Here is a 114,593-nt window from a genome sequence, read left to right as displayed (position 1 = left end):
CTCTCCTAACGTACTGCCAACCTTGCTCCCAACGAACCCGCCCGCTGTAGGAATGCCAAAAATAATCATGCAGGCGCCCATGCCGATATAGAAGCCAGCAGACGCGCCGTAGGATGCTCCTCCGAGCCCAAGCGCTAACTTGGATCCTTCAACATATTTCGCTTGTGTACATTCTTGCTCACGCCCGGTGGAACACGCCTCTGCTCTATCTGCGTCAGGTGTTTGCTCCAAGCACCGCTCACACTGCCGATGCCCAAAGAGGCATGGGACATGATGGTCTGCAATTGATCGTAGTTTTTGATCATAAATTGATCAGCGGCGGAGTGTGCCAACAGCGCATGCTTGACGTTAGCGGCTGATTGCATCAAGCGAGCTTCTTCAGCGGTACAGGAAGCTGTTCGGCTGTCCCCGATAATGACCAAATGTCCAGGCAGTACTACGGTGTTGCGAATGTGTTGGTTGAGGGTATCGAACTTGGTTTGGGTATTTGGGTTGAGCGAAAGGCTCAGTTTGAGCAACGGATAAGGCTGCGGCCGTTCATTGATAAATGCATAGGCTCCCTGCATCGCGTGCACCTCCAGGACTGTGGCGCACGACTATAAGAAGGCGCTACAAGCGAGGTAAGACGCATGCAGGGGCGGTGTTAACGTTTCGGAAATGGACTACTTAAGTCCAGGCGCATGCCTACGATTGCAGCCGTCGGCTGACCTCCGCCATGAGCAAGCCCCCTCCCACCTAGGTTTTGACGCTGTCAGCGACTAGCCAGTACGCCTTGATACACCGACAGGCGAGGACGGTTTCAGAATGGGGGCTTCTGTTCAATCACTGTGGGGCGATTCGCGCTCATTGAGATTTTCCTGACAGGGCTTTCACACTTGTCATGGACTTCGATAGGCGCGATGGGTTCCTGGCCCTGTTCAGCTTACAGTGATGCCAATTGGCCCTGATACAGCACCGGCCCCGTCGGTTGGCCGGTCGGCGAACCGCCGCGCGGTTCCAGGCTTACGGCCAAGGTCAGCGGCGCGGTCAACAATGCTTGTTGCTCCTTGCTCAACTCGATTCGCCCCTTGCCGGCAGCCGGCACCAGCCCCAGTGAGATGGGTTTGCCACCGGGCGGGATGAACCACAGTTCCAAATCACGCGTCGGCTCTACCGCAGCCAAGGCCAACGGTTCGATTTGCAGGTGGTCGGCAAACGCCTTTATCTGCAACGCCGGTTGTTGGTTGGCGGCGACCAGTGTGGCGTTGTATTCCACGCCCAGGTCGCGCTGGTACAGCACGCCCACCAGCACGGCGATGACGACCCCGAAGGCGGCCGCCCACAGCCGCAGGTTCAGCCACAACGGTTTTTTCGCCGGTATGTGCAGGGCCTGGGGCTCGATGCGGGCCTGGATACCTGCCCAAACGTGCGCCGGCACCGGGTACTCGGGCAGCTCGCCGGTAAGGCTGGCGAGGGCGGATTGCCAATGGCCCAGTTCGACACGCAACGCGGCATCGTCCAGCAAAAGCGCATCAAAACGTCGACGGGCGGTGGCAGGCATCAGGCCGATGGCGTAGTCGGCGGCGAGGGCGCGGCGCAGGGTGGTGGTTTGGTAGTTCATGATTCAAGGCACCTGCGCAGGCGCTCCATGCCGCGGCGAATCCAGGATTTGACTGAGCCCAGGGGCGCGGCCAAGTGTTCGGCCAACTGCGAGCACGACAGGCCCTGGAAGTAAGCCACGGTGATCGATTGACGCTGCATGCCGTCGAGGGTATCGAGGCAGCGGTTCAGCGCACGGGCTTCGCGTTCGCTGTCGAGCAGGTCGTGGGCGCTGGGGCCTTCGTCAAGCAGGGCGTCCTGTTGGCCGTCGGCCAAAGGCTGTTCGCGGCGTTTACGCAGTTGGTCGATGGCCAGGTTGCGGGTGATGTTGATCATCCAGGTCATCGGCGCCGCCAGGTGGGCTTCGTAGCGCGAGGCGTTGTACCAGATGCGCACGAAGGCTTCCTGCAGCACCTCTTCGGCCAGGTCCTGGCGGCCCATGAAGCGCATTGCGACCCCGTGCAGGCGTGGCGAAACACGGTGATAGAGCGTTTCGAACGCCTGGCGATTGCCCAAGGCGCATTGGGCCAGCAGGGGCCGCAAGGGGTCAGCATCAGTGAGCGTAATAGGGCTTCTCCAGGCTCTCGTTCGAGGGCGACGGGACTGCGCACGGTAGGCAGAGGTTAGTTCAGCTTGGGCGCTCATTCCATCTTGCTCCGGGCGGCGTATCAAGCCTATACGCAGGGCAGGGCGATTCGGATGCGGGTGTGGGAACAATCCCCCGGAATGCCCAGTCAAACGCCTGCTTTTGCACCTATATAGCCAGAGGTTGTTTCAATGAAGATTTCACGCGGTTTCGCCTTTTCCTGCCTGATGAGCCTGGCCGCCACCCCGGTATTTGCCGCAGGTTTCAGCCTTGGCGACGCGGCCAATGCCATTGCCGGTATGCAAGGCGGTAGCAACAAAGCCGCTGCCGCCGCGCCGTCGTCCGAGACGGCCAGCCTGCTCGGCGCGCTGACCTCGCAACTGAACATCACCCCCGAACAAGCGGTTGGCGGCACCGGCGCCATGCTGGGCCTGGCCAAGAACAAACTGAGCGGCAATGACTATTCGCAACTGGGCAACAGCGTGCCCGGCCTGGATCAGTTGTCGGGCAACAATGCCCTGGGCAGCCTCGGCGCCTTGAGCGGGATGCTCGGCCAGACCGGCGGCAGCAAGACCAGCGGCCTGGACGGCCTGCTGGGTAACGTGAAAGACACCAACGACCTCAATACCGCCTTCAGCGCCCTGGGCATGGACAGTGGCATGATCGGCCAATTCGCCCCGGTGATCCTGCAATACCTGGGCGGCCAGGGTGCCAGCAGTTCGGTGCTGGGCAAACTGGCCCAGGCCTGGGGCACCGGCAGTTAAATAGCGTCCGCGCGCAGTTGTTCGATGCGCGTGTCTTTCTCCTGCCAGAGCTGGTTGACCCAGTGCTGGACGGTCTGGCGAAACGCCGGGTCGTTCGCGTAATCCCCCTGCCATAACGCCGGATCCAGCGCTCGGGTGCGGATGTCGATGATCACCTTCGGCACCGCGCCGCTGATCAAGTCCCAGAACCCCGGAATCTTCTGCTGCGGATAGACCACCGTGACGTCGAGGATCGCGTCCAGCTGTTCACCCATCGCCGCCAGCACAAACGCCACGCCGCCCGCTTTGGGCTTGAGCAACCGTGTGAAGGGAGAATTCTGCTGCGTGCGCTTGGCCTCGCTGAACCGCGTGCCTTCCAGGTAATTGACCACCGTCACCGGCTGGCGCTTGAACAGCTCGCAGGCCTGTTGGGTGATCTTCAAGTCCTGGCCGGCCAGCTCCGGATGCTTGGCCAGAAAGGCCTTGGTGTAACGCTTCATGAACGGGTAATCCAGCGCCCACCAGGCCAGGCCCAGGAAGGGCACCCAGATCAGTTCTTTTTTCAGGAAGAACTTGAAGAACGGCGTACGCCGGTTGAGCGCCTGGATCAGCGCCGGAATATCCACCCAGGACTGGTGGTTGCTGATGACCAGGTACGAGGTGTCGCTGCGCAAGTCGTCACCGCCGCGAATGTCCCATTGGGTCGGGATGCAGCGGGCGAAGATCAGTTTGTCGATCTCGGCCCAGGTCTCGGCGATCCACATCACCGCCCACGACATGTAGTCGCGAAGGCGCCCCGGTGCCACCAGCTTGAGCAGGGCAAATACCAGCAACGGGCCGATCAGGATCAGCGTATTGAGCAACAGCAGCAGGGTGACCAGACAGCCGGTGAGCAGGCGGCGCATAAGCAACTCTTGGGATCGTGTGGGCGGGCCATGATAAGCAAGCTGAGTCTAGAGGCCAAATCGCAAAACGCCGGACGAATGTTTCACAATGTGCCGGGTAGGGTGGGTTGACTAACTAACGGCCGCTTTTGCGGTCTAGAATCCGCCTACTTAATTCAAGGAAACCACCCACGTGAAATCTATCCTTGCCGCTCTTGCCCTCGTCGCACTGCCTGTCATGGCCGCCGAACCGACCTTGTACGGTCGCTACGAATACATCCAACTGCCGGAGATCGGTGAAACCTTCAAGGCCAAGATGGACACCGGCGCGCTGACTGCTTCGCTGTCGGCCCGTGATATCGAAACCTTCACCCGTGATGGCGACGATTGGGTGCGCTTCCGCCTCGGCGGCAAGGACGCCTCCAACAAGGTCTACGAACACAAGGTCTCGCGCATCAGCAAGATCAAGAGCCGCGCCGACGAAGACGACGACAAGGACGAAGCCAGCGTCGCCAAGCGCCCGGTGATCGACCTGGAAATGTGCCTGGGCGACGTCAAGCGCACGGTCGAGGTCAACCTCACCGACCGCAGCAGCTTCAACTACCCACTGCTGATCGGCGCTAAAGCCTTGCGTGAATTTGGCGCAGCGGTAAACCCGGCTCGTCGGTACACTGCCGACAAACCGGACTGCTGACGGACCCAAATGCCCCACATCCTGATTGTCGAAGACGAAGCGGCGATAGCCGACACGCTGCTATTCGCCCTGCAAGGCGAGGGCTTTACCACCACCTGGCTGAGCCTCGGCCAGGAGGCGCTGGCCCATCAGCGCCAGACCCCTGCCGACCTGATCATCCTCGACATCGGCCTGCCGGACATCAGCGGTTTTGAAACCTGCAAGCAATTGCGCCGCTTCAGTGAAGTGCCGGTGATGTTCCTCAGTGCGCGGGACGCTGAGATCGACCGTGTGGTGGGCTTGGAGATTGGCGCCGATGACTATGTGGTCAAACCGTTCAGCCCTCGGGAAGTGGCGGCGCGGGTGCGGGCGATCCTCAAGCGGGTCGGCCCCGGTGTTGCACCGGCAGTGTTCCAGGTCGATTTGGAGCGCATGCAGATCACTTATCGCGGCCAACCCTTGAGCCTTACGCGGCATGAGTTCCGCCTGCTGCAAAGCCTGCTGGAACAACCCGAACGCGTGTTCAGCCGCGAGCAATTACTCGATGCGGTGGGCGTACCGGCGGATGCCGGCTACGAGCGCAATATCGACAGCCATATCAAAAGCCTGCGCAGCAAACTGCGTAGCGTGGCGGCGGATGCCGAGCCGATCCAGACCCATCGCGGCCTGGGCTACAGCTACAGCCCGAGCAATAGCTGATGCGCCTGGGGCTGCGGATTTTCCTGGTGTATGCGCTGTTTATCGGCCTGACGGGTTACTTTGTGCTCAGCACCGTGATGAAGGAAATCCGCCCCGGCGTGCGCCAGTCCACCGAAGAAACCCTGGTGGACACCGCCAACCTGTTGGCCGAGATCCTGCGCGACGACGTCAAAAACCGCACCCTCGGCCAGAGCCACTGGCCGGAGTTGCTCAAGGCCTACGGCAACCGCCAGCCGGGCGCGACCATCTGGGGCCTGCCGAAAAACCAGGTCAACCACCGCATTTATGTCACCGACGCTAAGGGCATCGTGCTGCTCGACTCCACGGGCGAAGCGGTGGGCCAGGACTACTCCAAATGGAACGATGTCTACCTGACCCTGCGCGGCGAATACGGCGCCCGTTCCACCCGCAGCGAAGTGGATGACGCCACTTCATCCGTGATGCACGTGGGCGCGCCGATCCGCGACAACGGCCAGATCATCGGCGTGGTCACCGTGGCCAAGCCGAACAGCTCGTTGCAGCCCTACGTCGACCGTACAGAGCGGCGCCTGCTGTGGTACGGCGCTGGGCTGGTCATCCTGGGCCTGCTGCTGGGCGCGCTGCTGTCGTGGTGGTTGAGCGTGGCGCTGCGGCGGCTGACGGCCTATGCCGAGGCGGTCAGTGAAGGCCGGCGCGCCGAGTTGCCTCACTATCGCGGTGGCGAGTTGAAGCAGTTATCCACCGCCGTGGAGCACATGCGCACGCAGTTGGAAGGCAAGGCCTATGTCGAGCATTACGTGCACACCCTGACCCACGAATTGAAAAGCCCGCTGGCGGCGATTCGCGGCGCGGCGGAGTTGTTGCAGGGCGATATGAGCCGCGAGCAGCAGCAGCGCTTTGTTGGCAATATCGACAGCGAAAGCGCGCGCCTGCAACAGTTGATCGAGCGGCTGCTGAACCTGGCGCAAGTGGAACAGCGCCAGGGCCTGGAAGAGCAGGCAAGTATCGCGCTCGCAGCCTTGGTCGACGAAGTGCTCAAGGCCCAATGTGCGCGGATCGAAAGCGCCGGTTTGCACGTGGAGCAGACGATTGCGGCGGATGTGAAGGTGTTCGGCGAGCCCTTCCTACTGCGCCAGGCACTGGGCAACCTGCTGGAAAACGCCTTGGATTTCACACCGCCTGGCGGCCTGTTGAAATTTGCCGCACAGACGCACCACAACGCTGTGCAGGTCAGCCTGTTCAACCAGGCTGCGCCGATTCCCGACTACGCCTTGCCGCGCCTGAGCGAGCGTTTTTATTCGCTGCCACGCCCGGTCAGCGGGCGCAAAAGCACGGGCTTGGGCCTTAATTTTGTCGAGGAAGTGATGAAGCTGCATGGCGGCGCGTTGCAGATCGGCAATGTGCCTGGTGGCGTGCGCGTGGAACTGCATCTCCACACAGTCTCCACATTGCCCACATAAAACCCCCACACACGCAGCTCACTCTCCCTCCATCAAAACAGGGAGAGACCCATGAACCGCAGCCTGCTTTTCAAACTTGGCGCGATTGCGCTGCTGATCCTGCTGTTGCTGATTCCGTTGCTGATGATCAACGGCATCATCAGCGACCGCCAGCAACTGCGCGACGGCGTATTGATGGACATCGCCCGCAGCTCCAGCTACGCCCAGCGCCTCACCGGCCCGGTGATGGTGGTGCCGTATCGCAAGACCGTGCGCGAGTGGAAGCTCAATGAAAAGCTCAACAAGCGCTATGAAGAAACCCGTGAAGTGCGTGGTCGTTTGTACTTCCTGCCGGAGCGTTTTGAGCTCGACGGCAAGGTGCAGACCGAGCTGCGCGCACGGGGCATTTACCAAGCGCGGCTGTTCCACGCCGACAACCGCATCAGCGGGCGTTTTGTACTGCCGCAGCAATGGGGCATCACCGAGAACTATGCCGATTACCGTTTTGAACCGGCGTTTCTCGCGGTGGGCATCAGCGATATTCGCGGCATTGAAAACGCGTTGAAACTGGAAATGGGCAGCCAGCGCTTGGAGTTCTCGCCGGGCAGCCAGGTGGGCTGGCTGGGGGAGGGGGTACACGTCGAACTGCCGGCGCAGGACAACAAGAAGCCGGCCGCGATGGACTTCGCCTTCGACCTGCGCCTGCAAGGCACCGAACAACTGCAAGTGGTACCTGTGGGCAAGACCAGCCAGGTCTCACTCGCATCCAACTGGCCGCACCCGAGCTTTATCGGCAACTTCCTGCCGACTCAGCGCGAGGTCACCGACCAAGGCTTTACCGCCAACTGGCAGACCTCGTTCTTCTCCACCAACCTTGAAGAAGCCCTGCGCGGTTGCCTGTCGGAAAACAGCTGTGAGGACTTCAACAGCCGCAGCTTTGGGGTGAACTTCATCGACCCGGTGGACCAGTACCTCAAGAGCGACCGTGCGATCAAATACGCGCTGCTGTTTATCGCCCTGACCTTTGCCGGCTTCTTCTTGTTCGAAGTGCTCAAGAGCCTGGCGGTGCACCCGATTCAATACGCCCTGGTAGGCGTGGCACTGGCGTTTTTCTACCTGCTGCTGTTGTCGTTGTCCGAGCACTTGGGCTTTGCCTTGGCGTACCTGATTTCGGCCAGTGCCTGTGTGATGTTGATCGGCTTTTATGTGTGCCATGTGTTGCGCAGCGTCGCCCACGGCCTGGGGTTTTCGGCGGGGTTGGCGGCGCTGTATGGCTTGCTGTACGGGCTGTTGAGTGCCGAGGATTACGCGCTGTTGATGGGCTCGCTGTTGCTGTTCGGCCTGCTGGGCACGGTGATGGTGCTGACGCGTAAGCTGGACTGGTATGGGGTCGGCAAGCGCAAGGTGGTTGAACCGTTGGAGTTTGATCTGGAGGCAGTACAATGATTGGGTTGCGCGAGGATCAGCAAGAGAGGTCGCTGTTGGTGGGCAAAATCAACGCGCTATTTCCAGTGTGGCGAAGGGCAGTTGTGGTGAGCGGGCTTGCCCCGCGCTGGGCTGCGAAGCAGCCCCACTCCAGGCAATGAGTTCCTCCCGCTAGACCGCAACGGCAGGTTTTGGGGCGGCTTCGCCACCCAGCGCGGGGCAAGCCCGCTCACCACAGGAGGGCCAAGCGGTCTACTAGACCGGTGGTTGGGTCTGCTGCATCGAAGGGCGCAGGGCGGTTTCGTAACGCCAGTGTGGCCAAGGGCAGTTGTGGTGAGCGGGCTTGCCCCGCGCTGGGCTGCGAAGCAGCCCCACTCCAGGCAATGAGTTCCTCCCGCTAGACCGCAACGGCAGGTTTTGGGGCGGCTTCGCCACCCAGCGCGGGGCAAGCCCGCTCACCACAGGAGGGCCAAGCGGTCTACTAGACCGGTGGCTGGGTCTGCTGCATCGAAGGGCGCAGGGCGGTTTCGTACCTCCAGTGTGGCGAAGGGCAGTTGTAGTGAGCGGGCTTGCCCCGCGCTGGGCTGCGAAGCAGCCCTACTCCAGGCAATGAGTTCCTCCCGCTAGACCGCAACGGCAGGTTTTGGAGCGGCTTCGCCACCCAGCGCGGGGCAAGCCCGCTCACCACAGGAGGGCCAAGCGGTCTACTAGACCGGTGGCTGGGTCTGCTGCATCGAAGGGCGCAGGCTGACCTCGGTGTACCAGGCCGCAAGCTTGGGGTTGTCCAGCCGCCATTGCATGTCCGGATGGCGAAAATCCAGGTAACCCAAGGCACAGGCCGCGCTGATGGCGGCGATGTCGAAGTGGCTGGTCAGTTCGGCAATCGCATCCTGCTCCCATTCGGCAAGGGCGCGGCGGATCTTGTGGCGTTGTTCATCAAGCCACGGGGCCCAGTGTTTTTCCAGCGGGCGCAGGGCGGTTTCGTAACGCACCAGCACGGCGGCATCCATGATGCCGTCGGCCATCGAAGCCAGGGTCAGGCGGCGCCAGCGCGCCGAGCCGTCGCGGGGGATCAGCGGGTTGCCGACGTGCTGGTGGTCGAGGTAGTCGAGGATCACCCGGCTGTCGTGCAGCACACTGCCGTCGGCCAGACGCAGGGCCGGGATCTTGCCCACGGGGTTGCTTTGCACCAGTTGGGCGTCCGGGTTAACCGGGGTCGGCATGCACACTTGCAAGGCCACGCGATCCTGCTGGCCGGTCTCAAGCAACAGCACGCGGACTTTGCGCACAAAGGGCGAAGCGGGGTTGTGGAACAAGGTCATGCTGGGGGCGGACATGGGCATTCCTCTGAATAGGCTGGGGCTAGCCTAGAGGGTTGCGCGCCGCTTGAACAACCCCCAGGCGCCAATCGCCGCCGGTATGCCCAACCCCACCCAACTCAACGAATCCCACAGCCCGTCACCCAGCAACGCGGCAAACAACCCGGCGGCGCTGAGCAGGCCAATCCCCAGCGGAAGGCCAAATACTTTCCAGAAGTTCGACTGGCGCGGCTTCATGCCTTGCCCGCCTTGCGCCGCACGATCCACAGGTAAATTCCGCTGATCAGCACCACGATGGTCAGCACATCCAGCACCGCCCAGAGGATCTTCATCGGCATGCCGCCGTAGTCACCGAAATGCAGCGGCTGGGACATGCCCATGGCGTCCATGTACCACGGCCGTTCGGCGATGGCCGTGACGGCCAGGGTGCTGGCGTCGATCAGCACCGGGGTGAGCAGGTGCGAGGTCAGGTGCGTGCTGCCCTTCATGAACACCGCGTAATGGTGCTCGCTGGAAAAGCGCGTGCCGGGGAAGGCGATAAAGTCCGGCTGCATGCCGGGCGCGGCCTTGGCGGCGATGGTCAGCAATTGCGTTGCTGGCGCACGCTGGGTCAGGGGCGGGGCATTCTTGTAGGGTTCGATCATCGCGCTGAGGCTGTCCTGGCGCCAGGCAGCGATGATCAGGTCAGCGCAGGCGCTGATCACGCCGGTGACGCCCACCACCAGCGCCCAGGTCAGCGTGACCACGCCGATCAGGTTGTGCAGGTCGAGCCAGCGCAGGCGGGTGGACTTGTCCTGGCGCACAGTGGCGAACTTCAAACGCCGCATAAACGGCAAATACAACACCGTGCCGGAAATGATCGCCAGTACAAACAACAGGCCCATGAACGCCAGCAACAACTTGCCGGGCAGCCCGGCGAACATATCCACATGCAGACGCAGCAGGAACAGCGTGAAGCCGCCATTGGCCGAGGGGATCTCCACCGCGTCGCCAGTGCGCGCGTCGAGCATGAAGGTGTGGGACGAATTGGGCTCGGTACCGGCGGTGGCAGCCATGATCGCGATCACGCCGTTCTGGTCGTCCTCGTCCCAGGCCAGGTACTGCATGGCTTCGCCGGGGCGATGGGCCTGGGCCTTGGCGACCAGCTGCTCAAGGTTGAGCTGCGGCGCGTTGGCGGGCATCTGCGCAAGCGTGGGCTCATTGCCCAGCAGGTGATCGATCTCATGGTGAAACACCAACGGCAGGCCGGTGAGGGCGAGCAGCAGGAGGAATACGGTGCAGATCAGGCTGGTCCAGGTGTGGATGAAGGACCAGCGGCGGATGGTTTTGCTTTTCATCACGGCTCCAAAAGGCAAAAGGGCCGCATTTCAGGCGGCCCTTCATCAGCGGTTTTTCACCGTCTTAAAATTTGTAGTTCACGCTGGCGACCACGTTACGTTGGTCGCCGTAGTAGCAGTAGAAGCCATCACAGGTCGACAGGTAATCCTTGTTGAAGATGTTTTTGGCGTCGACCGCCACGGTCACGCCTTTCATGGAGCTGTTTACGCGGCCCAGGTCGTAGTGCACGGAGGCGTCGTATACGGTGTAGGAGCCCACATGACCTAGATCGGTGTTGGCGGCATTGCCGTAGGTGTCGCCGACGTAGCGTACGCCTGCGCCTACCCCGAAGCCGTCCAGCATGCCGCTGCGCCAGGTGTAATCGGCCCAGCCGGTAGCCTGATTGCGAGGCAGTTGGTTCAGGCGATTGCCCTTTTCTGCCGCAACGCCTTCGGTGATTTCACTGTCGTTATAGGTATAGGAACCCACGAGCTTGAGGCTTTCGGTGACGTCGGCGCTGGCTTCCAGTTCAAGGCCACGAACCCGTACTTCACCGACTTGGCGAGTGATGCTGCCTTCGGTGACCGAGGTGTTTTGTTGGGTCAGGTCGAACACCGCAGCGGTGAACAACGCTTTTGTGCCTGGAGGCTGGTATTTGATACCGGCTTCATATTGCTTGCCTTCGGTGGGCTTGAATGCCCCGGTACTGCCTACTTGTGTACCCGAGCCAGCCTGGAATGATTCGGCGTAGGACAGGTACGGGGTGATGCCGTTGTCGAAGACATAGCTCAACGCCGCATTGCCGCTGAAATGCTTGTCACGCTGAGTATTGGTGGCGTCGTTGAGGTTGTGGAATGTGGTTCCGGTATGGACCCAGTCTTCGCGCCCGCCAAGCGTCAGGCGCCAGTTGTCGAGTGCCATTTGGTCTTGAAGGTAGAGGCCGGTCTGCTGGGTCTTCTGGTTGTAGTCGTACATGGTGAAGTAGGTGACTTTCGAGAAGTCCTGCCCATACACCGGACGGTTGAAGTTGATGGTCGGCACGCCCGCCGAGCCCCACAACCAGCGCGCATCGCTGTCGGAGCGCTGGTGGTCGAGGCCAAGCAGCAGGGTGTGATTGATTGCGCCGGTCTTGAAGTCAGCCTGGAAGTTGTTGTCGATGGCGAATTGGCCGATGTTTTCATCGACCTTGCCAGCAGAACGACTCACGTTGCCATCGGCATCAACGGCAACTTCAGGGCCATTCGAAAAGAACGCGCCACCGGCGGTAATGCCCTGGAAGGACAGGTCGTTCTTGGTGTAACGCAGGTTTTGATGGAACTGCCAGGTGTCGTTCAGGCGCGTTTCGAACGCGTAACCCAGTGCGTAGTAAGTGCGGTCATAGAATTCCCAGTCCGGATCACCCAGGTTTTTGTGGTGGGAAATCTTGCCAGCCGGTGAACTCAACTTGGTGCCTTGCAGTGGCAGGAACTGCCCGGTAATACCCGTATCGTCGCGGGTGAACTGGGTTAGTAGCGTGAGCTTGGTGTCGTCGTTGATATTCCACGTCAGGCTGGGTGCGACGTTGTAGCGCTTGTCCGGGATGTGGTCGACGGCGGTATTGCTGTCGCGTACCACGCCGCTGACGCGATAGAGGAACTGGCCTTCGTCGTCGATCTTGCCGGTGCTGTCGAAGTTGATCTGTTTGTGGTTATTGCTGCCGGCTTGAACTTCAATTTCGTTCGAGCTTTCGGCCTGGGGGCGGCGGCTGACCATATCCAGCAAACCGCCGGGTGGGGTTTGCCCGTAGACCGACGAGGCCGGGCCCCGCAGGACGGCAATGCGCTCCAGGTTCCAGGTGTCGATCTTGGGCGTGGCGTAGTTGCCTTTGGGCAATGGCAGGCCATCAAGGAATTGGGTTGGGACAAAACCGCGTACCAGCAGCCAGTCACTGCGCGAGTCGGAGCCGTAGCCGCTGCTCTGCACGCCAGCGGTGTAGCGCAGGGCATCGTTGAGGTTGAGAACGGAGCGGTCTTCCATTTGCTGGCGCGTGATCACCGTGACCGAGCGAGGCAGTTCGGCGATGGGAGTATCGGTCTTGGTGCCAGCCGCTGTGCGCGTGGCGACATAACCGTCTACCGGCCCCCATGCGCTTTCATAACCGCCCTGGCCGATGATGCTGGTCTCTGGCAACGCCACAACACCCTCGGGAATCGCCACCAAGGTAAACGTCCCTGCACCACCCTGTTCCAACTGCAACCCAGTCCCACGCAACGCCTCGCGCAGGGCGCCCTGCGCATCGAACTGGCCCTGGACCGGTGCCGAGGTCTTGCCCGACGCCAGCGCCGGGTTGAGGGTCAGCGCCAGGCCGGCCTGGCTGGCGATCTGGTTCAGGGTCGTGGCCAGTGGCGCCGCTGGCAGGTCGTAGGCGCGCACGCTGGACGCTTGTTCGGCGGCGAACAGCGAGGTGCTGGCCAGCGGGGCGCTGAGGGCAATGGCCACGGCTAACAGGCTGGGGCGCAACAAGGTGTCTAGCGTGCGGGACATGGGGCGGCTCCTGAATGGAAATATTTCTCAATTGCCTAGGTGCCGAACGAGAATCGAAAAGTGATAGGGCCAGGTGAAAATATTTTTTGTGGGGGCTTGAGAGCCTCATCGGGGGCTTGCCCCCGATAGCGATCGCTCAGCGACCACAGAACCTACGGCTTACCCTTGACCGTCACCCACCACGGCGTGTGCTGCTCGATCCGCACTGGCAGGGTCGGCAACAGGGCGTTGAGCGCCAGGGTGGTGTCGTGCAGCGGGAAACTACCGGTGATGCGCAGGTCTGCCACGTTTTTATCCACACCCAGATAACCGGTGCGGTAACGGCTGAGCTCATCCACCACGTCGCCCAGGCGGGCGTTGTCCACCACCAGCATGCCGCGCGTCCACGCGTCGGTAGCGGGGGTAACCGCAAGCGCTGGGCCGAGGCCGTCGCTGCGCATCAGCACTTGCTGGCCTTGCTTGAAAATCTGTTCCTGGTGCAGCGCCTCTGGCTGTGCAGCCACCGCTGACTGCAAGACGCTCAACCGCGTGGCGTCCTCCTCGCGCTTGACGATAAACCGCGTGCCCAGCGCCCGCAGGCTGCCGTCGCGGGTTTGCACATAGAACGGGCGCGCATCGTTATGGCCGGTCTCGACGAGGATTTCGCCTTCCTGCAACACGATCAGCCGGCGTTTTTCATCAAAACGCACGTCGATGGCGCTGTGGGTGTTGAGGTTGATCTGCGTGCCATCGGCCAGTTTCAGCGTGCGCTGTTCGCCAGTGGCGGTGCGCTGGTCGGCCAGCCAATAGTGGATCGGCACATAACGCTCGCCGGCAAACAATGCCAAACCGCACACCAGCGCGATACTTGCCAGGCCAGTGCCGAGCTTTCGCACGCGTTGGCGAATGCCTTCACGCGACTGCAACAACGCCGCCCGCGCTGGGCCCGAGGCCACGCCGAAGCGCTGATCGAGCATGCCCAACTGGCGCCAGGCGCGGGCGTGCTCCTCATGGCTGGCCAACCATTTGCTGAACTCTTCACGCTCCACGGCGCTGCCGTCGCCGGAGTCCAGGGACAGCTGCCAGGCAATCGCCGCATCCAGCACACGGGCCGAGACCGGCTTGGCGCTGATCGCACTCACGACGGTTCGCCATACAGCGCGATGTAGCACTGGCGAATGCCTTGGGCCAGGTACTGGCGCACACGGGGTACCGACACGCCGAGGCGCTGGGCGATCTCTGCGTGGCCCAGGCCGTCGAGGCGGTTATAGAGGAAGGCGGCGCGGGCCTTGCTCGACAGCTTGCCGAGCAGGCGGTCGATGGCCTTGAGGTCTTCGAGGATCAGTTGCTGTTCTTCCGGGGACGGATGTTCGCTTTCCGGGATCAGCATCAATTCGGTGAGGTAGGCCTGTTCCAGGGCGGCGCGACGGAAGTAGTCGAACAGCAAGCCTTTGGCGATCGCCACCAGAAACGCCCGAGGCTCGCGGGGTTCGCGCAACTCGTCACGGCCCAGTAGGCGCATGAAAGTGTCCTGGCTCAGGTCTTCGGCACGGCTCGGGCAGGCCACATTGCGCCGCAGCCAGGCCAACAGCCAGCCACGATGGTCGCGATACAAGGCGCCAACAAGCTCACTGTGTGGGTTCTGGGCCGACGACAAGGCATCACCGAATAAACAAGAGTTTAAACTAACGAGAATTATTCGCGATTGTGTCAGAGGCGTGGGGCGGGCGCAATTGGCGTCCGTCGGGTTGAAGGCTTAATGACATCTGATTGAAAGATGAGCGTTGGCTGGTGAGACGGGCTCTTTGTGGTGGGGGGAGTTCTGTGGTGAGCGGGGCAAGCCCGCTCACCACAGGAATTTTGCTCACCACGGGAAGTTCGGTTACCCCAAGTATTTAGAAAGAGGGCGCTTGTTTGCGGCGTTGCCATTGGCTCAGGCGCGTTTGCAACGCGTGAGGCGTGTCGATGTGCTGCTGTCGCGCACGGCTGAACAGAATCAGCATCAACTCCGCCGTGGCCAGGGCGTCGGCGCTGGCGTGATGGCGTTCGCCCACGTGCAGATTGAAATGGTTGATCCAATCGTCCAGCCCCGCTTCGCGGATATGCGCCTCGGGGCACAGCAGTGGGGCGATGTCGGCTACATCGAGGAACGGATGGGCCAGGCGATAACCCAGGCTGTCCTTGAGCGCGCGGCCGAGCATGTGCTGGTCGAACGGCGCATGGAAGGCCAGCAATGGGCTGTCGCCGACGAACGCCATGAAGTCCAGCAACGCCTCGACAGGGTCACTGCCGGCGGCGATGGCGCTGGGGCCCAGGCCATGGATCAACACGCTGGGGCTGAGTTTTGTATGCGCACGTTGCAAAGTGCGTTCAAACAACTGGGAAAAATCCACCGCGCCGTCTTCGATCACCACTGCGCCGATGGACAGCACCTGGTCACGGTTGAGGTTCAGGCCGCTGGTTTCCAGGTCCAACACCACCCAACGCTGGGTCCGCAGAGAACTGTCGCCCAATGCCGCGGGTTTGGGCAGTTGCTCCAGGCGCCGTTGTTGTGCGGCATCGAGGCCTGGTTTTTTCGTACGTAGCCAGTCGAATAGACTCACAGTTGATACCGCAACGTCAGGCTGCTTTGCAGGCGTTGGGCCTGGCGCAGGGATTCGCGCAGGATGCGCCGGTCCAGGTGGTTGAGGCTGTCAGGATCGACACGGTTGGAATACGGTTGGTTCTCGCGGGTTTGCAGTTGGTGCTGTTGCATGCGGGTTTGCTGGATGAAGTGGTACGCCTCTTCATAGGCGGCGCCGTCCAGCGGTTCGATGACGTCCTTGAGCACCAGTTGGCGCAGGCGCTCCAGGGTGTTGTTGGCGTGAATGCCATTGGCCAGGGCCAGCAGGCGCGCACCATCGACGAACGGGGTGAGGCCCTGCACCTTGAGGTCGAGCGTGGCCTTTTCACCGTTTTTGCGTGTCAGCACGAATTCACGGAAACGTCCCACCGGCGGACGTTGGCGCAAGGCGTTCTCGGCAAGCATGCGTTGGAACAGCCGGTTATCCGCGACCTGATCCAGAACGCTTTGGCGCAAGTGCTCGCAACCCTGTTCATCGCCCCACACCACCCGCAGGTCGAAATAGATGCTCGAGCCCAACAGGTTCTCCGGCGTCGCCTCGCGGATAAACGCTGCAAACCGCTGCGCCCATTGCGCCCGCGACAGGCACAACTCGGGGTTGCCGGCCATGATATTGCCCTTGCACAGGCTGAACCCGCACAGCGCCAGGCTTTGGTTGATCTGCTGCGCCAGGGGCAGCAACCGCTGGCGAATCTCGGCGGCGTCCACCGCGTCCTTGGCCTCGAACAGGATGCCGTTGTCCTGGTCGGTGTACAGCGTCTGCTCGCGCCGGCCTTCGCTGCCGAAACACAACCAACTGAACGGCACGCCGGGGTCGCCTTTTTCGGCGAGGGTCAACTCGATCACCCGGCACACGGTGTGGTCGTTAAGCAGCGTAATGATATGCGTGATCTGGGTGGATGACGCGCCGTGGGCGAGCATGCGCTCGACCAACTGGCCAATCTCGCCGCGAATCGCCACCAGGTTCTCCACCCGAGGCGCGTTGCGGATGGTGCGGGCCAGGTGCACCAGATCGACCCGTTGCAGGGAAAACAAGTCGCGCTCGGACACCACGCCACACAGGCGCTGATCCTTGACCAGGCATACATGGGCGATATGCCGCTCGGTCATAGCGATGGCGGCGTCGAAGGCGCTGTGGTCCGGGGTCAGGAAGAACGGGGCCTGGGTCATATGCGCAGCGATACCCTGGCTGAAATCACTGACGCCATCGGCCACCACATGGCGCAGGTCGCGCAGGGTGAAAATCCCCAGCGGCGCCTGGTGCGCGTCGACGATCACAATGCTGCCCACTTGCTGCTCGTGCATCAGCGTCACCGCCTCGCGCAGCGGCGTATCCAGCGTGCACATCACCGGGTGGCGCATGGCCAATTCACCCAGGCGGGTATTCAAGGAATATTGCGTGCCGAGGGTTTCCACGGCTTTTTGCTGCACCTGCTGGTTGACCTGATCCAGCAGGCTGCTGACGCCCCGCAGGGCAAAATCGCGAAACGGGTTGGAGAGGGCAAACAGCTTGATAAAGGCCGGTTTGTTCAGTTGCAGGCAGAAGGTGTCTTCGGCGGCTTTATGCTCGGTGCGCGTGGCCCGTTCGCCCAGCAGCGCGGCGAGGGGGAAGCACTCGCCGGTGGTGATTTCGAAGGTGGTTTCTGCCGAGTCCGGCCGTTCGCCCACGACGCGGCCCTGCTTGACGATGTAAAAGTGCTCCACCGGCCCGCCCGACGGCTTAAGAATGCTGTCGCCGGGGCCGAAGAAGCGTAATTGGCACTGTTCAACCAAAAACGCCAGGTGTGCATTTTCCATTTGGTTGAAGGGCGGGAAACGTTGCAGGAATTGCAGGGTGCCGTGGATGTTCTGCAATACGGCGGTTTTACCCGCCTGCGTGAAAGCATCAGCTTTACTCATAACAGTGACCGCAGTTTTTTTGTCGTTATCGTCCTGCATGGTCGACTCCTACGCGATGGGTGCCCATTGGACGTAAGTCTAGGTCGATGAAAACAGCGCGCAGCTGTCGATGAAAACAGCGCGCAGCTAGGGAAAAACCTTACATGAATATCGTCCAAACCCCGTAGAACGCCCACTAGGCAAACTTTCCGACGAAGTGCACATTGATCGCCCTTCCGCAGATGTCTGACGAGTGTGCTGGGAGATTGATGAGAACTGCTGAGAACCGTATGTCCGACCACGATATTTTGAGTGATGCTGAGCGCGAGGCGCTGAGCGCCGTGATGCTGGAGCCTGATTTGCCGCCACAACGTGTGTTGATCGTCGATGACGACAAAGACGCACGGGAACTGTTGGCGGAGATCCTGGGGCTGGATGGCATTCGCTGCATGACTGCCCACAGTGGTGAGGAAGCATGGGCCCTGTTGAACTCCAGCAGCTCCATCGGCTTGTTGATCACCGACCTGCGCATGGCGCCCAGCAACGGTTTGGAATTGATCAGCAAGGTGCGCCAGTCGACCCGTGCGGCGTTGCCGATCATCATCATGTCCGGGGACGCAGAGGCGCCGGACGTGATCGATGCGATGCATTTGAGTGTGGTGGACTTTTTGCTTAAACCGATTGATAGCGTGAAGTTGGCGAAGCTGGTCAAGCGTGAGTTGGGGATGGTGCCCTGATTTTGTGGCGGGGTTGAGGGCCTCATCGGGGGCTTGCCCCCGATGAGGCCAGTCCAGCCACCACAGCCCCAAAGAAAAAGCCCTGATCTCTCGATCAGGGCTTTTTCATTTACAGGCCGTTTTTAGCCTTGAACTCCCGACGCCGACGGTGCAACACCGGCTCGGTGTAGCCGTTGGGCTGCTTGGTCCCCTCAATCACCAGCTCCACCGCTGCCTGGAACGCGATGTTGCTGTCGAAATCCGGAGCCAGTGGGCGGTACAACGCGTCCCCGGCATTCTGACGGTCCACCACCGGCGCCATGCGCTTGAGGCTTTCCATCACCTGGTCTTGGTTGACGATGCCGTGGCGCAGCCAGTTGGCGATGTGCTGGCTGGAGATGCGCAGGGTGGCGCGGTCTTCCATCAGGCCCACATCGTTGATGTCTGGCACTTTGGAGCAGCCGACGCCCTGGTCGATCCAGCGGACCACGTAGCCAAGGATGCCCTGGGCGTTGTTGTCCAGTTCATTGCGGATTTCTTCCTCGGACCAGTCGGTGTTGACGGCCAGGGGAATGGTCAGGATGTCGTCCACCGAGGCGCGTTCGCGCTTGGCCAGTTCGGCCTGGCGGGCGAATACGTCGACCTTGTGGTAATGCAATGCATGCAGCGCAGCCGCCGTAGGCGACGGCACCCAGGCGGTGTTGGCACCGGCCAGTGGGTGGGCGATTTTCTGTTCGAGCATCGCCGCCATCAAGTCGGGCATCGCCCACATACCTTTACCGATCTGTGCACGACCTTGCAGGCCAGTGCTCAAGCCGATATCGACGTTCCAGTTTTCATAGGCACCAATCCACTTTTCGGCTTTCATGGCTGCTTTACGCACCATTGCGCCTGCTTCCATCGAGGTGTGGATCTCGTCGCCCGTGCGGTCGAGGAAGCCGGTGTTGATAAACACCACGCGCTCGCTGGCCGCCTTGATGCAGGCCTTGAGGTTGACCGTGGTGCGGCGCTCCTCGTCCATGATCCCGACTTTCAACGTGTTGCGCGGCAGGTTCAGCACGTCTTCGATGCGACCGAACAGCTCGTTGGTGAACGCGGCTTCTTCCGGGCCGTGCATCTTGGGCTTGACGATGTACACCGAGCCGGTGCGGCTGTTCTTGCGGGTGTTGTTGCCGTTGAGGCTGTGGACCGCTGCCAGGTTGGTGACCAGGCCGTCGAGGATGCCTTCCGGCACTTCATCGCCGTTTTTGTCGAGGATCGCGTCGATGGTCATCAGGTGGCCAACGTTGCGTACGAACAACAGCGAACGGCCATGCAGGGTCACGTCCTGACCGTCCACGCCGGTGTAGACGCGGTCGGCGTTCATGGTCCGGGTGAAGGTCTTGCCGCCCTTGGCCACTTCTTCGGCCAGGTCGCCCTTCATCAGGCCGAGCCAGTTGCGGTAGATCACCACTTTGTCATCGGCATCGACGGCGGCGACGGAGTCTTCGCAGTCCATGATGGTGGTCAGCGCGGCTTCCATCAGCACGTCTTTGACGCCGGCGGCATCGGTCTGGCCGACCGGGGTGCTGGCGTCGATCTGGATTTCGAAGTGCAGGCCGTTGTGTTTCAGCAGGATCGCAATCGGCTCGGCCGCAGGGCCCTGGAAGCCGATCAACTGGGCATCGTTACGCAGGCCACTGTTGCTGCCGCCCTTGAGGCTGACGATCAGCGTGCCGTCGACGATCTTGTAACCGGTGGAATCCACATGGCTGCCGGCGCTGAGCGGCGCGGCTTCGTCGAGGAAGGCGCGGGCGAAGGCGATGACCTTGTCGCCACGCACCTTGTTGTAGCCCTTGCCCTTTTCGGCGCCGTCGGCTTCGCTGATGGCGTCGGTGCCATACAGCGCGTCGTACAGCGAACCCCAACGCGCATTGGAGGCGTTGAGGGCGAAGCGGGCGTTCATCACCGGCACCACCAGCTGCGGGCCGGCCATGCGGGCGATTTCGTCATCGACGTTTTGGGTCGAGGCCTGGAAGTCTGCGGCTTCTGGCAGCAGGTATCCGATGTCTTGCAGGAAGGCTTTGTAGGCCACCGGGTCATGAGCCTGGCCGGCGTGGGTCTGGTGCCAGGTATCGATGCGCGCCTGGAAATCGTCGCGTTTGGCGAGTAGGGCTTTGTTCTTCGGCGCCAGGTCGTGAATGACCTTGTCGGCACCGGCCCAGAACTGGTCGGCAGTAATGCCGGTACCGGGAATGGCTTCGTTGTTCACGAAGTCGAACAGGACTTTGGCGACCTGCAGGCCACCGACTTGAACGTGTTCAGTCATTGCTTGCCTCACTCTGCGGAGCTTATGCGCTTTTTCAGATTTTCATTATGTAGTGCACGGTTGGGCATACTACATGATGACTTGCGGTTGTGAAAATTAGACTAAATACGTCGTTTAGCGACCCACTTTGGTCGTACGGTCACAGCGGAGAACGGGATGTTCTCAAAAAACTATTGGATTGTTCCAGATAAATATAAAAATGGTACACGATTTGTTTTCGGGGCCCCCCGGGTCCACTTTGTAGATTGAATTCAGAGGGCTTCGCCATGGACCATCTTGTACTCACAATTATCGCCGCCGACAAACCCGGCCTGGTCGAGCGCATCGCGCAGAATATTGCCGCCCATGGGGGAAACTGGCTGGAAAGCCGCATGGCCCATATGGCCGGGCAGTTTGCCGGGATCTTGCGGGTCAGCGTACCAGCGGAAAGCCGTCAGGCATTGTTGGGGGCGCTGGAGGACTTATCCACACACGGCATTCGCGTGCTGGTGGGTGAGGGCAGTACCGGGCAGGCTTCGGCGTCCAAACCGATTGTGATGACGCTGGTGGGCAATGACCGTTCGGGCATCGTGCGTGAGATCACGGCATTGTTGAGCCAGCAAGGCGTGAACCTGGAGCGCTTGAGCACGGATGTGCGCCCGGCCCCCATGAGTGGCGACCCGCTGTTCACCGCCGAAGCGTTGTTGCAGGTGCCGCCGTCGTTGTCCCTGGAGAGCTTGCAGCTATCCCTGGAAACCTTGGCGGATGACTTGATGGTGGAGCTGCGTAACGAGGAATAATCTGTCCACAGGGTTATGCATGGAAAACTTGCATGGGCCTGTGGATAACCTTGGGGTGAATGCCTGCAAGCCACGGCAGCCGTGGCTTGCAGTAGGTTGTACGTTATTTGATCAGCGTTTGCGCACCGTCAACCAGGCATCCACGCTGTAGACCAGCAGGCCGGCCCAGATAAAGGCGAAGGCGATCAGCGTGCTGGGGGCCAGGTGTTCGCCGAACAACAGCACGGCTTCGAGCAGTACCAGGGTCGGCGCGACGTACTGTAAAAAGCCCAGCGCCGTGTAGGGCAAATGCCGCGCGGCGGCGTTGAAGCACACCAGCGGGATCAACGTCACCGGGCCTGCGGCGACCAGCCACCAGGCTTCAGAGGTACTCCAGAACTCAAGCTGTGCGCTGTGGGCGGTCGGGTTGAACAGCAGCCACGCGACGGCAATCGGCACCAGCATCCAGGTTTCCACCACCAGCCCCGGCAGTGCCTTGACCGGGGCCTGTTTGCGGATCAGGCCGTAGAAGCCGAAGGTCAACGCCAGCACCAGCGACACCCACGGCAAGCTGCCCACCTGCCAGACCTGTTGCGCCACACCCACCGCGGCCAGCCCCACGGCCACCCATTGCAGGCGGCGCAGGCGTTCGCCGAGGAGCAGCATGCCCAGCAGTACATTCACCAGCGGGTTGATGTAGTAACCCAGGCTCGCTTCCAGCATGCGCCCACTGTTCACCGACCACACATACGTCAGCCAGTTGCCCGCAATCAACGAACCGCTGAGGGCCAGGATCGCCAGGCGCTTGGGGTTGTCGCGCAGCTCGCGGAACCAGCCGGGGTGCTTCCACACCATCAACAGCAAGCCGCCGAACAGCGCCGACCACAGCACGCGGTGCACGATGATTTCGGCGGCGGGTACGCTGGCGATGGCTTTGAAGTAGAGCGGGAACAAGCCCCAGATGACATAGGCGCTGAGGCCCAGGATGTACCCCTTGCGGGGGTTGGCGGCGTGCATTGCAGAGTCCTTGTTCTAGCAGTTAAAACAGTTTCAATGGTTCTTCGTTGAGCGCTGAGAGTTGCTCACGCAGCGCCAGCACCTGGTCACCCCAATAGCGTTCGCTGCCGAACCACGGGAAGCTATGGGGGAACGCCGGATCATCCCAACGCCGCGCCAGCCAGGCGCTGTAGTGCATCAGGCGCAGGGCGCGCAATGGTTCGATCAACGCCAACTCACGCGGGTCGAAGTCGTGGAACTCCTGGTAGCCGTCCATCAATTCCGACAGTTGCCCCAGGCATTCCTGACGATCACCGGCGAGCATCATCCACAGGTCCTGTACGGCCGGGCCCATGCGGCAGTCATCCAGGTCGACGATATGGAACATCTCGTCGCGGCACATCATGTTGCCGGGGTGGCAGTCGCCGTGCATGCGGATGTTCTTGTGCGGCGTGGCCTTGTACACCTCTTCCACACGCTTGAGCAGGTCGCGGGCCACGGACTCGTAGGCCGGTAGCAGGCTTTTGGGAATGAAATTGCCTTCAAGCAGGGTGTTGAGCGAATCGTGACCGAAGTTCTTCACACCCAGGGCTTCGCGGTGTTCGAACGGGCGGGTGGAACCCACGGCGTGCAAACGGCCGAGCAATTGACCGAGGCGATACAGTTGATCGAGGTTGCCCGGCTCCGGCGCACGACCGCCCCGGCGCGGGAACAAAGTGAAGCGGAAACCTTGGTGTTCAAACAGGCTTTCGCCGTTGTGGATCATTGGCGCGACGACCGGCACTTCGCATTCGGCCAGTTCGAAGGTGAAGCGGTGTTCTTCAAGGATCGCGTCGTTGGTCCAGCGCTGGGGGCGATAGAACTTGGCGATCAGCGGCTCGGAGTCTTCGATGCCCACCTGATATACGCGGTTTTCGTAGCTGTTGAGCGCCAGGACGCGAGCATCGCTGAGGAAGCCGATGCTTTCGACGGCATCGAGCACCAGATCAGGGGTGAGGGTTTCAAACGGATGGGCCATGGGAACTCCTGCGGGCAGCAGGGCGCCGCGTCCGGCTGGGTATGGTAACGCACCGGGCTTGAGATAGGTGGTGGCTGTGCCATTGCCATCGGGGGCAAGCCCCCGATAGCCATGGGTATCTACACAACTTCCAGTGAATACGGAATCTATGGCAATCAGGCTTCTGTGGTGAGCGGGCTTGCCCGCTCACCACAGAGTTATGTGTCAGCCTTTAAGAGTTGTGTAGATACCTATGCCCCGATAGCGGGGTGTCAGGCGCCGACGATCCCACCATCATCGCGCCGAATCGCCATCACCGACGAGCGCGGCTTGCCGTTAGGCAGATGCTCCGGCCAAGTCGAACCCCCGGTTTCCCCCGGATGCTGAATCCCTACAAACAGCGTCTTCTGATCCGGCGAAAAGCTGATCCCCGTCACTTCACAGGCCACCGGCCCAACCATGAAGCGACGGATTTCGCCGGTCGCCGGGTCGGCGCAGAGCATCTGGTTATTGCCCATGCCGGCGAAGTCGCCCGCGTTGCTGTAGTCGCCGTCGGTGAGGATCCACAGGCGCCCGGCCTTGTCGAAACCCAGGCCATCGGGGCTGTTGAACATGTTCTGCGGATTGATGTTGGACGAGCCGCCCTTGGGCTTGCCGGCGTGCACGCCAGGGTTGCCGGCTACCACAAACAGGTCCCAGTTGAAGTCCGCCGCACCGTGGTCATCGGCATTCGTCTTCCAGCGCAGGATCTGCCCGTAGACGTTCTTCTCCCGTGGGTTGGGGCCGCCGACGGGTTGGCCGTCTTCGCCGCGCTTGGCGTTGTTGGTCAGGGTGCAATAGACCTGGCCGTCGGTGGGGCTGACCACGATCCATTCCGGGCGGTCCATGCGTGTGGCCTTGACCACGCTGGCGGCCAGGCGCGCGTGGATCAGCACCTCGGCCTGGTTGGCAAAACCGGTGCTGGCGTCGATGCCGTTTTTCCCAAAGGTCAGCTCGACCCACTGGCCTTTGCCCTTGGGATGGTCGGCATCGCCATCGCCTGCATCGAAGATCGCCACATACAAGGTGCCGTGGTCGAGCAGGTCTTTGTTGGCCTTGGGGTTCTTGTGGTTGATCTTGTCGCGGCTGACAAACTTGTAGATGAACTCACCGCGTTCGTCGTCGCCCATGTACACCACGGCGCGGCCGTCGCGGGTTTCAGCGAGGGCCGCGTTCTCGTGCTTGAAGCGGCCCAGGGCGGTGCGCTTGGCCGGGGTGGATTGCGGGTCGAACGGGTCGATTTCCACCACCCAGCCATGGCGGTTCAGTTCGTTGGGGTTCTTGGCCATGTCGAAGCGTGGGTCGTGCAGGTGCCAGTTGATCTCTTTACTGGCGGCTACCACGCCGTAGCGTTTTTGCCCGGCGTCGAAGGTTTGCTGCGGGTTACTGCTGCCGAAACAGTCGGTGAAGTTCTCTTCACACGTCAGGTAAGTGCCCCACGGTGTCTTGCCGTTGGCGCAGTTCTGGAAGGTGCCGAGGGCTTTTGTGCCCGACGTGTCGGCGCTGGTTTTGAGCCAGTCGTGGCCGGCGGCGGGGCCGGTCAGGCGGATCGGCGAGTTGCCGTGGATGCGGCGGTTGTAGCGAGAGTCCTGGACGAACTGCCAGGTGTCGCCCTTGCGCCGCACTTCGATCACCGACACGCCTTCGCTGGCCTGGGCCTTGTGCACGTCTTCGGCCGATTGCGGCGCGCCGCCGTGGGCGTAGAGGTAGCGATAGTTGGTGTATTCGTTGTTGATCGCCATCAGCGCGCGGTTGTCGTCACCGGGGAAGGCGAACAGGCTCATGCCGTCGTTGTTGTCACCGAACTGCTGCTCCTGGGCTTTGGCCGTGCCGTTGCCGGATGGGTCGAACGCCGGGGCATTGTTGTGCAGCGGCTGACCCCAACTGATCAGCACCGAAGCGCTGTAGCCCGGTGGCAGGGTGATGGTGTCGCTGGTGGCGGCGGCGATGCTGGCAAACCCCAGCAGCGGGCTGGCGGAGGCGGCGTTCACGGCCAGGGCGCTGCGGCTGAGCAGGTTGCCGCCCAGGAACATCGCTGCACCGCACAGGGCACCAGCGCCGATGAAGCGGCGGCGGGTCAGGCCGACCATCTGTTCAAGGTCGGTGGCTTGGTTTTCTTCTAATAGGCTCATCTCAGGCTCCCTGCGGTTTTTGCAGACACCATAAGGAGCGGGTGTGACGAAGTTGTTGCAGTTTGAAGAACTCTGCCGCTCAGACCGGCGTGCCGAGCAGTACCTGGCTGGGGGCAAATTGCACCTGGATCGCCCGCCCTTCGGCGGCGTCCAGCGCCTTGAGCGCGTCGGGCTGCGCCAAGGCGCATAACACCTGGCCGCTGGAGAGGGCAATACGGACTTCGCTGGGGCCGTCGTCGGCGTCGAGAATGGCGTCCACTGTCCCGCTCATGCAATTGTGTCCAAGTGTTGCTATGCCCTGCGGCGCCAGCAGTTCGAGCCAGCCGGCCTTGATCAGTGCGACGACCTCCACGCCGATCTCCAACTCCAGGCGTTGCGTGCTGTCGCAGGTGATTTGTGCGGCAAGGCTCAGCCCGCCCGCCAGTTGCAAGTGAATCAAGTCGTTGCGGCCATGGCGTTCAATCGCGACGACCTGGCCGTGCAGTTGGTTACGGGCGCTGGTGCGCAGCATCAGGCGGCCGAGCAGGTTGAAGTCGCTGGCCGCTTCGTCCGAGCCCAGCACTTGGGCCTGCAGCACTTGCAAACGTTGATAGAGGCGCAACACTCGCTCGCCTTCCGTCGTGAGCTTGGCGCCGCCGCCACCTTTGCCGCCGACGCTGCGTTCCACCAACGGTTTTTGCGCGAGGTTGTTCAGCTCGTCGATGGCGTCCCAGGCGGCCTTGTAGCTCAAGCCGGCGCTTTTGGCGGCGCGGGTGATGGAGCCTTGTTCGGCGATATGCGCCAGCAAGGCGATACGCTGAGGGCGACGGACGATATGTTGGCTGAGCAAGGTCGGTAGAGACATGGGCATACGCTGTGTTGGGAGTGAGCGGACGTTGCGGCGGTGAGGCGTGAGAGTCAAGTGCCAGGCTTGGGCGTGCGGGCCAGGCAGTACACATCCACTTGTCGTGCGCCGGCGTTGATCAATAGCTGCGCCAGGCTGTGGGCGGTGGCGCCGGTGGTGAGTACGTCGTCCACCACGGCGAAGTGGCGATCTTGCACCTGGGCATCGGTTGCCAGGGCAAAGGCGTGGAGCAGGTTGCGTTTGCGGGTCTTGGCGTCGAGGGCTTGTTGCGCGACGGTTTCATGGGGGCGTAACAACAGGTGTTCATCGTAGGGTATGTCCAGGTCGGTGCTGAGCCAGCGCGTGAGCATCAGCGCTTGGTTATAGCCCCGTTCGCGCAGGCGTTTGCGAGCCATGGGCACCGGCAACAACAGGTCCGGCCGGGCGAGTCCGGTATTGTCGAAGCGATGGTGCAGGTAGTGGCCCATCAAGCGTCCCAGCATGTGCCCGAGTGGCCAGTGTGCCGCGTGCTTGAAACGGCTTATCAGGCTGTCGATTGGAAAACTGTAGGACCATGGGGCGATCACCTGTTTAAACGCTGGTGTGTGTTGCTGGCATTGACCGCAGATCAAACCCTCCATCGGCAAGGGCAGGGCGCAGACTTCGCACTGCTCCATAAGCCAGGGCAGTTCGGTTTCGCAGACGTTGCACACACAATCGGCTGTTTGCGCCGGTTCATCGCAGATTAAACACGTCTGGGTGTTTTTTGACCAGATGTAAACCTCATGTTTGTATCCAGGTTGACAGTGCATGATTCTTCCTTAAATATGCCGAGCATCCGTGTCGCGCCTGTGGGTATTGTCCTTTCCGCAGCGCTTGCCAAAGCATAATCAAGGAATCGCCCATGAGCGCCAGCACCACTGCCACCCTGCGTCACGACTGGTCCCTGGCCGAAGTCAAAGCACTGTTCGTGCAGCCGTTCAATGACCTGTTGTTCCAGGCGCAGACCGTGCACCGCGCGCATTTCGACGCCAACCGTGTGCAGGTGTCGACCCTGCTGTCGATCAAGACCGGCGCTTGCCCGGAAGATTGCAAATATTGTCCGCAGTCGGGCCACTACAACACTGGCCTGGAAAAAGAAAAGCTGATGGAAGTGCAGAAGGTCCTCCAAGAGGCTGCCCGCGCCAAGGCCATCGGTTCGACCCGCTTCTGCATGGGCGCCGCCTGGAAACACCCGTCGGCCAAAGACATGCCCTACGTGCTGCAGATGGTCAAGGGCGTGAAGGCCATGGGCCTGGAGACCTGCATGACCCTCGGCCGTCTCGACCAGGACCAGACCGAAGCCCTGGCCCAGGCCGGCCTCGACTACTATAACCACAACCTGGATACCTCGCCGGAGTTCTACGGCAGCATCATCACCACCCGCACCTACGGCGAGCGTCTGCAAACCCTGGCCTACGTGCGTGACTCGGGGATGAAGATCTGCTCCGGTGGCATCCTCGGCATGGGCGAGTCCCTCGACGACCGCGCCAACCTGCTGATCCAGTTGGCCAACCTGCCGGAGCATCCGGAGTCGGTGCCAATCAACATGCTGGTCAAAGTGGCTGGCACGCCACTGGAAAACGCCGAAGACATCGACCCGTTCGACTTCATCCGCATGCTGGCGGTGGCGCGCATCCTGATGCCCCAGTCCCACGTGCGCCTGTCGGCCGGTCGTGAGGCCATGAACGAGCAGATGCAGGCCCTGGCGTTTTTCGCCGGCGCCAACTCGATCTTCTACGGCGACAAACTGCTGACCACCGCCAACCCGCAGGCCGACAAGGACATGCAACTGTTCTCGCGCCTGGGGATCCTGCCGGAAGCCCGTGAAGAGCACGCCGATGAAGTGCACCAGGCGGCAATCGAGCAGGCGTTGGTGGAGCACAAGAGCAGCGAGCAGTTCTATAACGCTGTCGTCTGATTGATAGGCGATCCAACTGTGGGAGGTGCTTGCTCTCGCAGTTTTTGACCGAGTTGAACCTGCTAGTCCGAGGCCTGCATGTCTTTTGATCTCTCCGCGCGCCTCGCTGCCCGCCGTGCCGAACACCTTTACCGCCAACGCCCTTTGCTCCAGAGCCCCCAGGGCCCTGAAGTGGTGGTCGACGGCCAACCGTTGCTCGCCTTCTGCAATAACGACTACCTGGGCCTGGCCAATCACCCGCAAGTGATCGAAGCCTGGCGCGCCGGGGCGTCGCGCTGGGGCGTGGGCGGTGGTGCCTCACACTTGGTGGTCGGGCACGCCACGCCGCACCACGCGTTGGAAGAAGCCCTGGCCGACCTGACCGGTCGCCCGCGTGCGTTGCTGTTTACCACCGGCTACATGGCCAATATGGGCGCGGTCACAGCGCTGGTGGGGCAGGGCGATACGGTGCTGCAAGATCGCCTTAACCACGCATCGCTTCTGGACGCGGGCTTGTTGTCCGGCGCACGGTTCAATCGCTACCTGCATAACGACGCCGCCAGCCTGGCCAAGCGGCTGGAGAAAGCCACCGGCAATACGCTGGTGGTCACCGATGGGGTGTTCAGCATGGACGGCGACCTCGCCGACTTGCCCGCCCTGGCCCGTGAAGCCAAGGCCAGAGGCGCCTGGCTGATGGTGGATGATGCCCATGGCTTCGGCCCGCTGGGCGCCAACGGTGGCGGGATTGTCGAGCATTTCGGTTTGAGCCAGGAGGATGTGCCGGTACTGGTCGGCACCTTGGGCAAAGCCTTCGGCACGGCAGGCGCGTTTGTGGCCGGCAGCGAAGAGTTGATCGAAAGCCTGATCCAGTTCGCTCGCCCGTACATCTACACCACCAGCCAACCACCGGCGCTGGCCTGCGCCACGTTGAAAAGCCTGGAATTGCTGCGCACCGAACACTGGCGGCGTGAGCATCTCAATGGGCTCATCCGCCAGTTCCGTCAGGGCGCGGAGCAGCTCGGCCTGGACCTGATGGACAGCTTTACGCCGATCCAGCCGATCCTGATCGGCGACAGCGCCAGGGCGGTGCGTTTGTCGCAGATGCTGCGCGAGCGTGGCTTGATGGTCACAGCCATCCGTCCGCCCACCGTACCCGCCGGCAGCGCGCGCCTGCGCGTCACATTGACGGCAGCCCACAGCGCGGCGCAGGTGCAGCTATTGTTAAACGCGTTGGAAGAGTGTTTCCGCTTGCTAGGCGCCACGGAGCCTGCTCATGCGTGATCGACTGATTCTACTGCCCGGCTGGGGCCTCGGCGTATCGCCGCTGGAACCTTTGGCCGCCGCATTGCAGGGGCTGGACGAGCACCTGCATGTACAGATCGAGCCGTTGCCGGCACTGGACTCCAGTGATCTGGGCGAATGGCTGGATGAACTCGACGCCACACTGGCGGACAACGCCTGGCTGGGCGGCTGGTCCCTTGGCGGCATGCTGGCCTCTGAATTGGCGGCGCGACGGGGTGAACGCTGCTGCGGCTTGCTGACCCTGGCGAGCAACCCGTGTTTTGTCGCCCACGAAGGTTGGCCGAGCGCGATGCCCGCTGAGACCTTCGATGCGTTCCTTGCCGGCTGCCACGCCGATTCCCAGGTCACCCTCAAGCGCTTCGGCCTGTTGTGTGCCAAAGGCGCCGCAGACCCTCGCGGGCTGGCGCGTTTGCTGGTCAGCGGCGCGCCGAATACGCCGTCCAATGTGTTGATGACCGGGCTGGAACTGCTCGCGCAACTGGACACCCGCGAAGCCTTATTGGCCTATCGCGGCCCGCAGTTGCACCTGTTTGCCGGGATGGATGGACTGGTGCCCGCCGAAGCCGCCAGCGACCTGCTGACGCTGCTCCCCGATGTTGAAATCGGTCTGATTGAACAGGCCGGTCACGCTTTTCTCCTGGAAGACCCCCACGGTGTAGCGGGGGCCATCCAGGCTTTTTTGCATGAGTGCCTTGATGACTGATCTCTCCCATCCGCCCCTGCCAGGCGCCTTGCCGGACAAGCGTCAGGTGGCGGCGTCGTTTTCCCGTGCAGCGGCCAGCTACGACAGCGTTGCCGAGTTGCAGCGAGCAGTGGGGCACGAACTGCTGTCGCGTCTGCCGTCAGCGTGCGTGCCACGACGTTGGCTGGATATGGGGTGCGGCACGGGGTATTTCAGTCGCGTACTGGCTGACTTATTGCCGGCCAGCCAGGGCGTAGCGCTGGATATCGCCGAAGGCATGCTCAACCATGCGCGACCTTTGGGTGGCGCGCATCACTTCATCGCGGGTGATGCCGAGCGCTTGCCGCTGAAAGCTGAGAGCGTTGAGTTGCTCTTCTCCAGCCTTGCGGTGCAATGGTGTGCGAACTTCGATGCAGTGCTCCGTGAGGCCCATCGCGTGCTGCAACCGGGCGGGGTATTGGCCTTTGCCAGTTTATGCGTAGGCACATTGGATGAACTGCGCGAAAGTTGGCGCGCCGCCGATGGCCTGGTGCACGTCAACCGCTTCCGCACCTTCGAGGCCTACCAACAACTGTGTGGGGCCAGCGGTATGCGCGTGGTCAGCCTGGAGCGCCAGCCCCACGTGTTGCATTACCCGGATGTGCGCAGCCTGACCCATGAATTGAAGGCCCTCGGTGCGCACAATCTCAACCCGGGCCGCCCCGACGGGTTGACGGGCCGCGCACGGATTGCTGCACTGGTGCAGGCGTATGAGCGGTTCCGTCAGGTCCAGGGCCTGCCGGCGACTTACCAAGTGGTGTATGCCGTACTGGAGAAACCTCTATGAGCGCCGCTTATTTCATTACCGGCACCGACACTGATGTCGGCAAGACCACCGTCGCCGCCGGCCTGCTGCATGCGGCCCGCCAAGCCGGTAAAAGCACCGCCGCCGGCAAACCCGTCGCCTCCGGTTGCGCGGTAACCCCCAAGGGCCTGCGCAATGCGGACGCCCTGGCGCTGCTGGCCGAATGTTCATTGCCCTTGAGTTATGCCGAGGTCAACCCGGTGGCGTTCGAACCGGCCATCGCACCGCATCTGGCGGCGCGGGAGGCGGGAGTTTCGCTGACGGTGCAGTCGCTGCTCAAGCCCATGCAGCAGGTACTGGCGCGGGACGCGGATTTCACCTTGATCGAAGGCGCGGGCGGCTGGCGCGTGCCCTTGGCCGATCAAGCCAATCTGTCGGACCTGGCAATGGCGCTTAAATTACCGGTGATCCTGGTGGTGGGTGTGCGCCTGGGCTGCATCAGCCATGCCCTGCTCACTGCCGAGGCCATTGCGCGGGACGGTTTGCAACTGGCGGGCTGGGTGGCGAACATCATCGACCCCAAGACGTCCCGCCTGGAAGAAAACCTCGCCACCCTGGCCGAACGGCTGCCTGCACCGTGCCTGGGCCGGGTGCCGAAACTCAAGCATGCCAGCGCCGAAGCCGTGGCGCAGTACCTGCAACTGGACCTGCTTGACTGATTTTGGCTATCGCCAAGGCATTATGCCATTAGTGTTTTTGACGGGCGTTTTGCCACGTTCTCTGCTTCAATCAGCGTTCACGATTCTCTAAAGGCAGGCTTGCGCCATGGAAATCTCTGGAAGCAGCGCGTTTTATTCGGGTCTGAATACCATTCAGTCCGGGCAAAGCCGTGTCGACCAGGCCGCTGGCAAGATCGCCAGTGCAGCCACCAGCCAACCTTCGGATGCCCAGAATGATCGCTTGCAAGCGGTCAACCGCGGCCAGCCGACCAACTCCGCCAGCAACATGGTGGAACTGGCCGAGGGCAAGTTTCAGGTGGAGCTGGGCGTCAAAGTCGCCAAGGCTTCCGACGAAATGCTCGGTACGTTGATCGATACCTACGCCTGATCTAAATGTGGGAGGGGGCAAGCCCCCTCCCATATTTGCCCTGTTTTATCCTGAACCCTCTCTACACTCTCTTTGATGTGGCATCTCGCCTCAGGCCTTGTTGCGCCTGGGTTGATGCACGTCATGACAAACGGCATCTGACCGGCGCTTGACATCCCCAGATCGTAAACGTATGTTTCAAACACCTGTTTGACCGCTACAACACATTCCACGCGGTTGTTCATTCCAGCTACATCAGCAGAGGTTTATCGCTATGCCTGACTACAAGGCCCCCTTGCGTGATATTCGCTTCGTTCGTGACGAACTGCTCGGTTATGAAGCGCACTATCAGAGCCTGCCGGCTTGCCAGGACGCTACCCCGGACATGGTTGACGCCATCCTTGAAGAGGGCGCCAAGTTCTGTGAGCAGGTGCTGGCACCGCTGAACCGCGTGGGCGACATCGAAGGGTGCACCTGGAGTGAGTCGGGCGTTAAGACGCCGACGGGCTTTAAAGAAGCCTACAAGCAATTTGTCGAAGGTGGCTGGCCGAGCCTGGCCCACGACGTGGAGCACGGTGGCCAAGGCCTGCCGGAATCCCTGGGCCTGGCGGTGAGCGAAATGGTTGGCGCCGCCAACTGGTCGTGGGGCATGTACCCAGGCCTGTCTCATGGCGCGATGAACACCATCTCCGAGCACGGCACCCCCGAGCAGCAAGAGGCTTACCTGACCAAGCTGGTGTCGGGCGAATGGACCGGCACCATGTGCCTGACCGAGCCACACTGCGGCACCGACCTGGGCATGCTGCGCACCAAGGCCGAGCCTCAGGCCGACGGTTCCTACAAAGTCTCCGGCACCAAGATCTTCATCTCGGCCGGTGAACACGACATGGCCGACAACATCGTCCACATCGTACTGGCCCGCCTGCCGGACGCACCGGCCGGCACCAAAGGCATCTCGCTGTTCATCGTGCCGAAGTTCATGCCCAACGCCGACGGTTCGGTGGGTGAGCGCAACGCGGTGAGCTGTGGTTCCCTGGAACACAAGATGGGCATCCACGGCAACGCCACCTGCGTGATGAACTTCGACGCGGCCACCGGTTTCCTGATCGGCCCGGCGAACAAAGGCCTGAACTGCATGTTCACCTTTATGAACACCGCTCGCCTGGGCACCGCGCTGCAAGGTCTGTCCCACGCCGAGATCGGTTTCCAGGGCGGCCTGAAATACGCTCGCGACCGCCTGCAAATGCGCTCCCTGACCGGCCCGAAAGCGCCGGACAAGGCCGCTGACCCGATCATCGTGCACCCCGACGTGCGCCGCATGCTGCTGACCATGAAAGCCTTCGCCGAAGGCAACCGTGCGATGGTGTACTTCACCGCCAAGCAAGTGGACATCGTCAAGTACGGCACCGACGACGAAGCCAAGAAACAGGCCGACGGCCTGCTGGCCTTCATGACCCCAATCGCCAAGGCGTTCATGACCGAAGTCGGTTTTGAATCGGCCAACCACGGCGTGCAGATCTACGGTGGCCACGGCTTCATCGCCGAGTGGGGCATGGAGCAGAACGTTCGCGACAGCCGCATTTCGATGCTGTACGAAGGCACCACCGGTATCCAGGCGCTGGACCTGCTCGGCCGTAAAGTGCTGATGACCCAGGGTGAAGCGCTCAAGGGCTTCACCAAGATCGTGCACAAGTTCTGCCAGGCCAACGAAGGCAACGAAGCGGTCAAAGAGTTCGTTGCACCGCTGGCTGCACTGAACAAAGAGTGGGGCGAGTTGACCATGAAGGTCGGCATGGCTGCGATGAAAGACCGTGAAGAAGTCGGTGCCGCCTCGGTGGATTACCTGATGTACTCCGGTTACGCGTGCCTGGCTTACTTCTGGGCCGACATGGCACGCCTGGCTGCCGAGAAACTGGCTGCCGGCACCACCGAAGAGGCCTTCTACACCGCCAAGCTGCAGACCGCGCGCTTCTACTTCCAGCGCATCCTGCCGCGTACCTTGGCACACAAGGCCACCATGCTGTCGGGCGCCAACAACCTGATGGACATGAAAGAGGAAGACTTCGGCCTGGCTTACTAAGCCTCACCGGGTTTGCCTGGAACCGCCGCTTCCCCTGGGAGCGGCGGTTTTTTATGAGCAATAAAAAACACAGTACAGCGCTCAGGGATTGCCGCCGGCTGCCGTTACAGTGATGGCAATGTGATACATGACCGGCAGGGTGTGCTTAACTGTCTGGATCAAGGCACATTGCCATCATTTTTTGCGGGTCGGAGTTTTACCCTTGTCACGCGTGTCCGCTGTACGTTTCAGTCATTTTCTCCCTTCGTTGCTGCTCTTGCTGGCCGGGCTCTCGGCTGCTTATGTCAAGGACCTCAACGTCTTCTTCACCTCGCTGTTCAATGTGTTGCCCACCCTGGTGCTGCTGCTCGGCGGTTCGTACTGCGCGGTGTATCGGCGCCAGCGTGAATTGTTCTTGATGATCACGGTGTACATCGCCTACTTCCTGCTCGATACCCAGACTGATTTCTATCGCGATAACGGCCGCGTGCGCGAAGACGCGGCCGTGGTGTTTCATCTGTGTTGCCTGCTGTTGCCGCTGCTGTTCAGCATTTACGCGCTGTGGCAGGAGAAGACCCATCTGTTCCGCGACTTCGTGGCCCGCTGCGCCGTGCTGCTGGCCATCGGCAGCGTGGCGTTGGCCTTGGAGCAAAGTTATCCCCAGGCCGTGCTGAATTGGCTGGCGGAGATTCGCTGGCCGGCACTGCATGGCACCTGGATGAGCCTGATCCAATTGTCGTACCCGATGTTCCTGATTGGTTTCCTCACGCTCGCCGCACAGTACTGGTACCAGCCACGCCCGCTGCATGCGGCGCAGTTGGTGGGGTTGCTGGGGTTGTTCTGGATGTTGCCGCAGACCTTCATCCTGCCGTTCACCCTCAACATCATGTGCAGCCAGGTGATGCTGATGATCGCGGCCGGCGTGGCCCACGAGGCCTATCAAATGGCGTTTCGCGACGAGCTGACCGGCCTGCCGGGGCGTCGCGCCCTCAATGAGCGCATGCAGCGGCTGGGGCGCAACTATGTGCTGGCGATGACCGACGTCGATCACTTCAAACGCTTCAACGACACCCACGGCCACGACGTCGGCGACCAGGTGCTGCGCCTGGTGGCGAGCAAGCTGTCCAAGGTCAATGGCGGCGGGCGTGCCTATCGCTACGGCGGTGAAGAGTTCGCCGTGGTGTTTGCCGGCAAGACCCTGGATGAGTGCATGCCGCATCTGGAAGAAATCCGCGAGATCGTCGCCAACTACGACATCAAGCTGCGCAATGCGGACCGCCCCCAGGACGATCAACAAGGCCGTCAGCGCCGGGCGGGCAGCGGTGCGACGAGTGTCTCGGTGACGGTCAGCATCGGCGTGGCCGAACGCCAGGCCGAGCAGCGCACCCCCGAAGAAGTGCTCAAGTCCGCCGACCAGGCGCTGTATGCCGCCAAGGGCGCCGGGCGTAACTGCGTGATCGCCGCCGGGCAAACCCGCCGTGGCGCGGTGCGCATGGAGAGCGCTGCCGGTTGAGTGATGGCGGTGTATTCAGCGGTTCTACAGTGATTGTCTGAGGCGCGGGCCGGCAGTAGGTTGAGACCATCTGCTGCCGGAGACATGACCATGCCTGAGTACAAAGCTCCCCTGCGCGACATGCGCTTTCTGATCGACAACGTGTTTGATTTTCACGGCCACTACGCCGCGTTGGGCGCAACCGACGCCAGCCCGGACATGGTCAGTGCGATCCTCGAAGAAGGCGCCAAATTCTGCGAGAACGTGCTGTCGCCCCTCAACCGCAGCGGCGATGAAGAGGGCTGCCATTTTGACAATGGCGTCGTCACCACGCCCAAGGGGTTCAAGGAAGCCTTCGCCCAGTACGTCGAAGGCGGCTGGCACGGTGTGGCGGCGGACCCGGCCTACGGTGGCCAGGGCTTGCCGCAATCGCTGGGCCTGGTGCTCAGCGAGATGATCGGCTCCAGCAACACCTCCTGGGGCATGTACCCGGGCCTGACCCACGGCGCCATGTCGGCGATCCACGCCCACGGTACAGCCGAGCAAAAAGACACCTTCCTGAACAAGCTCACCGCTGGCGAATGGACCGGCACCATGTGCCTCACCGAAGCCCATTGCGGCACCGACCTGGGGCTGATCAAGACCCGCGCCGTGCCCCAGGCCGACGGCAGTTATGCGGTCACCGGCAGCAAGATCTTCATCTCGGCCGGCGAGCACGACATGAGCGCCAACATCATCCATCTGGTGCTGGCCAAGTTGCCGGACGCCCCGGCGGGCACCAAGGGCATCTCGTTGTTTATCGTGCCCAAGTTTCACGCCGACTCCGGCGAGCGCAACGCGGTGCACTGTGGTTCCATCGAACACAAAATGGGCATCAAGGCCTCAGCCACCTGCGTGCTCAATTTCGACGGTGCCAAGGGCTTTTTGATTGGCGAGGCCAACAAAGGCCTCAATTGCATGTTCACCATGATGAACCACGCGCGGCTGGGCACTGGCATGCAAGGCCTGTGCAACGGCGAGGCAAGCTTTCAAGGCGCGATCAAGTACGCCAACGACCGCCTGCAAATGCGCTCGCTGACCGGCGCCAAGGCCCCGGACAAAGCGGCCGACCCGATCATCGTGCATCCCGACGTGCGTCGCATGCTGCTGACCATGAAAGCCTTCAACGAAGGCAACCGCGCATTGACCTACTTCACCGCGCAATTGCTCGATACCGCCCACCTGAGCAGCGACGCCGCTCAACGCCAGGAAGCTGAAGACCTGTTGGCGTTCCTCACGCCGATCTGCAAAGCCTTTATGACCGACACCGGGTTGGAAGTGACCAACCACGGCATGCAGGTGTTCGGCGGCCACGGCTACATTCGCGAATGGGGCATGGAACAACTGGCCCGCGATGCTCGGATCGCGCCGATCTATGAAGGCACCAACGGCATCCAGGCCCTCGACCTGCTGGGCCGCAAGGTGTTGGGCAGCCAGGGCAAGTTGCTGCGCGGGTTTACCAAAATCGTGCATAAGTTCTGCGCGGCGAATGCTGAACATCCGCAGTTCAAGGCCTATGCGGCACAACTCAATCAACTGAACGGCGAGTGGGGCGAACTGACCACCCAGGTCGGCATGGCCGCGATGAAAAACCCCGACGAGGTGGGCGCTGCCGCCGTGGATTACTTGATGTACAGCGGCTACATCGTCCTTGCCTACCTGTGGCTGCGCATGGCAATTGCGGCGCAGGCCCATGACGATGGCGAGTTTGCCAAGGCCAAGCTGGCCACGTGCGAATTCTACTTCAAGCGCCTGCTGCCGCGTACCGCCACCCACCGCGCTGCTGTGCAAGCGGGCAGCGAGTGCCTGATGAGTCTGCCAGCGGAGGCGTTTGCGTTGTAGTGACTTAAAAATACCAGTCAGTCACAAGTGGACCCTATGTGTCTGAAAAGTTGTTCGGGTACACTCGGAGCCTGTAAAACCGATCCTATCGAATCACTTTTCACGTTCTCACGAGGTTTGCCATGGCTGATTACAAAGCGCCGCTGCGTGATATGCGCTTCGTCCTCAACGAAGTTTTTGAGGTCGCCAATACATGGGCCCAATTGCCGGCATTGGCAGACACCGTTGACGCCGAAACCGTCGAGGCGATCCTCGAAGAGGCCGGCAAAGTCACCGCCAAGTCCATCGCGCCAATCAGCCGTGGCGGTGACGAACAAGGTTGTCGTTGGGACAACACGGCGGTGTTTACCCCGGACGGTTATCCACAGGCCTACAAGACCTACGCCGAAGGCGGCTGGGTTGGCGTCGGTGGCGATCCTGCGTTTGGCGGCATGGGCATGCCCAAGGCCGTTTCGGCCCAGGTTGAAGAGATGATCAACTCGTCGAGCCTGGCGTTTGGCCTGTATCCGATGTTGACGTCCGGCGCGTGCGTGTCGATCAACACCCACGCCAGCGAAGCACTCAAGGCCGCCTATCTGCCGAAGATGTATTCCGGCGAATGGGCCGGTTCCATGTGCCTGACCGAGGCCCATGCCGGCACCGACCTGGGGATTATCCGCACCAAGGCCGAGCCTCAGGCGGACGGTTCCTACAAAATCAGTGGCACCAAGATCTTCATCACCGGTGGCGAGCACGACCTCACCGAAAACATCATCCACTTGGTATTGGCCAAGCTGCCGGATGCACCGGCTGGCCCCAAGGGCATCTCGCTGTTCCTGGTGCCGAAGTTCATGGTCAATGCCGACGGCAGCCTGGGTGCGCGTAACCTGGTGAGCTGTGGCTCTATCGAACACAAGATGGGGATCCAGGCGTCCGCGACCTGCGTGATGAACTTCGACGAAGCCGTGGGTTATCTGGTGGGCGAGCCTAACCGTGGGCTGGCGGCGATGTTCACCATGATGAACTACGAGCGCTTGGGTGTAGGTATTCAGGGGCTGGCGTCCGGTGAACGGTCCTACCAGAACGCCATTGAATACGCGCGTGACCGTCTGCAAAGCCGTGCGCCGACCGGTGCCCAGGCCAAGGATAAGGTCGCCGACCCGATCATCGTGCACCCGGACGTGCGCCGCATGCTGCTGACCATGAAAGCCGCGAACGAAGGTGGCCGCGCGTTCTCCACCTATGTGGCGACGCAGCTGGATATCGCCAAATTCAGCGAAGACGCCGCAGCCCGTGAGCGTGCGGATAACCTGGTGGCGTTGCTGACACCGGTGGCCAAGGCGTTCCTCAGCGACCTGGGCCTGGAAACCACGGTGCTCGGCCAGCAGGTATTTGGTGGCCACGGCTACATCCGCGAGTGGGGCCAGGAGCAATTGGTGCGTGATGTGCGCATCACGCAGATCTACGAAGGTACCAACGGCATCCAGGCCCTGGACTTGATGGGGCGCAAGATCGTCGGCAGCGGCGGTGCGTTCTACACCTTGTTTGCCGATGAGATCCGTCAGTTCACTGCCAATGCAGGGGCCGAGTTGGCTGAGTTCACCAAACCGCTGAACGCGGCGGTGGACAACCTGGATGAACTGACGGCTTGGGTACTGGATCGCGCCAAGACCAACCCGAATGAAATCGGTGCGGCGTCGGTGGAGTATTTGCATGCGTTTGGTTACATGGCCTACGCCTACATGTGGGCGCGCATGGCCAAGGCTGCCTTGGGCAAAGAGGCTGAGGAAGACTTCTACGCCAGTAAACTGGGTACCGCACGCTTCTACTTCGCGCGTCTGCTGCCGCGTATTCACTCCCTGAGTGCGTCTGTAAAAGCCGGTAGCGAATCGCTGTTCCTGCTGGATGAAGCACTGTTCTAAGGGGGCGAAGGGTTTGTAAGCATTCTCTTACATGACGTGCTGCTATTCGTCCTCTATCGCCAAATTGGATCCACGGATAATCTACTTCACATGGACGTCGCGCAGGAAGCGCAAAGCAACAACACGGACACGTAGGATTCTGCCAGGACGGCGGAGTGAAATGGATGTCAGGGAAACAGTCTGCAAAGCCCCGCTTCGGCGGGGTTTTCTTTTGCCTGCGAAAAAGTCAGGCTGGTGCCTGCGGGGCATTCATCACGTCTTCCAGCAAGGTACGCAGCAACGCCATCGTGGCCTGCTGACGCTGCACATCACGGCACACCAAGCCTACTTTCAGCGGCACCCGCGGTTCACTCAGTGGCTTCCATAGCAGCATCTGGCTGTTGTGTTCGTCCTGGGAGCGGCCCGGCAGTACGGTTGCCAGTTGGGTGTGTGGCAGGCTGTCGAGAATCCCCACCATGGTATTGAGCTCTGCCTGCACTTGCGGCCGTCGCCCCAGGTTGGCGAGCTGGCCTTGCCAGATCTGCCGGATTTGAAACTCTTCCCCCAGCAGCAACATCGGCAACTCGGCCGCCTGTTTCAACGAGACTTTCTTGAATTCGCGCAGGGGATGATCATCCGGGATGACCACCTTCAGTTCATCTTCATACAGCAGCACGCCGTGTAATCCCGGCTGACGTGGCGGCAGGTAACTGATGCCGATGTCCAGCGAGCCGTTGAGCAGCCGCCGTTCAATCTCCAGCCCGGTCAATTCGTAGATCTGCACCACCAGGTGCGGCTGAGCCTTGCGCACGCGCTCAAGCATCTGCGGCACCAGGCTGGTGTGTACGGTCTGCAGCACGCCGATGGCCAAGGTGCGCAAGGCCTGGCCCTTGAAGTTGCGCAATGCCTCGACGGCTTGCTGCATACCGTCGATCAACGGCAGCGCATGGTTGTACAGCGTGTGGGCGGCGAGGGTGGGCAGCAGGCGCTTGCTGCTGCGCTCGAACAGGCTGACATCGAGGTTCTGCTCCAGTTGGCGGATCTGCTGCGACAAGGCCGGTTGGGAGATCGAAAGCCGCTCCGCAGCACGGCCTACATGGCCCTCTTCATACACAGCGACGAAATAACGCAGTTGCTTGAAATCCATAAGTCTTTCTTATCGAAAAAGCTGGAAAATCGAAATGGCCGTTGGCCCCGCAGGCGCCTAGTCTAGCGCCTATTCGCAGGGCTTACAGGGCCAGATCGGGCAATGAACAGCGTTTATGTTGATGGCGTTTACATAGGCAAGTCAAAAAATACACAGGCCGTGTTCACCTCCATGCAGGTTGTCAGCGGGGGTGATCTGTGAACCTGTTCTCTATCCGCCGCCCCGCGCCGAGCCTGGACGATTTGGTCCTGGATGCGCAGCACGCTGATCCTTCGAGTGAATCCTTGATGCCCACTGTGGCGCGGCCGCCGCAAGTCTTCGTACGTGGCCAGGGTTCCTGGCTGTGGGACAGCGACGACCGTGCTTACCTGGACTTCAGCCAGGGCAATGGCGCCAACAGCCTCGGCCACAGCCCGCAGGTATTGATCAACGCCTTGAATGACCAGACCCAAGCGCTGATCAATCCCGGCATGGGCCTGCATAACCGCGCCCAACTCAACCTCGTCGACCGCTTGTGCCACCGCACCGGCAGCGACCAGGCCTACCTGCTCAACAGCGGTGCGGAAGCTTGCGAAGCGGCGATCAAGCTTGCGCGCAAATGGGGCCAGCTGCATCGCGGCGGCGCGTACCGCATCATCAGCGCCAGCAACGGTTGCCATGGCCGCAGTTTCGCGGCGCTGGCGGCGTCGTCCGCAACGTTGGAAAACCGTTTTGAACCGCAATTGCCCGGCTTCAGCCATGTGCCGTTCAACGACCTGCCGGCCCTGCACGCCGCTGTCGATGCACAAACCGTTGCCATCATGCTCGAACCGATCCAGGGCGCCAGCGTCACCCCTGCGACCGAGCACTACCTCAAGGGCGTCGAGCGCCTGTGCCGTGAACTGGGGATCCTGCTGATCCTCGACGAAGTGCAGACCGGTCTCGGTCGCTGCGGCACGTTGCTGGCCGAACAACAGTACAGCGTACGCGCTGACATCATCACCCTCGGCAAAGGCCTGGGCGGTGGCGTGCCCTTGGCAGCGCTGCTGGCGCGCGGTAAAGCGTGTTGTTTCGAGGTGGGCGAACTGGAGGGCACCCACCACGGCAATGCGTTGATGGCGTCAGCCGGTGCGGCGGTACTCGACACGGTGCTGGAACATGGTTTTCTTGAGCATGTGCGTGAGTGCGGCCTTTACCTTGGCGAAGGCCTTGCACGCCTGGCGTATCGCTACGACCACGGCCAACTGCGCGGCCAGGGCCTGATGTGGGGCCTGACGTTGTCGGATGATTCTGCCGATGCCGTGGTAAACGCCGCGCTGCAAGAAGGCCTGATCCTCAACGCCCCACAACCTGACTGCCTGCGCTTCACCCCAGCACTGACGGTGAGCAACAGCAATATCGACGAAATGCTCCTACGCCTGGCCCGCGCCTTCTCCCGCGTGCGCACCGCACAACTGCAATGCCGCAAGGGCATCGCCGTTTAACCCCATTTTCCTGAACCGTCTCGCGGTATACGCGGCGCCTCCAGCCTGACTCTTTTGGCTGGGGGCGTTTTTTTGCGTGCTCGATACAGGATGGCGCAATGCCAGATTCTACTGAACCCTCAAGACACGCCAAGGTCGATTAGCTACACGGCTCACACGAGCCGATTTTTTGGAGCTGACCCATGGACATCATTCGTATCATCATCGCCATTCTGCTGCCGCCACTGGGTGTGTTCCTGCAAGTAGGTTTCGCCGGCGCGTTCTGGCTGAATATCCTGCTGACCTTGTGCGGTTACTTCCCTGGCATCATCCACGCGGTGTACATCATCGCCAAGCGTTGAGGCCCTTAGCCTTTGGCAATGAGCCGTGAATTGCGCTCATTGCGAAAGGCCAGTTGCTCGATGGTCTGGGTGGCGTGTTCGGCTTCTTCCCGCGCGTTGAGGATGATGCCGTGCTGCTCGGACTTGCTGCACACCGGGTCGGCGTTGCTCGCATCTCCCGTGAGCATGAAGGCCTGGCAACGGCAGCCGCCGAAGTCCTTTTCTTTTTCATCACATGACTTGCACGGCTCGGGCATCCAGTCGTAGCCGCGAAAGCGGTTGAAGCCGAACGAGTCGTACCAGATGTGCTGCATGCTGTGGTCGCGCACGTTGGGAAACTGCACTGGCATCTGTCGGGCGCCGTGGCAGGGCAGGGCGGTGCCGTCTGGCGTGACGGTCAGAAAGATGCTGCCCCAGCCGTTCATGCAGGCTTTGGGGCGTTCCTCATAGTAATCCGGCGTAACGAATATCAGCTTGCACGGGTGCCCTTCGGCTTCGAGCTTGGCGCGGTATTCGTTGGTGATGCGTTCGGCGCGTACCAGCTGTTCCTTGGTCGGCAGCAACCCCACACGATTGAGCTGCGCCCAGCCGTAGAACTGGCAGGTGGCGAGCTCGACGAAGTCCGCCTCCAGCGCGATGCACAGCTCGATGATGCGGTCGATCTTGTCGATATTGTGCCGATGAGTGACGAAGTTCAGCACCATCGGGTAGCCGTGCGCCTTCACCGCGCGGGCCATTTCCAGTTTTTGCGCGAAGGCTTTTTTCGAGCCGGCCAGCAGGTTGTTCACCTGTTCGTCGCTGGCCTGGAAGCTGATCTGGATGTGGTCCAGACCGGCCTTCTTGAAGTCGCTGATCTTCTGTTCGGTCAGGCCGATGCCGGAGGTGATCAGGTTGGTGTAGAACCCCAGTTTGCGCGCCTCGGCGATCAATTCCGCCAAGTCCTGGCGCACCAGCGGTTCACCGCCGGAAAACCCTAGCTGCGCGGCGCCCATCTCGCGGGCTTCGCGAAACACCTTGATCCACTGCTCGGTACTCAGCTCCTTGCCCTGCTCGGCAAAGTCCAGCGGGTTGGAGCAATACGGGCACTGCAACGGGCAGCGGTAGGTCAGCTCGGCCAACAGCCACAACGGCAAACCGATAGCCGGCTTTTCAGGCAAGGGTGATCCAGTGCTCAGCACGGGCGACCTCCATGAATTGCTCGATGTCTTCACCCAGCTCAGGTACGCCGGGGAATTGTTTATCCAGCTCGGCAATGATGGCCGCCACGTCACGCTCACCGTCGATCAAACCGCCGATCAGCGCGGCGCTGTCGTTGAGCTTGATCATGCCTTCGGGGTAGAGCAGCACATGGCCTTTTTGCGCAGGCTCGTACTGGTAGCGATAGCCCGGGCGCCAGATGGGTGTTCTGCTGCGATCAAAGCTCATAGGGTGATCCCTTTATGCCAGACCCGCTGCTCGGTCACGCTGTGATACGGCGGGCGTTTGAGTTCGTAGGCCATGCTCATGGCGTCCAGCATGCTCCACAGGATGTCGAGTTTGAACTGCAGAATTTCCAGCATGCGCTCCTGACCTTCACGGGTGGTGTAGTGCTGCAGCGTGATCGCCAGGCCGTGCTCCACATCGCGGCGGGCCTGGCCCAGGCGGGTACGGAAATATTCGTAGCCAGCCGGGTCGATCCACGGGTAATGCTGCGGCCAGCTGTCGAGGCGCGATTGGTGGATCTGCGGTGCGAACAGCTCGGTCAGCGAGCTGCTGGCGGCCTCTTGCCAACTGGCGCGACGGGCGAAGTTGACGTAGGCATCCACCGCAAACCGTACGCCGGGCAGCACCAGCTCCTGGGAACGCAGTTGGTCCGGGTCGAGGCCGACCGCCTGGCCCAGGCGCAGCCAGGCTTCGATGCCGCCGTCTTCGCCCGGCGCGCCATCGTGGTCGAGCAGGCGCTGGATCCACTCGCGACGAATCTCGCGGTCCGGGCAGTTGGCCAGGATCGCCGCGTCCTTCAGGGGAATATTCACCTGGTAGTAGAAACGGTTGGCGACCCAGCCCTGGATTTGCTCGCGGCTGGCACGGCCTTCATACATCGCCACGTGATACGGGTGGTGAATATGGTAGAAGGCGCCCTTGGCACGTAGGGCGGCTTCGAATTCGGTGGTGGTCAACGCTGTGTCAGTCATTTCGCCTGCTCCTACAATTCAATGCTCATGCCGTCGTAAGCCACTTCGACATTGCGCCGCACCAGTTCCGCTCGCTCGGGGGAGTCTTCATCGAGGATCGGGTTGGTGTTGTTGATGTGGATAAGCACCTTGCGCTGCTTGGGCAACTGTTCCAGCACTTCGAGCATGCCGCCGGGGCCGTTCTGCGCCAGGTGGCCCATCTCGCGGCCGGTGCGGGTGCCCACGCCACGGCGCTGCATTTCGTCGTCATCCCACATGGTGCCGTCCACCAGCAGGCAGTCGCTGCCGGCCATGATCTCCAGCAACGGCGCGTCGACCTTGCCCAGGCCGGGGGCGTAGAACAGTTTGCCGCCGGTGCGCAGGTCTTCGACGATCAGGCCGATGTTGTCGCCGGGGTGCGGGTCGAAGCGGTGCGGCGAGTAGGGCGGCGCGGCGCTGCGCAGGGGCAGCGGGGTGAAACGCAAATTCGGGCAGGCCGGGATGCTGAAGCTGGCGTCCAGCTCGATGCGGTTCCAGGCCAGGCCGCCGTTCCAGTGGGTGAGCATGGTGAACAGCGGGAAGCCGGTGCTCAGGTCTTCATGAACCATGTCGGTGCACCACACTTGGTGCGGGCAGCCTTCGCGCAGGCTCAAGAGGCCGGTGGTGTGGTCGATCTGGCTGTCCATCAGGATGATCGCGCTGATGCCGGTATCGCGCAGGGCGCGGCCGGGTTGCATGGGCGCAAAGCTTTGCAGTTGCGCGCGAATATCCGGTGAGGCATTGCACAGTACCCAATTCACGCCATCGTCGGAGATCGCAATGGACGACTGGGTACGCGCCTGGGCCCGCAGGCTGCCGTCACGAAAACCCGCGCAGTTCACGCAGTTGCAGTTCCACTGCGGGAAACCACCGCCGGCGGCGGAACCTAGAATCTGGACAAACATGATTGCTCCATCACGCAAAGCTCAAAACAAAAACGCCCCGGGCGAACCGAGGCGTTGGAGTACCCAGCGAATTAACGGCTGGCGAAGTACATGGTGACTTCGAAACCGATGCGCAGATCAGTGTAAGCAGGTTTGGACCAGGTCATATTCTTACTCCTACGAAGGGATGGGACGTTTACTACCAAGTAATACATATAGTCCACCTCCAGTCGGAGATGTTCAGATGTGTGCGTAGGAATGTTACGCAATTCTGATCAAGTTAGCGCTGTCTCGATGGAAAAAGCCTGTTGCAGGGTTGGCAATGATCACCTTCTGGCTTTCAGGCGTTCGAGGTCTGCGGGCCGTTGGCCACATAAAGCCAGCCACCTTGGCGAGCGTTCAATTGTTGGGCGGCGAGCAACACATCTTCACGGCTACGGCTTTGGATCAGTGGCTGAAGATGCGTGAGATAACCCGATGGATGGCTGGCCAGATGCGCGTGCCATAGCAGTTCGGCGGCGGGTGCGACCGGCAACGTTTGTGACGAAAACTGTTGGGCCAGGGCAAGGTTGCCCAAGTCTTCGCAGCCGGCGATCAATGCCGGCAGTTGGGCCAGGAAGGTTTTCAGGTGCTCAACGAGGCCTTCCAGGGATGCGCTGGGAGATTGCACACCAAACAACAGGCCGGTTTGCCCGTTGATCTGTCGGACACCGCTGAACACTGCGTAGCCCAATTGCAACTCGACTCGTAGGCGTTGGTAGAACGCTCCTTGGAGCAGGTGTCCAAGCAGTCGCCACGATGCTTCATCGGCCAGGGATGGGCTCGGTGTCGGGCAAAACAGCAGCAAGGCGGCTTCAGGGGAAGCGGTGTTTATCGCCTGCCACACGCGTTTCCCGCTGAGGGTTTGCAGCGGTGGTTCGCGGTGGGCAGGTTGCCCCGGCAGGCGGGCGGCGGCGGCCTTGATCAACGCTTCGGTCGCGGCGGGCAAACCCAGGCCCAGGCCATGCCAGCGTGCGGTGGCCCAGGATGCAGGCTGCTCGCGGGTATCGACATTGCCGGTGGCGCAGCACGAGGGCAGCGCCTTGAGCAGCGCTCGGATTGGGATCATGGGGGGGGCGATGACAGCTTCTTGCGGCAGATTCAGGCTGTGCGCCAAGGCCTCCAGCACGGCTGGCATAGGCTCGTGCAGTCCGGTCATCTTCAGCAGCCAGTCATTGCCGCAGGTTTCAAAGGACAATTCAACGCCCGCCTGACGTGAATGCTCACGCAATGCCTGCAAGGTGCTTTCCAGCCCGGCAGCAACGGGCGAGTCGAACCGCCATTGCAGGTACAGCGCGCCTTCGTCGCCATCATTTGCCAAGGCCTGGCTGAATGTCAGCGCCGATATTTCCCGACGACCTCGCGAGCGGTCTTGGGCAAAGGTGCGCAGCCCCCGGTGGGCGCTGGTTTGGCCGCGAATCAGGCCGGCGCGCTCGTCCTTGAGCGGTGGGCGCAGGAACGGGTTGTTCGGGGGAAGTTGCCAACGGTGTTCGGTGGGCGGTAGTTGCAATGATTCAAGCAGCGCCTTGAGCGCGGCGATGTCTTGTTCACACAGCTCTTCGCTGTCGTTTCGGGCCAATGCCAGGGCGCCCTGGATCTGTTGTTGGCGAGCGTTCAGCAGCGCGAACTCTTCGCGCAGCGGCGTCCAGTCGCTGCGTGAGAAAAAGCTCAGCCAGTCGTGCAGGAGCGCCTCAATCTGGGTCGCCGGTTTGTCTGCGGTACCGAGTGTGAAGTCGATATCCAGCACGGCTTGTCCGGCGAAGTGATACAGCACCGAGGCATGCAGTGCACTGGCCAGTCGTTGTGCTTTCAACTCGCAGAGCAGCCCGCCCGGCGCCGCGGCGTTGAGCCAGGTGCAGAGGAAATCCAGGGCTGCGCGGGGCGCGTCACAGGTGATGACGTGGTGCAGGTGGCCGTCTTCGGTGTGCTGATAACGCCGTGCCGCGCCTTGCATCAAGGCCGGTGGCGCAGCCTGTGGATGCTGCGGGCCAGAGGTCAGTTGCGCACTGAATTGCTGCGCCAGGGTTTCCAGTTCTTGCAGTGACTGCGGGCCGGCGAGACTCAAGGTCATCTGCCCGCTCTGATAGAACTGCGCGCAGAATTCCCGCAAGGCGTGCTGAAACGCCTCACGCTCCACTGGCAGGCTGTCGCGGTTGCCCGCGTGAAAGCCGCGTAGCGGGTGATCTGCCGCCAAACCTTCGAGCAACGCCACCTGCTGTTGGGCCTTGGCGTCCTGGGACCAGGCGACAAACTCTGCGTGCAGCACTTCGCGCTCGCGTACTTGATCGTCCAACGTCAGGCGCGGATGGGTCAGCATGTCTGCCAGCCGCTCCAGCCCCGGCGCGAAGGTCGAAACCGGCAGTTCAAAGAAGAAGTCCGTGGTGCGTTCGCGGGTGCTGGCATTCACCTGGCCACCGTGGCGTTGTACGTAGGCCATCAGCCCTTCGCCCGTGGGAAAACGCTCGGTGCCAAGAAATAACAAATGCTCAAGGAAATGCGCCAGCCCAGGCCAGGCCAACGGCACGTCATGGCTACCGGCAGCCACCCTTAACGCTGCGGCGCAACGCTTCAGGCGCGGCGCATGGCGCAAGGAAACCCGCAGGCCATTGGCCAAGGTCAAATGAACAGGATAAGGGTGGGCCGGGGCAGGCATGGGCACTTCCAGAACGGGGCAAGTGCCTATGCTAACAAACCCATTGGATCAGGGCTTGTGCAGCGCGCCGTAAAGCTCGGGGCGACGGTCTTGCAGGTAGTGATTGGCAGCGCGGGCGTCGATGATCGATTGGCGGTCCAGGGGGCCGACAATCAGCGCTTCATCCAGCCCGGCCTGGGCGATTCGCTGGCCGTCCGGTGCGGCGATGCTGCTTTGCCCGCAGTACTGAATCTCGCCTTCGTGCCCGCAATAGTTGGCATAGGCCACGTAGCACTGGTTTTCAAAGGCGCGCGCCCGCACGGTGACGTCGGCGACAAAATCGAACGGTACCATGTTGGCGGTGGGTACCAGGATCAGCTCGGCCCCGGCCAAGGCCAGGCGCCGGGTGTTTTCAGGGAACTCCAGGTCGTAGCAGATCAGGAACCCCAGTTTCCAACCGTTCAACTCCACCAACGGGAAGTCATCGTCGCCGGCATTGAACATCGAGTGATCCAGATCCCCAAACAGATGGGTCTTGCGGTAGTTGCACAGACGCTGGCCGTGGGCGGCGATCAGCTGCACAGCGTTGTAGATCTGCCCGTCGTCGGCGCGTTCCGGGTAGCCGTACAGAATGGCCAACCCGGCGCTTTGCGCGATGTCGGCAATGGCTTGTGCCGACTCCCCATCCTGAGCTTCGGCCAACGCACCAACGGCTTCGGCACCGATGTTGTAACCGGTGAGGAACATCTCTGGCAGCACCAGCACATCGGCGCCGGCCGCTTCGTGTGCAACCTGGCGCAGGCGCTTGAGGTTGCCCGCTACGTCCAAGGGCAGCGGCGGGCATTGGTACAGGGCGACACGCATGGTGTACCTCCTTATTCGGCCAGGGCGATCGGTCCGATTTCATCGAACACGTCACCTGGCCCTGGGTTCTCGGCGTGGGTGCCGCCGCCGAAGTGGGTCATGATGCCCCACACCGCGTTCAGCGAGGTTTGTACGGCGCCTTCTACCCAGGCGGGTGTCCAGGAAACGTCGTCGCCGGCGATGAAAATCCCACGTTGTTCGGCGGGCATGTCCTTCTGCATAAAGTGTGCGTACATCCGCTGGTTGTAACGATAGTGGCCGGGCAGCGCACCTTTGAAGGCCCCGAGGAAGTGCGGGTCAGCCTCCCACGAGACAGTGATCGGGTCGCCGATGATGCGCGCCTTGAGGTCGACTTTCGGGTAGATCTTCTTCAGGGCGTCGAGGGCCAGTTTCACCCGTTTGTCGATGGGCTGCGGGAGCATTTTCAGCGCATCGCTCATCCATGAGTACGACAGGCAGATCACGCCAGGCTTGTCGTCGCCGTTGTCGAACAGGTAGGTGCCACGGGTCAGGCGATCGGTGAGGGTCATGCTCATCAGGTCGCGGCCGGTTTCTGGGTCTTTGTCCTTCCAGAACGGGCGGTCGACCATCACGAAGGTTTTTGACGATTGCATGTAGCGCGTGCGGTCCAGGGCCATCCACATTTTTTGCGAGAACAGGGTTTCGTCGCACTCGATCTGGGTGGTGAGCAGCCAGCTTTGGCAGGTGGTCAGCACGGCGGCGTATTCGCGGGTGTCGCCATAGTTGTCGGTCACCGCGAAACGGCCGTCAGCCGCGTGGGCAATGCGCTTGACCCCGGCTCGTGGCGCACCGCTGTGCAACGAGCTAAGGCTGGTGCCGGCGGGCCAGTGGGCGCAGCGCTCCGGTATGTGACGCCAGATGCCCATGGGCACTTGTGCCACGCCGCCGACCACCAGATGTTGGTGGTCGTCGCAGTTGGTCATCACCACGCGGAAGATTTCCAGCATTGAGTTGGGGAAATCCGAGTCCCAGCCGCCGGTGCCGAAACCGACCTGGCCAAACACTTCTCTGTGATGGAACGACAGTTTTGCGAAGGCTTTGGAGGTGGCGACGAAGTCGTAGAAGGTGCGGTCGTCCCACAGCGGGACCAGCTTGTTCCACAGCGCTTTGAGCCGCGGCACGTCGCGGTCGCGGATGGCTTGCTGGATATCACCGAACTGCGAGCCGGCTTCCAGGGCGTCGGCCCAGGCGTCGGCCACTTCCTGGAACAGCGCAGGCAAGTCGGCCAGTTTTTGGGCGTAGTGGGTTTGGCCTTCGAGGTCGATCACCGTGCTGCCGGAGGCTGGCGTCAGCGGGTTGGGGAAGGGTTTGGTGTCCAGGCCCAGCTTGTCCACGTAGTGGTAGAAGGCGGTGGACGACACCGGGAAACGCATGCCGCCCAGTTCGGCGATGATGCCTTCGGCGCCCTCGAAGGCCTGGGAGCGCAGACGGCCGCCCATCTTGGACGCTTCGTACACCACAGGCTTGAGGCCCAGCTTCATCAACTCATAGGCGGCAACCAACCCGGCGATGCCTGCACCGACGATGGCCACTTCGGTGCCATGGTTGGCGGCGGGAATGCTGCCCAGGCCGGCAGGGTGTTCGATCCAGTCATCAAAGGCGAACGGAAAATCCGGGCCGAAAATGGTGATGGGTTTTTTACCGTCGCCAGGGTGGCGATTGTTTTTGTTGTACGTATTCATGGCTGACCTTGCTGGATACCCGGCGGGACACGACCCGCTGAGTATAGGAAAAGATGGCAGCCAGTTTAGGGAGCGTTGCGTTCGTTAATAAGACGCAAAGTGTCGTCGAAATGGATTGTTTTCAGTCGAAGTGACGAGGTGACTGATCAGATTGGTTGGCCGCGGTCCAATTTGTTGCTGAGGATGATCGACGTGGTGGTTTTCTCGACGCCATCGACACTGCCGATCTGATCCAGCAACTGATCGAGCTGCTCCGGCGAGTCCGTTCGCAGCCAGGCCACGTAGTCGAACTCGCCGCTCACCGCGCACAACTGCTGCACTTGGGCCATTGCACTGAGCCTGCGCAGCACTTCCTTGCCTGAGCGCGGCTGCACGGTGATGCCCACGTAGGCCTGCAAACCGCCGTCCGCCACCCGTTGACCCAGGCGCACGCCGTAACCGGTGATGACCTGGGTTTTCTCCAGGCGCGCCAGGCGCGACGTCACCGTAGTACGTGCGATGCCCAACTGCCGCGCAAGCATGGCCACACTTTCGCGGGCATTGATCTGCAAGGCGGCGATCAGTTGGCGATCGATTTCATCTAGGACAGGCAAGGGAGGCTCCGGGATGGGCGGCAGTGGGCGTGCATGTTACAGGCTTGCATCGGCCAACAGGCAGCGCATAAACAGTTGTGGCACCGGTAGGTGCCGTTGGCTGTAGCGGCTCAGCAGGATGATCTCGCGGTAAAAAGTCAGGCCTCCCAGCGGGATTATTCTTACCAGCGGCGAGCGCTCCAGCCACAGGCCTGCCTGAGGAATCAACGACACACCCAGGCCACATTCCACCATCTTGACGATGGCTTCCAGCTCATCCAGTTCCAGCGCGACCTGTACATCCAGCTTCTGCTCGCGCAGAAACCGGCTCACCAATCGCCCGCCAAACGAGGCGCGGTCATAGCGCACGTGGGGCTGGGTGCTGAGCAAGTGCAAAGGATCATCGCCGGCAATGGTGTGCGGCACTATCAGCGCGAACGGTTCTTTGCGCAGCACCTGCACGTGCAACTCCTTGGGCAGCTCGAAAGGTGGGCGAATGATGATCGCCGAGTCCAACTCGCCTGCATCTACTTGGCTCAGCAGCTCCAGGGACACACCAGGGACCAACTTGCACTCGACCGTCGGCGCGGCCTGCCGCAACCGTACCAGCGCCTGGGGCAGCAAACCGGTTTGTGCGGTGGTGATGGCGCCGACCTTCAGCTCGCCCCGGTATTCATTGGCATCCACCGGCACCGCCATGCGGTTGAACGTCTCGAGGATTTCCCTGGCCAATGGCAGCGCGCGCAAACCGGCCGCATTCAGCGTGGCCTGACGCCCGGTGCGGTCGAACAACTGCACGCCCAGCGCCTGCTCCAACTGACGGATTTGCGCACTCACCGCCGACTGTGTCAGCCCGACATGCATGCCCGCCGCCGCGAATGTGCCATGGCGGGTGACGGCGATAAAGGTCTTCAATTCACGCAGCATGGCCGTCTCGATTCATCGAAATTATTTGAGCTCGACGCAGAAAATATCGTCTTTTCATCGCCAGGGGCAAGGCTAAACTCCAAGCACTTAACGCCCCTAGAGGTTTGACCTGATGACACTTGCACCTTTCCACCTGGCTATCCCGGTATTCGACCTCGCGGCTGCGCGGCACTTCTACGGTGACGTCTTCGGCCTGGAGGAAGGCCGTTCCAGTGAACACTGGGTCGACTTCAACTTCTTCGGCCACCAACTGGTGATTCACGAACACCCTAAAACAGCATCCCAGGAAGCCGCCCGCACCAACGCCGTCGACGGCCACGACGTACCGGTGCCGCACTTTGGGGTGATATTGAGCTGGGAAGATTGGCACGCACTGGCGGAGCGCTTGCAGGCGCGGCAAACCAGGTTTGTGTTGGAGCCGCATATTCGGTTCAAAGGGCAGGTGGGGGAGCAGGCGACGTTGTTCCTGTTTGACCCTTGTGGGAATGCGCTGGAGTTCAAGGCGTTCAGGGATATTGGGCAGTTGTTTGCGAAGTGAGGCTGGCGAACCAGCACTGTACCCAAATTGGACCCTTGGACCCTTGGACCATAGGACTGTATCTGTGGTGGACCAGCCAAAAACGAAAAAGCCGCGCAATGCGCGGCTTTGAAGTTGGTGGGCCCACACGGACTTGAACCGTGGACCAAAGGATTATGAGTCCTCTGCTCTGACCAACTGAGCTATAGGCCCTTGTAACAGGTCGCGGATTATAACGATGGTTTCTTCAGTGTGCTATCCGAAAAATCCTCAAGGCTTATACGAAGGAAGGTAGCGGCAAAAAGCGCCGGTGGCAGTGGCAGGCTGACAATGTAGCCTTGCATCTGTTCACAGCCTTCGGCAGCCAGGAAGGCTTGCTGGGCGGGGGTCTCCACGCCTTCGGCGATGATGGTGAATTGCATGCTGTGGCCCAGGGCGATAATGGCCCGCACGATGGCGGCGTCGTGGGGGTCGTCAGGCAGGCCGCGTACGAAGGACTGGTCGATCTTCAGGAAGTCCAGCGGCAGGCGCTTGAGGTAGCTGAGGGACGAGTAGCCAGTGCCGAAATCGTCGATTGCCAGTTGGACACCCAGGCGTTTGAGTTGATGCAGCACCTCCAGTGCTTCTTCGGCTTGGCTCATGATGAAGTTTTCGGTGATCTCCAGTTGCAGGCAACCAGGGTCGAGGCGGTAGTCGCGCAGTAGCTGTTCGATGCGATTCAGCAGGCCGGGGTGACGCAGTTGCGCCCCTGCGAGGTTGACCGACAGTGAGCCGAAATCTTCGAAGGCGCATTGCCAGGCGTGCAGTTGTCGGCAGGCCTGTTCGAGCACCCAGTCGCCAATCTGCAGGATCATGCCGTTCTCTTCGGCCAGGGCAATGAAGTGTTCGGGCGGCACGTCGCCAAAGGTCGGGTGGTGCCAGCGGATCAGGGCTTCGGCGCCGATCAGTTCTTGGGTGGCCAGGCTCAGTTTTGGCTGGTAATACAGGCTCAACTCATCACGTTCGATGGCGCGCCGCAGTTCGTGTTCCAGCGCTACACGCTCGTTGGCTTGTGCGGTCAGGTCACGGGTGTAGCTTTCGACGCGGTTGCGGCCTTTGGCCTTGGAGCGGTACATCGCGGCGTCGGCGTTTTTGACCAGGGTGGCGACGTCGGTACCGTCTTGTGGGTAGAGGCTGGTGCCGATGCTGGCGCTGATGAAAAACTCATGCTCGCCGGCCTGGAATGGCGGGGTAAAGCAGGCCAGCAGTTTATTGGCCAGGTGCGCGGCGTCGCTTTCGTGTTGCAGGCCGGGCAGCAGGATGATGAATTCATCGCCGCCCAGGCGTGCAACGGTGTCGATGTCTCGCAGTTGGTCCTTGAGGCGTACGGCGATGTCCTTGAGCAGCAGATCGCCGACCGGGTGGCCGAGGCTGTCGTTGATGTGTTTGAACCGGTCCAGGTCGAGGAACAGCACGGCGCCTTGTTTGCCCGTTTCCTGATGGCCATTGAGGGCGGCCTGCAACCGGCTTTCAAACAAGGTGCGGTTGGGCAGGCCGGTCAGCGGGTCGTGGTGGGCCTGATAGTCGAGGCGCGCCTGGGCCAGCTTGAGGCTGGAGATGTCGGCAAACACGGCAACGAAGTGCGTGATCGATTGCTCGCGGTTGCGTACGGCGCTGATGGTCAGCCAGCTGGGGTACAGCTCGCCGTTCTTGCGGCGGTTGGAAATCTCGCCCTGCCAATGGCCTTGGGCCGTCAACTGGTGCCACATGGCTGCATAGAACGCGCTGTCATGCAGGCCGGAGGCGAGCAGGCGCGGGGTGTGGCCGAGGGCTTCGGCTTCGCTGTAGCCGGTGATCTCACTGAAGGCGCGGTTGACGGCGCTGATGTTCTGCTGGGTGTCGGTGATCAACACGCCTTCGGCGGTGCTCTCGAACACCGTGGCGGCCTGCTGCAGTTTTTCCTGCATCAGTTGGCGTTCAGTGATGTCGCGGGCGATGGTGAGCATGCAGTCATCGTCACCGATCGGCAGTGGGCGGCTGGACAGCTCGCAAAGCCGTATCTGGCCGTCGGCACGGCGGATATGGCAGAGGAAGTCACGGACAAACCCGTCCCGATGCATCAGCTCCAGCATGTGTTTGCGTTCATTGAGGTCAACCCAGATACCCAGGTCCAGGCTTGATTGGTCCAGGGAGGTGGCGCTGGTGTAGCCGGTCAGGTGGCTGAAACCTTCGTTGACCTCGATCAGCAGGCCATCGCGTTGGCGGCTGAGCAGCAAGCCGTCGGGCGAAGCATGGAAGGCTTTGGCGAACTTCTCTTCGGAGGTTTGCAACAGTTGCTGGGTTTCTTTGAGTTGGGTGACATCGCGCACCACTACGACGATGGCTTCGACTGTATCGAGTTGGAAAGGCTCGGCAGAGATCAGTCCGGTAAAAGCTTGGCCGTTGTTGCGCCGGAAGGGCATTTCCAGGTTGCGAATGCTGGTGGTCTGCATCCGTTGCAGCAGGTCGGGGCCAGCGCCCTCGATGCCCCAGATATTCAGCGCAGTCGCGGCTTTGCCGATCACGGCTTCGGCGCTCAGGCCGATCTGGTCCTCGAACGCCTTGTTGACCTCCAGCAGGCAACCGTCGGACAGTCGCGCGATCACCAAGATGTCCGGGCATTGCTGGAACACCGAGGCAAATTTTTGTTCGGAGAGTTGCAGCGCCTCTTCGGTGCGCTTGGCCTCGCTGATATCAATCATTAACCCGCGCAGTACGGGCTCATGACCATGTTCGATCAGGCTGACGATGTCGCGAACCCACAGGCAACGGCCGTCGGCAGTGATTACCCGGTAATCAATGCTGTGGTCGCGGTTGGCGCGGGTTTCGCGGTAGCAGTAGGCCTCGGCACGGATCAGGTCGGCGGGGTGAATGATGTTGCGCCAGAAGCCCGGAATCAGCCAATGGGCGCGTGGGTAGCCGAGCAAATCCTCAGCATGCGGCGATACATAGCTGTAGGTGAAGTCGGTGACGCTGGCTTCCCAGGCGATGGCGGACAAGCTCTCCACCAGGCCACGATAGTGGTACTCGCTGCTGCGTAGCTCCTGTTCGAGGGCGACGCGGCGGGAAATTTCCGAACTTAGCCGGCGATTGATCCGAATCACCACGGCCAATACGGTGCTCAGTAGCAGCACGGCAGGCAGGCCGTACATCAACAGGTCGTTCCAGAAGGTACGGTTATCGGTGACGCTGCCTACCCAGTGTTGCTCAATAGTGTTGATTTCGGTCGGGCTGAGGTCGGCCAGGACTTTGTCCAGAATGCCCACCAGCATCTTGTCGCCCCGCGGTACTCCCATCGCCAATTGATAGCGGTAGGGCGTTTCGCCACTGACGTACAAGCCATCGAGCTTCAGCTCGCGCAGGCTCCAGACACTGGACGCCAGGTCGCTGACCACGGCGTCCACTTCACCGGTTGCCAGCGCCTGCAGCGTGGATCTCACGTTGGGCAAGGCCACCAGATTGAGGTCGGGATGGTGGGTGCGCAACAACTCGTGGGGCGCGTAATTTTCCACCACGGCAACCTTCAGCCCGTACAGATCCTTGAGATTGCGCGGCCGTGCTCCGCCTTCGTGGGCAAGGATGACCATCGGGAAGTCGATGTAGGGCCGTGTGAAGGCCAGGTAGGTTTGGCGTTCCGGGGTCGACATGATGCTGGCGATAAGGTCCAGCTGATTACTGCGCGCCATTTCCAGGACGGCGCCCCAGCTCGGCGGCTCGATCAGCTTGATCCTGACGCCCAGGCGATCCTGGATCAGGCGTACATAATCTGCCGACAAACCTTGGTAGCGGCCATTTTCATCACGGTATTCAAAGGGTGGCCATGAAGCGTCCACCCCAAGGCGCAGCTCCTGATGGTCCGCCAGCCAGCTACGCTCATCATCGGTCAGAGTCAACGCGCCAGCCGTTGCGGTCCAGGTCAGCAGCGACAGCAGTATCACGGTCGGCAATCTGGGCATAACGGTCTCGTTATGGCACGGGGAATGTGTCGAGTGTAGACGGGCATTTCGGGGAGGGGTGTCGCGGGGCGGTGAATCTCTAGAAAACAATCTGCGCAAAGCAAAACCCCCGGCCTGGGCCGGGGGTTCTGGTATCACTCGTCGAGGAAGGAGCGCAGATGCTCGCTTCGCGTCGGGTGGCGCAACTTGCGCAACGCCTTGGCTTCGATCTGACGGATCCGCTCGCGGGTCACGTCAAACTGCTTACCGACTTCCTCAAGGGTGTGGTCGGTATTCATGTCGATGCCGAAACGCATGCGCAGTACCTTGGCTTCACGGGCAGTGAGGCCGGACAGTACGTCGCGAGTCGCTTCTTTAAGGCTCTCAACGGTGGCGACATCGATTGGCGACTGCATGGTCGAGTCTTCGATGAAGTCACCCAGGTGGGAGTCTTCGTCATCACCGATCGGGGTTTCCATGGAGATCGGCTCTTTAGCGATCTTCAATACCTTGCGGATTTTATCCTCAGGCATTTCCATGCGTTCGCCCAGCTCTTCCGGGGTCGGTTCGCGACCCATTTCCTGCAACATCTGCCGGGAAATACGGTTGAGCTTGTTGATGGTCTCGATCATGTGCACCGGAATACGGATGGTGCGGGCCTGGTCGGCAATCGAGCGAGTGATCGCCTGACGGATCCACCAGGTGGCATAAGTCGAGAACTTGTAGCCGCGACGGTATTCGAACTTGTCCACAGCCTTCATCAAGCCGATGTTGCCTTCCTGGATCAGGTCGAGGAATTGCAGGCCACGGTTGGTGTACTTCTTGGCGATGGAGATCACCAGACGCAAGTTCGCTTCTACCATCTCTTTCTTCGCGCGGCGGGCCTTGGCCTCACCGATCGACATGCGACGGTTGATGTCCTTGATCTCGGCAATCGTCAGACCGGTTTCGGTCTCAAGTGCAGTCAGCTTCTGCTGGCAACGGATGATATCCGGCTGCAGGCGACCAATGGCTTCAGCGTACTTCGCCTTGCCTTTGGCCAGGGCATCGCTCCAGCTTTCGTCAACTTCGTTGCCCGGGAACTGGCGCAGGAAGTCGGTACGCGGCATGCGCGCATCACGGACACAGAGCTGCATGATCGCACGCTCTTGTGCACGCAGGCGCTCAAGGGCGCTACGAACGCGTTCAACCAGGCCTTCGAATTGCTTCGGTACCAGCTTGATCGGCATGAACAGCTCAGCCAGCGCCAGCAGCTCGGCAATTGCCAGCTTGTTGGAGCGACCGTGCTTTTTCAGGGCCTTACGGGTGATTTCCATTTGATCGGAAACCGCACCGAAACGCTGGGCAGCGATGATCGGGTCTGGACCGCTTTCGACTTCTTCTTCGTCGTCGGTGCTGGCTTCAGCCTCGTCGTCTTCGGAGTCGTCGTCCGCTTTGGCGGCTTTCGCATCGACAGGCGGCGGCACTTCGGCAGCAGGTGGCGCAATGCCGTCGTCCGGGTCGATATAACCGCTCAGGACGTCGGACAGGCGGCCACCTTCGGTGGTGACGCGAGTGTACTCGGAGAGAATGTGGTCAACCGTGCCAGGGAAGTGCGCGATTGCGCCCATCACTTCACGGATGCCCTCTTCGATACGCTTGGCGATTTCGATCTCGCCTTCGCGTGTCAGCAACTCGACGGTACCCATTTCACGCATATACATGCGCACAGGGTCAGTCGTGCGACCGATGTCGGTCTCCACCGCGGCCAACGCGGCAGCGGCTTCTTCAGCGGCTGCCTCGTCGGTATCGGCGTCGGCCAACATAAGGGCGTCCGCATCCGGAGCACTCTCGTGTACGGGGATCCCCATGTCATTAATCATGCGGATGATGTCTTCCACCTGCTCAGGATCTGAAATATCCTCAGGCAGGTGGTCGTTGACCTCTGCGTAAGTCAGATACTTCTGCTCACGACCAAGGGTGATCAACTCTTTGATACGAGACTGCTGTTGCGCTTTTCCGGACATAACACCCTATCCACTGAAGGTCTTGGCGGGCAAAAAACAAGCCGAGGATTATACCCGAGCTATGACCTCACACGCCAGCTGAGGTCGGGTTTGATGCGGAAACATTCTGTTTTAAGAGGTCGCGCATCTGTTTTGCTATCTGAATTTGCTCTTCAGCCGTTAATCCCGGCTGTCGTGCTCTCTTGATGAGTTCATCGAGGGTCTGCGTGTGCTGGCCCGCGGATAACCTAGTAATGGTGTCTAAAAACTGTTGTTCAAGGTTATCGCCGTCAATTAGCCACTCCTTTTCCGCCAGCGCTTTCAGCAAGCGTCCCTGTTCGGTGCCGTGCCAGCGTGCCATGAGCTGAATTGAGTTTAGCTTAGGATTTTTCTGCACGGCTTCGATCAGTGCGATCAGCACCTGAGCGTAGGTATTGCTCGCGTTGGCAAAGTGATCGGCGCTTTCGACCTTGCCCGCCAGTTGCGGGTGGTGAATGAGCGTACGCAGGGCAATCAAGGTGGGCGCTTCTACGGCGACCGGCGTGCGTGGCGCATAGGCCTCATCGCGATCGCCGCGCTTACCGTTCTTGCTCCAGGGTTTCTTGTCCCATTTCTTGCCGCCGGCACCGGGTTTCTTCGGCGTCCATTCCTGCTGGGGCGCGTATGCGTCCTGCGGTTGGAAGTCGGAATAGTCCGGCATTGCGTCGTAATCCATGCCTGGGTCGTACGCGGGCGGCGCATCCTGCGGTGCGCTGTGCACCAGCTGGCTGACGGCTTCGCCACTCAAGCCGGTAATTTCCAACAGGCGCTGGCGCATCAGGGTGCGCAGGTTTGCGCCGGGCACCTTGTCGATCAGCGGCGCAGCGAGGGTGGCCATATGGGCCTTGCCTTCGAGGGAGCGCGGGTCGGCCTCTTCGGTCAGTTGCTGGAAGAAATAATCCGCCAGCGGCTGCGCGTGTTGATTGATGCGAGCGCGGAATGCATCTGTGCCTTCGGAGCGCACCAGGGTGTCCGGGTCTTCGCCTTCGGGCAGGAACAGGAAGCGTGCCCGACGCCCGTCCTGCAGGCTCGACAGCGTGGCTTCGAGTGCGCGCCAGGCGGCGTTGCGGCCGGCCTGGTCGCCGTCGAAACAGAACAAAACGCTGGGCACTACGCGAAACAGGCGTTTCAAGTGTTCTTCGCTGGTGGCGGTGCCGAGGGTGGCCACGGCGTTGCGCAGGCCCTGCTGGGCGAGAGCGATGACGTCCATATAGCCTTCAACCACGATGATTTCGTCGAGGTTGCGGTTGTTCTTGCGCGCTTCGAACAGGCCGTAGAGCTCCTGGCCCTTGTGAAACACCGGGGTTTCCGGGGAGTTCAGGTACTTGGGCTTGTCGTCACCCAGCACTCGGCCACCGAACGCGATGATACGGCCACGGCTGTCGCGGATCGGGAACATCACGCGGTCGCGGAAGCGGTCGTAGCGCTTGCCGGTCTCGGCGTTTTCCACCAAGAGGCCGGCGTCGATCATGGCTTTTTGCTGCAGTGTATCGCTGCTCAGGTGCTTGTACAGGTTGTCCCAGCCGGGCGGCGCGAAGCCGAGGCCGAAGTCGCGAGCGATTTCGCCGGTAAGGCCACGGCCCTTGAGGTAGTCCACGGCGGCCTTGCGCTGCGGATGGCTCTTGAGGGCCTGGCGGTAGAAGTCGGCGGCGGCGGTGAGCAGCGGGTACAGCGGCGAATCGGTAGGTTGCCGGGGTTTGTGCGGGCGGCCACTTTCTTCGCGAGGGACTTCCATGCCGGCGGCTTTCGCCAGGTCCTCGATAGCCTGGGGGAAGTCCAGGTTGTCGTGGTCCATCAGGAAGCCGAGGGCATTGCCGCCCGCGCCGCAGCCGAAGCAGTAATAGAACTGCTTGTCGGGGCTGACGCTGAACGACGGGGTTTTTTCTTTGTGGAACGGGCAGCAGGCCGTGTAGTTCTTGCCGGCTTTCTTCAATTGCAGGCGTGAGCTGACAACGTCGACGATGTCGGTGCGGTTCAGAAGGTCGTCAATAAAGCTCTGGGGAATTAGCCCGGCCATGGCGTTCTCGTCATCACTGCGTGTAATTGAGGGCCCGTAAAAAGCTCAAACGTGCGTATCGAATGGCTCGGCCATCAATCGTTGGTTTGGGCTGTCTGGAAGTGTATCTGCCGAACATTTACTGACGTTAGCTTCTATCAGGGCTCGGCAAATAAAAGTTGCCCGGGTGTCCGGTTTCGGCCTGTGGGCGGCCTCGGAGACCCATCGATGGGCACAGCCGACACAGTTGGTCGTCTGCTTGAAGAATAGGTGTGCTCGTCAGTAGCCTTGTTAGGCTCGTCAGAAGAGACGTGCACCGCTGGCAGAAAGCCAGTCCTGACGTGTGAAGCAGTTGTCTCGGTCGCGTGTGCGGCGTCGACGATGAAGCATCAAGCGATATCCGCAAATGCCATTAGCCCGGCTGAGGGCCGGGCTTGGCAGAAGCTTGCTACGAACGTCTGTGTATTAGTACAGACGAACGGCGCGGCGCTGTTCGCGCTGAACTTTCTTGGCGTGACGCTTAACAGCGGCTGCTGCTTTGCGCTTACGCTCAGAAGTTGGCTTCTCGTAAAATTCGCGGCTACGAACTTCAGCCAGTACACCGGCTTTTTCGCAGGAGCGCTTGAAACGACGCAGAGCTACGTCGAAGGGTTCGTTCTCTTTAACTTTGACGGCTGGCATCCAGAGCTACCTTCTTTCATTACCGGGATCAACGTTCTCGTCGCAAAAAATTCGCGGCTGAGGTCGTCGGTTTTTAAGGGTTGCGGATGTTAACCCCTCATTGACCGGAATGCAAAGCCTCTGATCGAAAACCGCTAGTCGGGAGGGGGACTGGCGACTATTATGCGCGCCTTCGAATTTAGCCTCTACAAGGCGCAAACCCATGCTAGTACTGGGACTTGAAACCTCCTGCGACGAAACCGGTGTCGCACTTTACGACAGTGAACGCGGGCTTTTGGCCGATGCATTGTTCAGTCAGATCGACCTGCATCGTGCCTATGGTGGCGTGGTGCCGGAGCTGGCCAGCCGTGATCACGTCAAGCGCATGCTGCCGTTGATCCGCCAGGTGCTGGACGAGGCCGGCTGCGTGCCAACCGAGATCGATGCGATCGCTTACACCGCCGGCCCCGGATTGGTTGGAGCCCTTCTGGTTGGGGCTTCTTGCGCCCAGGCGCTGGCGTTTGCCTGGGGTATTGCGGCCCTCGGTGTGCACCACATGGAAGGCCATTTACTGGCGCCGATGCTGGAAGAAAACCCGCCGCAGTTCCCGTTCGTCGCTTTGTTGGTTTCGGGTGGGCATACGCAGCTGGTTCAGGTCGACGCAATCGGGCAATACACGCTTTTGGGCGAGTCGCTGGATGACGCCGCCGGCGAAGCGTTCGACAAGACCGCGAAGATGATGGGCCTCAATTATCCAGGCGGGCCGGAAATCGCCCGTCTCGCTGAAAAAGGCGTTGCCGGGCGCTACACATTCCCGCGTCCGATGTGCGATCGCCCCGGTTTGATGTTCAGCTTCAGCGGCTTGAAAACCTCGGCGCTCAATACCTGGCAGCACAGCGTCAGCGCCGGGGACGACGGTGAGCAAGCTCGTTGCGACATCGCGCTGGCGTTCCAGCAGGCCGTGGTGGAGACTTTGACCATCAAGTGCAAGCGTGCACTGAAACAGGCGGGCATGAAGCGTCTGGTGATTGCCGGTGGCGTCAGCGCCAACAAGGCCTTGCGCGCCTCATTGGAAAAAATGCTCGGCGACATGAAGGGTGATGTGTTCTACGCGCGCCCAGAGTTCTGCACGGATAATGGCGCGATGATCGCTTACGCTGGCTGTCAGCGTTTGCAGGCCGGGCAGCATGAAAGCCTGGCGATCAGCGTGCAGGCACGCTGGCCGATGGAGCAGTTGCCGCCGCTGTAAGGGCGCCAACTGAGCCGGGCGCCTGGGCGATATTTAAAAATGCCGTTCGCGCCCGGCAAACAGGTCGCGTAGATTGCCGCGGTGACGCCAGACGATCAGTAGCGTCAGCACGCTCATCGGCAACAGTGCCGCCGGTTCCTGCCAGGCCAGCAGCGGCAGGGTGAGCGGCGTGGCAATCAAGGCGGCCAACGAGCTGGTGCGGGTCAGGTAGAACGTCAGCAGCCAGGCGAGCACGGCCAGCAACGCTGCCGGCGGGTAGACCCCCAGCAGCATGCCGGCCGCCGTGGCGACACCTTTGCCACCGCGAAAGCGGAAGTACAGCGGAAACAGATGGCCGAGGACGGCGCACACGCCCACCCAGGCCTGTTGTTGCAGGGTAAGGCCGGCGAGGTTGGCGATCAGCACGGGCAGCAAGCCCTTGCACACATCGCCGAGCAGCGTCAGCACGGCGAGCTTCTTGCCGGCCAGGCGCAGCATATTGGTGGCGCCGGCATTGCCGGAGCCACTCATTCGCGGATCGGGATTTCCCGTCAGGCGGCTGAGCAAAATGGCGAAGGACAGCGAGCCGAGCAGGTAGGCGAGAAGCGCCAGTGACCAAAACATGCTAACTATTCCGGGCGAGGACGCCCTGATTCTAACGGGGCATCGCGCCCTTGTCGTGCAGCGGAGAAGAGCTTGGACAGAGTGTTTATCGAAGGCCTGGAAGTCGACACCGTGATTGGGGCCTACGACTGGGAGCGCGGGATTCGGCAATGCCTGCGCCTGGACCTGAGCTTCGCTTGGGATAACCGCCCGGCTGCGGCCGGTGACGACCTGACCCTGGCGCTGGATTACGCCAGCGTGTCCGCGCGCATCCAGGCCTTTGCCGAACAGTCCCAGTACCAATTGGTGGAGACCTTCGCCGAGCGCCTGGCCGAAGTGCTGATGAGCGAGTTCCAGATTCCCTGGCTGCACCTCAAGCTGACCAAGCCCGGCGCCGTGCCGGCCGCCAAGGGCGTGGGCGTGGAGATCGAGCGCGGATGTCGCTAATCCAGATTTACCTGGGCCTGGGCAGCAATATCGAGCGCGAGCCTCATTTGCGCGCCGGGCTCGATGCGCTGGCGGCTTTCCTCACGGATGTCCGCTGCTCGGCGGTGTTCGAAAGCCAGCCGGTGGGAATCAAGAGTGGTCCATTCTTCAATCTGGTGGTGTCGGCGTATACCGATCTGTCGTTGGCGGAGTTGGACCGTCGGTTGAAATCCATCGAGGCTGAAAACGGCCGCTATGCAGCGGACCGTAAAGGCCTGCCGTTGGATATCGACGTGCTGCTGTACGGCGAGTTGGTGGGGGATTTCGACGGTTTGATCCTGCCTCGCGCAGAGATCCTGAAAAACGCCTTTGTGCTGTGGCCGCTATCGATGATGGCGCCGGATCGCGTGCATCCTGAGGTGGGCAAGACGATGGCTGATTTATGGCGCGATGCGCAGATTGATCAAGTGCTGGCGCCTGTCGCCTTTGAGTGGCGGGGTCAACAGCTCACCCCGCACATGTAGGCATCGAGCGGTTGTGGCCACGGAGCGCGCTCCATGGCCACGCCCGTCAGTGTTTGCCCTTGTAGGCTTGCAGCGCGCCCAGCCGTTCGCGCTTGAGCGCCTCGCCCAGTTGCGGGCCTTTGAAGCCTTTCTCCAGCAGTGGGGCCACCGGCACTTCGCGTGCAGCCTTGGCCGCGCCGCGCAAGTAATCCGCCTGTGGATAACTGCGTTGCTCAAAGCCCTTGCGGCCCCGGGCATCCATTTCGCAGGCGACCACAAACTCCTCAAACCGCTGCGGTCGGCGATATACGTCAAAACTCTGCAGCAACTCCAGTAGCGTCGAGGCCTTCAGCTCCAGCACCCGATGACCGTGGGTGTGATATTGACCTACCAGCAGCGCCAATTCCTGACAGTCCCTCGGCACTTTGAAGCGTTCATTGACTGCCTTGATCAGTTTCAGGCCGCGATGTTCATGGGCAATGTGCTGCGGCAACTTATCCACAGGCGTCAGGCCCTTGCCCAAGTCGTGCAGCAGGCAGGCCCAACGTACGGTCAGCGGTTGTTTGTGCAGGGCGGCCTGTTCCAGCACGCTCAGGGTGTGCACGCCAGTGTCGATCTCAGGATGGTGCGCCTCGGGCTGTGGCACGCCGAAGAGCGCGTCCACTTCCGGCATCAGGGTTTTCAGGGCGTTGCAGTCGCGCAGGACCTGGATGAACACCTGGGGTTGATCTTCCATCAATGCCCGGGAGATTTCTTTCCAACTGCGCTCCGGCGTCAAGGCCTCCAGTTCGCCTGAATCGCTGAGTTGACGCATCAGTTCGAGGGTCTCCGGCGCCACCGTAAAACCCAGGTGTGCATAGCGCGCGGCAAAGCGTGCAACGCGCAGAACTCGCAGTGGATCTTCGGCGAACGCGGGGGAAACATGGCGAAGAATGCGTGCTTTCAGATCGCGCTGGCCGTGATAAGGATCGGTCAGCTTGCCGTCATCGTCTTCTGCCATCGCATTGATGGTCAGGTCGCGGCGAATCAGGTCTTCTTCCAGCGTGACTTCGGGGCTGGCGTGAAACACAAAGCCGCCGTAACCCCTGCCGCTCTTGCGTTCAGTGCGGGCCAGGGCGTACTCGTCGCCGTTTTTGGGGTCCAGGAACACCGGGAAATCCGCGCCCACTGGCTTGAAACCCTTGGCAAGCATTTCTTCAGTGGTCGCGCCGACGACCACGCGGTCGATATCGGTGACCTTGATGCCCAGCAAGCGGTCACGCACGGCACCGCCGACGTTGTAGATTTTCATGAAAAGGCCTCCATTAGCGGCACAGGATAACGCCTGTGCCTGGCCAATGGAGGCTTTGCTGTTTCAGAGGTGAACGACGGCCAGGTCCAGGCGGCCGTAGTCGTTGTCGTTGTGATCGCTGCGCGGTGGTACGTGGTGGGTTTTCACCACTTGGTCGCCCTGCAGGGTTTCCAGGTGGATGTCGAAGCCCCAGAGCCGGTGCAGGTGCTTGAGTACCTCCTCAGTGGAGTCACCCAGGGGTTTGCGGTCGTGCTGCTGGTGACGCAGGGTCAGGGAGCGGTCGCCACGCACATCGATGCTGTAGATCTGTACGTTGGGTTCGCGGTTGCCCAGGTTGTACTGTGCGGCCAAGGTCTCGCGGATGGTGCGGTAGCCAGGCTCGTCGTGGATGGCCGGTACGACCAGATCATCCTTGAGGTCGTCATCGAGGATGCTGAACAGCTTGAGGTCTCGAATCACCTGGGGTGACAGGTACTGCAGGATAAAACTCTCGTCCTTGAAACTGCTCATGGCGAACTTGATGGTGGACAGCCAATCGCTGCCGGCGATTTCCGGGAACCAGCGGCGGTCCTCTTCGGTGGGGTGTTCGCACATGCGCCGGATGTCACGGTACATGGCAAAGCCCAGGGCGTAAGGGTTGATGCCGCTGTAATACGGGCTGTCGAAGCCCGGCTGGAATACCACGCTGGTGTGGGACGTGAGGAACTCCATCATGAAGCCATCGGTGACCAAGCCCTCGTCGTACAGGTCGTTCATCAGTGTGTAGTGCCAGAACGTTGCCCAGCCTTCGTTCATCACTTGGGTTTGGCGCTGTGGATAAAAATACTGGGCGATCTTGCGCACGATGCGCACGATTTCCCGCTGCCATGGCTCCAGCAGCGGCGCGTGCTTTTCCAGGAAATACAGGATGTTTTCCTGAGGTTCGGCGGGGAAGCGCGCATTGTCCTTATCGCTGTTCTTGCCGGCGCGTTTGGGAATGGTGCGCCACAGGTCGTTGATCTGCTTCTGCAGGTGCTCTTCACGCTCCTTCTGACGCAGACGTTCTTCCTCGGCGGAAATCGGGTACGGGCGTTTGTAGCGGTCGACCCCGTAGTTCATCAGGGCGTGGCAGGAGTCGAGCAGGTCTTCCACGGCATCAATGCCGTGGCGCTCCTCGCACTGCATGATGTACTGCTTGGCGAACACCAGGTAATCGATGATCGAACTGGCGTCGGTCCAGGTACGGAACAGGTAGTTGCCCTTGAAGAAGCTGTTATGCCCATAGCAGGCGTGAGCCACCACCAGTGCCTGCATGCAGATGGTGTTTTCCTCCATCAGGTAGGCGATGCACGGGTCGGAGTTGATTACGATCTCGTAGGCCAGGCCCATCTGCCCCCGAGTGTAGGACTTCTCGGTGCTTAGGAAGTGTTTGCCGTAGGACCAATGGTGATAGCCCAGCGGCATGCCGACAGACGCGTAGGCATCCATCATTTGCTCGGCGGTGATCACTTCTATCTGGTTGGGGTAGGTGTCCAGGGCATAACCCGCCGCGATCCGGCTGATTTCCCGGTCGTAGGCCTGGATCAGTTCAAAGGTCCACTCGGAGCCGGTGGAGATGGGTTGGCGCTTAGTCTCTTTTTTGGCGGTCATGTCACTAACCTGCGCTGGAAGAGTTCACGGAAGACCGGGTAGATATCGCCGGCCGAGACCAGTTGCTGCTGGGCGAACGTGTCGGCAAAGGCTTCGCCGATTCGCTCATATTCGAACCACAGGGCCTGGTGCTCACGAGGGGTAATTTCGACGTAGGTGTAGTACTGCACGAAGGGCATGATCTGGTTGATCAGGATGTCGCGGCAGATGGGCGAGTCATCGTTCCAGTTGTCGCCGTCCGATGCCTGGGCGGCGTAGATGTTCCATTCGTTGGCCGGGTAGCGCTCAGCCATGATCTCCTGCATCAGCTTAAGGGCGCTGGACACGATGGTGCCGCCGGTTTCCCGCGAGTAAAAAAACTCCTCTTCGTCGACTTCCCGCGCGCTGGTGTGATGGCGGATGAATACGACGTCGATCTTGTCGTAGTTCCGCTTCAGGAACAGGTACAGCAGGATAAAGAACCGCTTGGCGATGTCTTTGGTGGCCTGGGTCATGGAGCCGGACACGTCCATCAGGCAAAACATCACCGCCTTGGAGCTTGGGTTGGGTTGTTTGACGAGCAGGTTGTATTTCAAGTCGAACGTATCAAGGAACGGCACGCGATGGATGCGCGCGCTGAGTTTCTCAATTTCTGCTTCGATTTCCTGGATATCGCCGAAGTTATCCGGTTCTTCGCGCTTCAAGCGTGCCAACTCTTCCTTGGCTTCCTTCAGTTTGGCGCGGCTGCTGCCCGACAGGGCGATACGCCGTGCATGGGCCGAGCGCAGGGTGCGGATGATATTGATGCGGGACGGGTTGCCCTCGTTGCTGATCCCGGCGCGCACGGTCTTGAAGGTATCGGTACCGGTCAGGTTACGTTTGACCAGGTTCGGCAGTTCCAGGTCCTCGAACATGAACTCCAGGAATTCCTCCTGGGTGATCTGGAACACGAACTCGTCCATGCCTTCACCGGAGTTGCCGGCCTTGCCTGGACCCTTGCCACCGCCCCCGCCTTGAGGGCGCTGGATATGTTCGCCGGTGGTGAATTCCTTGTTGCCAGGGTGCACGACGGTCTGTTTGCCGCCCCGACCGTGATGCAGCACGGGTTCGTCGATGTCCCGTCCGGGAATGCTGATTTGCTCGCCATGCTCCATGTCGGTGATGGAGCGGCGGCTGACGGCCTCTTCAACGGCCTTTTTGATGTGGTCACGGTAACGCCGCAGGAAGCGCTGGCGGTTCACCGTGCTCTTGTTCTTGCCATTGAGGCGTCGGTCGATCACATAGCTCATGGGGAGCCCTCCGGGCAGCTTCACGTTACAAGCTTCAAGCCGCGAGCTGGAAGCTTAGAGACAAGCGGTCAACTGCCAGGCCAGATGCCCGGCAGTGAACGCTTGCCGCTGCCTTACTGTGATTTACGAACCCGCAGGTACCACTCGGAGAGCAGTCGTACCTGTTTGTCGGTGTAGCCACGCTCGACCATTCGTGTGACGAAGTCGTTGTGTTTTTGCTGATCCTCCTTGCTGGCCTTGGCATTGAAGCTGATGACCGGCAGCAGGTCTTCGGTGTTGGAGAACATTTTCTTCTCGATGACCACCCGCAGCTTCTCGTAGCTGAGCCAGGTCGGGTTCTTGCCGTTGTTGTTGGCGCGGGCGCGCAGCACGAAGTTGACGATCTCGTTGCGAAAATCCTTCGGATTGCTGATGCCGGCCGGTTTTTCGATTTTCTCCAGCTCCTCGTTGAGTGCCACGCGGTTGAGGATCTCGCCGGTTTCCGGGTCGCGGTATTCCTGGTCCTGGATCCAGAAGTCGGCGTACAGCACGTAGCGGTCGAAGATGTTTTGGCCGTACTCGCTGTAGGACTCCAGGTACGCGGTCTGGATTTCCTTGCCGATGAACTCGATGTAGCGCGGCGCCAGGTATTCCTTGAGGAAGCGCAGGTAGCGCTCGCGGGTTTCGGCCTGGAATTGCTCCTGTTCGATCTGCTGTTCCAGCACATAAAGCAGGTGCACTGGGTTGGCGGCGATCTCGTGCGGGTCGAAGTTGAAGACTTTGGACAGGATCTTGAACGCAAAGCGCGTCGACAGGCCGTTCATGCCTTCATCCACGCCCGCCGTGTCGCGGTATTCCTGGATCGACTTGGCTTTAGGGTCGGTGTCCTTGAGGTTTTCACCGTCGTACACGCGCATCTTCGAGTAGATGTTCGAGTTCTCCGGCTCCTTGAGGCGCGACAGTACGGTGAACTGGGCGAGCATCTTCAGCGTGTCGGGTGCGCAATGGGCCTTGGCCAGGGAGCTGTTGAACAGCAATTTGTCGTAGATCTTGATCTCATCGCTGACCCGCAGGCAGTACGGCACCTTGACGATGTAGATCCGGTCGATGAAGGCTTCGTTGTTCTTGTTGTTGCGGAAGGTGTGCCATTCCGATTCGTTGGAGTGGGCCAGCAGAATCCCGGTGAACGGAATCGCGCCCAAGCCTTCGGTACTGTTGTAGTTGCCTTCCTGGGTCGCGGTGAGCAGTGGGTGCAGCACCTTGATTGGTGCCTTGAACATCTCCACGAATTCCATCAGGCCCTGGTTGGCCCGGCACAGCGCGCCCGAGTAGCTGTAGGCGTCAGCGTCGTTCTGTGGGAATTCTTCCAGTTTGCGGATATCGACCTTGCCCACCAGCGCGGAAATATCCTGGTTGTTTTCATCCCCAGGCTCCGTCTTGGCCACGCCGATCTGGTTGAGGATCGACGGGTAGAGTTTCACTACACGGAATTGGCTGATGTCGCCGCCAAACTCGGCCAGGCGCTTGGTGGCCCAGGGCGACATGATGGTGTTGAGGTAGCGCCGTGGGATGCCGAAGTCTTCTTCGAGGATCGCACCATCTTCCGTGGCGTTGAACAGGCCCAGGGGCGACTCGAAGACTGGCGAGCCCTTGATGGCATAGAAGGGCACTTTCTCGATCAACTGCTTGAGCTTTTCGGCCAGGGACGACTTGCCGCCACCGACGGGGCCGAGCAGATAGAGGATCTGCTTCTTCTCTTCCAGGCCTTGGGCGGCATGGCGGAAGTAGGAGACGATCTGGTCAATGCATTCTTCCATTCCGTGGAAGTCTTCAAAGGCCGGGTAGCGGCGGATCACCTTGTTGGAAAAGATCCGCGACAGGCGCGAATTGTTCGAGGTGTCTACCAGCTCCGGCTCGCCAATGGCCAGCAACAGGCGTTCGGCGGCAGACGCGTAGGTGCTGCGGTCCTTTTTGCACAGCTCTAGATACTCTTGAAGCGTGAGTTCTTCCTGCTGTGTGGACTCGAAGCGTTGTTGGAAGTGGCTAAAAATACTCATGACGTCGTCACCTCGCTCGATACGTGGAGCCGACGCCGGATCAATCAGTCGATGCTGGCAGTCATTGACGATCGCCAATGGCCGTTTTCCCCCCAGAACACCCTAAACGCTACCGATGACCCGCACGCCGGTGTACCGGCTCTCCCCTGATTCGGATGGCCTGCGCTTAAGGATAGTTCGGAATCCGGGAGGTCAAGGCGCGATACGCAATTAGTTTGCCTGCGCCGTTCGTCAGAAACGGCGCGAGCCCAAGCGTCACGCGGGATAGCGGGGTTTGAAAAAAATTATTGTGAATCGCCCGAGGAAATCTCTGCAGGATAGGTCGTACGCCACAGCTCAAAACCACCGTCCAGGCTATAGACGTCGGAGAAGCCTTGGCTGATCAGGTAGGCAGCGGCGCTCTGGCTCGAGTTGCCGTGGTAGCAGGCCACGATCAGAGGCGCGTCGAGGTCGGCGGCACGGATGAAGTCGGCAATGTTGACGTTGTCCAGATGCCGGGCGCCGGTGATGTGGGCTGCGGCGTAAGTCGGCTGGTCGCGGATATCAACCACTACCGCGCCTTGCTCGCGCAAGGCTTGGGCTTGTTCGGGAGGGATACGTTTGAATTCGCTCATGGCAGGCTCCTAAGGCTTGACTGCGGTCTGCTGTGTGACGGGAAGGGGAGACTCACACTGGCAGCTGTGGCGCTCGCCAGTGTCGATGTTCATCAGGGTCATGGCGCCGCCCCACACGCAACCGGTGTCGAGGGCGAACACGCCGGGTTCGTTGCATTTGCCTTCCAGGGCGGCCCAGTGGCCGAAGATGATCTTCGTGTCACGGGTCTTGCGCTCTTTGTGGGCGAACCAAGGCTTGTAGCCGGGCAGGGCGGTGTCGGCGCCTTCCTTGCTCTTGAGGTCCAGCTTGCCCTCGGCGGTACAGAAACGCATGCGCGTGAAGTAGTTGGTGATCACTCGCAGGCGTGCGACGCCTGCCAGGTCGTTATCCCACTTCACCGGCTCGTTTCCGTACATGCCGTCGAGGTAGGCGGTGTACAGGCTGTCGTCGGCCAGGGCGCTTTCGACTTCGGCGGCGCACTTCAGGGCTTTCTTCAAGGTCCACTGCGGTGGGATGCCGGCATGCACCAGGGCCATGTTGCGGCCTTCGTCGTAATGCATGATTTTTTGCCGGCGCAGCCAGTCGAGCAACTCTGCCCGGTCAGGTGCTTGGAGGATTTCGCGCAGCGTGTCGCCCTTTTTCAGGCGCTCAATGTTATTGCCGGCGGCCAGCAGGTGCAGGTCGTGGTTGCCCAGCACACACACCAAGGCATCACGCAGGCTATATAAGTAGCGCAGGGTTTCGAGGGACTCGGGGCCGCGGTTGACCAAGTCACCGACCAGCCAAAGCCGATCGTTTGCCGGGTCGAAGGCCACACGTTCGAGCAGGCACTTGAGCGGCTGCAGGCAGCCTTGCAGGTCGCCGACCGCGTACGTCGCCATCAGTGCAGGGATCCCGGCACGGCGAGGCGGAACGGCGCGATGATGGCGTCGAACAGTTGGCCGTCGGTAGCTTTCATCTGATAGGAGCCTTGCATGGTACCGACTTTGGAAGTCATCACCGTGCCGCTGCTGTAGGTGTGGCTGGCACCAATGTCGATCAGCGGCTGCTGGCCAACCACGCCGGCACCGCGTACTTCTTCGACCTGGCCGTCACCGTCGGTGATTACCCAGTGGCGTGACAGTAATTTGGCCGGCACCAGTCCGTTGTTCTTCACCGTGATGGTGTAGGCAAAGGCAAAGCGGTTTTGTTCGGGTTGCGATTGGTCCGCGAGGAAGCGGGTGACGACGCTGACGTCGACCTGATAGCGAGGATCGGACATGCAAGAGGCCTTAAAAGCAAAAGCGGAGGACAGCAGATGCGGGTCAGTCTAGGCCAAGAGGTGGGCACTAGGCCAGACATGTGTCTGGCCTGTACACAAGGTGATCAGTCGGCGGCTGGCGCAGGCTGAATGGCAAGCTGGTCGGCCAGGCGCACGAATGCGGCCAAGTCCAGTTGCTCGGGGCGCAGGCTGCCATCGACGCCGGCGGCTTCGATTTCAGCGTTGCTCAGCAAGGCCTTGAGCGTGTTGCGCAGGGTCTTGCGGCGTTGGTTGAACGCCTCACGCACGACGCGCTCCAGCAGCTTGTGGTCTTTGGCTGGGTGCGGCAGCACAGCGTGTGGCACCAGGCGCACGATGGCCGAGTCGACTTTTGGCGGCGGGTTGAACGCACCTGGGCCGACGTTGAACAGGTGCTCAACGCGGCAGTGGTACTGAACCATGATCGACAGGCGGCCCCAATCACCACCACCGGGCCCCGCAGCCAAGCGCTCAACCACTTCTTTTTGCAGCATGAAGTGCATGTCGCGGATGATCCCGGCGTTGTTCAGCAGGTGGAAAATCAGCGGCGTGGAGATGTTGTACGGCAGGTTACCGACCACCCGCAGACTGTTGGGCGCGGCGTTGAGGCTGTTGAAGTCGAACTTCAGTGCATCGCCCTGGTGAAGGTTGAAGTTGGATTTGCCGGCGAACTGCTGGTTGAGGATCGGGATCAGGTCCTTGTCCAGTTCAACCACGTCCAGTTGGCCACCGCTGGCCAGCAGGCCTTGGGTCAGTGCGCCCTGGCCTGGGCCGATTTCCAGCAGACGGTCTTCGGGCTTGGCATGGATGGAGCGCAGGATGCGGTCGATCACGCCAGCATCGTGCAGGAAGTTTTGCCCGAAGCGCTTGCGCGCCCGGTGTTGGTAATGCTCGGTCATATACGGGTCTCGGCCATCTGATAGGCGGTTTCCAGAGCCACGTGCAGGCTGCCGGTATCGATCTTGCCGCTGCCCGCCAGGTCCAGGGCGGTGCCATGGTCGACGGAAGTGCGGATGATCGGTAGGCCCAGTGTCACGTTGACGGCGGCGCCGAAGCCTTTGTATTTCAGCACCGGCAGCCCCTGGTCATGGTACATCGCCAGCACTGCGTCGCAGTGCTCCAGATATTTGGGGGTAAACAGAGTGTCCGCTGGCAGTGGGCCGCGCAGGTCCATGCCTTCTTGGCGCAGACGCTCCAGGGTTGGTTCAATGATGTCGATTTCTTCATGGCCCAAATGACCGCCTTCACCGGCGTGCGGGTTGAGCCCGCAGACCAGGATGCGCGGCTGGGCGATGCCGAATTTTTGTTGCAGGTCGGCGTGCAGGATGCGCGTAACACGTTCCAGGCGCTCGACGGTTATAGCGTCGGCGATATCGCGCAGCGGCAGGTGCGTGGTCACCAGGGCGACTCGCAGGCCACGCGTGGCCAGCATCATGACAACTTGTGCGGTGTTGGTCAGTTCGGCAAGGAATTCGGTGTGGCCGGAAAAGGCGATACCGGATTCGTTGATCACACCCTTGTGAACCGGGGCGGTGATCATGCCGGCGAAGTCGCCGTCGATGCAGCCTTGCCCGGCACGTGTCAGGGTATGCAGTACGAACGCCGCATTGGCTTTGTCCAGTTGCCCTGCAACCACTTTGGCCTGCAGCGGAGTGTCCCACACATATAGGCTGCCGGCGGGCGCCGGCAGGTCGGGCCAGTTGCCCGGCGCCACGTCCAGCAGGTTGACGGCCACACCCAGTTGCGCGGCCCGCTCAAGGAGCAGGTCGCGGCTGGTGATGGCAATCAGGGGATGTGGCTGAGGCTGCGTAGCGAGCAGCAGGCACAGGTCTGGACCAATGCCGGCCGGCTCGCCGGGTGTTACCGCGAAACGCTGGGGTTTCACTGTGCTGCCTGGTCGGTGCCTGTTTGCTCGGCGCCTGGCAGCTTGTTCTCTACGTAGGCTTCGTCACGGATCTGACGCAACCAGGTTTGCAGCTCTTCATCGTATTTGCGGTTACGCAGTACGTTCAGCGCTTGTTGCTCGCGGGCCTGGCTGGTGTTGTCGGTGGCGCGGCGGCCAAGGACTTCCAGTACATGCCAGCCATATTGGGTCTTGAACGGCTTGGACAGTACGCCTTGCGGAGTATCGGCCATCACCTGCTGGAACTCGGGAACCAGCGCTTTCGGGTCGATCCAGTTCAGGTCACCACCGTTGAGCGCCGAACCTGGATCTTCCGAAAAGCTCTTGGCCAGGGTGGCGAAGTCTTCACCGCCTTCGATGCGGTCATAGATCTTCTGGGCCAGTTCCTTGGTTTGCGCCTCGGTACGGATTTCGCTTGGTTTGACCAGGATGTGACGAACATGCACTTCGTCTTTCAACGAGGTCTCGCCACCACGACGCTCCAGCAGCTTCAGGATAATGAAGCCACCTGGCGTACGGGCTGGCTGGGTGATGCCACCAACTTCCATCGCGCTCAGCTCGCGGTCGAACGGAGGCGGCAGTTGAGCAGCTTTACGCCAGCCCATGTCACCGCCTTCAAGGGCGTTGTCGCTGCCTGACTGTGCAATCGCCATCTGCGCAAAGTCGGCGCCGGCCTTCAGGCGGTCATAAACCGCCTGGGTTTTGGCTGCGGCGGCATTGAGCTGCTCGGAGTTGGCGCTGTCCGGGGTCGGAATCAGGATATTGGCCAAGTGCAGTTCTTCGGAAAGCTGCATCTTGCCCAGGTCTGAGGCGAGGAAGTTCTTAACTTCCTGCTCGGACACCTGGACTCGCTCGGCCACACGGCGCTGGCGTACACGGCTGATGATCATCTCGCGACGGATCTGGTCACGGGCGTCTTCATAGGAAAGACCGTCGTGAGCCAGGGCTGCGCGGAACTGATCGATGCTCATGTTGTTACGCTGAGCGATGGTGCCGACTGCCTGGTTCAGCTCTTCATCCGAGATCCGGATGCCGGAACGATCACCGATCTGCAGTTGCAGGTTTTCGACGATCAGACGTTCCAGCACCTGTTGGTCCAGGACGCTGGTAGGCGGCACGCCACCGCCACGCTTGGCGATGGTCTGCTGAACTTCCTTGACCCGTTGGTCCAGTTGGCTCTGCATGATCACGTCGTTATCGACGATGGCCACCACTTTATCCAGCTGTTGAACCGCAGCGTGTGCCGATGCGGTTCCCAGGAACAGCGCGCCCAGTACGAGCGGGCGCAGACAATCAGAAAGCTTGGTCTTCACGTTCACGATAACCTTCAATGCCTTTGTCGAGGAAGCTCTCTACCTTGGCGCCGGTCAGGCCGCCGAGTCCTTTGAGGACGATTTGGAGGAAGAGCCCGTGGTCACCCTTTTCGTTGAGCGGGGCGATCTGGCTGTATTCGTCGTTGGAAACCCAGTAACGGTTGATAACGCGCAGTTTCCAGCAGCAGTTGTCGTACTCGAAGCCACCGAAGGCTTCCAGGGTACGGTTGCGGGCATAGTCATACTGCCAGCGGGTGATCAGGTTCCACTGAGGAATGATCGGCCACATCATCGAGAAGTCGTGTTGTTGGATTTTGTAGTAATCCTTCACGTAGTTCTGGTCGCCTGGCTGACCGTAGTCGCCACCGAACTGCCACTTACCAGTCAACTGGTTGTAGACAACCTGGTCGTTACGATAGCGGTAACCGACGTTGATGATCTTGTTCGGGTTGTCTTCCGGCTGGTAGTGAAGCATGGCGCTGCCGGAGCGAGGGCTGTGCTCCTCGGTGTCCCAGTTGTAGTCGGCCGTGGCGCGCCAGTCGCGGTTGAAGCGGAACTCGTAGTCCAGGGCAACCGGGGATACGTCGGACTGTGCATCGGCACGGTCGGCGGCCAGGATGCCGGGCAGTTGAACCTCACGATCCTTGAAGTACACCGCCTGGCCCACGGATACGCGCTGACGCTCGAAGCCGTTTTCTTCGATCCAGCGGCTGGTCAAGCCAAGGGACAGCTTGTTTTCGTCGCCGATACGGTCGGAGCCGCTGAAGCGGTTGTCGCGGAACAACGATGCGTAGCTGAACGAGTATTCGCTGGTATCGAAGACCGGGATATCAGCCTGATCCTTGTTCGGCACGTACAGGTAGAACGCACGTGGCTCAAGGGTCTGGCGATAGTCCTTGCCGAACCAGTTGGTATTGCGATCGAAGTACAGGCCGCTGTCGACACTGGCCACCGGAACCGCACGGTCCTGGGAGCTCTTGAAGCTGCCGCCTGCGTACTGAGTGCCGTTCCTCGCTGCGGTAGCCTGGTCAGCAATAATCTGGTTCTTGCCGATGTTGTCCAGGTCTAGATCGTACTTGGTATACACGTACTTGAGCTTCGGCGTGACGAAGCCGTAGGTCCAGTTCATCGGGTATTCGACGGCAGGAGCGACGTTCAGGCGCGTACCGTTCGCACGGGTCAGGCCACGTACGTAGGTGTCCAGGCGACGTTCAGATTCACCGTTTTCGTTGATGAAATCGCCGTTTTCCAGGTTGCGCTCAAAGCGTACCGCTTCGGTCTCGTAGCTGAAGTTCAGGCCACCCGGATGGTACGGCAGGGTACCGTTGAAGGTGATCTGCGGCAGGCGATCATAAGGCGTGACCTGGGAAATGGTCGCCAACTGGTAGGCCTGAAGGTTCAGGCGTGCCTGGAAGTTATCGCCGCGATAGGTCACGGAGCCCTGTTGATTGACATAGTCACGGCTCTCCACGCCTTCCTGATAGGACTTGAGGTCCTGGAAGTAGTAAGGATCGCTGATCGTGGTGTAGTCGACCTGGGTCAGTACACGTGAGTCCAGCCCGCCCTTGTGCTGCCAATTGAGCATGTAGCGGGTTTTTTCGTAATCGGTCTGCTTCTTGCGTTCGTCGTTGTCGTCGTTCAGGTACGCGCCGCCGAACTGGCCTTCGCTGGACTTGGTGAGGTAGCGGAATTCGCCTTCCATCATCATGCCGCGCTTGGTCATGTATTGCGGGTACAACGTGGCGTCGTAGTTCGGTGCCAGGTTGAAGTAGTACGGCGTGACCAGGGTGAAGCCGGTTTCGCTGCCGGAGCTGAAGCTTGGCGGCAGGAAGCCGGATTGACGACGGTCGTCGATCGGGAAATAGATGTAAGGGGTGTACAGGATCGGGATGTTCTTGATCCGCAGCGTCGCGTTGGTGGCCGTACCGAAACCGGTGGCCGGGTTCAACGTGATGTTGTTGCCCTTGAGCTGCCAGGCGTTGCTGTCTGGCTCGCAGGTGGTGTAAGTACCGTCCTTGAGACGGATGATCGCGTTTTCGGCACGCTTGGCGTACAGCGCGTTGCCGCGGATCCGCGACTTGTGCAGCACGTACTCGGCGTTGTCGACCTGTGCCGCGCCGGTGTCCAGTTGCACTTCTGCGTGGTCGCCCACGATCAGGGCACCGTTATCGCGCATACGGACATTGCCGTTCAGCTCGCCACGGTTCTCGGCCTGGTACAGGCTGGCCTCTTCGGCTTCCAACTGCATGCTGCCCTGGCGCATGACGACGTCACCGGCCAGGGTCGCGACTTGTTGTTCCTGCTCGTAACGAGAGGCTTTGGCGCCGATAAAGGTGGGCGCATCGCTCTTGTTCGTCTTGTCGTTCATGCCAGGACGAGTAGGCTCGATGTACGCACCGCCGCAATAAGGGCCGGTTTCGGCCAGTTGGGCTGCGGTCAGCTTGTCGCGAGGTACCCAGTCCAAATGGCTGTAGTCGGCACTGCGCGAACGCAGGCCACGGCCCTTGGATTCGGTAACCAACGCGGTCTTGGGCTCGGCCGTGGCACTGCCACCCGCCTCGGCCTGCGCCGTGCTGTTGGCCGAGCTGACGGCAGCACCGTCATGCACCGGGCGCGGTGGCAACGGAGCCGCCGCGGTTTTCGGTGCGCAATTCCAGGCACCCGAAGCAGAGACTGAGCAGTCATACTGTTCCGCGGCGACCACGAATGAGGTGGCGAAGGGTTGCATGGCCAGCAGACTGCCGGTTACCAGCAACGGAAATTTTCTACGAAACGCGGGGGATTTCAATGCCATCTTATTAGTCCGGGCTTCCTGCGTGCCATCTGCCCGCGGTGTGGGCCGCACGCCTCTCGATGGTCTGAAAAAGATGCGTGATAATAAAGCATGCCCCGCTTGACGGCTAGCGCCGTCGGAGACCCTTGTAATGCCCGAGCAAGATCTACGTTTACAACAGTTGGAAGTCTGGCTGGATGAGCAGTTGCCGATCCTTTTCAACGCTCAAGACTGGGGTCCCGTACCCCCGGCCACATTGACCGCGGCCAGCAGCGACGCGAGTTTCAGGCGCTATTTCCGTTGGGAAGGCGGGGGCCGGACGTTCGTGGTCATGGACGCGCCACCGCCCCAGGAAAACTGCAAACCCTTCGTTGATATCGCACATTTACTCGCAAAATCAGGAATAAATGTTCCAAAAATTTATGCAGAAGATTTGCAACGTGGCTTTCTTTTGCTGAATGACCTAGGCAGAAAAACCTTTCTGGACGTGATTGACGAGCAAAACGCCGATCAATTGTTTGCCGACGCCATCGACGCGTTGCTGGCATTCCAGCAGTTGCCGATGGACGCGTTGCTGCCCAGCTATGACGTCGCTTTGTTGCGCCGTGAGCTGGAGCTCTTCCCAGAATGGTATGTGCGCAGGCACCTGGGCATCGAACTGGATGCGACGCAACAGGCACTCTGGCAGCGCGTCAGTGATCACCTGATCGACAGCGCGTTGTCGCAGCCGAAGGTGCTGGTGCACCGCGACTACATGCCGCGCAACCTGATGATCAGCGAGCCGAACCCAGGCGTGCTGGATTTCCAGGACGCGGTCTATGGCCCGGTGACCTACGACATCACCTGCCTGTTCAAGGACGCCTTCCTCAGTTGGCCAAAGGCACGCGTGCGCGAATGGCAGCGCGGCTATTGGGAACGTGCGAGCCAGGCCGGCATCCCGGTACAACCGGACTTCAATGACTTCCTGCGTGCCAGCGATTTGATGGGCGTGCAGCGCCACCTCAAGGTCATCGGTATCTTCGCGCGTATTTGCCATCGTGATGGCAAGCCGCGCTACCTGGCCGACGTACCGCGTTTCTTTGCTTATATAGAAGCGGTGCTCGCGGATCGCCCGGAGTTGAGCGAGTTGGCTGAGCTGCTGACCAGCCTGCGTCAACCCGTTGAGGCGACTGTATGAAGGCCATGATCCTGGCCGCCGGCAAAGGTGAGCGCATGCGCCCGCTTACCTTGCACACCCCCAAGCCATTGGTGCAGGCCGGCGGCAAGCGTCTGATCGAGTATCACTTGGAGGCGCTGGCCAAGGCCGGCTTCACCGACATCGTGATCAACCACGCCTGGCTCGGTCAGCAGATCGAGAGCTACCTGGGCGACGGCGCGCAGTTTGGCCTGCGCATCCGCTATTCCCCGGAGGGCGAACCCCTGGAAACCGGCGGCGGGATTTTCCAGGCCTTGCCGTTGCTGGGGGATGAGCCTTTCCTGGTGGTCAATGGTGATATCTGGACCGACTACGACTTCGCCCAGCTCAAGCAGCCGCTCAACGGCCTGGCTCACTTGGTGATGGTCGACAACCCGGCGCACCACCCTTCGGGCGGTGACTTCTACCTGGATCAGGGTCTGCTTCATGATGCGGCGCCCGGTGCCGATAACCTGACCTTCAGTGGCATTTCAGTGCTCGACCCCCTGTTGTTCGCGGGTTGCAGTGCCGGTGCCTTCAAGCTGGCGCCGCTGCTGCGGGCGGCGATGACCAAGGGTCAGGTAACGGGGGAACATATGGCGGGACGCTGGATTGATGTCGGCACGCTGGAGCGCTTGGCGCAAGTCGAAACCTTGCTGACAGCAGGGCAGTAGCATGTTGTGGCCAGGGACGCTGATCGGCGCCGGGGCTGGCTTTGCCATTGCCAGTATTCCGGGGGCCTTGTTGGGGGCGCTGTTGGGGCAGGCGTTGGACCGCCGTCTGCAACTGCACAACTGGGCTCAGTTGCGCGAGCGTTTGGGCGGCCGTCCGGCGTTGCGTAATGACGAACTGCTATTCGTGTTGCTCGGGCGCTTGGCCAAAAGCAACGGGCGCGTGGCGGATGGGCATATCCAGCAGGCGCGCCAGGAGATGCGCTCGCTGGACATGACCGACTCGGCCCAGCGCCGTGCGATCGCGGCATTTAACCGTGGCAAGTCTGGCTCGGATCGGGTGCGCAGCTACCTGCGCGTGCTCAAGGCCCAGCCTCATGCGGCGGAAGGGGTGTTGCGTGCCTGCTGGCGGATGGTCTGGGCGGACGGCAAGGCGGATGACGCCGAGCGCGACCTGATCGACCTGTGGGGCAAGTGGTTGGGCTGGACACCGCAACAGCTTCAGGCCTTGGCGGCCGACTACACGCCGGAGCGCAAGCCGTTGGTCAATCGCGGCGGTAGCTATCAAGACGCGCTGCGCTTGCTCGGTGTAACGGCGACTACCGAGCCGTCGGTAATCAAGCGTGCCTATCGTCGTCTGCTCAGCCGCCACCACCCGGACAAGGTCGCCGGCAGTGGCGCCAGCCCCGCGCAAGTGCGTGACGCCACCGAGCGTACCCGCGAGTTGCACAACGCCTATGCGTTGATTCGTGAGCGCCGGGATTTTCGCTAGATTCACGGATAACCATAAACCAGTGTGGGAGGGGGCTTGTGCTGCACCTCAGTCGGCGCTGGCCTGTGGGCTCAACCACCCGCGAATCCTGCGATACAACTGTTCCTGCTCGGCGGCGCTGTTGCCGGGCAAGGTCTTCAATGACACCTGCTTATAACCCTCATTCTTCAAGCGCTTGGCCGCTTGGGCACGGGCCTGGGCGTTTTTGCGTGCCTGGGCGTTGTCTTGATAGAAGACGTCGGCGGTCGGCAGTTTCAGGCCGGGCGCCAGTTGCTGCACGTCCGGATGGCGGCCGTTAGGCGTCTGCGCCGCGACCATCACCAACTTCTGCACCTGGGACGGTTGTTTCTCGCTCAGGTAGCGCGCGGCCCACCAAGCACCGGTGCCATGGCCCATCAGCACCACACTGCGGGCGCTCTGGGTCTGGGCGAAGGCGACGGCTGCGTCGATGCGATCGAAGATGCGCGAGGCGTCGGTCTTGTCCTGCTCGTCGGCACCCGGCACCACTGACGGGTCGGTGCCTTCGGCTTCGGCGCTGGCGGCTTGTTCGATCGGTTTGTCGGCGGTACTCGCTTCTTTGCTGCTGGTGTCGACGGTCGCTTTAGGCGCCTCCATGACGCGCGGCGGCAAGGTGTCGACGCTCACGTCCGGCAACGACAGGCTGAGGCTGCCCCAATTGGCGTCCGGCAATTTACGCCGCAACGGGCCGATGGCTTGCGGCCAGTCAGCACTTTCACCGCTGCCCGGTACGATAATCACCACGCCTTCGGGTTCGGCGCTGTTGGCCGGTTTCCACAGGGCGAGGAATGAGTCGCTGCCGGCCTGCAGTTGTTGCTGCTCTTGCTGCGGGATCGTGCGTTCCAGGGCGCTGGCGTCTTCCTGGCTGCGCTCAGGCAGGGGCTGGCGCTCGGCGGGTTTTTCGGCAGCCGGCGCAGGTGCGTCGGCGGCGTGTGCAGAAAAGGCACTGGTAAACAGCAGCGACAGGCACAATGCTGGCAGTGCCGAACGGTTTCGATAGGGCATCGTAGATTTCCGGCCAGAAGAGATTCCAGCAGCCTAATGGGTTGGTCAGTTTTTGTCAGTGATGTGAGACGTGGATCATGGGTTTTCGCTGTCTGCTGGTTATCGGCTGTTTGTGCGTCGCCTTGATGGCTAACGCCTCCCCCGCGCCTGTCACCCCGCAGGCGCAGCTCAATGTGCAGCAGCGCGAATGGCTGGCCCAGCACCCGGAACTGCGGGTGGGCGTGGTGTTGCAGGTGCCTTACGCGCAATACGACCGGCGCTTGCAGCGCTTGTCCGGGGCCAATGTGGAGTTGATGCAGTGGCTGGCCAAGGCGCTGAATATCGAGCTGACCTGGCGCAATTTCCCCAATCAGGAACAACTGGAAGCCGCCGTCCGCGACGACGAAGTGGACATCGCGCCGGGACTGCAACAAACCCCGGCCGGTTTACGCCTGTGGTTGTTCAGCGACCCGTACATGCGTGTGCCCCAGCACATCGTCGGCATCCGTGAAGGCGGTGGCGCCGTGGAGTTGGAAAAACTCGACGATCAATCCCGCGTTGCCGTGCGCATGCCCAGTGCCGTGGCCGATTACCTGCGCAGCACGTATCCCAGCCTCAACCTGCAAGGCGTGCCGATGGAGCGCCAGGCCTTACAGTTGCTGGTCAGCCAGCAAGCGCGATATGCGGTGGTGGACGAAGCGCAATTGAGCCGGTTGTCTGGCGAGGCCGAGTTTGCCGGGTTGGCGGTAGTGGGCGACATTGGCCTGCCGCAATTGCTGCGAGTGGCCACGCGGCGGGATTGGCCCGAACTGGCCGGCATCATGGAAAGTGCCTTGGGCGCCGTTCCCGCCCGCGATCTCGACCAGTTGCACAGCCGCTGGCTGCAACCCAAATACCCACGATTATCGGAGTCACCTGGGCTGTGGCAGAACCTGAGCCTGTTACTCAGCCTGCTGCTGCTCGCCAGTCTGGCGACCGTGTTCTGGCAGCGCCGCCAGCAACGTGTGCTCGAACATTGCCTGCTGGCGGCACGGGAAGAAAGTGCCGCCCGCGCAGCCGGTGCCGAAGCGCTGCGCTTGACGCAGTTTTCCATCGACCAAAGCACCGTCGGCATCCTCTGGGTCAACTGGGACAGCCATGTGCGCTACGCCAACCACGCCGCCGAAAGCATGCTCGGTTATGCCGCCGGCGCACTGATCGAGCGGCCGTTGGTCGACCTCGACCCGACCCTGGACATGGACCGCTGGCTCAACTTGTGGAAGCGCGCACGCGCTAGCGAAGAGGGGCCGCAGAATTTCGCCACCGACTGTGTGCGCGCCGACGGGAGCATCCTGCCGGCCAACGTGTCCTTGAGCTTCCTGCGGTTTGCCGAGGCCGAGTACTTGGTGGTTTACCTGAACGACGTCACCGAACTGCGCCGCACGCTGGCCGCGTTGATGCAAAGTGAAGCGCAACTGCGCGAACTGTCGGCCCACCTGGAAACCGTGCGCGAAGAGGAAAAGGCCCGCATCGCCCGCGAAGTGCACGACGAACTCGGGCAGATGCTCACCGTGCTCAAGCTGGAAACCTCCATGTGCGAGTTGGCCTATGCGCAACTGGACCCTGGCCTGCACGAACGCTTGAACAGCATGAAGCGCCTGATCGCTCAATTGTTCCAACTGGTGCGGGACGTGGCGACCGCGCTGCGCCCACCGATTCTCGACGCCGGCATTGCCTCCGCAATTGAATGGCAGGCTCGGCGTTTCGAAGCGCGTACGCAGATACCGTGTTTGGTGCAGGTGCCGGAAAACTTGCCGGCCCTGAGCGACGCCAAGGCCATCGGCCTGTTTCGTATCCTGCAGGAGGCGCTGACCAATGTGATGCGCCACGCCCAGGCGCATACTGTGGAACTGACCCTGGCCATCGACGGCCCGGATTTGCGGCTGACCATCAGCGATGACGGTGTCGGCTTCGTCCAGCCGGAAGGCCGTGCGGTCTCGTTTGGCTTGGTCGGCATGCGCGAGCGGGTGTTGATCATGGGCGGGCAGTTGAGCCTGCACAGTGAGTTGGGGGAGGGCACCACCCTGAGTGTGACGGTGCCGCTGGATGCATAACGCCAAGAGGAAGTCCCTGTGATCCGCGTACTGGTAGCCGAAGACCACACCATCGTTCGTGAAGGCATCAAGCAATTGATCGGCCTGGCCAAAGACCTGTTGGTCGTCGGCGAGGCGAGCAATGGCGAACAGTTGTTGGACACGTTGCGTCATGTGCCGTGCGAGGTGGTGTTGCTGGACATCTCGATGCCCGGCGTCAATGGCCTGGAAGCGATTGCGCGGATTCGCGCGCTGAACAATCCGCCAGCGATCCTGGTGCTGTCGATGCACGACGAAGCGCAAATGGCCGCCCGTGCCCTGAAGGTCGGTGCTGCCGGTTATGCGACCAAGGACAGCGACCCGGCGCTGTTGCTCACGGCGATTCGCAAGGTCGCGGCGGGCGGGCGCTACATCGACCCGGACCTGGCCGACCGCATGGTCTTCGAAGTCGGCCTCACCGATGCCCGGCCGTTGCACTCGCTGCTCTCAGAGCGTGAGTTTTCGGTGTTCGAGCGCCTGGCCCAGGGCGCCAACGTCAATGACATCGCCCAGCAACTGGCGCTGAGCAGCAAGACCATCAGCACCCATAAGGCGCGCCTGATGCAAAAGCTCAATATCACCTCCCTGGCTGAACTGGTGAAGTACGCCATGGAGCACAAACTTCTGTAGCGACATATCTATTTGCGACGCCCCACAAAACGTCGTCGCGCCCATTCTTGCCACTTGCAGCTCGCTCCTTGGCGCTGCACTGTCCAGTGCCCGCCATCCGTGTAGGGCAATCCCTACCCCCAACCTTCCATCCGGCTGATGCAATTCTCTCCTGGCCCCCGATTTCCGGGGCCTCGCCCCTGGACTACGCTTGTGCCACAGCAGTCCAAAACACAAAGGTGCGGGTATGAGCGAGGTGGATTCAAATGATGTACTGGTCAGCTTTCGTGGCGTGCAAAAGAGCTACGACGGCGAGAACCTGATCGTCAAAGACCTCAACCTGGAGATTCGCAAGGGCGAGTTCCTCACCCTGCTCGGGCCTTCGGGTTCGGGCAAGACCACCAGCCTGATGATGCTCGCCGGCTTTGAAACGCCGACCGCTGGCGAGATCCTGCTGGCCGGGCGTTCCATCAACAACGTGCCGCCGCACAAGCGCGATATCGGCATGGTGTTCCAGAACTACGCGCTGTTCCCGCACATGACCGTGGCCGAGAACCTGGCGTTTCCCTTGTCTGTGCGCGGCTTGAGCAAGACCGATGTCAGCGAGCGGGTCAAGCGCGTGCTGAGCATGGTCCAGCTCGACGCCTTCGCCCAGCGCTATCCGGCACAACTCTCCGGCGGCCAGCAACAGCGCGTGGCCCTGGCCCGTGCGTTGGTGTTCGAACCGCAGTTGGTGCTGATGGACGAACCTCTCGGCGCCCTCGACAAGCAACTGCGCGAACACATGCAGATGGAGATCAAGCACCTGCACCAACGCCTCGGCGTCACCGTGGTGTACGTGACTCACGACCAGGGTGAAGCGCTGACGATGTCTGATCGTGTGGCGGTGTTCCACCAAGGCGAGATCCAACAGATCGCTCCGCCACGCACTTTGTATGAAGAACCGAAGAATACCTTCGTCGCCAACTTCATCGGCGAGAACAACCGCCTCAATGGTCGTCTGCACAGCCACACCGGTGAGCGCTGCGTGGTGGAGCTGGCGCGGGGCGAGAAGGTCGAGGCGCTGGCGATCAACGTCGGCCAGATCGGCGGCCCGGTGACGCTGTCGGTGCGTCCGGAGCGGGTCAGTCTCAATGGCTCCAGCGAGAGCTGCGTCAACCGCTTCTCTGGGCGGGTGGCCGAATTCATCTACTTGGGCGACCACGTGCGTGTACGCCTGGAAGTCTGCGGCAAGGCCGATTTTTTTGTGAAACAACCGATTGCCGAGCTGGATCCAGCCCTGGCGGTCGGCGACGTGGTACCGATTGGCTGGCAAGTCGAGCACGTTCGCGCACTCGACCCACTTCTAGAGGCGAATTGATCGCCCCCATGGCTTCACCAACCCTGCACGTGGAGAGAACAACAATGTTGAGTTCCTTGAAGTATTCCGTTCTGGCATTGAGCTTGATGGGCGCGACACAGGCCATGGCGGGCCCGGACCTGACGGTCGTGTCCTTCGGCGGCGCGAATAAGGCGGCTCAGGTCAAGGCCTTCTACGCACCGTGGGAAAGCGCGGGCAACGGCAAGATCGTCGCCGGTGAGTACAACGGTGAGATGGCCAAGGTCAAAGCCATGGTCGACACCAAGAGCGTGTCCTGGGACCTGGTCGAAGTGGAATCGCCGGAGCTGTCGCGCGGTTGCGACGAAGACATGTTCGAACCGCTCGACCCGAAACTGTTCGGCGACAGCGCCAACTACGTGAAGGGCGCGATCCAGCCGTGCGGCGTGGGCTTCTTCGTATGGTCGACGGTGCTGGCGTACAACGCCGACAAACTGGCCTCCGCGCCAACCAGCTGGGCGGATTTCTGGGACACCAAGAAATTCCCGGGCAAGCGCGGCCTGCGCAAAGGCGCCAAGTACACCCTGGAGTTCGCGTTGATGGCCGACGGCGTAGCGCCGAAGGACGTGTACAAAGTGCTGGCTGGCAAAGATGGCCAGGACCGTGCGTTCAAGAAGCTCGACGAACTCAAACCGTCGATCCAGTGGTGGGAAGCCGGCGCACAGCCGCCGCAGTACCTCGCCTCGGGTGATGTGGTGATGAGCTCGGCCTACAACGGTCGCATCGCTGCGGTGCAAAAAGAAAGCAACCTGAAAGTGGTGTGGAACGGCGGCATCTACGACTTCGACGCGTGGGCGATTCCAAAAGGCCTGGCCAAGGAGCGTGCAGAAGCAGCGAAGAAATTCATCGCCTTCTCGGTCGCGCCGCAGCAACAGAAGACCTACTCGGAAAACATCGCCTACGGCCCGGCCAACACCCAAGCCGTGCCGTTGCTGGCCAAGGACATCCTCAAGGACATGCCGACTACCCCAGAGAACATCGCCAACCAGGTGCAGATCGACGTGAGCTTCTGGGCGGATAACGGTGAGCAACTGGAGCAGCGCTTCAACTCCTGGGCCGCTAAATAACACCGCCTAACCCCTGTGGGAGGGGTAAGCCCCCGCCCACAGGAGATCTGCATTTCTCTTCAAGATCCGGAGTTTGCCATGGCCATCGCCATCCCCACCCTCAAGCAGCGCCTGGCGCGTGCCGAGCGGCTCAATCGCTGGAAGGCCCAGGCCTTGATTGCGCCGCTGGTGCTGTTCTTGCTGCTGGTGTTTCTGGTGCCGATCGTCGCACTGCTGTTCAAGAGCGTCGGCAATCCGGAAGTGGTGGGCGGTTTACCGCGTACCGTGGTGGCGGTGACTGCCTGGGACGGCCGTGGCCTGCCGGGCGAGCCGGTGTACCAGGCCCTCAGTGAGGACTTGGGCGAGGCACGCAAAAACCAGACCCTGGGCGACCTGTCCAAACGCTTGAACATGGAATTGGCCGGCTATCGCAGCCTGCTGACCAAAACTGCGCGGGCGCTGCCGTTTACCGAAGCGCCGGCCTCTTATAAAGAAGCGCTGGAAACCCTCGACGAACGCTGGGGCGACCCGGCGTACTGGCAGGCGATCCGGCGCAATACCAGCAGCCTGACACCGTTCTACCTGCTGGCGGCCGTGGATCACCGTATCGACGACCTCGGCGAAGTGGCCCCGGCCACTCCGGACCAGGCGATCTACCTGGACATCTTCGCCCGCACCTTCTGGATGGGCCTGGTGATCACTGTTATCTGCCTGCTGCTGGCCTACCCGTTGGCGTATCTGCTGGCCAACTTGCCGGCGCGTAAAAGCAACCTGCTGATGATTCTGGTGCTGTTGCCGTTCTGGACCTCGATCCTGGTGCGAGTGGCTGCGTGGATCGTGCTGTTGCAGTCCGGCGGCCTGATCAACAGCGCGCTGATGGGCATGGGCCTGATCGATAAGCCCCTGGAACTGGTGTTCAACCGCACCGGCGTCTACATCTCCATGGTGCACATTCTGTTGCCATTCATGATCCTGCCGATCTACAGCGTGATGAAAGGCATCTCGCCGACCTACATGCGTGCGGCGATTTCCCTGGGCTGCCACCCGTTCGCCAGTTTCTGGCGCGTATATTTCCCACAGACCTACGCCGGTGTGGGCGCCGGTTGCCTGCTGGTGTTCATCCTGGCGATTGGTTACTACATCACCCCGGCTTTGCTGGGCAGCCCGAACGACCAGATGGTCAGCTACTTCGTGGCCTTCTATACCAACACCAGCATCAACTGGGGCATGGCGACGGCGTTGGGCGGCTTGTTGCTGCTGGCGACCGTGGTGCTGTATCTGATCTACAACCGTCTGGTCGGCGCCAGCCGCCTGCGCCTGAGCTGAGGAGACCTTGCGATGCTGAGCCCTTATATGTCGCCCGTTGAGCGGGTTTGGTTCTACAGCTTGCGGATCCTCTGCGGCTTGATCCTATTGTTTTTGATTCTGCCGGTGCTGGTGATCATCCCGCTGTCGTTCAACAGCGGCAGTTTCCTGGTGTACCCGCTGCAAGGTTTCTCGCTGCATTGGTACCAGGATTTCTTCGCCTCGGCCGAGTGGATGCGTGCGCTGAAGAACAGCATCATCGTCGCCCCGGCGGCCACGCTGCTGGCGATGGTGTTCGGCACATTGGCAGCGATTGGCCTGACCCGTGGCAATTTCCCCGGCAAGGCGCTGGTGATGGCGCTGGTGATTTCGCCGATGGTGGTACCGGTGGTGATCATCGGCGTGGCCAGCTACCTGTTCTTTGCGCCGCTGGGCCTGGGTAACAGCTTCTTCTCGCTGATCGTGGTGCATGCGGTGTTGGGTGTGCCGTTTGTGATCATCACCGTGTCGGCGACGTTGCAGGGGTTTAACCACAATCTGGTACGTGCGGCGGCCAGCCTGGGGGCTTCGCCACTGACGGCGTTTCGTCGGGTGACCTTGCCGTTGATTGCACCGGGGGTGATTTCCGGGGCGCTGTTTGCGTTCGCCACCTCGTTCGATGAGGTGGTGGTGACGCTGTTCCTCGCCGGCCCGGAGCAAGCGACCTTGCCACGGCAGATGTTCAGCGGTATCCGCGAAAACCTCAGCCCCACCATTGCCGCAGCGGCGACCTTGCTGATTGCGTTCTCGGTGTTGCTGTTGCTGACGTTGGAATGGTTGCGTGGGCGTAGCGAGAAGCTGCGAACAGCGGCGGTCTAACGGCCTGCTGGAGATTCAAATGTGGGAGGGGGCTTGCTCCCGATGGCGGTGGATCAGTTACAGATGAGGTGACTGACCCACTGCCATCGGGAGCAAGCCCCCTCCCACAGTGGTTTTGTGTTCATTCAGATAATTACCATTCAGTTGCTGAATGCTAGGCAACCCAAAATCACCAGCTACTCTTGTGCCAGCCCATTTCCGAATAAGAGGCCGCGCACATGAGTACTTCCTCATTCAAGATCGCCCACAAACTCCTGACCGGCGCTGGCGCCATCGAACAACTGGCCTTTGAGCTCACACGCCTGGATGTGGATAACCCGCTGATCGTTACCGACGCCGTGCTGGTCAAGTCCGGCACGGTGGCGCTGGCGCTCGAACACCTGGGGGAGCGCCCCTACGAGATTTTCGATCGCGTGCTGCCCGACCCGGAAATCGCCATTGTCGAAGACTGCATACAAGCCTACCGCGACGGCGGGCACGACGGCCTGATCGGGCTGGGCGGCGGCAGTGCCATCGACATCGCCAAAAGCGTGGCCGCCTACGCCGGTTACCACGGCGCCTTGGCCGACTTGTTTGGTGTCGACCAAGTGCCACGCAAGGGCCCGCCGCTGATCGCTATTCCGACCACGGCCGGTACCGGCTCGGAGGTGACCAATGTGGCGATCCTCTCTGACAAAGTCGCTCAGTTGAAGAAAGGCATCGTCAGCGACTACTTGCTGCCGGACGTTGCGCTGATCAGCCCGCAAATGACCCTGACCTGCCCGCGTAGCGTCACTGCCGCCAGTGGCGTGGATGCGCTGGTGCATGCCATTGAGTCCTACTTGTCGCTGAACGCCTCGCCAATCACCGATGCCCTGGCCATTGGCGCCATCAAGCTGATCGCCAAGGCGCTGCCCAAGGCCTATGCCAACCCGGCCAATTTGCAGGCCCGCGACGACATGGCCACCGCCAGCCTGATGGCCGGCATGGCCTTTGGCAACGCCGGGGTGGGCGCGGTGCATGCGTTGGCATACCCGCTGGGCGGGCGCTTCAATATTGCCCATGGCGTGAGTAACGCGCTGTTGCTGCCCTATGTGATGCATTGGAACAAGCTCGCGTGTGTCGAGCGCATGCAGGACATTGCCCAGGCGATGGGCGTGAACATCACAGGGTTGAGTGCCAATGACGCAGCCGACCAGGCGGTCGAGGCGATGACGCGACTCTGCGCGGCAGTGGAGATCCCGGCAGGGCTGCGCAGTTTCGGGATCCCCGAAGGTGCGATCCCTGGCATGGCCACGGAAGCTGCGGGGATCGAACGGCTGATGCGCAACAACCCACGCAAGCTCAGCGTGGCGGATATCGAGAAAATCTACCGGGCCGCGTACTAGCCATTGAGCCAGGTCACGGTGCGCGCAGCAAAGCATGAGGTATACAATGCGCGCCATCGTGATTTAGCTCAGAAAAGGTGCGTCATGCAGCCCTTCGTTATTGCCCCATCGATTCTCTCCGCCGATTTCGCCCGCCTGGGTGAGGAAGTGGATAACGTGTTGGCCGCCGGTGCCGACTTCGTGCACTTCGATGTCATGGACAACCATTACGTGCCCAACCTGACCATCGGCCCGATGGTCTGCGCGGCGTTGCGCAAATACGGCGTGACCGCGCCGATCGACGCGCACCTGATGGTCAGCCCGGTAGACCGCATCATCGGCGACTTCATCGAAGCCGGCGCGACCTACATCACCTTCCACCCGGAAGCGACGCTGCACGTCGACCGCACCCTGCAACTGATCCGTGAAGGCGGTTGCAAGGCGGGCCTGGTGTTCAACCCGGCCACTCCGCTGGACGTGCTCAAGTACGTGATGGACAAGGTCGACATGGTGCTGCTGATGAGCGTCAACCCAGGTTTCGGCGGGCAGAAGTTCATCCCCGGCACCCTCGACAAGCTGCGCGAAGCCCGCGCGCTGATCGATGCCTCGGGCCGTGATATCCGCCTGGAAATCGACGGCGGGGTCAACGTCAACAATATCCGTGAAATTGCCGCTGCTGGCGCTGACACGTTCGTGGCCGGCTCGGCGATCTTCAACGCGCCGAACTATCAGGACGTGATCGACAAGATGCGCGCCGAACTGGCGTTGGCGCGTCCATGAGCGGCTTTGAGCAGCTGTTCTCCGGCAAACTGCCCCGGCTGGTGATGTTCGATCTGGACGGTACGTTGATCGACTCGGTGCCAGACCTGGCGGCAGCGGTGGACCAGATGCTGCTCAAGTTGGGTCGCAAGCCCGCTGGGATCGAGTCGGTACGCGACTGGGTCGGCAATGGCGTGCAGATGTTGGTGCGTCGGGCCCTGGCCAACCACATCGATGCTGAAGGGGTCGATGACGTGGAAGCCGAGCACGCCCTGGAACTGTTCAACGCTGCCTATGAAGACGGCCACGAATTGACCGTGGTCTACCCCGGCGTGCGCGACACCCTCAAATGGCTGCACAAGCAGGGCGTGGAAATGGCCCTGATCACCAACAAGCCGGAGCGCTTCGTCGCGCCGTTGTTGGACCAGATGAAAATCGGCCGGTATTTCCGCTGGATCATCGGTGGCGACACCTTGCCACAGAAGAAACCCGATCCGGCGGCGCTGTTTTTCGTGATGAAAATGGCCAATATCCCGGCGTCCCAGTCGTTGTTTGTCGGCGATTCGCGCAGTGACGTGCAGGCGGCAAAGGCGGCGGGCGTGCAGTGTGTCGCACTCAGCTACGGCTACAACCATGGCCGGCCGATTGCCGAAGAGTCGCCAGCGCTGGTGATTGATGACCTGCGACTGTTAATCCCCGGTTGCTTGGGAGCGGGCGCTGAGATAACGTTGCCCGATACCGATCCGTCCCCTTCTGGAAATCCCATCGTGGTGGTCACTCGCAAACTCTGGATGAAAGTCATCAAGGCCCTGGCCCGCTGGCGTTGGCGCGCCTGACTGATCCTGGCCGCGCCATGCGGCACGTTTGCATACCTGACTGTTAGACCCTCACACCACGAGGCACCTCATGAATCGCGAAGAATTCCTGCGTTTGGCCGCTGCCGGCTATAACCGTATTCCCCTGGCCTGCGAAACCCTGGCCGACTTCGACACGCCGCTGTCGATCTACCTGAAACTGGCCGACGAACCCAATTCCTATCTGTTGGAATCGGTACAAGGCGGCGAGAAATGGGGCCGTTATTCGATCATTGGCCTGCCATGCCGCACGGTGATGCGGGTGCACGACCATCACGTGAGCATCACCCATGATGGCGTCGAGATCGAAAGCCATGACGTCGAAGACCCGCTGGCCTTTGTCGAAGCCTTCAAGGCGCGCTACAACGTGCCGACCATTGCGGGTCTGCCGCGTTTTAATGGCGGCCTGGTGGGTTACTTCGGCTACGACTGCGTGCGCTACGTGGAGAAACGCCTGGGCAAATGCCCGAACCCGGATCCGCTGGGCGTGCCGGATATTCTGCTGATGGTGTCCGACGCGGTGGTGGTGTTCGACAACCTCGCCGGCAAGATGCACGCCATCGTACTCGCCGACCCGTCCCGCGAGGACGCGTTCGAGCAAGGCCAGGCCAGCCTGGAAGCCCTGCTGGAAAAACTGCGCCAGCCGATCACTCCGCGTCGCGGCCTGGACCTCAGCCGTCCACCGGCAGCTGACCCGGTGTTCCGCTCCAGTTTCACCCAGGATGACTACGAGCGCGCCGTCGACACCATCAAGGAATACATCCTCGCTGGCGACTGCATGCAGGTGGTGCCGTCGCAACGCATGTCGATCGACTTCAAGGCTGCGCCCATCGACCTGTACCGGGCGCTGCGCTGCTTCAACCCGACGCCGTACATGTACTTCTTCAACTTTGGCGACTTCCACGTCGTGGGCAGCTCGCCGGAAGTGCTGGTGCGGGTTGAAGACAACCTGATCACCGTGCGCCCGATTGCTGGCACCCGCCCGCGCGGCGCGACCGAAGAAGCAGACCAGGCGCTGGAAGAAGACCTGCTCAGCGATGACAAGGAAATCGCCGAGCACTTGATGCTGATCGACCTGGGCCGCAATGACACCGGGCGCGTGTCGGAAATCGGTTCGGTGAAGCTCACCGAGAAGATGGTCATCGAGCGTTATTCCAACGTGATGCATATTGTGTCCAACGTAACTGGCGAGTTGAAGGCTGGCCTGACCGCGATGGACGCACTGCGGGCGATTCTGCCGGCGGGCACCTTGTCGGGTGCACCGAAGATTCGTGCGATGGAAATCATCGATGAGCTGGAGCCGGTCAAGCGTGGTGTCTACGGCGGCGCCGTGGGGTATTTCGCCTGGAACGGCAACATGGACACCGCCATTGCGATCCGCACGGCGGTGATCAAGGACGGGGAGCTGCATGTGCAGGCCGGTGGCGGGATTGTCGCCGACTCGGTGCCGGCCCTCGAATGGGAAGAAACCCTGAACAAGCGCCGCGCGATGTTCCGCGCCGTTGCGCTGGCTGAACAGACCCCCAATTCCTGAGGTTTCCCCCATGTTGCTGATGATTGATAACTACGACTCCTTTACCTACAACGTTGTGCAGTACCTGGGCGAGCTGGGTGCCGAGGTCAAGGTAGTGCGCAACGACGAACTGACCGTAGCCGAGATCGCCGCGCTGAACCCCGAACGCATCGTGGTTTCGCCTGGCCCGTGCACGCCGACCGAGGCTGGTATTTCCCTCGAAGCTATCCAGTATTTCGCCGGCAAGCTGCCGATCCTGGGCGTGTGCCTGGGCCATCAATCCATCGGCCAGGCGTTTGGCGGTGACGTGGTGCGCGCACGCCAGGTGATGCACGGCAAGACCAGCCCGGTGTTCCATAAAGACCTGGGTGTGTTCCAGGCCCTGAACAATCCGGTGACGGTGACCCGCTACCACTCGCTGGTGGTCAAGCGTGAAACCTTGCCAGAATGCCTGGAGCTGACGGCCTGGACCCAACTGGAAGACGGCTCCGTTGACGAGATCATGGGCCTGCGTCACAAGACACTGAATATCGAAGGGGTGCAGTTTCACCCCGAGTCGATCCTGACCGAGCAGGGCTACGAGCTGTTCGCCAACTTTCTCAAGCAGAGCGGCGGCACGCGCTAAGGACTTTCCATGGATATCAAGACTGCCCTGAGCCGTATCGTCGGCCATCTGGACCTGAGCACCGCTGAAATGAGCGATGTGATGCGCGAGATCATGACCGGCCAATGCACCGACGCGCAGATCGGTGCGTTCATGATGGCGATGCGCATGAAGAGCGAAAGCATCGACGAGATCGTCGGCGCCGTCTCGGTGATGCGTGAGTTGGCCGACAAGGTTGAACTCAAGACCCTCGACGGCGTGGTCGATGTGGTCGGTACCGGCGGTGACGGTGCAAATATCTTCAACGTCTCGACGGCTTCATCTTTTGTGGTGGCCGCCGCAGGTTGCACCGTGGCCAAGCACGGTAACCGTGCAGTATCTGGCAAGAGCGGCAGTGCCGACCTGCTGGAAGCGGCCGGAATCTACCTGAACCTGACGCCGGTGCAAGTGGCACGTTGCATCGACAACGTTGGTATTGGCTTCATGTTTGCCCAGACCCATCACGGTGCGATGAAGCACGCCGCCGGCCCGCGCAAAGACCTGGGCCTGCGTACCCTGTTCAACATGCTTGGCCCGCTTACGAATCCGGCCGGTGTGAAGCACCAGGTGGTGGGCGTGTTCAGCCAAGCGTTGTGCCGCCCCTTGGCAGAAGTGCTCCAGCGTATGGGCAGCAAGCATGTACTGGTGGTGCATTCCAAAGACGGCCTGGATGAATTCAGCCTGGCAGCGCCGACCTTTGTGGCGGAATTGAAGAATGACCAGATCACCGAATATTGGGTCGAACCTGAAGACTTGGGCATGAAAAGCCAGAGCCTGCACGGTTTGGCGGTGGAAAGCCCGGCAGCCTCCCTGGAACTGATTCGTGATGCCCTGGGGCGACGCAAGACTGAGAACGGTCAAAAGGCTGCGGAAATGATTGTTCTGAATGCTGGCGCGGCACTTTACGCAGCTGACCACGCCTATAGTCTTACAGAGGGTGTCGCCTTGGCCCACGATGCGCTGCACACCGGTCTGGCTCGTGAAAAACTCGAGGAACTGGGAGCATTCACTGCCGTATTCAAGATGGAGAATGAAGGATGAGTGTGCCGACCGTTCTGGAAAAAATCCTGGCCCGCAAGGCCGAAGAAGTCGCCGAGCGCCGTGCCCGCGTGAGCCTGGCCGAGCTGGAAGCCCTGGCGAAGGCCGCTGACGCTCCACGCGGATTTGCCAAGGCCTTGATTGACCAGGCCAAGAAAAAGCAGCCGGCGGTCATCGCAGAGATCAAGAAGGCCTCGCCAAGCAAAGGCGTGATTCGCGAAAACTTCGAGCCTGCGCAAATCGCCGTCAGCTATGAGAAGGGCGGGGCGACATGCCTGTCGGTTCTGACTGATATCGATTTCTTCCAGGGCTCGGACCTGTTCCTGCAGCAGGCCCGTGCGGCGTGCAAGTTGCCGGTGATCCGCAAGGATTTCATGGTTGATCCGTACCAGATCGTCGAAGCCCGTGCCTTGGGCGCCGACTGCGTGCTGCTGATCGTCTCCGCACTGGATGACGTGAAGATGGCCGAGTTGGCGGCCGTGGCCAAAAGCGTCGGCCTGGACGTGCTGGTTGAAGTGCACGACGGCGATGAGTTGGAACGCGCACTGAAAACCCTCGACACCCCGCTGGTGGGGGTCAACAACCGTAACCTGCACACCTTTGAAGTCAGCCTGGAAAACACCCTCGACCTGCTGCCGCGTATTCCGCGCGACCGTTTGGTGATTACCGAGAGCGGCATCGTCAACCGCGCCGACGTGGAGCTGATGGAAATCAGCGACGTGTATTCGTTCCTGGTGGGCGAGACCTTCATGCGCGCCGAGAACCCGGGGGCAGAATTGCAACGTCTGTTCTTCCCGGAGCGTGGCGTGTCGGTGAGTGGTTCCACGCTCGATTGACGTGAAATGTAATCAAAATGTGGGAGGGGGCTTGCCCCCGATAGCAGGGTTCCAGGCAATACATTTGCTGGTTGACCCACCGCTATCGGGGCAAGCCCCCTCCCACATTGGGTTTTGTGTTTATCCAGAGAGGTAGGTGTTTGATGACTCAGCCCGTGATGATGACCGTCGAAGCAGGCCTTGCTGCCGAGCAAGATTTGTTGGCTGCGGTTTGCGCCGGTGAGCTGGAATACGGCCTGCTGTTCTGGCAACCCAGCGATCAAGCCTTGGTGATGCCGCGCCGGTTGAGTCGACTGCCGGCTTTCGATGTCGCCAGCCGCGTGTCTGCGGATGCCGGTTGGCCGGTGCTCTTGCGCGAAACGGGTGGTGAGCCGGTGCCGCAATCGAGTGCCACGGTCAATATCGCGCTGGTCTACACCCCCCCGCGAAGTGAAGGCGATCAAGGCCGCATCGAAACCGGTTATCAGCGTCTATGCCAGCCGATCTGCGACTTGCTGATCGAGTTGGGCGGCAACGCCTCCGTGGGTGAAATCGACGGGGCGTTCTGCGACGGTCGCTACAACGTCAACCTCGATGGCCGCAAAATGGTCGGCACCGCCCAGCGCTGGCGGCAAAGCGGTGGCCGCCCGGTGGGTCTGGTGCACGGTGCGTTGTTGCTGGATAACGATCGCGAAGAGTTGATCGCCGCGGTCAACCGTTTCAATCAAGCGTGCGGCCTCGACCAGCGGGTGCGTGCCGACAGTCATATCGCCCTGCACGAAGCCTTCCCTGCGCCGGATGCCATCAGCCGGCTGGATACCTTGTACCGTCAGATGCTGGCCAGCTTCCTGGCGGTTTAACGAGTCCCGAACACCACCATTGTCTTGCCTTTGACGTGGACCAGGTTGCGCTCTTCCAGGTCCTTGAGCACGCGGCCGACCATCTCCCGCGAGCAGCCGACAATGCGCCCGATTTCCTGGCGCGTGACTTTGATCTGCATGCCGTCCGGGTGAGTCATCGCGTCGGGCTGCTTGCACAGTTCCAGCAGGCAGCGGGCTACACGGCCGGTGACGTCGAAGAACGCCAGGTCGCCGACCTTGCGTGTGGTGTCGCGCAGGCGTTGGGCGATTTGACCGCTGAGGGCGTAGAGAATGTCGGGATCCTGTTGGGCCAGTTCGCGAAACTTGGTGTAACTGATCTCGGCCACTTCGCACTCGATCTTGGCGCGTACCCAGGCGCTGCGTTCTTGCTCCTTGCCCGCTTGTTCAAACAGCCCCAGCTCGCCAAAAAAATCCCCGGTGTTCAGGTAGGCGATGATCATCTCGCGGCCGTCTTCATCCTCGATCAGGATGGTGACTGAGCCCTTGATAATGAAGAACAGCGTTTCAGAGCGCTCGCCGGCACAGATGATGTTGTGCTTGGCCGGGTAACGCCGGCGCTGACAGTGCATCAGCAACTTGTCGAGATTCTTGATCTTGGGTATGGGCGTCAGAGCAACCATGGTTGTATCCCGAAAGGCAGCGCGAGGTGGTTGGAGTTGTTGTACTCAGCGGTATCGGCATTGATACACGTTGTATAAAGGGTGGCAATACGCCACTCATTTGGCGCCAGCTTAACAGACACATTCTGACTCGATTAGCGAATTTACCGAGCAAGCGTGGCTATCGATCACTTTGAAGGGAAACGCTGTCGCCCTTGGGCCCTGTGCTAAGCTGGCGACCCTTTTTTAGCAGTGGAGTCTGGGCGATGAAGGCACGCATCCAATGGGCGGGCGAAGCCATGTTCCTCGGTGAGTCGGGCAGTGGCCATGTAGTGGTCATGGATGGTCCGCCGGAAGCCGGTGGCCGCAACCTGGGCGTACGTCCGATGGAAATGCTCCTGCTGGGCGTGGGCGGTTGCAGCAATTTCGACGTGGTCAGCATCCTGAAAAAATCCCGCCAGGCCGTGGAGAGCTGCGAAGCCTTCCTGGAAGCCGAGCGCGCCACTGAAGATCCGAAGGTGTTCACCAAGATCCATATGCACTTCGTGGTGAAGGGCCGTGGGCTGAAAGAAGCTCAGGTCAAGCGTGCCATCGAGCTGTCGGCAGAGAAGTACTGCTCGGCATCGATCATGCTTGGCGCAGCCGGTGTGGCGATCACCCATGATTACGAGATTATCGAGCTGGGTTGATTGCCGATCGGCAAAAAGAAAAGGGCGCTGTGAAAGCGCCCTTTTTTTCGGCTGCGGGTTGGGTCAGATGCGGTAGGTGCTTTTGGTCATGACCTTGGCCAGCAGGCTCATGCCGAACCGTACCGGCGCCGGGAAGCGGAAACCGCCAGCATCCAGGGCGCTTTCAGCGTGGTGTTCTTCATCGATACGCATCTGCTCAAGGATGGCCCGGGACTTTTCGTCTTCGGCCGGCAGTTGTTCAAGGTGTTCATCCAGGTGCTTGCACACTTGATGCTCAGTCGCGGCGACAAAACCCAGGCTGACCTTGTCGCTGATCAAGCCGGCAGCCGCGCCGATACCAAACGACAAACCATAGAACAGCGGGTTCAGTACGCTGGGATGGCTGCCCAGTTGGCGAATGCGTTGTTCACACCAGGCCAGGTGATCGATTTCTTCCTCGGCTGCATGCTCCATGGCCGCGCGCACCTGCGGCAGCTTGGCGGTCAGCGCCTGGCCCTGGTACAGCGCCTGGGCACAGACTTCGCCGGTATGGTTGATGCGCATCAGGCCGGCGACGTGACGCGTGTCGGTCTCGCTCATCTGCGCGTCGGGCTGCACGATGGCGGGCGACGGGCGGTAGGGTTGGCCGCTGAAGGGCAGCAGCGTGCGCATGGCCATGTCGGCCTGCAGCAACAGACGGTCAATCGGCGAGTAGTGACGTTGGGTAGTCATGCTGACCTCCGGGAAGAATCTCGGCGGCCAGTTTACCGCAAGAGAGGGACAAGCGTTTGCCCTGAGTCAATTTGCCATTGCGGCGAGGGAGCTTGCTTGCGCGCGTGTACGAAGCGGTCGCAAGCCCCCAGATGATCCTCAGCCCGGCGGCCAGTTCATCTGGCGCTGACCCAGCACGTGCATGTGGATGTGATAGACGGTTTGCCCGCCCTTCTCATTGCAGTTCATGACGACTCGAAAGCCGTCTTCGCAGCCGAGTTCAAGGGCCAGGCGCTGGGCCGTGAACAGGATATGCCCGGCCAGCGCCTTGTCTTCTTCCTTGAGGTCATTCAGGGTGCGGACCGGCTTCTTCGGGATCACCAGAAAATGCACGGGTGCCTGCGGGGCAATATCGTGGAAGGCGAGGACTTGATCATCTTCGTAGATGATCGTCGCGGGTATTTCTCTGTTGATGATCTTGGTGAACAGAGTATCCACAGCTATTTCTCCATTATGAAAGTGCAGGGTGAGTGTACTCAGCCATTCAGCGTGGGCAATAGGCCTTGTTGATGGCACCGGCAATCTTGCGCGTCAGCCAGCGCGGGCTGAAACGTGGGCTGAAGGCGAGCCAGCGGTTGCGGCGGCCGGGGATGATGATGGCTTTGTTCTTTTCCAGTGCGCGCACGGTATACAGCGCCACCTCTTCCGGGCTCATCAGTTGCTCACTGCGGTCGAGTTTGGCAGTGTCCATTTGTGCAGTGCCGAAGAATGCAGTGCGTGTCGGGCCGGGGCAAAGCACCGAGACCTTGATGCCGCAGGTCTTCAGTTCTTCACGCAAACCTTCGGAAAAATGCAGCACATAGGCCTTGCTGGCGTAGTAGCTGCTCATCCACGGGCCGGGCTGGAACGCGGCAACCGAGGCGACGTTGAGAATCTGCCCGCCACCGTGCAGCGCCATGGTATTGCCCAGTGCGTGACACATGCGGGTTAGGGCGAGGATGTTGACTTCAATCAGGTCTTGCTCGGTCATCCAGTCCTGGGCCAGGAAGGGACCGCTGGTACCGATACCGGCACAGTTGACCAGCAAATCGATCTGCCGCTCGCCCTCTTCAAGCTCCAGCAGGAACCCTGACAAACGCAGTGGCTCGCCTAGGTCGCAGGCACGAAACAGCACCTCGACGCCGAAGCGCTGAGTCAATTCGAGTGCAATGCTTTCCAACTGATCACGCTGGCGGGCCACCAGAATCAAGCTGCGGCCGCGACGGGCCAGGGCTTCGGCCAAGGCCAGGCCGATGCCGCTGGAGGCACCGGTGATCAGAGCGTAACGGGTCATGCCTTTCTCCATCGCAACGCCCCCATCGATGATGGAGGCATCACGGATGGGGGCGTTTCTTTACTGTTCTTGCGCAGAGTCTACAGGTTCGGCTGCTTCGTCAGCACTTTGCGCGTCGTCTTCCTCGACGATCACGCTTTGGTCAGCGTCTTCATCGGCGGTGATGGAGCTGCTTTCGTAGCTGCTGTCTACGTTGGCTTCGAGTTGGTCAAAGTAGCCATTCATGCCCAGCGACACCACGAGGATCAGCATCAGCGGAATGAACGCCAGCCATAGCGAGGCCAGAACCTTCACCGCCGTGGAGTTGCGCGGTGGCGGTGCGCCGTATTGGTTGGCGCCGGCGTTACCTGGCAGCACCAGCAGCAGGAGCGGGAAAATGCTGTTCACCAGTGGAACCAGGTTCAGCAGGTACAACCAGCCAGACCAGCCCAGGTCGTGCAGGCGTTGCACGCCGATCTGCACGCTCACGACCACCACCGCGATGCACAGCGCAAAGCCCAGCAGCGAGCCGACGATGATGGCTGTGGTTGGGGACGCGGTGGCAATGGCGAAGCCCACGGTGCTGAGGATACCTGCTGCGACGAGCATGGCGACGGTCAACACCAGCGTCCATGCCAGGTATCGCAGGCGACCGATACGGCCATTGATCGTGAAGATCTTGAGGGTTGCGTATTCGGGCAGGTTCTCACCGACGGTGGAGCGTGGCGGTGCGTACGGTGAAGCGGCTGGGCGGGAGAAGTCTGAGGCGCTGGAATCCGTCTCGTGGGTTTCGGCAAGGCTGAATGCCACAGGCTGTTCAGCTTCGATGCGCGCATCTACACCGGCGTTTTTCAGCGCGGCGAGATAAGTTTCGGCGTCGGGGCGCGACAGGTCGCGTTTGAGTGCGACCTGGCGGCCGGTGAAGAGTTTCTCGATGTCCTCGACGGTGCTCTTGAACAGCTCAGCCAGGTTCAGCTTGGCCGTGGTGCTTTCGACACCCGGGAGCAAGGCTCCATCAAACACAATCTTGAAGCGGTTGTCGCTCATGCGGGCTTCCTTGTCACTGATTCAGGTATGGGGGTGCAGGCCCGCTCAATCGGCAGGCCTATCGGTTGGGTCAGCGCGGCCAGCGCAACTGTGCGGCCTGCTCGTGCGCCTTGCGGTATTCGGCATCCAGGCGGGCAACGAGTTCATCGACGCTGGGTAAATCATCAATCTCACCGACGCCTTGGCCGGCGGACCATACGATCTTCCACGCCTTGGCTTCGTCGCTCAACGGCTTGAGCTTGGAACCGAAGTTGACCTCGCCTTTGCCTTGCAGCGTTGCGAGGTCGAACCCGGCATTTTCCAGGCTTTGGCGCATAAAGCTAGCGGGCACGCCGGAGACTGCGGGAGTGTGCACGATGTCGGCGGCGCGCGATGTGAGCAGCATCTCTTTATACGCATCTGGAGCGTGGCTTTCGGTGGTGCCGATAAAGCGTGTGCCGAAATACGCCAGGTCCGCCCCCAGCAACTGCGCGGCAAGAATCTCGTGCCCGTGATTGAGGCACCCCGCGAGCAGCAGGGTCTTGTCGAAGAACTGGCGAATCTCGGCAATCAGCGAGAACGGGCTCCAGGTGCCGGCATGGCCACCGGCGCCTGCAGCCACGGCAATCAGGCCGTCCACACCGGCTTCGGCGGCTTTTTCGGCGTGGCGGCGGGTAGTGACATCGTGAAACACCAGGCCGCCGTAGCTGTGCACGGCATCCACCAGCTCTTTGACGGCGCCCAGGCTGGTGATCACGATCGGTACTTTGTGCTCGACGCAGATCGCCAGGTCCGCCTCCAGGCGTGGGTTGCTGTTGTGCACGATGAGGTTGACGGCATACGGCGCGGGATTCTCCAACTGCGCCAGGCCTGCTTCGATTTCCTCCAGCCAGGCCTTAAAGCCACTGCTTTCGCGTTGGTTGAGCGCAGGAAAGCTCCCCACCACGCCATTGCGACAGCACGCCAGCACCAGTTGCGGATTGGAAATCAGGAACATCGGCGCCACCACCAGGGGCAGGCGCAGACGTTGTTCAAGCAGAGCGGGCAGCGACATTGGAGGTACCCCGGGTAGTTGAAGTTAGAACGGTTTGACCACGACCAAAATTACGATAGCCAGCAATAGCAGAACCGGGACTTCATTGAACCAGCGATAAAAGACATGGCTGCGGGTATTTTCGCCACGGCCGAAGCGTTTTACCTGCGCGCCACACATATGGTGGTAGCCGATCAGCAGCACGACCAGGGTGAGCTTGGCGTGGATCCAGCCGCCGGATTGAAAGAGGCTGGGGTTGAGGTAGATCAGCCAGGCGCCGAATATCAGGCTGGCGATCATCGCAGGGCCCATGATGCCGCGGTAGAGCTTGCGCTCCATGATGCTGAAGCGTTCCTTGCTGACGGTATCCTCGCTTTGGGCGTGGTAGACGAATAGGCGTGGCAGGTAGAACAGCCCGGCAAACCAGCAGACGATGCTGATGATGTGAAAGGCTTTGACCCATAGATAAAGCATTTTTAGTTATTCCCAGGTTCACGGTAGGCAAGATAGTAGTGGCTGATGCGCCCGTACGTCACGTTGGCGGTTGTCGCAGGGCGATGTGACCCCTATTATCGACGGCTTTCCAGTGGGTTCGTTGAGGGCAGGTTTATGGTCAAGGTCGGTATCGTCGGCGGCACGGGTTACACCGGTGTCGAATTGCTGCGTCTGTTGGCTCAGCATCCGCAAGCTGAGGTGGTGGTCATCACCTCCCGATCCGAGGCCGGCCTGGCCGTAGCCGATATGTATCCGAACCTGCGAGGTCACTATGATGGCCTGGCGTTCAGCGTTCCGGACATCAAGACCCTTGGTGCGTGTGACGTGGTGTTCTTTGCCACGCCCCACGGTGTTGCCCATGCGTTGGCCGGCGAGTTGCTGGCGGCGGGCACCAAGGTGATCGACCTGTCGGCAGACTTCCGTCTGCAGGACGCTGACGAATGGGCCAAGTGGTACGGTCAGCCACATGGCGCGCCGCAGCTGTTGGAAGAGGCGGTGTACGGCCTGCCGGAAGTCAATCGTGAGCAGATCAAGCGCGCGCGCCTGATCGCGGTGCCGGGCTGCTATCCAACTGCGACGCAACTGGGCTTCTTGCCGTTGCTCGAAGCCGGGTTGGCGGATGCTTCGCGCCTGATCGCAGACTGCAAGTCGGGCGTCAGCGGTGCTGGTCGTGGTGCGGCAGTAGGTTCGCTGTACTCCGAGACGTCGGAAAGCATGAAGGCCTACGCGGTAAAAGGGCATCGTCACCTGCCGGAAATCCGCCAGGGGCTGCGTCGCGCTGCCGGTAAGGATGTGGGCCTGACCTTCGTACCGCACCTGACGCCGATGATCCGTGGCATTCACTCCACGCTGTACGCCACTGTGGTTGACCGCACGGTAGACCTGCAGGCGTTGTTTGAAAAGCGCTACGCCAATGAGCCGTTCGTCGACGTAATGCCGGCGGGCAGCCACCCGGAAACCCGTAGCGTTCGCGGCGCCAACGTGTGCCGTATTGCGGTGCATCGTCCGCAGGATGGTGATCTGGTGGTGGTGTTGTCGGTGATCGATAACCTGGTCAAGGGCGCATCGGGCCAGGCTGTGCAGAACATGAACATCCTGTTTGGCCTGGATGAGAAGCTGGGTCTGTCTCACGCTGGCATGTTGCCTTAAGCCGGTTTGCTGATTGCGCAAAAGGCCCGTTGATCGGGCCTTTTGTGTTTCTAATGGCGGCTGAGCAGATTGATATACCGTAACAATAGTTGACCGCTTTTCTAGGAGAAGCGGATAATGCCCGCCATTACGCATATGGCGGCGTTACGCCGGGAGATTATCAGCATGAGCGTTGAATCCTTCACCCCCACGGCTTTGCAATTCACCCACGGTGCTGCGCACAAGGTGAAGAGCCTGGTCGATGAAGAGGGTAATGATCGCTTGAAGCTGCGCGTATTCGTTACGGGCGGCGGTTGTTCAGGGTTCCAGTACGGTTTTACCTTCGATGAAGATGTGGCCGACGATGACACTATCGTTGAGCGCGAGGGCGTGAGCCTGGTTGTGGACCCTATGAGCTTCCAGTACTTGGCAGGTGCCGAGGTGGATTATCAGGAAGGTCTGGAGGGTTCGCGTTTTGTGATCAAGAACCCCAACGCCACCACTACCTGTGGTTGCGGGTCTTCGTTCTCGATCTGATCGACGACGGATACAAAAACGCCGCTTGGCTTTGATCGGCCAAGCGGCGTTTTGCTGTCTGGGATTCAGGCGGGGTAAATCGCGCCCAGGACCCGCAGTCCGCGTGCGCCGGTGACGCTGGGGCGGTTGGCGGCGATCCCTTCCAGGCAGCAATGAGCCAGCCAGGCGAAGGCCATAGCCTCGACCCAGTCCGGATCTACGCCGTGTGTGGCGGTGCTGCTGACCAGGGTGGATGGCAGCAAGGCGGCCAGGCGCTGCATCAGCGCGCCGTTGTGGGCGCCGCCGCCGCAGACCAGCAGGGTTTCGGTCTGGGCTTGTGCCGTTTGCAGTGATTCAACGATGGTCAGGGCGGTGAGTTCCAATAGCGTCGCCTGGATATCTTGAGGCTGCAAAGCCGGCAGGCGGCCAAGGTGCTGCTGCAGCCATCCCAGGTTGAACACTTCGCGCCCGGTGCTTTTCGGGCCTTTGGTCAAGAAGAACGGGTCGCTGAGCAGGGCATTGAGTAGCAGAGGGGCTACGTTGCCGCTGGCGGCCCATTTCCCATCTCGGTCAAAGTGCTCGCCACGCTGCAGGTGAATCCAGGCGTCCAGCAGGACATTGCCTGGGCCGCAGTCGAAGCCCGCTACGGGTTTGCCGGTCTCGATCAGGCTGAGGTTGCTGAAACCGCCAACATTCAATACCGCCCGGTTACCGGTGCGCTCGCCAAACAGCGCTTCGTGAAACGCGGGGACAAGAGGCGCGCCCTGACCGCCGGCGGCCACATCGCGGCTGCGGAAATCGCTGACCACGGTGATGCCTGTCAGCTCGGTGAGCAACGCCGGGTTGCCGATCTGGACGGTAAACCCCAAGGCAGGTTCGTGGCGGATGGTCTGACCATGACTGCCGATTGCGCGAATGTCCTGAGGCTTGAGGTTGTGCTGTTCAAGCAGGGCGTGAATGCCTTGTGCCGCCAGGCTGACCCAGTGCTGCTGGGCTATGGCTGAGCGGGCAATCTCATCCGGGCCGCTGGCGCATAGGCTCAGTAGTTCGGCGCGCAGAGTGTCCGGCATGGGGGTGTAGTGAGTGGCGATCAAGTTGATCGCCGTGTCATGTTCGATCAGTGCGATATCCAGGCCGTCGAGGCTGGTACCGGACATCACACCTATATAGAGCGGCATGGCTTAGCGCTTCGCCGAAGCCAGCAGGGTGGAGCGCTCCTGGTCCATGCGTGCCATCAGCGGCTGGCTCTGTTGCATGAAGCGCCCGCGCTCGGCCTTGGCGATTGGGTCGGCCATCGGCAGCTTCTGGCCCAATGGGTCGACATGCACGCCATTGACCTGGAATTCATAGTGCAAGTGCGGGCCGGTAGACAGGCCTGTGGTACCGATATAGCCGATCACTTGGCCCTGTTTCACGTTGCCACCGGTTTTCACGCCCTTGGCGAAGCCTTGCATATGGCCATACAGCGTGCGGTAGGTATTGCCGTGCTGGATGATCACGGTATTGCCGTAACCGCCGCGACGCCCGGCCAGCAAGACCTTGCCGTCACCGGCAGCCTTGATTGGCGTGCCGCGCGGGGCAGCATAGTCGACGCCTTTGTGAGCGCGGATTTTGTTCAGAATTGGATGCTTGCGACCCATGGAGAAACGCGAGCTAATACGAGCGAAGTCCACCGGGGTGCGGATGAAGGCCTTGCGCATGCTATTGCCATCAGCTGTGTAGTAGCTGCTGTTGCCCTGTTTGTTGGTGTAGCGCACGGCAGTGTAGGTCTTGCCGCGGTTGGTAAAGCGCGCGGAGAGAATGTTGCCGGTGCCGACCACTTTGCCATTGGCGACTTTCTGCTCGTAGATCACGTCGAATTCGTCGCCCTGGCGGATGTCCTGGGCGAAGTCGATGTCGTAGCCAAATACGCTGGCCATGTCCATGGTCATGCTGTGGGACAAGCCGGCGCGGGCGGCAGACTGCGACAGCGAACTGTTGATCACGCCGTGAACGTAGGCGGAGCGCATGACCGGCTTGGTCGTGGTGCGGCTGAAGGAGAAGCCTTTGGCGCCCTTGGTCAGGGAGATGCTTTCGAGGTCGCTGACATTGCTGTGCAGGCTGTTCAACTGCCCGTCGGTGGCTAGTTCGAACTCAAGTTTCTGGCCGTGCTTGAGCTGGGTAAATTGCTTGGCCTGTTTGTCGCTGGCCAGCACATCGTTAACCGTGGCACTGGGCAGGCCTACCTTTTCGAATAGGGTCGAAAGCGTATCGCCTTTTGACACAATGACTTCGCGGTGTTGTGGGCTCTTGGCTGCGGCCACAGCGGGCTGCTCTTGAGCGGCTTGCTGAGTGTCTTCGGGCGCGCTTTCGATCTGCGCGAACGGTGATTCGGCTGAAGCATTTGTGGCTTGTTGCGCACTGGCGGCGTCTTGATCTTGTGTCAGTTGTTCAACCGGACTCTCCAAGTCAAGGCTCAGGGATGTTCGTTTGGCTTCTACGTCACTGGAAGGGAATACCAGGAGTGCCAGGCTGAGAAGGGCGGCGATACCACTTGCGGCGAGCAAGTGGGTCTTCGGGTAAAGCGGCGGCGCTTTAGACGGTTCAGTGGTCATAGGTAATTTTGACTTTGAAGATGAAATGGAAAAGATGAATGACATGATGAAGATGAAATAACTGTATAAAATATAACCAAATCATCTGTGGCGCAAGCTCGCGAACGCTGGGCTTGCTGAACGGTGTCCGTGCGCAGGGCAAAACTTGTAATTAGTCCCTGATCTTGTATGGTTGGTTCCCTTTTGAATCTGAGCCTTGCGGGTCTGTTATGAAGTCGGTTGAAGAGCAGCTAGCGCTGATAAAACGTGGTGCGGAAGAACTGTTGGTCGAGGCCGAGCTGATCGAAAAGCTCAAGCGTGGCCAACCCCTGCGTATTAAGGCTGGCTTCGATCCTACGGCGCCGGATCTGCACCTGGGTCATACCGTGCTTATTAATAAGCTGCGCCAGTTCCAGGAATTGGGGCATCAGGTCATCTTCCTTATAGGTGATTTCACCGGGATGATCGGCGATCCGAGCGGCAAGAGCGCGACGCGTCCGCCGCTGACTCGCGAACAGGTGCTCGATAATGCCGAGACCTACAAGACTCAGGTGTTCAAGATTCTTGATCCGGCCAAGACCGAAGTGGCCTTCAACTCCACCTGGATGGACCAGATGGGGCCGGCGGATTTCATTCGCCTGACCTCCCAGTACACCGTTGCGCGGATGCTTGAGCGTGATGACTTCGACAAGCGCTACTCCACCAATCAGCCGATCGCTATTCATGAGTTCCTCTATCCGCTGGTCCAGGGCTATGACTCGGTAGCCTTGCGTGCCGATGTCGAGCTGGGTGGTACCGATCAGAAGTTCAACCTGCTGATGGGGCGCGAGCTCCAGCGTGCGTATGGGCAGGAGGCGCAGTGCATTCTGACCATGCCGCTGCTGGAAGGCTTGGATGGCGTCAAGAAGATGTCCAAGTCCCTGGGTAACTATGTCGGTATCCAGGAGGCGCCGGGTGTGATGTACGGCAAGCTGGTTTCCATTCCTGATGCGCTGATGTGGCGTTACTTCGAGCTGCTGAGCTTCCGCTCGATGGATGAGATCAATGCGTTGCGCGCTGATGTCGAGGCTGGCGCCAACCCGCGCGATGTGAAGATCAAGCTGGCTGAAGAGATTGTTGCGCGTTTCCATGGTGAAGAGGCTGCGGCCAATGCTCACCGTGGGGCGGGTAATCGCATGAAGGATGGCGAGCTGCCTGATGATCTGCCTGAGATTGAGCTGACTGCTGGCGAGGCGATGCCGATTGCGGCCGTCCTTAATAAGGCGGGCTTGGTGAAGAACTCGGCCGTAGCTCGCGACCTTCTGAACTCTGGTGGCGTGCGTATAGATGGTGAGGTGGTAGATCGCACCTTTATATATGAGCTGGGCGCGACCCACGTTTGCCAGGCTGGGAAGAAGGCATTTGCGCGTATTACGCTCAAATCCGAATAAGTCCGAAATTAAGGGTTGACGGCGAATTATATCTGTCTATAATTCGCCCCACTTCCGGCGCAGTCGAAACGGAAAACTCCTTGGTAAACAATGAGTTACGCAGTTTTCGGCAGCAGGTGCTTCAGTTCATCGAAGCCAAAAGGAAGTTGAAAAAGAGGTGTTGACAGCAGCGTGTAACGCTGTAGAATTCGCCTCCCGCTGATGAGAGATCTGAAGCGCAAGTGGTTGAAGTTGTTAAGGATTCCTTGAAAACTTCTTAAAATAATCACTTGACAGCAAATGAGGCTGCTGTAGAATGCGCGCCTCGGTTGAGACGAAAGATCTTAACCAACCGCTCTTTAACAACTGAATCAAGCAATTCGTGTGGGTGCTTGTGGAGTCAGACTGATAGTCAACAAGATTATCAGCATCACAAGTTACTCCGCGAGAAATCAAAGATGTAACCAACGATTGCTGAGCCAAGTTTAGGGTTTCTTAAAAACCCAAAGATGTTTGAACTGAAGAGTTTGATCATGGCTCAGATTGAACGCTGGCGGCAGGCCTAACACATGCAAGTCGAGCGGTAGAGAGAAGCTTGCTTCTCTTGAGAGCGGCGGACGGGTGAGTAATGCCTAGGAATCTGCCTGGTAGTGGGGGATAACGTTCGGAAACGGACGCTAATACCGCATACGTCCTACGGGAGAAAGCAGGGGACCTTCGGGCCTTGCGCTATCAGATGAGCCTAGGTCGGATTAGCTAGTTGGTGGGGTAATGGCTCACCAAGGCGACGATCCGTAACTGGTCTGAGAGGATGATCAGTCACACTGGAACTGAGACACGGTCCAGACTCCTACGGGAGGCAGCAGTGGGGAATATTGGACAATGGGCGAAAGCCTGATCCAGCCATGCCGCGTGTGTGAAGAAGGTCTTCGGATTGTAAAGCACTTTAAGTTGGGAGGAAGGGCAGTTACCTAATACGTGATTGTTTTGACGTTACCGACAGAATAAGCACCGGCTAACTCTGTGCCAGCAGCCGCGGTAATACAGAGGGTGCAAGCGTTAATCGGAATTACTGGGCGTAAAGCGCGCGTAGGTGGTTTGTTAAGTTGGATGTGAAATCCCCGGGCTCAACCTGGGAACTGCATTCAAAACTGACTGACTAGAGTATGGTAGAGGGTGGTGGAATTTCCTGTGTAGCGGTGAAATGCGTAGATATAGGAAGGAACACCAGTGGCGAAGGCGACCACCTGGACTAATACTGACACTGAGGTGCGAAAGCGTGGGGAGCAAACAGGATTAGATACCCTGGTAGTCCACGCCGTAAACGATGTCAACTAGCCGTTGGGAGCCTTGAGCTCTTAGTGGCGCAGCTAACGCATTAAGTTGACCGCCTGGGGAGTACGGCCGCAAGGTTAAAACTCAAATGAATTGACGGGGGCCCGCACAAGCGGTGGAGCATGTGGTTTAATTCGAAGCAACGCGAAGAACCTTACCAGGCCTTGACATCCAATGAACTTTCTAGAGATAGATTGGTGCCTTCGGGAACATTGAGACAGGTGCTGCATGGCTGTCGTCAGCTCGTGTCGTGAGATGTTGGGTTAAGTCCCGTAACGAGCGCAACCCTTGTCCTTAGTTACCAGCACGTTATGGTGGGCACTCTAAGGAGACTGCCGGTGACAAACCGGAGGAAGGTGGGGATGACGTCAAGTCATCATGGCCCTTACGGCCTGGGCTACACACGTGCTACAATGGTCGGTACAGAGGGTTGCCAAGCCGCGAGGTGGAGCTAATCCCATAAAACCGATCGTAGTCCGGATCGCAGTCTGCAACTCGACTGCGTGAAGTCGGAATCGCTAGTAATCGCGAATCAGAATGTCGCGGTGAATACGTTCCCGGGCCTTGTACACACCGCCCGTCACACCATGGGAGTGGGTTGCACCAGAAGTAGCTAGTCTAACCTTCGGGAGGACGGTTACCACGGTGTGATTCATGACTGGGGTGAAGTCGTAACAAGGTAGCCGTAGGGGAACCTGCGGCTGGATCACCTCCTTAATCGACGACATCAGCTGCTCCATAAGTTCCCACACGAATTGCTTGATTCATTGAAGAAGACGATAAAGAAGCAGCCCGAAATTGGGTCTGTAGCTCAGTTGGTTAGAGCGCACCCCTGATAAGGGTGAGGTCGGCAGTTCGAATCTGCCCAGACCCACCAATTTTGTGTGGGAAACGCCTGTAGAAATACGGGGCCATAGCTCAGCTGGGAGAGCGCCTGCCTTGCACGCAGGAGGTCAACGGTTCGATCCCGTTTGGCTCCACCACTACTGCTTCTGTTTGTTGAAAGCTTAGAAATGAGCATTCCATTGTGATGATGGTGAATGTTGATTTCTAGTCTTTGATTAGATCGTTCTTTAAAAATTTGGGTATGTGATAGAAAGATAGACTGAACGTTACTTTCACTGGTAACGGATCAGGCTAAGGTAAAATTTGTGAGTTACTCAGTTTTGAGTATTATCGAATTTTCGGCGAATGTTGTCTTCACAGTATAACCAGATTGCTTGGGGTTATATGGTCAAGTGAAGAAGCGCATACGGTGGATGCCTTGGCAGTCAGAGGCGATGAAAGACGTGGTAGCCTGCGAAAAGCTTCGGGGAGTCGGCAAACAGACTTTGATCCGGAGATGTCTGAATGGGGGAACCCAGCCATCATAAGATGGTTATCTTACGCTGAATACATAGGCGTAAGAGGCGAACCAGGGGAACTGAAACATCTAAGTACCCTGAGGAAAAGAAATCAACCGAGATTCCCTTAGTAGTGGCGAGCGAACGGGGACTAGCCCTTAAGTGGCTTTGAGATTAGCGGAACGCTCTGGAAAGTGCGGCCATAGTGGGTGATAGCCCTGTACGCGAAAATCTCTTAGTCATGAAATCGAGTAGGACGGAGCACGAGAAACTTTGTCTGAATATGGGGGGACCATCCTCCAAGGCTAAATACTACTGACTGACCGATAGTGAACTAGTACCGTGAGGGAAAGGCGAAAAGAACCCCGGAGAGGGGAGTGAAATAGATCCTGAAACCGTATGCGTACAAGCAGTGGGAGCCCACTTTGTTGGGTGACTGCGTACCTTTTGTATAATGGGTCAGCGACTTATTTTCAGTGGCGAGCTTAACCGAATAGGGGAGGCGTAGCGAAAGCGAGTCTTAATAGGGCGTCTAGTCGCTGGGAATAGACCCGAAACCGGGCGATCTATCCATGGGCAGGTTGAAGGTTGGGTAACACTAACTGGAGGACCGAACCGACTACCGTTGAAAAGTTAGCGGATGACCTGTGGATCGGAGTGAAAGGCTAATCAAGCTCGGAGATAGCTGGTTCTCCTCGAAAGCTATTTAGGTAGCGCCTCATGTATCACTGTAGGGGGTAGAGCACTGTTTCGGCTAGGGGGTCATCCCGACTTACCAAACCGATGCAAACTCCGAATACCTACAAGTGCCGAGCATGGGAGACACACGGCGGGTGCTAACGTCCGTCGTGAAAAGGGAAACAACCCAGACCGTCAGCTAAGGTCCCAAAGTTATGGTTAAGTGGGAAACGATGTGGGAAGGCTTAGACAGCTAGGAGGTTGGCTTAGAAGCAGCCACCCTTTAAAGAAAGCGTAATAGCTCACTAGTCGAGTCGGCCTGCGCGGAAGATGTAACGGGGCTCAAACCATACACCGAAGCTACGGGTATCACGTAAGTGATGCGGTAGAGGAGCGTTCTGTAAGCCTGTGAAGGTGAGTTGAGAAGCTTGCTGGAGGTATCAGAAGTGCGAATGCTGACATGAGTAACGACAATGGGTGTGAAAAACACCCACGCCGAAAGACCAAGGTTTCCTGCGCAACGTTAATCGACGCAGGGTTAGTCGGTCCCTAAGGCGAGGCTGAAAAGCGTAGTCGATGGAAAACAGGTTAATATTCCTGTACTTCTGGTTATTGCGATGGAGGGACGGAGAAGGCTAGGCCAGCTTGGCGTTGGTTGTCCAAGTTTAAGGTGGTAGGCTGGAATCTTAGGTAAATCCGGGATTCTAAGGCCGAGAGCTGATGACGAGTTAACTTTTAGTTAACGAAGTGGTTGATGCCATGCTTCCAAGAAAAGCTTCTAAGCTTCAGGTAACCAGGAACCGTACCCCAAACCGACACAGGTGGTTGGGTAGAGAATACCAAGGCGCTTGAGAGAACTCGGGTGAAGGAACTAGGCAAAATGGCACCGTAACTTCGGGAGAAGGTGCGCCGGTGAGGGTGAAGGACTTGCTCCGTAAGCTCATGCCGGTCGAAGATACCAGGCCGCTGCGACTGTTTATTAAAAACACAGCACTCTGCAAACACGAAAGTGGACGTATAGGGTGTGACGCCTGCCCGGTGCCGGAAGGTTAATTGATGGGGTTAGCTAACGCGAAGCTCTTGATCGAAGCCCCGGTAAACGGCGGCCGTAACTATAACGGTCCTAAGGTAGCGAAATTCCTTGTCGGGTAAGTTCCGACCTGCACGAATGGCGTAACGATGGCGGCGCTGTCTCCACCCGAGACTCAGTGAAATTGAAATCGCTGTGAAGATGCAGTGTATCCGCGGCTAGACGGAAAGACCCCGTGAACCTTTACTATAGCTTTGCACTGGACTTTGAATTTGCTTGTGTAGGATAGGTGGGAGGCTTTGAAGCGTGGACGCCAGTCTGCGTGGAGCCAACCTTGAAATACCACCCTGGCAACTTTGAGGTTCTAACTCAGGTCCGTTATCCGGATCGAGGACAGTGTATGGTGGGTAGTTTGACTGGGGCGGTCTCCTCCTAAAGAGTAACGGAGGAGTACGAAGGTGCGCTCAGACCGGTCGGAAATCGGTCGTAGAGTATAAAGGCAAAAGCGCGCTTGACTGCGAGACAGACACGTCGAGCAGGTACGAAAGTAGGTCTTAGTGATCCGGTGGTTCTGTATGGAAGGGCCATCGCTCAACGGATAAAAGGTACTCCGGGGATAACAGGCTGATACCGCCCAAGAGTTCATATCGACGGCGGTGTTTGGCACCTCGATGTCGGCTCATCACATCCTGGGGCTGAAGCCGGTCCCAAGGGTATGGCTGTTCGCCATTTAAAGTGGTACGCGAGCTGGGTTTAGAACGTCGTGAGACAGTTCGGTCCCTATCTGCCGTGGACGTTTGAGATTTGAGAGGGGCTGCTCCTAGTACGAGAGGACCGGAGTGGACGAACCTCTGGTGTTCCGGTTGTCACGCCAGTGGCATTGCCGGGTAGCTATGTTCGGAATAGATAACCGCTGAAAGCATCTAAGCGGGAAACTAGCCTCAAGATGAGATCTCACTGGGACCTTGAGTCCCCTGAAGGGCCGTCGAAGACTACGACGTTGATAGGTTGGGTGTGTAAGCGCTGTGAGGCGTTGAGCTAACCAATACTAATTGCCCGTGAGGCTTGACCATATAACACCCAAGCAATTTGACTACTCGAAAGAGCATCAGATTGCGGTGTGTGAAGACGCAATGAACCGAAAGTTCGATGCTCACAAAACACCGAAAGCTGTCACATACCCAATTTGCTGAAGCGAGGCCAACTGGTCGCGACTCAGTACCCGAATTTCTTGACGACCATAGAGCATTGGAACCACCTGATCCCATCCCGAACTCAGTAGTGAAACGATGCATCGCCGATGGTAGTGTGGGGTTTCCCCATGTGAGAGTAGGTCATCGTCAAGATTAAATTCCGAAACCCCATTTGCGAAAGCAGATGGGGTTTTGTTTTGGGCGCTCGGAAAGCGTGGCGAACCTCGTCACGCTAAAGTCCGCCCTTTCTATGCAATGACCCTGCGCATGGCTATCATGCCTGCCTCATTGTGAGGCGAAACTTGCATGCTAACGCTGTTAAAACTTCTGAAAGATGGGCGATTCCATTCCGGAGAAGCACTGGGCGCCGCCTTGGGCGTCAGTCGTAGTGCTGTCTGGAAGCAGCTTCAGCACCTTGAGGCGGAATTGAATTTGCCTGTTCATAAGGTTCGCGGGAAGGGGTATCAGTTGGCTTCGCCGCTGGTCTTCTTGAGTGCTGAGGACATCGCGC

100 protein-coding genes, 3 tRNA genes and 3 rRNA genes (1 of these 106 only partly in view) are annotated in these 114,593 nt (G+C 60.5%); 50 read left to right on the top strand and 56 right to left on the bottom strand.

The window, feature by feature from the left end; all coding sequences use genetic code 11:
- Nucleotides 1-134: 134 nt before the first annotated feature.
- The 3 genes from PspS35_RS27405 to PspS35_RS27395 all read right to left on the bottom strand — a co-directional run bounded on the left by PspS35_RS27405 (nt 135) and on the right by PspS35_RS27395 (nt 2,223).
- Nucleotides 135-566, bottom strand: a complete 432-nt coding sequence (locus tag PspS35_RS27405; protein ID WP_238785941.1) for a hypothetical protein — start codon at nt 564-566, stop codon at nt 135-137.
- A 356-nt stretch (nt 567-922) separates the two neighbouring features.
- Nucleotides 923-1,600: an anti-sigma factor gene (locus tag PspS35_RS27400; RefSeq protein ID WP_159937548.1), complete on the bottom strand. Its 678-nt coding sequence runs from the start codon at nt 1,598-1,600 to the stop codon at nt 923-925.
- On the bottom strand, nt 1,597-2,223 hold the full coding sequence (locus PspS35_RS27395; RefSeq protein WP_159937547.1) for a sigma-70 family RNA polymerase sigma factor: 627 nt from the start codon (nt 2,221-2,223) through the stop codon (nt 1,597-1,599). The genes PspS35_RS27400 and PspS35_RS27395 overlap by 4 nt, the downstream gene beginning before the upstream one ends.
- Before the next feature lie 132 nt (nt 2,224-2,355).
- Here PspS35_RS27395 and PspS35_RS27390 point away from each other — a divergent pair, with 132 nt between their 5' ends.
- Complete coding sequence (locus PspS35_RS27390; protein ID WP_159937546.1) at nt 2,356-2,928, top strand: DUF2780 domain-containing protein; 573 nt, start codon at nt 2,356-2,358, stop codon at nt 2,926-2,928.
- Here PspS35_RS27390 and PspS35_RS27385 read toward each other — a convergent pair.
- Entirely contained in the window at nt 2,925-3,812 is an 888-nt protein-coding gene (locus PspS35_RS27385; protein ID WP_159937545.1) for an acyltransferase, read from the bottom strand. The two genes, PspS35_RS27390 and PspS35_RS27385, sit on opposite strands and share 4 nt — an antisense overlap.
- Nucleotides 3,813-3,984: 172 nt before the next feature.
- Here PspS35_RS27385 and PspS35_RS27380 point away from each other — a divergent pair, with 172 nt between their 5' ends.
- The 4 genes from PspS35_RS27380 to creD are packed head-to-tail and all read left to right on the top strand — an operon-like array spanning nt 3,985 to nt 8,027.
- Complete coding sequence (locus PspS35_RS27380; protein ID WP_159937544.1) at nt 3,985-4,485, top strand: ATP-dependent zinc protease; 501 nt, start codon at nt 3,985-3,987, stop codon at nt 4,483-4,485.
- A gap of 9 nt (nt 4,486-4,494) precedes the next feature.
- The gene (gene creB / locus PspS35_RS27375; protein ID WP_159937543.1) at nt 4,495-5,163 is read left to right on the top strand and encodes a two-component system response regulator CreB; all 669 of its coding nucleotides are present in this window, start codon (nt 4,495-4,497) and stop codon (nt 5,161-5,163) included.
- A complete protein-coding gene (gene creC, locus PspS35_RS27370) occupies nt 5,163-6,602 on the top strand; it encodes a two-component system sensor histidine kinase CreC (protein WP_159937542.1) in 1,440 nt (479 codons plus the stop codon). The genes creB and creC overlap by 1 nt, the downstream gene beginning before the upstream one ends.
- Nucleotides 6,603-6,653: 51 nt before the next feature.
- Nucleotides 6,654-8,027: a cell envelope integrity protein CreD gene (creD, locus tag PspS35_RS27365; RefSeq protein WP_159937541.1), complete on the top strand. Its 1,374-nt coding sequence runs from the start codon at nt 6,654-6,656 to the stop codon at nt 8,025-8,027.
- Nucleotides 8,028-8,713: 686 nt separating this feature from the next.
- On the opposite strand, the gene PspS35_RS27360 is transcribed toward creD, so the two are convergent.
- From PspS35_RS27360 to PspS35_RS27325, 8 genes are all read right to left on the bottom strand, one after another.
- On the bottom strand, nt 8,714-9,343 hold the full coding sequence (locus PspS35_RS27360; RefSeq protein WP_159937540.1) for a glutathione S-transferase N-terminal domain-containing protein: 630 nt from the start codon (nt 9,341-9,343) through the stop codon (nt 8,714-8,716).
- A 30-nt stretch (nt 9,344-9,373) separates the two neighbouring features.
- Nucleotides 9,374-9,562, bottom strand: a complete 189-nt coding sequence (locus PspS35_RS27355) for a hypothetical protein (RefSeq protein WP_159937539.1) — start codon at nt 9,560-9,562, stop codon at nt 9,374-9,376.
- Nucleotides 9,559-10,662 carry a PepSY-associated TM helix domain-containing protein gene (locus tag PspS35_RS27350; RefSeq protein ID WP_159937538.1) on the bottom strand — a complete coding sequence of 368 codons (1,104 nt, stop codon included), beginning with the start codon at nt 10,660-10,662 and terminating at the stop codon, nt 9,559-9,561. The genes PspS35_RS27355 and PspS35_RS27350 overlap by 4 nt, the downstream gene beginning before the upstream one ends.
- 64 nt (nt 10,663-10,726) lie before the next feature.
- Complete coding sequence (locus PspS35_RS27345) at nt 10,727-13,165, bottom strand: TonB-dependent siderophore receptor (protein WP_159937537.1); 2,439 nt, start codon at nt 13,163-13,165, stop codon at nt 10,727-10,729.
- Nucleotides 13,166-13,317: 152 nt separating this feature from the next.
- Nucleotides 13,318-14,286, bottom strand: a complete 969-nt coding sequence (locus PspS35_RS27340) for a FecR family protein (RefSeq protein ID WP_159937536.1) — start codon at nt 14,284-14,286, stop codon at nt 13,318-13,320.
- Nucleotides 14,283-14,801 carry an RNA polymerase sigma factor gene (locus tag PspS35_RS27335; RefSeq protein WP_159937535.1) on the bottom strand — a complete coding sequence of 173 codons (519 nt, stop codon included), beginning with the start codon at nt 14,799-14,801 and terminating at the stop codon, nt 14,283-14,285. Before PspS35_RS27335 ends, PspS35_RS27340 begins: the two co-directional genes overlap by 4 nt.
- 238 nt (nt 14,802-15,039) lie before the next feature.
- Nucleotides 15,040-15,747: a 3'-5' exonuclease gene (locus tag PspS35_RS27330; protein WP_159937534.1), complete on the bottom strand. Its 708-nt coding sequence runs from the start codon at nt 15,745-15,747 to the stop codon at nt 15,040-15,042.
- Nucleotides 15,744-17,666: a putative nucleotidyltransferase substrate binding domain-containing protein gene (locus tag PspS35_RS27325; RefSeq protein WP_174244844.1), complete on the bottom strand. Its 1,923-nt coding sequence runs from the start codon at nt 17,664-17,666 to the stop codon at nt 15,744-15,746. The genes PspS35_RS27330 and PspS35_RS27325 overlap by 4 nt, the downstream gene beginning before the upstream one ends.
- 269 nt (nt 17,667-17,935) lie before the next feature.
- Between PspS35_RS27325 and PspS35_RS27320 the strand changes: the two genes are divergently transcribed.
- Nucleotides 17,936-18,382, top strand: a complete 447-nt coding sequence (locus PspS35_RS27320; RefSeq protein ID WP_159937532.1) for a response regulator — start codon at nt 17,936-17,938, stop codon at nt 18,380-18,382.
- 109 nt (nt 18,383-18,491) lie between these two features.
- Here the strand turns inward: PspS35_RS27320 and PspS35_RS27315 are convergent, their stop codons facing one another.
- On the bottom strand, nt 18,492-20,669 hold the full coding sequence (locus PspS35_RS27315; protein ID WP_159937531.1) for a malate synthase G: 2,178 nt from the start codon (nt 20,667-20,669) through the stop codon (nt 18,492-18,494).
- 266 nt (nt 20,670-20,935) lie between these two features.
- On the opposite strand from PspS35_RS27315, the gene PspS35_RS27310 reads away from it, so the two are divergent.
- Nucleotides 20,936-21,448, top strand: a complete 513-nt coding sequence (locus tag PspS35_RS27310; RefSeq protein ID WP_150760211.1) for an ACT domain-containing protein — start codon at nt 20,936-20,938, stop codon at nt 21,446-21,448.
- A 111-nt stretch (nt 21,449-21,559) separates the two neighbouring features.
- On the opposite strand, the gene rarD is transcribed toward PspS35_RS27310, so the two are convergent.
- The 5 genes from rarD to PspS35_RS27285 form a co-directional block, all read right to left on the bottom strand.
- Complete coding sequence (gene rarD / locus PspS35_RS27305) at nt 21,560-22,444, bottom strand: EamA family transporter RarD (RefSeq protein ID WP_159937530.1); 885 nt, start codon at nt 22,442-22,444, stop codon at nt 21,560-21,562.
- 22 nt (nt 22,445-22,466) lie between these two features.
- Nucleotides 22,467-23,441: a serine/threonine protein kinase gene (locus tag PspS35_RS27300; protein ID WP_159937529.1), complete on the bottom strand. Its 975-nt coding sequence runs from the start codon at nt 23,439-23,441 to the stop codon at nt 22,467-22,469.
- A gap of 251 nt (nt 23,442-23,692) precedes the next feature.
- Nucleotides 23,693-25,591, bottom strand: coding sequence for a PhoX family phosphatase (locus PspS35_RS27295; RefSeq protein WP_159937528.1), 1,899 nt, complete (start codon nt 25,589-25,591; stop codon nt 23,693-23,695).
- 79 nt (nt 25,592-25,670) lie between these two features.
- Nucleotides 25,671-26,435 carry a TOBE domain-containing protein gene (locus PspS35_RS27290; protein ID WP_159937527.1) on the bottom strand — a complete coding sequence of 255 codons (765 nt, stop codon included), beginning with the start codon at nt 26,433-26,435 and terminating at the stop codon, nt 25,671-25,673.
- Between the two features lie 53 nt (nt 26,436-26,488).
- Entirely contained in the window at nt 26,489-27,226 is a 738-nt protein-coding gene (locus PspS35_RS27285) for a ComF family protein (RefSeq protein WP_159937526.1), read from the bottom strand.
- 92 nt (nt 27,227-27,318) lie between these two features.
- Here PspS35_RS27285 and bioB point away from each other — a divergent pair, with 92 nt between their 5' ends.
- From bioB to PspS35_RS27235, 10 genes are all read left to right on the top strand, one after another.
- Nucleotides 27,319-28,374, top strand: coding sequence for a biotin synthase BioB (bioB, locus tag PspS35_RS27280; protein ID WP_159937525.1), 1,056 nt, complete (start codon nt 27,319-27,321; stop codon nt 28,372-28,374).
- 78 nt (nt 28,375-28,452) lie between these two features.
- Nucleotides 28,453-29,634: an 8-amino-7-oxononanoate synthase gene (bioF, locus tag PspS35_RS27275; RefSeq protein WP_159937524.1), complete on the top strand. Its 1,182-nt coding sequence runs from the start codon at nt 28,453-28,455 to the stop codon at nt 29,632-29,634.
- Entirely contained in the window at nt 29,627-30,358 is a 732-nt protein-coding gene (locus PspS35_RS27270) for an alpha/beta fold hydrolase (protein WP_159937523.1), read from the top strand. Before bioF ends, PspS35_RS27270 begins: the two co-directional genes overlap by 8 nt.
- Entirely contained in the window at nt 30,351-31,163 is an 813-nt protein-coding gene (bioC, locus tag PspS35_RS27265; RefSeq protein WP_159937522.1) for a malonyl-ACP O-methyltransferase BioC, read from the top strand. Before PspS35_RS27270 ends, bioC begins: the two co-directional genes overlap by 8 nt.
- Complete coding sequence (gene bioD / locus PspS35_RS27260; protein ID WP_159937521.1) at nt 31,160-31,840, top strand: dethiobiotin synthase; 681 nt, start codon at nt 31,160-31,162, stop codon at nt 31,838-31,840. The genes bioC and bioD overlap by 4 nt, the downstream gene beginning before the upstream one ends.
- A gap of 106 nt (nt 31,841-31,946) precedes the next feature.
- Nucleotides 31,947-32,228 (top strand): pyrroloquinoline quinone biosynthesis protein PqqE, encoded by a 282-nt coding sequence (locus PspS35_RS27255; RefSeq protein WP_099585700.1) that lies wholly within the window; start codon nt 31,947-31,949, stop codon nt 32,226-32,228.
- A gap of 253 nt (nt 32,229-32,481) precedes the next feature.
- The gene (locus PspS35_RS27250) at nt 32,482-34,287 is read left to right on the top strand and encodes a phenylacyl-CoA dehydrogenase (protein WP_159937520.1); all 1,806 of its coding nucleotides are present in this window, start codon (nt 32,482-32,484) and stop codon (nt 34,285-34,287) included.
- A 202-nt stretch (nt 34,288-34,489) separates the two neighbouring features.
- Entirely contained in the window at nt 34,490-35,779 is a 1,290-nt protein-coding gene (locus tag PspS35_RS27245; RefSeq protein WP_159937519.1) for a GGDEF domain-containing protein, read from the top strand.
- 90 nt (nt 35,780-35,869) lie between these two features.
- Nucleotides 35,870-37,639: an acyl-CoA dehydrogenase C-terminal domain-containing protein gene (locus PspS35_RS27240; RefSeq protein ID WP_159937518.1), complete on the top strand. Its 1,770-nt coding sequence runs from the start codon at nt 35,870-35,872 to the stop codon at nt 37,637-37,639.
- A 122-nt stretch (nt 37,640-37,761) separates the two neighbouring features.
- Complete coding sequence (locus PspS35_RS27235) at nt 37,762-39,540, top strand: acyl-CoA dehydrogenase C-terminal domain-containing protein (protein ID WP_159937517.1); 1,779 nt, start codon at nt 37,762-37,764, stop codon at nt 39,538-39,540.
- A 226-nt stretch (nt 39,541-39,766) separates the two neighbouring features.
- On the opposite strand, the gene PspS35_RS27230 is transcribed toward PspS35_RS27235, so the two are convergent.
- The gene (locus PspS35_RS27230) at nt 39,767-40,666 is read right to left on the bottom strand and encodes a LysR family transcriptional regulator (protein ID WP_159937516.1); all 900 of its coding nucleotides are present in this window, start codon (nt 40,664-40,666) and stop codon (nt 39,767-39,769) included.
- Nucleotides 40,667-40,863: 197 nt separating this feature from the next.
- On the opposite strand from PspS35_RS27230, the gene PspS35_RS27225 reads away from it, so the two are divergent.
- Entirely contained in the window at nt 40,864-42,129 is a 1,266-nt protein-coding gene (locus PspS35_RS27225; protein WP_159937515.1) for an aminotransferase class III-fold pyridoxal phosphate-dependent enzyme, read from the top strand.
- Between the two features lie 182 nt (nt 42,130-42,311).
- Nucleotides 42,312-42,470, top strand: coding sequence for a YqaE/Pmp3 family membrane protein (locus PspS35_RS27220; protein WP_010207008.1), 159 nt, complete (start codon nt 42,312-42,314; stop codon nt 42,468-42,470).
- A gap of 5 nt (nt 42,471-42,475) precedes the next feature.
- On the opposite strand, the gene pqqE is transcribed toward PspS35_RS27220, so the two are convergent.
- The 10 genes from pqqE to PspS35_RS27170 all read right to left on the bottom strand — a co-directional run bounded on the left by pqqE (nt 42,476) and on the right by PspS35_RS27170 (nt 52,262).
- Nucleotides 42,476-43,627: a pyrroloquinoline quinone biosynthesis protein PqqE gene (pqqE, locus tag PspS35_RS27215; protein WP_174244843.1), complete on the bottom strand. Its 1,152-nt coding sequence runs from the start codon at nt 43,625-43,627 to the stop codon at nt 42,476-42,478.
- Complete coding sequence (gene pqqD / locus PspS35_RS27210) at nt 43,599-43,874, bottom strand: pyrroloquinoline quinone biosynthesis peptide chaperone PqqD (RefSeq protein ID WP_159937514.1); 276 nt, start codon at nt 43,872-43,874, stop codon at nt 43,599-43,601. The genes pqqE and pqqD overlap by 29 nt, the downstream gene beginning before the upstream one ends.
- On the bottom strand, nt 43,871-44,623 hold the full coding sequence (pqqC, locus tag PspS35_RS27205; RefSeq protein WP_159937513.1) for a pyrroloquinoline-quinone synthase PqqC: 753 nt from the start codon (nt 44,621-44,623) through the stop codon (nt 43,871-43,873). Before pqqC ends, pqqD begins: the two co-directional genes overlap by 4 nt.
- An 11-nt stretch (nt 44,624-44,634) precedes the next feature.
- Nucleotides 44,635-45,546: a pyrroloquinoline quinone biosynthesis protein PqqB gene (gene pqqB, locus PspS35_RS27200; RefSeq protein ID WP_159937512.1), complete on the bottom strand. Its 912-nt coding sequence runs from the start codon at nt 45,544-45,546 to the stop codon at nt 44,635-44,637.
- Between the two features lie 71 nt (nt 45,547-45,617).
- Nucleotides 45,618-45,692: a pyrroloquinoline quinone precursor peptide PqqA gene (gene pqqA / locus PspS35_RS27195; protein WP_003194766.1), complete on the bottom strand. Its 75-nt coding sequence runs from the start codon at nt 45,690-45,692 to the stop codon at nt 45,618-45,620.
- Between the two features lie 173 nt (nt 45,693-45,865).
- A complete protein-coding gene (pqqF, locus tag PspS35_RS27190; protein WP_159937511.1) occupies nt 45,866-48,217 on the bottom strand; it encodes a pyrroloquinoline quinone biosynthesis protein PqqF in 2,352 nt (783 codons plus the stop codon).
- Nucleotides 48,218-48,265: 48 nt separating this feature from the next.
- The gene (locus PspS35_RS27185; protein WP_159937510.1) at nt 48,266-49,060 is read right to left on the bottom strand and encodes a carbon-nitrogen hydrolase family protein; all 795 of its coding nucleotides are present in this window, start codon (nt 49,058-49,060) and stop codon (nt 48,266-48,268) included.
- An 11-nt stretch (nt 49,061-49,071) separates the two neighbouring features.
- A complete protein-coding gene (locus PspS35_RS27180) occupies nt 49,072-50,763 on the bottom strand; it encodes an NAD(P)/FAD-dependent oxidoreductase (protein ID WP_159937509.1) in 1,692 nt (563 codons plus the stop codon).
- A 146-nt stretch (nt 50,764-50,909) separates the two neighbouring features.
- Nucleotides 50,910-51,356: an Lrp/AsnC family transcriptional regulator gene (locus tag PspS35_RS27175; RefSeq protein WP_032883895.1), complete on the bottom strand. Its 447-nt coding sequence runs from the start codon at nt 51,354-51,356 to the stop codon at nt 50,910-50,912.
- A 36-nt stretch (nt 51,357-51,392) separates the two neighbouring features.
- Nucleotides 51,393-52,262, bottom strand: coding sequence for a LysR family transcriptional regulator (locus PspS35_RS27170; protein WP_159937508.1), 870 nt, complete (start codon nt 52,260-52,262; stop codon nt 51,393-51,395).
- 112 nt (nt 52,263-52,374) lie between these two features.
- Here PspS35_RS27170 and PspS35_RS27165 point away from each other — a divergent pair, with 112 nt between their 5' ends.
- Nucleotides 52,375-52,800, top strand: coding sequence for a VOC family protein (locus PspS35_RS27165; protein ID WP_159937507.1), 426 nt, complete (start codon nt 52,375-52,377; stop codon nt 52,798-52,800).
- Between the two features lie 115 nt (nt 52,801-52,915).
- Here PspS35_RS27165 and PspS35_RS27160 read toward each other — a convergent pair.
- The 5 genes from PspS35_RS27160 to rpsU all read right to left on the bottom strand — a co-directional run bounded on the left by PspS35_RS27160 (nt 52,916) and on the right by rpsU (nt 61,433).
- Nucleotides 52,916-52,992 (bottom strand) — tRNA-Ile (locus tag PspS35_RS27160).
- Between the two features lie 17 nt (nt 52,993-53,009).
- Nucleotides 53,010-56,753: an EAL domain-containing protein gene (locus tag PspS35_RS27155; RefSeq protein ID WP_159937506.1), complete on the bottom strand. Its 3,744-nt coding sequence runs from the start codon at nt 56,751-56,753 to the stop codon at nt 53,010-53,012.
- 134 nt (nt 56,754-56,887) lie between these two features.
- The gene (rpoD, locus tag PspS35_RS27150) at nt 56,888-58,738 is read right to left on the bottom strand and encodes an RNA polymerase sigma factor RpoD (protein WP_159937505.1); all 1,851 of its coding nucleotides are present in this window, start codon (nt 58,736-58,738) and stop codon (nt 56,888-56,890) included.
- A gap of 67 nt (nt 58,739-58,805) precedes the next feature.
- Nucleotides 58,806-60,773: a DNA primase gene (dnaG, locus tag PspS35_RS27145; RefSeq protein ID WP_159937504.1), complete on the bottom strand. Its 1,968-nt coding sequence runs from the start codon at nt 60,771-60,773 to the stop codon at nt 58,806-58,808.
- 444 nt (nt 60,774-61,217) lie between these two features.
- Entirely contained in the window at nt 61,218-61,433 is a 216-nt protein-coding gene (gene rpsU, locus PspS35_RS27140) for a 30S ribosomal protein S21 (RefSeq protein ID WP_002551877.1), read from the bottom strand.
- 202 nt (nt 61,434-61,635) lie between these two features.
- Between rpsU and tsaD the strand changes: the two genes are divergently transcribed.
- Nucleotides 61,636-62,661, top strand: coding sequence for a tRNA (adenosine(37)-N6)-threonylcarbamoyltransferase complex transferase subunit TsaD (gene tsaD, locus PspS35_RS27135; protein WP_159937503.1), 1,026 nt, complete (start codon nt 61,636-61,638; stop codon nt 62,659-62,661).
- 33 nt (nt 62,662-62,694) lie between these two features.
- Here the strand turns inward: tsaD and plsY are convergent, their stop codons facing one another.
- On the bottom strand, nt 62,695-63,264 hold the full coding sequence (plsY, locus tag PspS35_RS27130; RefSeq protein WP_159937502.1) for a glycerol-3-phosphate 1-O-acyltransferase PlsY: 570 nt from the start codon (nt 63,262-63,264) through the stop codon (nt 62,695-62,697).
- A gap of 72 nt (nt 63,265-63,336) precedes the next feature.
- On the opposite strand from plsY, the gene folB reads away from it, so the two are divergent.
- Nucleotides 63,337-63,690 (top strand): dihydroneopterin aldolase, encoded by a 354-nt coding sequence (gene folB / locus PspS35_RS27125; protein WP_015886183.1) that lies wholly within the window; start codon nt 63,337-63,339, stop codon nt 63,688-63,690.
- On the top strand, nt 63,681-64,193 hold the full coding sequence (gene folK, locus PspS35_RS27120) for a 2-amino-4-hydroxy-6-hydroxymethyldihydropteridine diphosphokinase (RefSeq protein WP_159937501.1): 513 nt from the start codon (nt 63,681-63,683) through the stop codon (nt 64,191-64,193). Before folB ends, folK begins: the two co-directional genes overlap by 10 nt.
- A gap of 46 nt (nt 64,194-64,239) precedes the next feature.
- Here folK and PspS35_RS27115 read toward each other — a convergent pair whose 3' ends face one another.
- The 11 genes from PspS35_RS27115 to PspS35_RS27065 form a co-directional block, all read right to left on the bottom strand.
- Nucleotides 64,240-65,463: a multifunctional CCA addition/repair protein gene (locus PspS35_RS27115; protein ID WP_159937500.1), complete on the bottom strand. Its 1,224-nt coding sequence runs from the start codon at nt 65,461-65,463 to the stop codon at nt 64,240-64,242.
- A 63-nt stretch (nt 65,464-65,526) separates the two neighbouring features.
- The gene (locus PspS35_RS27110; protein WP_159937499.1) at nt 65,527-67,092 is read right to left on the bottom strand and encodes a SpoVR family protein; all 1,566 of its coding nucleotides are present in this window, start codon (nt 67,090-67,092) and stop codon (nt 65,527-65,529) included.
- Nucleotides 67,089-68,360 (bottom strand): YeaH/YhbH family protein, encoded by a 1,272-nt coding sequence (locus PspS35_RS27105; protein WP_016977872.1) that lies wholly within the window; start codon nt 68,358-68,360, stop codon nt 67,089-67,091. The genes PspS35_RS27110 and PspS35_RS27105 overlap by 4 nt, the downstream gene beginning before the upstream one ends.
- Before the next feature lie 113 nt (nt 68,361-68,473).
- Nucleotides 68,474-70,396 (bottom strand): PrkA family serine protein kinase, encoded by a 1,923-nt coding sequence (locus tag PspS35_RS27100; protein WP_017739508.1) that lies wholly within the window; start codon nt 70,394-70,396, stop codon nt 68,474-68,476.
- Nucleotides 70,397-70,680: 284 nt separating this feature from the next.
- Complete coding sequence (glpE, locus tag PspS35_RS27095; RefSeq protein WP_159937498.1) at nt 70,681-71,010, bottom strand: thiosulfate sulfurtransferase GlpE; 330 nt, start codon at nt 71,008-71,010, stop codon at nt 70,681-70,683.
- A 9-nt stretch (nt 71,011-71,019) separates the two neighbouring features.
- On the bottom strand, nt 71,020-71,871 hold the full coding sequence (locus PspS35_RS27090) for a symmetrical bis(5'-nucleosyl)-tetraphosphatase (protein WP_159937497.1): 852 nt from the start codon (nt 71,869-71,871) through the stop codon (nt 71,020-71,022).
- A complete protein-coding gene (gene apaG / locus PspS35_RS27085) occupies nt 71,871-72,251 on the bottom strand; it encodes a Co2+/Mg2+ efflux protein ApaG (RefSeq protein ID WP_159937496.1) in 381 nt (126 codons plus the stop codon). The genes PspS35_RS27090 and apaG overlap by 1 nt, the downstream gene beginning before the upstream one ends.
- Before the next feature lie 104 nt (nt 72,252-72,355).
- Complete coding sequence (gene rsmA, locus PspS35_RS27080; protein WP_099585669.1) at nt 72,356-73,168, bottom strand: 16S rRNA (adenine(1518)-N(6)/adenine(1519)-N(6))-dimethyltransferase RsmA; 813 nt, start codon at nt 73,166-73,168, stop codon at nt 72,356-72,358.
- A complete protein-coding gene (pdxA, locus tag PspS35_RS27075) occupies nt 73,165-74,154 on the bottom strand; it encodes a 4-hydroxythreonine-4-phosphate dehydrogenase PdxA (protein ID WP_159937495.1) in 990 nt (329 codons plus the stop codon). The genes rsmA and pdxA overlap by 4 nt, the downstream gene beginning before the upstream one ends.
- Entirely contained in the window at nt 74,151-75,491 is a 1,341-nt protein-coding gene (locus PspS35_RS27070) for a peptidylprolyl isomerase (RefSeq protein ID WP_159937494.1), read from the bottom strand. Before PspS35_RS27070 ends, pdxA begins: the two co-directional genes overlap by 4 nt.
- Nucleotides 75,466-78,279 (bottom strand): LPS-assembly protein LptD, encoded by a 2,814-nt coding sequence (locus PspS35_RS27065; RefSeq protein WP_159937493.1) that lies wholly within the window; start codon nt 78,277-78,279, stop codon nt 75,466-75,468. Before PspS35_RS27065 ends, PspS35_RS27070 begins: the two co-directional genes overlap by 26 nt.
- Before the next feature lie 130 nt (nt 78,280-78,409).
- Here PspS35_RS27065 and PspS35_RS27060 point away from each other — a divergent pair, with 130 nt between their 5' ends.
- The 3 genes from PspS35_RS27060 to PspS35_RS27050 are packed head-to-tail and all read left to right on the top strand — an operon-like array spanning nt 78,410 to nt 80,875.
- The gene (locus PspS35_RS27060) at nt 78,410-79,435 is read left to right on the top strand and encodes a phosphotransferase (protein ID WP_159937492.1); all 1,026 of its coding nucleotides are present in this window, start codon (nt 78,410-78,412) and stop codon (nt 79,433-79,435) included.
- Nucleotides 79,432-80,106 (top strand): N-acetylmuramate alpha-1-phosphate uridylyltransferase MurU, encoded by a 675-nt coding sequence (murU, locus tag PspS35_RS27055; RefSeq protein WP_159937491.1) that lies wholly within the window; start codon nt 79,432-79,434, stop codon nt 80,104-80,106. Before PspS35_RS27060 ends, murU begins: the two co-directional genes overlap by 4 nt.
- Before the next feature lies 1 nt (nt 80,107).
- Nucleotides 80,108-80,875 carry a TerB family tellurite resistance protein gene (locus PspS35_RS27050; protein ID WP_159937490.1) on the top strand — a complete coding sequence of 256 codons (768 nt, stop codon included), beginning with the start codon at nt 80,108-80,110 and terminating at the stop codon, nt 80,873-80,875.
- A 48-nt stretch (nt 80,876-80,923) separates the two neighbouring features.
- On the opposite strand, the gene PspS35_RS27045 is transcribed toward PspS35_RS27050, so the two are convergent.
- A complete protein-coding gene (locus PspS35_RS27045; protein WP_159937489.1) occupies nt 80,924-81,898 on the bottom strand; it encodes an alpha/beta hydrolase family protein in 975 nt (324 codons plus the stop codon).
- Nucleotides 81,899-81,975: 77 nt separating this feature from the next.
- Here PspS35_RS27045 and PspS35_RS27040 point away from each other — a divergent pair, with 77 nt between their 5' ends.
- The 14 genes from PspS35_RS27040 (at nt 81,976) to PspS35_RS26975 (ending at nt 97,012) form a co-directional block, all read left to right on the top strand.
- Nucleotides 81,976-83,970 (top strand): transporter substrate-binding domain-containing protein, encoded by a 1,995-nt coding sequence (locus tag PspS35_RS27040; RefSeq protein WP_159937488.1) that lies wholly within the window; start codon nt 81,976-81,978, stop codon nt 83,968-83,970.
- Nucleotides 83,971-83,988: 18 nt separating this feature from the next.
- A complete protein-coding gene (locus PspS35_RS27035; RefSeq protein WP_159937487.1) occupies nt 83,989-84,618 on the top strand; it encodes a response regulator transcription factor in 630 nt (209 codons plus the stop codon).
- Between the two features lie 226 nt (nt 84,619-84,844).
- Nucleotides 84,845-85,957, top strand: coding sequence for an ABC transporter ATP-binding protein (locus tag PspS35_RS27030; RefSeq protein WP_159937486.1), 1,113 nt, complete (start codon nt 84,845-84,847; stop codon nt 85,955-85,957).
- A 44-nt stretch (nt 85,958-86,001) separates the two neighbouring features.
- A complete protein-coding gene (locus PspS35_RS27025) occupies nt 86,002-87,042 on the top strand; it encodes an ABC transporter substrate-binding protein (RefSeq protein ID WP_159937485.1) in 1,041 nt (346 codons plus the stop codon).
- 78 nt (nt 87,043-87,120) lie between these two features.
- A complete protein-coding gene (locus PspS35_RS27020; protein ID WP_099585657.1) occupies nt 87,121-88,347 on the top strand; it encodes an ABC transporter permease in 1,227 nt (408 codons plus the stop codon).
- A 12-nt stretch (nt 88,348-88,359) separates the two neighbouring features.
- On the top strand, nt 88,360-89,184 hold the full coding sequence (locus PspS35_RS27015; RefSeq protein WP_159937484.1) for an ABC transporter permease: 825 nt from the start codon (nt 88,360-88,362) through the stop codon (nt 89,182-89,184).
- Between the two features lie 218 nt (nt 89,185-89,402).
- On the top strand, nt 89,403-90,551 hold the full coding sequence (locus PspS35_RS27010) for an iron-containing alcohol dehydrogenase (RefSeq protein WP_159937483.1): 1,149 nt from the start codon (nt 89,403-89,405) through the stop codon (nt 90,549-90,551).
- Between the two features lie 84 nt (nt 90,552-90,635).
- On the top strand, nt 90,636-91,310 hold the full coding sequence (gene rpe / locus PspS35_RS27005; protein WP_017739614.1) for a ribulose-phosphate 3-epimerase: 675 nt from the start codon (nt 90,636-90,638) through the stop codon (nt 91,308-91,310).
- Nucleotides 91,307-92,125 carry a phosphoglycolate phosphatase gene (locus tag PspS35_RS27000; protein WP_159937482.1) on the top strand — a complete coding sequence of 273 codons (819 nt, stop codon included), beginning with the start codon at nt 91,307-91,309 and terminating at the stop codon, nt 92,123-92,125. Before rpe ends, PspS35_RS27000 begins: the two co-directional genes overlap by 4 nt.
- Before the next feature lie 70 nt (nt 92,126-92,195).
- On the top strand, nt 92,196-93,677 hold the full coding sequence (trpE, locus tag PspS35_RS26995; protein ID WP_159937481.1) for an anthranilate synthase component I: 1,482 nt from the start codon (nt 92,196-92,198) through the stop codon (nt 93,675-93,677).
- Between the two features lie 10 nt (nt 93,678-93,687).
- Nucleotides 93,688-94,281, top strand: a complete 594-nt coding sequence (locus tag PspS35_RS26990) for an aminodeoxychorismate/anthranilate synthase component II (RefSeq protein ID WP_159937480.1) — start codon at nt 93,688-93,690, stop codon at nt 94,279-94,281.
- A 9-nt stretch (nt 94,282-94,290) separates the two neighbouring features.
- The gene (gene trpD, locus PspS35_RS26985) at nt 94,291-95,340 is read left to right on the top strand and encodes an anthranilate phosphoribosyltransferase (RefSeq protein ID WP_159937479.1); all 1,050 of its coding nucleotides are present in this window, start codon (nt 94,291-94,293) and stop codon (nt 95,338-95,340) included.
- Nucleotides 95,337-96,173, top strand: coding sequence for an indole-3-glycerol phosphate synthase TrpC (gene trpC / locus PspS35_RS26980; RefSeq protein WP_159937478.1), 837 nt, complete (start codon nt 95,337-95,339; stop codon nt 96,171-96,173). Before trpD ends, trpC begins: the two co-directional genes overlap by 4 nt.
- A 143-nt stretch (nt 96,174-96,316) precedes the next feature.
- Nucleotides 96,317-97,012, top strand: coding sequence for a lipoate--protein ligase family protein (locus tag PspS35_RS26975; protein ID WP_159937477.1), 696 nt, complete (start codon nt 96,317-96,319; stop codon nt 97,010-97,012).
- Here the strand turns inward: PspS35_RS26975 and crp are convergent.
- Complete coding sequence (crp, locus tag PspS35_RS26970) at nt 97,009-97,653, bottom strand: cAMP-activated global transcriptional regulator CRP (protein WP_053131204.1); 645 nt, start codon at nt 97,651-97,653, stop codon at nt 97,009-97,011. The two genes, PspS35_RS26975 and crp, sit on opposite strands and share 4 nt — an antisense overlap.
- A 245-nt stretch (nt 97,654-97,898) precedes the next feature.
- Here crp and PspS35_RS26965 point away from each other — a divergent pair, with 245 nt between their 5' ends.
- Nucleotides 97,899-98,321: an OsmC family protein gene (locus tag PspS35_RS26965; RefSeq protein WP_003176451.1), complete on the top strand. Its 423-nt coding sequence runs from the start codon at nt 97,899-97,901 to the stop codon at nt 98,319-98,321.
- Nucleotides 98,322-98,384: 63 nt separating this feature from the next.
- Here PspS35_RS26965 and coq7 read toward each other — a convergent pair whose 3' ends face one another.
- The 6 genes from coq7 to hemJ all read right to left on the bottom strand — a co-directional run bounded on the left by coq7 (nt 98,385) and on the right by hemJ (nt 102,856).
- Nucleotides 98,385-99,032 carry a 2-polyprenyl-3-methyl-6-methoxy-1,4-benzoquinone monooxygenase gene (gene coq7, locus PspS35_RS26960; RefSeq protein WP_017739622.1) on the bottom strand — a complete coding sequence of 216 codons (648 nt, stop codon included), beginning with the start codon at nt 99,030-99,032 and terminating at the stop codon, nt 98,385-98,387.
- 138 nt (nt 99,033-99,170) lie between these two features.
- Complete coding sequence (locus PspS35_RS26955; protein WP_159937476.1) at nt 99,171-99,509, bottom strand: histidine triad nucleotide-binding protein; 339 nt, start codon at nt 99,507-99,509, stop codon at nt 99,171-99,173.
- A 46-nt stretch (nt 99,510-99,555) separates the two neighbouring features.
- A complete protein-coding gene (locus PspS35_RS26950; RefSeq protein ID WP_159937475.1) occupies nt 99,556-100,344 on the bottom strand; it encodes an SDR family oxidoreductase in 789 nt (262 codons plus the stop codon).
- Nucleotides 100,345-100,404: 60 nt separating this feature from the next.
- Nucleotides 100,405-101,370 (bottom strand): DUF805 domain-containing protein, encoded by a 966-nt coding sequence (locus PspS35_RS26945; RefSeq protein WP_159937474.1) that lies wholly within the window; start codon nt 101,368-101,370, stop codon nt 100,405-100,407.
- Between the two features lie 70 nt (nt 101,371-101,440).
- Nucleotides 101,441-102,403 carry a nitronate monooxygenase family protein gene (locus PspS35_RS26940; protein WP_159937473.1) on the bottom strand — a complete coding sequence of 321 codons (963 nt, stop codon included), beginning with the start codon at nt 102,401-102,403 and terminating at the stop codon, nt 101,441-101,443.
- A 24-nt stretch (nt 102,404-102,427) separates the two neighbouring features.
- Nucleotides 102,428-102,856, bottom strand: coding sequence for a protoporphyrinogen oxidase HemJ (gene hemJ / locus PspS35_RS26935; protein WP_159937472.1), 429 nt, complete (start codon nt 102,854-102,856; stop codon nt 102,428-102,430).
- A 135-nt stretch (nt 102,857-102,991) separates the two neighbouring features.
- On the opposite strand from hemJ, the gene argC reads away from it, so the two are divergent.
- Nucleotides 102,992-104,026 (top strand): N-acetyl-gamma-glutamyl-phosphate reductase, encoded by a 1,035-nt coding sequence (gene argC / locus PspS35_RS26930; RefSeq protein WP_159937471.1) that lies wholly within the window; start codon nt 102,992-102,994, stop codon nt 104,024-104,026.
- Nucleotides 104,027-104,191: 165 nt separating this feature from the next.
- Nucleotides 104,192-104,542: an iron-sulfur cluster insertion protein ErpA gene (erpA, locus tag PspS35_RS26925; protein ID WP_003176443.1), complete on the top strand. Its 351-nt coding sequence runs from the start codon at nt 104,192-104,194 to the stop codon at nt 104,540-104,542.
- A 65-nt stretch (nt 104,543-104,607) separates the two neighbouring features.
- Here erpA and PspS35_RS26920 read toward each other — a convergent pair whose 3' ends face one another.
- Nucleotides 104,608-105,699, bottom strand: a complete 1,092-nt coding sequence (locus PspS35_RS26920; RefSeq protein WP_159937470.1) for an anhydro-N-acetylmuramic acid kinase — start codon at nt 105,697-105,699, stop codon at nt 104,608-104,610.
- Between the two features lie 3 nt (nt 105,700-105,702).
- Complete coding sequence (locus PspS35_RS26915) at nt 105,703-107,115, bottom strand: peptidoglycan DD-metalloendopeptidase family protein (protein WP_159937469.1); 1,413 nt, start codon at nt 107,113-107,115, stop codon at nt 105,703-105,705.
- Between the two features lie 209 nt (nt 107,116-107,324).
- On the opposite strand from PspS35_RS26915, the gene tyrS reads away from it, so the two are divergent.
- The 7 genes from tyrS to birA form a co-directional block, all read left to right on the top strand.
- Nucleotides 107,325-108,524, top strand: coding sequence for a tyrosine--tRNA ligase (gene tyrS / locus PspS35_RS26910; RefSeq protein WP_159937468.1), 1,200 nt, complete (start codon nt 107,325-107,327; stop codon nt 108,522-108,524).
- Nucleotides 108,525-109,018: 494 nt separating this feature from the next.
- Nucleotides 109,019-110,555, top strand: a 16S ribosomal RNA gene (locus PspS35_RS26900).
- A gap of 83 nt (nt 110,556-110,638) precedes the next feature.
- Nucleotides 110,639-110,715 (top strand) — tRNA-Ile (locus PspS35_RS26895).
- A gap of 30 nt (nt 110,716-110,745) precedes the next feature.
- Nucleotides 110,746-110,821: transfer RNA gene (locus PspS35_RS26890), tRNA-Ala, on the top strand.
- Nucleotides 110,822-111,070: 249 nt separating this feature from the next.
- Nucleotides 111,071-113,962, top strand: a 23S ribosomal RNA gene (locus PspS35_RS26885).
- A 157-nt stretch (nt 113,963-114,119) separates the two neighbouring features.
- Nucleotides 114,120-114,235 (top strand): 5S ribosomal RNA (gene rrf / locus PspS35_RS26880).
- The 16S, 23S and 5S rRNA genes sit together here with 2 tRNA genes alongside, the layout of an rRNA operon.
- 153 nt (nt 114,236-114,388) lie before the next feature.
- Nucleotides 114,389-114,593: the 5' portion of a bifunctional biotin--[acetyl-CoA-carboxylase] ligase/biotin operon repressor BirA gene (gene birA, locus PspS35_RS26875; RefSeq protein WP_159937467.1), read on the top strand. It continues 755 nt past the right edge of the window; only the first 205 of its 960 coding nucleotides appear in the window; its start codon is at nt 114,389-114,391; its stop codon lies beyond the right edge, outside the window.

The sequence above is a fragment of the Pseudomonas sp. S35 genome, assembly GCF_009866765.1.
Classification (GTDB): Bacteria; Pseudomonadota; Gammaproteobacteria; order Pseudomonadales; family Pseudomonadaceae; genus Aquipseudomonas.
Note: the sequence above shows the minus strand (reverse complement) of the source record. Positions and strands in the feature narration are given on the sequence as shown.

Bases quoted from the DNA above. Each gene is read 5' to 3' on its own strand.
- PspS35_RS27405 (WP_238785941.1), bottom strand. From the start codon at position 566: ATGCAGGGAGCCTATGCATTTATCAATGAACGGCCGCAGCCTTATCCG.
- PspS35_RS27400 (WP_159937548.1), bottom strand. From the start codon at position 1,600: ATGAACTACCAAACCACCACCCTGCGCCGCGCCCTCGCCGCCGACTAC.
- PspS35_RS27395 (WP_159937547.1), bottom strand. From the start codon at position 2,223: ATGAGCGCCCAAGCTGAACTAACCTCTGCCTACCGTGCGCAGTCCCGT.
- PspS35_RS27390 (WP_159937546.1), top strand. From the start codon at position 2,356: ATGAAGATTTCACGCGGTTTCGCCTTTTCCTGCCTGATGAGCCTGGCC.
- PspS35_RS27385 (WP_159937545.1), bottom strand. From the start codon at position 3,812: ATGCGCCGCCTGCTCACCGGCTGTCTGGTCACCCTGCTGCTGTTGCTC.
- creB (WP_159937543.1), top strand. From the start codon at position 4,495: ATGCCCCACATCCTGATTGTCGAAGACGAAGCGGCGATAGCCGACACG.
- creC (WP_159937542.1), top strand. From the start codon at position 5,163: ATGCGCCTGGGGCTGCGGATTTTCCTGGTGTATGCGCTGTTTATCGGC.
- creD (WP_159937541.1), top strand. From the start codon at position 6,654: ATGAACCGCAGCCTGCTTTTCAAACTTGGCGCGATTGCGCTGCTGATC.
- PspS35_RS27360 (WP_159937540.1), bottom strand. From the start codon at position 9,343: ATGTCCGCCCCCAGCATGACCTTGTTCCACAACCCCGCTTCGCCCTTT.
- PspS35_RS27355 (WP_159937539.1), bottom strand. From the start codon at position 9,562: ATGAAGCCGCGCCAGTCGAACTTCTGGAAAGTATTTGGCCTTCCGCTG.
- PspS35_RS27350 (WP_159937538.1), bottom strand. From the start codon at position 10,662: ATGAAAAGCAAAACCATCCGCCGCTGGTCCTTCATCCACACCTGGACC.
- PspS35_RS27345 (WP_159937537.1), bottom strand. From the start codon at position 13,165: ATGTCCCGCACGCTAGACACCTTGTTGCGCCCCAGCCTGTTAGCCGTG.
- PspS35_RS27325 (WP_174244844.1), bottom strand. From the start codon at position 17,666: ATGAGTAAAGCTGATGCTTTCACGCAGGCGGGTAAAACCGCCGTATTG.
- PspS35_RS27320 (WP_159937532.1), top strand. From the start codon at position 17,936: ATGTCCGACCACGATATTTTGAGTGATGCTGAGCGCGAGGCGCTGAGC.
- PspS35_RS27315 (WP_159937531.1), bottom strand. From the start codon at position 20,669: ATGACTGAACACGTTCAAGTCGGTGGCCTGCAGGTCGCCAAAGTCCTG.
- PspS35_RS27310 (WP_150760211.1), top strand. From the start codon at position 20,936: ATGGACCATCTTGTACTCACAATTATCGCCGCCGACAAACCCGGCCTG.
- rarD (WP_159937530.1), bottom strand. From the start codon at position 22,444: ATGCACGCCGCCAACCCCCGCAAGGGGTACATCCTGGGCCTCAGCGCC.
- PspS35_RS27300 (WP_159937529.1), bottom strand. From the start codon at position 23,441: ATGGCCCATCCGTTTGAAACCCTCACCCCTGATCTGGTGCTCGATGCC.
- PspS35_RS27295 (WP_159937528.1), bottom strand. From the start codon at position 25,591: ATGAGCCTATTAGAAGAAAACCAAGCCACCGACCTTGAACAGATGGTC.
- PspS35_RS27290 (WP_159937527.1), bottom strand. From the start codon at position 26,435: ATGTCTCTACCGACCTTGCTCAGCCAACATATCGTCCGTCGCCCTCAG.
- PspS35_RS27285 (WP_159937526.1), bottom strand. From the start codon at position 27,226: ATGCACTGTCAACCTGGATACAAACATGAGGTTTACATCTGGTCAAAA.
- bioB (WP_159937525.1), top strand. From the start codon at position 27,319: ATGAGCGCCAGCACCACTGCCACCCTGCGTCACGACTGGTCCCTGGCC.
- bioF (WP_159937524.1), top strand. From the start codon at position 28,453: ATGTCTTTTGATCTCTCCGCGCGCCTCGCTGCCCGCCGTGCCGAACAC.
- PspS35_RS27270 (WP_159937523.1), top strand. From the start codon at position 29,627: ATGCGTGATCGACTGATTCTACTGCCCGGCTGGGGCCTCGGCGTATCG.
- bioC (WP_159937522.1), top strand. From the start codon at position 30,351: ATGACTGATCTCTCCCATCCGCCCCTGCCAGGCGCCTTGCCGGACAAG.
- bioD (WP_159937521.1), top strand. From the start codon at position 31,160: ATGAGCGCCGCTTATTTCATTACCGGCACCGACACTGATGTCGGCAAG.
- PspS35_RS27255 (WP_099585700.1), top strand. From the start codon at position 31,947: ATGGAAATCTCTGGAAGCAGCGCGTTTTATTCGGGTCTGAATACCATT.
- PspS35_RS27250 (WP_159937520.1), top strand. From the start codon at position 32,482: ATGCCTGACTACAAGGCCCCCTTGCGTGATATTCGCTTCGTTCGTGAC.
- PspS35_RS27240 (WP_159937518.1), top strand. From the start codon at position 35,870: ATGCCTGAGTACAAAGCTCCCCTGCGCGACATGCGCTTTCTGATCGAC.
- PspS35_RS27235 (WP_159937517.1), top strand. From the start codon at position 37,762: ATGGCTGATTACAAAGCGCCGCTGCGTGATATGCGCTTCGTCCTCAAC.
- PspS35_RS27230 (WP_159937516.1), bottom strand. From the start codon at position 40,666: ATGGATTTCAAGCAACTGCGTTATTTCGTCGCTGTGTATGAAGAGGGC.
- PspS35_RS27220 (WP_010207008.1), top strand. From the start codon at position 42,312: ATGGACATCATTCGTATCATCATCGCCATTCTGCTGCCGCCACTGGGT.
- pqqD (WP_159937514.1), bottom strand. From the start codon at position 43,874: ATGAGCTTTGATCGCAGCAGAACACCCATCTGGCGCCCGGGCTATCGC.
- pqqC (WP_159937513.1), bottom strand. From the start codon at position 44,623: ATGACTGACACAGCGTTGACCACCACCGAATTCGAAGCCGCCCTACGT.
- pqqB (WP_159937512.1), bottom strand. From the start codon at position 45,546: ATGTTTGTCCAGATTCTAGGTTCCGCCGCCGGCGGTGGTTTCCCGCAG.
- pqqF (WP_159937511.1), bottom strand. From the start codon at position 48,217: ATGCCTGCCCCGGCCCACCCTTATCCTGTTCATTTGACCTTGGCCAAT.
- PspS35_RS27185 (WP_159937510.1), bottom strand. From the start codon at position 49,060: ATGCGTGTCGCCCTGTACCAATGCCCGCCGCTGCCCTTGGACGTAGCG.
- PspS35_RS27180 (WP_159937509.1), bottom strand. From the start codon at position 50,763: ATGAATACGTACAACAAAAACAATCGCCACCCTGGCGACGGTAAAAAA.
- PspS35_RS27170 (WP_159937508.1), bottom strand. From the start codon at position 52,262: ATGCTGCGTGAATTGAAGACCTTTATCGCCGTCACCCGCCATGGCACA.
- PspS35_RS27165 (WP_159937507.1), top strand. From the start codon at position 52,375: ATGACACTTGCACCTTTCCACCTGGCTATCCCGGTATTCGACCTCGCG.
- PspS35_RS27155 (WP_159937506.1), bottom strand. From the start codon at position 56,753: ATGCCCAGATTGCCGACCGTGATACTGCTGTCGCTGCTGACCTGGACC.
- rpoD (WP_159937505.1), bottom strand. From the start codon at position 58,738: ATGTCCGGAAAAGCGCAACAGCAGTCTCGTATCAAAGAGTTGATCACC.
- dnaG (WP_159937504.1), bottom strand. From the start codon at position 60,773: ATGGCCGGGCTAATTCCCCAGAGCTTTATTGACGACCTTCTGAACCGC.
- rpsU (WP_002551877.1), bottom strand. From the start codon at position 61,433: ATGCCAGCCGTCAAAGTTAAAGAGAACGAACCCTTCGACGTAGCTCTG.
- tsaD (WP_159937503.1), top strand. From the start codon at position 61,636: ATGCTAGTACTGGGACTTGAAACCTCCTGCGACGAAACCGGTGTCGCA.
- plsY (WP_159937502.1), bottom strand. From the start codon at position 63,264: ATGTTTTGGTCACTGGCGCTTCTCGCCTACCTGCTCGGCTCGCTGTCC.
- folK (WP_159937501.1), top strand. From the start codon at position 63,681: ATGTCGCTAATCCAGATTTACCTGGGCCTGGGCAGCAATATCGAGCGC.
- PspS35_RS27115 (WP_159937500.1), bottom strand. From the start codon at position 65,463: ATGAAAATCTACAACGTCGGCGGTGCCGTGCGTGACCGCTTGCTGGGC.
- PspS35_RS27110 (WP_159937499.1), bottom strand. From the start codon at position 67,092: ATGACCGCCAAAAAAGAGACTAAGCGCCAACCCATCTCCACCGGCTCC.
- PspS35_RS27105 (WP_016977872.1), bottom strand. From the start codon at position 68,360: ATGAGCTATGTGATCGACCGACGCCTCAATGGCAAGAACAAGAGCACG.
- PspS35_RS27100 (WP_017739508.1), bottom strand. From the start codon at position 70,396: ATGAGTATTTTTAGCCACTTCCAACAACGCTTCGAGTCCACACAGCAG.
- glpE (WP_159937498.1), bottom strand. From the start codon at position 71,010: ATGAGCGAATTCAAACGTATCCCTCCCGAACAAGCCCAAGCCTTGCGC.
- PspS35_RS27090 (WP_159937497.1), bottom strand. From the start codon at position 71,871: ATGGCGACGTACGCGGTCGGCGACCTGCAAGGCTGCCTGCAGCCGCTC.
- apaG (WP_159937496.1), bottom strand. From the start codon at position 72,251: ATGTCCGATCCTCGCTATCAGGTCGACGTCAGCGTCGTCACCCGCTTC.
- rsmA (WP_099585669.1), bottom strand. From the start codon at position 73,168: ATGACCGAGCATTACCAACACCGGGCGCGCAAGCGCTTCGGGCAAAAC.
- PspS35_RS27065 (WP_159937493.1), bottom strand. From the start codon at position 78,279: ATGGCATTGAAATCCCCCGCGTTTCGTAGAAAATTTCCGTTGCTGGTA.
- PspS35_RS27060 (WP_159937492.1), top strand. From the start codon at position 78,410: ATGCCCGAGCAAGATCTACGTTTACAACAGTTGGAAGTCTGGCTGGAT.
- murU (WP_159937491.1), top strand. From the start codon at position 79,432: ATGAAGGCCATGATCCTGGCCGCCGGCAAAGGTGAGCGCATGCGCCCG.
- PspS35_RS27050 (WP_159937490.1), top strand. From the start codon at position 80,108: ATGTTGTGGCCAGGGACGCTGATCGGCGCCGGGGCTGGCTTTGCCATT.
- PspS35_RS27045 (WP_159937489.1), bottom strand. From the start codon at position 81,898: ATGCCCTATCGAAACCGTTCGGCACTGCCAGCATTGTGCCTGTCGCTG.
- PspS35_RS27040 (WP_159937488.1), top strand. From the start codon at position 81,976: ATGGGTTTTCGCTGTCTGCTGGTTATCGGCTGTTTGTGCGTCGCCTTG.
- PspS35_RS27030 (WP_159937486.1), top strand. From the start codon at position 84,845: ATGAGCGAGGTGGATTCAAATGATGTACTGGTCAGCTTTCGTGGCGTG.
- PspS35_RS27025 (WP_159937485.1), top strand. From the start codon at position 86,002: ATGTTGAGTTCCTTGAAGTATTCCGTTCTGGCATTGAGCTTGATGGGC.
- PspS35_RS27020 (WP_099585657.1), top strand. From the start codon at position 87,121: ATGGCCATCGCCATCCCCACCCTCAAGCAGCGCCTGGCGCGTGCCGAG.
- PspS35_RS27015 (WP_159937484.1), top strand. From the start codon at position 88,360: ATGCTGAGCCCTTATATGTCGCCCGTTGAGCGGGTTTGGTTCTACAGC.
- PspS35_RS27010 (WP_159937483.1), top strand. From the start codon at position 89,403: ATGAGTACTTCCTCATTCAAGATCGCCCACAAACTCCTGACCGGCGCT.
- rpe (WP_017739614.1), top strand. From the start codon at position 90,636: ATGCAGCCCTTCGTTATTGCCCCATCGATTCTCTCCGCCGATTTCGCC.
- PspS35_RS27000 (WP_159937482.1), top strand. From the start codon at position 91,307: ATGAGCGGCTTTGAGCAGCTGTTCTCCGGCAAACTGCCCCGGCTGGTG.
- trpE (WP_159937481.1), top strand. From the start codon at position 92,196: ATGAATCGCGAAGAATTCCTGCGTTTGGCCGCTGCCGGCTATAACCGT.
- PspS35_RS26990 (WP_159937480.1), top strand. From the start codon at position 93,688: ATGTTGCTGATGATTGATAACTACGACTCCTTTACCTACAACGTTGTG.
- trpD (WP_159937479.1), top strand. From the start codon at position 94,291: ATGGATATCAAGACTGCCCTGAGCCGTATCGTCGGCCATCTGGACCTG.
- trpC (WP_159937478.1), top strand. From the start codon at position 95,337: ATGAGTGTGCCGACCGTTCTGGAAAAAATCCTGGCCCGCAAGGCCGAA.
- PspS35_RS26975 (WP_159937477.1), top strand. From the start codon at position 96,317: ATGACTCAGCCCGTGATGATGACCGTCGAAGCAGGCCTTGCTGCCGAG.
- crp (WP_053131204.1), bottom strand. From the start codon at position 97,653: ATGGTTGCTCTGACGCCCATACCCAAGATCAAGAATCTCGACAAGTTG.
- PspS35_RS26965 (WP_003176451.1), top strand. From the start codon at position 97,899: ATGAAGGCACGCATCCAATGGGCGGGCGAAGCCATGTTCCTCGGTGAG.
- coq7 (WP_017739622.1), bottom strand. From the start codon at position 99,032: ATGACTACCCAACGTCACTACTCGCCGATTGACCGTCTGTTGCTGCAG.
- PspS35_RS26950 (WP_159937475.1), bottom strand. From the start codon at position 100,344: ATGACCCGTTACGCTCTGATCACCGGTGCCTCCAGCGGCATCGGCCTG.
- PspS35_RS26945 (WP_159937474.1), bottom strand. From the start codon at position 101,370: ATGAGCGACAACCGCTTCAAGATTGTGTTTGATGGAGCCTTGCTCCCG.
- PspS35_RS26940 (WP_159937473.1), bottom strand. From the start codon at position 102,403: ATGTCGCTGCCCGCTCTGCTTGAACAACGTCTGCGCCTGCCCCTGGTG.
- hemJ (WP_159937472.1), bottom strand. From the start codon at position 102,856: ATGCTTTATCTATGGGTCAAAGCCTTTCACATCATCAGCATCGTCTGC.
- argC (WP_159937471.1), top strand. From the start codon at position 102,992: ATGGTCAAGGTCGGTATCGTCGGCGGCACGGGTTACACCGGTGTCGAA.
- erpA (WP_003176443.1), top strand. From the start codon at position 104,192: ATGAGCGTTGAATCCTTCACCCCCACGGCTTTGCAATTCACCCACGGT.
- PspS35_RS26920 (WP_159937470.1), bottom strand. From the start codon at position 105,699: ATGCCGCTCTATATAGGTGTGATGTCCGGTACCAGCCTCGACGGCCTG.
- PspS35_RS26915 (WP_159937469.1), bottom strand. From the start codon at position 107,115: ATGACCACTGAACCGTCTAAAGCGCCGCCGCTTTACCCGAAGACCCAC.
- tyrS (WP_159937468.1), top strand. From the start codon at position 107,325: ATGAAGTCGGTTGAAGAGCAGCTAGCGCTGATAAAACGTGGTGCGGAA.